At 59.6% G+C, this 86015-nt stretch carries 80 protein-coding genes and 2 pseudogenes; 43 read left to right on the top strand and 39 right to left on the bottom strand.

All coding sequences use genetic code 11. The features are described from left to right. Nucleotides 1-135 precede the first annotated feature (135 nt). The gene (locus ACQKP1_RS24960) at nucleotides 136-1332 is read right to left on the bottom strand and encodes an IS256 family transposase (protein WP_427277414.1); all 1197 of its coding nucleotides are present in this window, start codon (nucleotides 1330-1332) and stop codon (nucleotides 136-138) included. 346 nt (nucleotides 1333-1678) lie between these two features. On the opposite strand from ACQKP1_RS24960, the gene ACQKP1_RS24955 reads away from it, so the two are divergent. From ACQKP1_RS24955 to ACQKP1_RS24940, 4 genes are all read left to right on the top strand, one after another. Next, nucleotides 1679-1930, top strand: coding sequence for a FitA-like ribbon-helix-helix domain-containing protein (locus ACQKP1_RS24955; RefSeq protein ID WP_427277416.1), 252 nt, complete (start codon nucleotides 1679-1681; stop codon nucleotides 1928-1930). Continuing rightward, on the top strand, nucleotides 1927-2358 hold the full coding sequence (locus ACQKP1_RS24950; protein WP_427277413.1) for a type II toxin-antitoxin system VapC family toxin: 432 nt from the start codon (nucleotides 1927-1929) through the stop codon (nucleotides 2356-2358). Before ACQKP1_RS24955 ends, ACQKP1_RS24950 begins: the two co-directional genes overlap by 4 nt. Nucleotides 2359-2597: 239 nt before the next feature. Continuing rightward, nucleotides 2598-2906, top strand: a complete 309-nt coding sequence (locus ACQKP1_RS24945) for an MOFRL family protein (protein WP_427277412.1) — start codon at nucleotides 2598-2600, stop codon at nucleotides 2904-2906. A 1102-nt stretch (nucleotides 2907-4008) separates the two neighbouring features. After that, complete coding sequence (locus tag ACQKP1_RS24940) at nucleotides 4009-4317, top strand: DUF736 domain-containing protein (RefSeq protein WP_006724080.1); 309 nt, start codon at nucleotides 4009-4011, stop codon at nucleotides 4315-4317. Between the two features lie 397 nt (nucleotides 4318-4714). Here the strand turns inward: ACQKP1_RS24940 and ACQKP1_RS24935 are convergent, their stop codons facing one another. From ACQKP1_RS24935 to traC, 4 genes are all read right to left on the bottom strand, one after another. Then, the gene (locus tag ACQKP1_RS24935; RefSeq protein WP_427277411.1) at nucleotides 4715-4993 is read right to left on the bottom strand and encodes a WGR domain-containing protein; all 279 of its coding nucleotides are present in this window, start codon (nucleotides 4991-4993) and stop codon (nucleotides 4715-4717) included. A 269-nt stretch (nucleotides 4994-5262) separates the two neighbouring features. After that, nucleotides 5263-7167 carry a Ti-type conjugative transfer system protein TraG gene (traG, locus tag ACQKP1_RS24930; RefSeq protein WP_427277410.1) on the bottom strand — a complete coding sequence of 635 codons (1905 nt, stop codon included), beginning with the start codon at nucleotides 7165-7167 and terminating at the stop codon, nucleotides 5263-5265. Further along, nucleotides 7154-7369, bottom strand: a complete 216-nt coding sequence (gene traD / locus ACQKP1_RS24925; protein WP_427277409.1) for a type IV conjugative transfer system coupling protein TraD — start codon at nucleotides 7367-7369, stop codon at nucleotides 7154-7156. Before traD ends, traG begins: the two co-directional genes overlap by 14 nt. A 4-nt stretch (nucleotides 7370-7373) precedes the next feature. Beyond that, nucleotides 7374-7670 (bottom strand): conjugal transfer protein TraC, encoded by a 297-nt coding sequence (traC, locus tag ACQKP1_RS24920; RefSeq protein WP_427277408.1) that lies wholly within the window; start codon nucleotides 7668-7670, stop codon nucleotides 7374-7376. 249 nt (nucleotides 7671-7919) lie between these two features. On the opposite strand from traC, the gene traA reads away from it, so the two are divergent. From traA to ACQKP1_RS24905, 3 genes are read left to right on the top strand one after another with little or no spacing between them, the layout of a single operon-like run. Beyond that, nucleotides 7920-11228: a Ti-type conjugative transfer relaxase TraA gene (gene traA / locus ACQKP1_RS24915; protein ID WP_427277407.1), complete on the top strand. Its 3309-nt coding sequence runs from the start codon at nucleotides 7920-7922 to the stop codon at nucleotides 11226-11228. Then, a complete protein-coding gene (gene traF / locus ACQKP1_RS24910) occupies nucleotides 11225-11791 on the top strand; it encodes a conjugative transfer signal peptidase TraF (RefSeq protein ID WP_427277406.1) in 567 nt (188 codons plus the stop codon). Before traA ends, traF begins: the two co-directional genes overlap by 4 nt. After that, complete coding sequence (locus tag ACQKP1_RS24905; protein WP_427277405.1) at nucleotides 11781-12953, top strand: conjugal transfer protein TraB; 1173 nt, start codon at nucleotides 11781-11783, stop codon at nucleotides 12951-12953. Before traF ends, ACQKP1_RS24905 begins: the two co-directional genes overlap by 11 nt. A gap of 54 nt (nucleotides 12954-13007) precedes the next feature. On the opposite strand, the gene ACQKP1_RS24900 is transcribed toward ACQKP1_RS24905, so the two are convergent. Beyond that, entirely contained in the window at nucleotides 13008-13712 is a 705-nt protein-coding gene (locus tag ACQKP1_RS24900; RefSeq protein WP_427277404.1) for a LuxR family transcriptional regulator, read from the bottom strand. Nucleotides 13713-14030: 318 nt separating this feature from the next. Here ACQKP1_RS24900 and ACQKP1_RS24895 point away from each other — a divergent pair, with 318 nt between their 5' ends. The 9 genes from ACQKP1_RS24895 to ACQKP1_RS24855 all read left to right on the top strand — a co-directional run bounded on the left by ACQKP1_RS24895 (nucleotide 14031) and on the right by ACQKP1_RS24855 (nucleotide 22183). Then, on the top strand, nucleotides 14031-15077 hold the full coding sequence (locus tag ACQKP1_RS24895) for an ABC transporter substrate-binding protein (RefSeq protein WP_427277403.1): 1047 nt from the start codon (nucleotides 14031-14033) through the stop codon (nucleotides 15075-15077). Between the two features lie 4 nt (nucleotides 15078-15081). Next, on the top strand, nucleotides 15082-15984 hold the full coding sequence (locus tag ACQKP1_RS24890; RefSeq protein WP_427277402.1) for an ABC transporter permease: 903 nt from the start codon (nucleotides 15082-15084) through the stop codon (nucleotides 15982-15984). After that, the gene (locus ACQKP1_RS24885; RefSeq protein ID WP_427277401.1) at nucleotides 15981-16784 is read left to right on the top strand and encodes an ABC transporter permease; all 804 of its coding nucleotides are present in this window, start codon (nucleotides 15981-15983) and stop codon (nucleotides 16782-16784) included. The genes ACQKP1_RS24890 and ACQKP1_RS24885 overlap by 4 nt, the downstream gene beginning before the upstream one ends. Next, nucleotides 16781-17866, top strand: a complete 1086-nt coding sequence (locus ACQKP1_RS24880) for an ABC transporter ATP-binding protein (RefSeq protein WP_427277400.1) — start codon at nucleotides 16781-16783, stop codon at nucleotides 17864-17866. The genes ACQKP1_RS24885 and ACQKP1_RS24880 overlap by 4 nt, the downstream gene beginning before the upstream one ends. A gap of 140 nt (nucleotides 17867-18006) precedes the next feature. Continuing rightward, entirely contained in the window at nucleotides 18007-18873 is an 867-nt protein-coding gene (locus ACQKP1_RS24875) for a TauD/TfdA dioxygenase family protein (protein ID WP_427277399.1), read from the top strand. Between the two features lie 32 nt (nucleotides 18874-18905). Further along, complete coding sequence (locus ACQKP1_RS24870) at nucleotides 18906-19559, top strand: RraA family protein (RefSeq protein WP_427277398.1); 654 nt, start codon at nucleotides 18906-18908, stop codon at nucleotides 19557-19559. After that, entirely contained in the window at nucleotides 19556-20416 is an 861-nt protein-coding gene (locus tag ACQKP1_RS24865; RefSeq protein ID WP_427277397.1) for a carbon-nitrogen hydrolase family protein, read from the top strand. The genes ACQKP1_RS24870 and ACQKP1_RS24865 overlap by 4 nt, the downstream gene beginning before the upstream one ends. 232 nt (nucleotides 20417-20648) lie before the next feature. Then, nucleotides 20649-21005, top strand: coding sequence for a VanZ family protein (locus ACQKP1_RS24860; RefSeq protein ID WP_427277396.1), 357 nt, complete (start codon nucleotides 20649-20651; stop codon nucleotides 21003-21005). A 281-nt stretch (nucleotides 21006-21286) separates the two neighbouring features. Then, nucleotides 21287-22183, top strand: coding sequence for a DMT family transporter (locus ACQKP1_RS24855; protein ID WP_427277395.1), 897 nt, complete (start codon nucleotides 21287-21289; stop codon nucleotides 22181-22183). A 133-nt stretch (nucleotides 22184-22316) separates the two neighbouring features. Here ACQKP1_RS24855 and ACQKP1_RS24850 read toward each other — a convergent pair whose 3' ends face one another. From ACQKP1_RS24850 to ACQKP1_RS24825, 6 genes are all read right to left on the bottom strand, one after another. Beyond that, nucleotides 22317-23405: a nucleotidyltransferase family protein gene (locus ACQKP1_RS24850; protein WP_427277394.1), complete on the bottom strand. Its 1089-nt coding sequence runs from the start codon at nucleotides 23403-23405 to the stop codon at nucleotides 22317-22319. 154 nt (nucleotides 23406-23559) lie between these two features. Further along, nucleotides 23560-24615 (bottom strand): ABC transporter ATP-binding protein, encoded by a 1056-nt coding sequence (locus tag ACQKP1_RS24845; RefSeq protein ID WP_427277393.1) that lies wholly within the window; start codon nucleotides 24613-24615, stop codon nucleotides 23560-23562. After that, a complete protein-coding gene (locus tag ACQKP1_RS24840) occupies nucleotides 24615-25661 on the bottom strand; it encodes an NAD(P)-dependent alcohol dehydrogenase (protein ID WP_427277392.1) in 1047 nt (348 codons plus the stop codon). Before ACQKP1_RS24840 ends, ACQKP1_RS24845 begins: the two co-directional genes overlap by 1 nt. Nucleotides 25662-25668: 7 nt before the next feature. Next, nucleotides 25669-26487: a carbohydrate ABC transporter permease gene (locus tag ACQKP1_RS24835; protein ID WP_203020812.1), complete on the bottom strand. Its 819-nt coding sequence runs from the start codon at nucleotides 26485-26487 to the stop codon at nucleotides 25669-25671. Continuing rightward, a complete protein-coding gene (locus ACQKP1_RS24830; protein WP_427277391.1) occupies nucleotides 26484-27347 on the bottom strand; it encodes a carbohydrate ABC transporter permease in 864 nt (287 codons plus the stop codon). The genes ACQKP1_RS24835 and ACQKP1_RS24830 overlap by 4 nt, the downstream gene beginning before the upstream one ends. Nucleotides 27348-27414: 67 nt before the next feature. Then, nucleotides 27415-28665, bottom strand: a complete 1251-nt coding sequence (locus tag ACQKP1_RS24825) for an ABC transporter substrate-binding protein (protein ID WP_427277390.1) — start codon at nucleotides 28663-28665, stop codon at nucleotides 27415-27417. Between the two features lie 135 nt (nucleotides 28666-28800). Between ACQKP1_RS24825 and ACQKP1_RS24820 the strand changes: the two genes are divergently transcribed. The 3 genes from ACQKP1_RS24820 to ACQKP1_RS24810 all read left to right on the top strand — a co-directional run bounded on the left by ACQKP1_RS24820 (nucleotide 28801) and on the right by ACQKP1_RS24810 (nucleotide 32435). Further along, on the top strand, nucleotides 28801-29727 hold the full coding sequence (locus ACQKP1_RS24820; protein ID WP_427277389.1) for an AraC family transcriptional regulator: 927 nt from the start codon (nucleotides 28801-28803) through the stop codon (nucleotides 29725-29727). Between the two features lie 172 nt (nucleotides 29728-29899). Next, entirely contained in the window at nucleotides 29900-30997 is a 1098-nt protein-coding gene (locus ACQKP1_RS24815; RefSeq protein WP_427277388.1) for an ornithine cyclodeaminase, read from the top strand. Nucleotides 30998-31046: 49 nt separating this feature from the next. Beyond that, a complete protein-coding gene (locus tag ACQKP1_RS24810; RefSeq protein WP_427277387.1) occupies nucleotides 31047-32435 on the top strand; it encodes an MmgE/PrpD family protein in 1389 nt (462 codons plus the stop codon). 123 nt (nucleotides 32436-32558) lie between these two features. Here ACQKP1_RS24810 and ACQKP1_RS24805 read toward each other — a convergent pair whose 3' ends face one another. Then, complete coding sequence (locus tag ACQKP1_RS24805) at nucleotides 32559-33935, bottom strand: amidohydrolase family protein (protein ID WP_427277386.1); 1377 nt, start codon at nucleotides 33933-33935, stop codon at nucleotides 32559-32561. A gap of 5 nt (nucleotides 33936-33940) precedes the next feature. Then, nucleotides 33941-34669: a winged helix-turn-helix transcriptional regulator gene (locus ACQKP1_RS24800; protein WP_427277385.1), complete on the bottom strand. Its 729-nt coding sequence runs from the start codon at nucleotides 34667-34669 to the stop codon at nucleotides 33941-33943. Nucleotides 34670-34934: 265 nt separating this feature from the next. Here ACQKP1_RS24800 and ACQKP1_RS24795 point away from each other — a divergent pair, with 265 nt between their 5' ends. After that, entirely contained in the window at nucleotides 34935-35723 is a 789-nt protein-coding gene (locus tag ACQKP1_RS24795) for a winged helix-turn-helix domain-containing protein (protein ID WP_427277384.1), read from the top strand. A 281-nt stretch (nucleotides 35724-36004) separates the two neighbouring features. Beyond that, nucleotides 36005-36721 carry an autoinducer binding domain-containing protein gene (locus tag ACQKP1_RS24790; protein ID WP_167539679.1) on the top strand — a complete coding sequence of 239 codons (717 nt, stop codon included), beginning with the start codon at nucleotides 36005-36007 and terminating at the stop codon, nucleotides 36719-36721. Nucleotides 36722-36804: 83 nt separating this feature from the next. Here the strand turns inward: ACQKP1_RS24790 and trbI are convergent, their stop codons facing one another. The 11 genes from trbI to ACQKP1_RS24735 are packed head-to-tail and all read right to left on the bottom strand — an operon-like array spanning nucleotide 36805 to nucleotide 46940. Beyond that, on the bottom strand, nucleotides 36805-38145 hold the full coding sequence (trbI, locus tag ACQKP1_RS24785; RefSeq protein ID WP_427277383.1) for an IncP-type conjugal transfer protein TrbI: 1341 nt from the start codon (nucleotides 38143-38145) through the stop codon (nucleotides 36805-36807). Beyond that, on the bottom strand, nucleotides 38142-38630 hold the full coding sequence (locus ACQKP1_RS24780; RefSeq protein ID WP_427277382.1) for a hypothetical protein: 489 nt from the start codon (nucleotides 38628-38630) through the stop codon (nucleotides 38142-38144). The genes trbI and ACQKP1_RS24780 overlap by 4 nt, the downstream gene beginning before the upstream one ends. 1 nt (nucleotide 38631) lies before the next feature. Continuing rightward, a complete protein-coding gene (gene trbG, locus ACQKP1_RS24775) occupies nucleotides 38632-39456 on the bottom strand; it encodes a P-type conjugative transfer protein TrbG (protein ID WP_427277381.1) in 825 nt (274 codons plus the stop codon). A gap of 46 nt (nucleotides 39457-39502) precedes the next feature. Further along, complete coding sequence (gene trbF / locus ACQKP1_RS24770) at nucleotides 39503-40168, bottom strand: conjugal transfer protein TrbF (protein ID WP_427277380.1); 666 nt, start codon at nucleotides 40166-40168, stop codon at nucleotides 39503-39505. After that, a complete protein-coding gene (gene trbL, locus ACQKP1_RS24765; protein ID WP_427277415.1) occupies nucleotides 40165-41343 on the bottom strand; it encodes a P-type conjugative transfer protein TrbL in 1179 nt (392 codons plus the stop codon). Before trbL ends, trbF begins: the two co-directional genes overlap by 4 nt. Before the next feature lie 17 nt (nucleotides 41344-41360). Further along, nucleotides 41361-42116, bottom strand: coding sequence for a P-type conjugative transfer protein TrbJ (gene trbJ, locus ACQKP1_RS24760; RefSeq protein WP_427277379.1), 756 nt, complete (start codon nucleotides 42114-42116; stop codon nucleotides 41361-41363). A gap of 34 nt (nucleotides 42117-42150) precedes the next feature. Further along, nucleotides 42151-44646 carry a VirB4 family type IV secretion/conjugal transfer ATPase gene (locus ACQKP1_RS24755; RefSeq protein WP_427277378.1) on the bottom strand — a complete coding sequence of 832 codons (2496 nt, stop codon included), beginning with the start codon at nucleotides 44644-44646 and terminating at the stop codon, nucleotides 42151-42153. A 10-nt stretch (nucleotides 44647-44656) separates the two neighbouring features. Continuing rightward, the gene (locus tag ACQKP1_RS24750) at nucleotides 44657-44956 is read right to left on the bottom strand and encodes a conjugal transfer protein TrbD (RefSeq protein ID WP_427277377.1); all 300 of its coding nucleotides are present in this window, start codon (nucleotides 44954-44956) and stop codon (nucleotides 44657-44659) included. Continuing rightward, nucleotides 44956-45354 carry a TrbC/VirB2 family protein gene (locus ACQKP1_RS24745; RefSeq protein ID WP_427277376.1) on the bottom strand — a complete coding sequence of 133 codons (399 nt, stop codon included), beginning with the start codon at nucleotides 45352-45354 and terminating at the stop codon, nucleotides 44956-44958. The genes ACQKP1_RS24750 and ACQKP1_RS24745 overlap by 1 nt, the downstream gene beginning before the upstream one ends. A gap of 16 nt (nucleotides 45355-45370) precedes the next feature. Beyond that, nucleotides 45371-46306 (bottom strand): P-type conjugative transfer ATPase TrbB, encoded by a 936-nt coding sequence (gene trbB / locus ACQKP1_RS24740; protein WP_427277375.1) that lies wholly within the window; start codon nucleotides 46304-46306, stop codon nucleotides 45371-45373. A 7-nt stretch (nucleotides 46307-46313) separates the two neighbouring features. Continuing rightward, nucleotides 46314-46940, bottom strand: coding sequence for an acyl-homoserine-lactone synthase (locus tag ACQKP1_RS24735; RefSeq protein WP_427277374.1), 627 nt, complete (start codon nucleotides 46938-46940; stop codon nucleotides 46314-46316). A gap of 404 nt (nucleotides 46941-47344) precedes the next feature. On the opposite strand from ACQKP1_RS24735, the gene repA reads away from it, so the two are divergent. The 3 genes from repA (at nucleotide 47345) to repC (ending at nucleotide 50965) form a co-directional block, all read left to right on the top strand. Further along, nucleotides 47345-48532 carry a plasmid partitioning protein RepA gene (repA, locus tag ACQKP1_RS24730; RefSeq protein WP_427277373.1) on the top strand — a complete coding sequence of 396 codons (1188 nt, stop codon included), beginning with the start codon at nucleotides 47345-47347 and terminating at the stop codon, nucleotides 48530-48532. 74 nt (nucleotides 48533-48606) lie between these two features. Beyond that, nucleotides 48607-49584 (top strand): plasmid partitioning protein RepB, encoded by a 978-nt coding sequence (gene repB / locus ACQKP1_RS24725; protein WP_427277372.1) that lies wholly within the window; start codon nucleotides 48607-48609, stop codon nucleotides 49582-49584. A gap of 166 nt (nucleotides 49585-49750) precedes the next feature. Further along, nucleotides 49751-50965 (top strand): plasmid replication protein RepC, encoded by a 1215-nt coding sequence (gene repC, locus ACQKP1_RS24720; RefSeq protein WP_427277371.1) that lies wholly within the window; start codon nucleotides 49751-49753, stop codon nucleotides 50963-50965. Nucleotides 50966-52080: 1115 nt separating this feature from the next. Here the strand turns inward: repC and ACQKP1_RS24715 are convergent. The 7 genes and pseudogenes from ACQKP1_RS24715 to ACQKP1_RS24685 form a co-directional block, all read right to left on the bottom strand. Further along, complete coding sequence (locus ACQKP1_RS24715; RefSeq protein ID WP_427277370.1) at nucleotides 52081-53022, bottom strand: sensor histidine kinase; 942 nt, start codon at nucleotides 53020-53022, stop codon at nucleotides 52081-52083. A gap of 234 nt (nucleotides 53023-53256) precedes the next feature. Then, nucleotides 53257-54206 (bottom strand): annotated as a pseudogene (locus ACQKP1_RS24710) (integrase). Then, a complete protein-coding gene (locus ACQKP1_RS24705) occupies nucleotides 54203-54451 on the bottom strand; it encodes a type II toxin-antitoxin system Phd/YefM family antitoxin (protein ID WP_427277369.1) in 249 nt (82 codons plus the stop codon). The pseudogene ACQKP1_RS24710 and the gene ACQKP1_RS24705 overlap by 4 nt, the downstream one beginning before the upstream one ends. A gap of 10 nt (nucleotides 54452-54461) precedes the next feature. Then, nucleotides 54462-54839: a type II toxin-antitoxin system VapC family toxin gene (locus ACQKP1_RS24700; RefSeq protein ID WP_427277368.1), complete on the bottom strand. Its 378-nt coding sequence runs from the start codon at nucleotides 54837-54839 to the stop codon at nucleotides 54462-54464. Continuing rightward, complete coding sequence (locus ACQKP1_RS24695) at nucleotides 54836-55129, bottom strand: type II toxin-antitoxin system Phd/YefM family antitoxin (RefSeq protein WP_427277367.1); 294 nt, start codon at nucleotides 55127-55129, stop codon at nucleotides 54836-54838. The genes ACQKP1_RS24700 and ACQKP1_RS24695 overlap by 4 nt, the downstream gene beginning before the upstream one ends. A gap of 131 nt (nucleotides 55130-55260) precedes the next feature. Beyond that, nucleotides 55261-55638: pseudogene (locus tag ACQKP1_RS24690) on the bottom strand (Tn3 family transposase); the annotation flags it as partial. A gap of 61 nt (nucleotides 55639-55699) precedes the next feature. Beyond that, entirely contained in the window at nucleotides 55700-56851 is a 1152-nt protein-coding gene (locus tag ACQKP1_RS24685; RefSeq protein ID WP_427277366.1) for a site-specific integrase, read from the bottom strand. Between the two features lie 200 nt (nucleotides 56852-57051). On the opposite strand from ACQKP1_RS24685, the gene ACQKP1_RS24680 reads away from it, so the two are divergent. The 3 genes from ACQKP1_RS24680 (at nucleotide 57052) to ACQKP1_RS24670 (ending at nucleotide 59480) form a co-directional block, all read left to right on the top strand. After that, nucleotides 57052-58185, top strand: coding sequence for an RHE_PE00001 family protein (locus ACQKP1_RS24680; RefSeq protein ID WP_427277365.1), 1134 nt, complete (start codon nucleotides 57052-57054; stop codon nucleotides 58183-58185). Between the two features lie 388 nt (nucleotides 58186-58573). After that, entirely contained in the window at nucleotides 58574-58756 is a 183-nt protein-coding gene (locus ACQKP1_RS24675; protein WP_176952425.1) for a hypothetical protein, read from the top strand. Then, the gene (locus tag ACQKP1_RS24670) at nucleotides 58686-59480 is read left to right on the top strand and encodes a reverse transcriptase domain-containing protein (protein WP_427207678.1); all 795 of its coding nucleotides are present in this window, start codon (nucleotides 58686-58688) and stop codon (nucleotides 59478-59480) included. The genes ACQKP1_RS24675 and ACQKP1_RS24670 overlap by 71 nt, the downstream gene beginning before the upstream one ends. Nucleotides 59481-59486: 6 nt before the next feature. On the opposite strand, the gene ACQKP1_RS24665 is transcribed toward ACQKP1_RS24670, so the two are convergent. From ACQKP1_RS24665 to ACQKP1_RS24650, 4 genes are all read right to left on the bottom strand, one after another. Beyond that, nucleotides 59487-61070, bottom strand: a complete 1584-nt coding sequence (locus ACQKP1_RS24665; RefSeq protein WP_427277364.1) for a hypothetical protein — start codon at nucleotides 61068-61070, stop codon at nucleotides 59487-59489. A 76-nt stretch (nucleotides 61071-61146) separates the two neighbouring features. Then, complete coding sequence (locus tag ACQKP1_RS24660; RefSeq protein WP_176952428.1) at nucleotides 61147-61722, bottom strand: RES family NAD+ phosphorylase; 576 nt, start codon at nucleotides 61720-61722, stop codon at nucleotides 61147-61149. A 3-nt stretch (nucleotides 61723-61725) separates the two neighbouring features. After that, entirely contained in the window at nucleotides 61726-62064 is a 339-nt protein-coding gene (locus ACQKP1_RS24655) for an antitoxin Xre/MbcA/ParS toxin-binding domain-containing protein (protein WP_060585355.1), read from the bottom strand. 5 nt (nucleotides 62065-62069) lie between these two features. After that, nucleotides 62070-63419: a hypothetical protein gene (locus ACQKP1_RS24650; RefSeq protein ID WP_427207675.1), complete on the bottom strand. Its 1350-nt coding sequence runs from the start codon at nucleotides 63417-63419 to the stop codon at nucleotides 62070-62072. Nucleotides 63420-63953: 534 nt separating this feature from the next. Here ACQKP1_RS24650 and ACQKP1_RS24645 point away from each other — a divergent pair. Continuing rightward, entirely contained in the window at nucleotides 63954-64466 is a 513-nt protein-coding gene (locus tag ACQKP1_RS24645; protein ID WP_427207674.1) for a helix-turn-helix domain-containing protein, read from the top strand. Nucleotide 64467: 1 nt separating this feature from the next. On the opposite strand, the gene ACQKP1_RS24640 is transcribed toward ACQKP1_RS24645, so the two are convergent. Together ACQKP1_RS24640 and ACQKP1_RS24635 are read right to left on the bottom strand one after the other, a co-directional pair. Further along, nucleotides 64468-65502, bottom strand: a complete 1035-nt coding sequence (locus ACQKP1_RS24640) for an IS110 family transposase (protein ID WP_427277363.1) — start codon at nucleotides 65500-65502, stop codon at nucleotides 64468-64470. Nucleotides 65503-65573: 71 nt separating this feature from the next. Continuing rightward, complete coding sequence (locus ACQKP1_RS24635) at nucleotides 65574-66506, bottom strand: LysR substrate-binding domain-containing protein (protein ID WP_427207521.1); 933 nt, start codon at nucleotides 66504-66506, stop codon at nucleotides 65574-65576. Between the two features lie 133 nt (nucleotides 66507-66639). Here ACQKP1_RS24635 and ACQKP1_RS24630 point away from each other — a divergent pair, with 133 nt between their 5' ends. The 13 genes from ACQKP1_RS24630 to ACQKP1_RS24570 all read left to right on the top strand — a co-directional run bounded on the left by ACQKP1_RS24630 (nucleotide 66640) and on the right by ACQKP1_RS24570 (nucleotide 81538). After that, the gene (locus ACQKP1_RS24630) at nucleotides 66640-67284 is read left to right on the top strand and encodes an RraA family protein (protein WP_116171231.1); all 645 of its coding nucleotides are present in this window, start codon (nucleotides 66640-66642) and stop codon (nucleotides 67282-67284) included. Nucleotides 67285-67289: 5 nt separating this feature from the next. Further along, on the top strand, nucleotides 67290-68342 hold the full coding sequence (locus ACQKP1_RS24625) for an Ldh family oxidoreductase (RefSeq protein WP_427207522.1): 1053 nt from the start codon (nucleotides 67290-67292) through the stop codon (nucleotides 68340-68342). Nucleotides 68343-68353: 11 nt separating this feature from the next. Further along, nucleotides 68354-69508 (top strand): iron-containing alcohol dehydrogenase, encoded by a 1155-nt coding sequence (locus ACQKP1_RS24620; RefSeq protein WP_427207524.1) that lies wholly within the window; start codon nucleotides 68354-68356, stop codon nucleotides 69506-69508. Between the two features lie 22 nt (nucleotides 69509-69530). Next, a complete protein-coding gene (locus ACQKP1_RS24615) occupies nucleotides 69531-71009 on the top strand; it encodes an aldehyde dehydrogenase family protein (protein ID WP_427207526.1) in 1479 nt (492 codons plus the stop codon). 23 nt (nucleotides 71010-71032) lie between these two features. After that, entirely contained in the window at nucleotides 71033-72022 is a 990-nt protein-coding gene (locus ACQKP1_RS24610; RefSeq protein WP_427207527.1) for a TRAP transporter substrate-binding protein, read from the top strand. Nucleotides 72023-72047: 25 nt separating this feature from the next. Next, nucleotides 72048-72602, top strand: coding sequence for a TRAP transporter small permease (locus ACQKP1_RS24605; RefSeq protein WP_291093540.1), 555 nt, complete (start codon nucleotides 72048-72050; stop codon nucleotides 72600-72602). A 10-nt stretch (nucleotides 72603-72612) separates the two neighbouring features. Beyond that, nucleotides 72613-73914 (top strand): TRAP transporter large permease, encoded by a 1302-nt coding sequence (locus ACQKP1_RS24600; RefSeq protein ID WP_427207529.1) that lies wholly within the window; start codon nucleotides 72613-72615, stop codon nucleotides 73912-73914. A 31-nt stretch (nucleotides 73915-73945) separates the two neighbouring features. Then, on the top strand, nucleotides 73946-74758 hold the full coding sequence (locus tag ACQKP1_RS24595) for a class II aldolase/adducin family protein (protein ID WP_427207531.1): 813 nt from the start codon (nucleotides 73946-73948) through the stop codon (nucleotides 74756-74758). A 42-nt stretch (nucleotides 74759-74800) separates the two neighbouring features. Continuing rightward, nucleotides 74801-76237 carry an NAD(P)-dependent oxidoreductase gene (locus ACQKP1_RS24590; protein ID WP_427207532.1) on the top strand — a complete coding sequence of 479 codons (1437 nt, stop codon included), beginning with the start codon at nucleotides 74801-74803 and terminating at the stop codon, nucleotides 76235-76237. A 3-nt stretch (nucleotides 76238-76240) separates the two neighbouring features. Continuing rightward, entirely contained in the window at nucleotides 76241-77494 is a 1254-nt protein-coding gene (locus tag ACQKP1_RS24585) for a glycerate kinase type-2 family protein (RefSeq protein WP_427277362.1), read from the top strand. A 1104-nt stretch (nucleotides 77495-78598) separates the two neighbouring features. Further along, the gene (locus ACQKP1_RS24580; RefSeq protein WP_427207536.1) at nucleotides 78599-80539 is read left to right on the top strand and encodes a methyl-accepting chemotaxis protein; all 1941 of its coding nucleotides are present in this window, start codon (nucleotides 78599-78601) and stop codon (nucleotides 80537-80539) included. Nucleotides 80540-80603: 64 nt separating this feature from the next. Next, a complete protein-coding gene (locus ACQKP1_RS24575; protein WP_427277361.1) occupies nucleotides 80604-80912 on the top strand; it encodes a hypothetical protein in 309 nt (102 codons plus the stop codon). Between the two features lie 209 nt (nucleotides 80913-81121). Next, nucleotides 81122-81538, top strand: a complete 417-nt coding sequence (locus ACQKP1_RS24570) for an alpha/beta fold hydrolase (protein WP_427277360.1) — start codon at nucleotides 81122-81124, stop codon at nucleotides 81536-81538. Here the strand turns inward: ACQKP1_RS24570 and ACQKP1_RS24565 are convergent. Further along, nucleotides 81446-81910, bottom strand: coding sequence for a DUF4238 domain-containing protein (locus ACQKP1_RS24565; RefSeq protein WP_427207540.1), 465 nt, complete (start codon nucleotides 81908-81910; stop codon nucleotides 81446-81448). The two genes, ACQKP1_RS24570 and ACQKP1_RS24565, sit on opposite strands and share 93 nt — an antisense overlap. 164 nt (nucleotides 81911-82074) lie before the next feature. On the opposite strand from ACQKP1_RS24565, the gene ACQKP1_RS24560 reads away from it, so the two are divergent. Both ACQKP1_RS24560 and ACQKP1_RS24555 read left to right on the top strand, forming a co-directional pair. Further along, on the top strand, nucleotides 82075-83199 hold the full coding sequence (locus ACQKP1_RS24560) for a metallophosphoesterase family protein (protein WP_427207542.1): 1125 nt from the start codon (nucleotides 82075-82077) through the stop codon (nucleotides 83197-83199). Further along, a complete protein-coding gene (locus tag ACQKP1_RS24555; protein WP_427207544.1) occupies nucleotides 83196-85820 on the top strand; it encodes an AAA family ATPase in 2625 nt (874 codons plus the stop codon). Before ACQKP1_RS24560 ends, ACQKP1_RS24555 begins: the two co-directional genes overlap by 4 nt. Nucleotides 85821-86015 lie beyond the last annotated feature (195 nt).

Genomic DNA, 86015 nt, shown 5'->3' with positions numbered 1-86015 from the left:
AGCTTCGGCACACTGGCCACAGTTGACAAGGGACAGTGTGGAGAGCCGCCGCCTAGAAGGCTAGGCCCTGAGCGATTACGCTATGTGGTGTAGCTCCGGCGCTGGCCGTGCCTTCCGGACAAAGCCGGGAATTGATCAGCTTGCGGCTGGCAGGCTGATAAGTGGATCATCGCTCATTGCTGCTATGGTCTCAAGTGTCATGTAGCGGGATCGCTGAACGGCCCACTCGTCGTTTTGCTCGAGCAGCAGCGCCCCAACGAGCCTGACGATGGCATCGTCGTTGGGGAAGATGCCGACGACTTCTGTGCGTCGCTTGATCTCGCCGTTGAGACGCTCGATCGGATTTGTGGAATGAAGCTTTGCCCAGTGCTGCCTGGGAAAGGTCATGTAGGCGAGCACGTCCTGCTCGGCGCTATCCATCAGCGTGGCGAGTTTCGGCACCTTCGGCCTGATCTGGTCGGCGACATTGCGCCATTGGGTGCTTGCCGCCTCCGGGGTGTCCAGGGCAAAGGCCGTGGCGATGAAGGCGGAGACGACACGCCGTCCGCTCTTGCCCGCATGAGCGAGGGCATTGCGCATGAAGTGAACCCTGCACCTCTGCCATGTGGCGGAAAGCACCTTCGATACGGCTGCCTTGATGCCCTCGTGTGCATCGGAGACCACGAGCTTGACGCCGCGCAGGCCCCGTCTGGTCAGCTTGCGTAGGAACTCGGTCCAGATCGCTTCTGCCTCGGATGTGCCTATTTCCATGCCGAGCACCTCGCGCCGGCCGTCAGTGTTCACACCCACGGCGATGATGACCGCTACCGAGACAATACGACCGCCGCGACGAACCTTCAGGTAGGTGGCATCGATCCAGAGATATGGCCACTCGCCCTCGATAGGGCGGTCGAGGAAGGCTTTGACCTTGTCATCGATCTCTTCGCAGAGCCGCGATACCTGGCTCTTGGAGATGCCCGACATGCCCATCGCCTTGACGAGATCATCGACGGATCGGGTCGAAACGCCTTGGATGTAAGCCTCTTGAATGACTGCCGTCAGAGCCTTCTCGGCCATTCGGCGCGGTTCTAGGAAACTCGGGAAGTAGCTGCCTGTGCGAAGCTTGGGAATGCGCAGTTCGACGGTTCCTGCTCGTGTCTCCCAGTCTCGATCGCGGTAGCCGTTGCGCTGGGCAAGTCGGAAGCTGTTCTTCTCGCCATAGCCCGCGCCGGTCTTCGCACTCACTTCCAGCGCCATCAGCTTCTCGGCAGCAAAGCCGATCATCTCGCGCAGCAAATCTGCATCAGCGCTCTTCTCAACGAGTGAGCGCAGGTTCATCATGTCGTCGGTCATCGGTGGTGTCCCTCAGGTTGGCTCTAAGCAACCCGACCCTACCGGAAAACACTGGTGACCACCGCTACGCCGCCCGCTCCCTACAGCACATTGGAGGGCGCGCTCGCGAGCGGCTTCGCTACCAACCAGCTACACCACGCGCCGGGACACGATCAATGCGCACCTGAGCTCAGCGCTTCGTGAGGTCCATATTTAAAGGTTACGCCGTACAGAAAGTGCCACGAACTTTAAACCGTTAAAGGAAAATCGGCTCTGTTTTCCCTCCGAACTCTCCGAAAGCTACTTGAGCAATGATATCACGACTGCTAACGTGATATCACGTTGTTGGCTAGATGAGGTTACAAGGATGCCAGCAGTTACCATCCGGAATCTTTCTGACGAAATCCACCGCGCTCTGCGTGTGAGAGCGGCTCACCATGGCCGGAGCACTGAGGCGGAAATTCGTGACATCCTCGAGGCCGCGGTTCGCCCGTCTCAGCGCGTAAAGCTCGGGTCATTGCTCGTGAACATCGGTCGGGAGGCCGACCTGTCAGACAGGGATGTTGAAGCTCTGCAAGAGCGCGACAAGGCGCCAGCTGAACCGATAAATTTCGAATGATCTTGTTAGACACCAACGTGATATCAGAGCCGTGGAAGCCGGCCCCTTCTGCAGATGTTGTGGCATGGCTGGATGCCCAGGCAATCGAAACGCTCTTTATCTCTGCGATATCAGTTGCGGAGCTTCGATTCGGCATCGCATCAATGTCTGTTGGGCGACGTCAATCCATCCTCCGCACCCGTTTCGAAGATGAGGTGCTGCCGCATTTTGTTGAGCGTGTTATGCCCATCACTCTAAGCACCTCGCGTTTCTACTCTGAACTGATGGCAGGCGCGCGATTATCCGGCAAAGCTATCGGTATGGCTGATGGATTGATTGCGGCTACTGCTGCAGAGAGGGGTTTAGTCGTGGCTACAAGAGACACAAGCCCGTTCAAAGCGGCTGGATTGAAAGTTATCAATCCGTGGAATGGTGGAAACTTCGGTTAAGAGGCCGTAGGTTCAGATCCTGTCAAGAGCGTAGAAGGAGCCGGGCCAAACGCCTCTGCGACAGGTCTGTGGATCGTCAGCCCGTTGCTACGTGTCTAGCGTGCAGAAGTAGCTTAGACATGCGCTACGAGGAAATCCGGGAACGCTCGCACACGGGCCGCTAAGTGATCAAGGCCCGCGAACGCCGCATGGGTCCGTTCAGAAGCGGCTGCGGCGCTCGCGAGAGACCCGGTTGCGACTTGCGCCTGCTCGGGGATGCGCTGGAAGGTCAGGCGCTGGAGGTGGCTGCAGCACAGGCGAAAAAGCTGGCCGTACAAATCGCCGGTCCCAATACGGAGTTCTGCCTTGCGCTTGCTTTGGCGCTGGACGGGGCCGAAGGGGTTCAGGCGCTGGCCTGTGATACAAGTAACTTCGTCGGCGCGGCTGAAGTGGCCGGCACCGTCATCGGCCCGAACGGCCTGAAGGATGCGGCCGACTGCACTTGCGATCCACGTCCGGCGCTTAAGCGCAACGACGCCCATTACCTTTTCGCAGCTCTGGATATCTAAGTCGTCACGGGCGCGCGGCTGACCAACGTCAGCGACTTTCGCGCTATTCCTTTTCGGAAAAGTTCCATAATGCATATTATGCGATTTTAGATAAGCAATTGATAAAAAACAATAATTAGGCTGCACGCTGGCGCCTCTCCAAACAGGATTCCGTTGCCATCCATTCAAAGCGGCCTAAAAACACGCCTCACTTGGTGCTCTGGCCATAGAGTGTCACAGGTTTTTGGGTCATGGAAACCTGGATCCCGTCGGAATAGCATCGGGCTTCCAATCATGCCGAAATGCAGCATGCGCATGGCTGCAGTGCACAATAAATGTTTTCCAAATGGTCAAAATTCAGGCATCATGCCTCGAGTTGATGCGCAAGACGGATTTCCTCCCAGTGCCGTCGCATCGACTGTTCCCCTCTGGAGGCTTTTGCCTTCAAAATTGACGGGCCGCGGCTTTATGCCGGCGGCCCTTTTTTTTGGCCAGTCTGCGGCTTCTCATGCGGCGGAAGTCTTGAGAATTCGATAGCTGCGACCCAGCAGTCAGGCGTGATCGTCATCGCCGTTGGCCGCCTCTTGACCGGCATTTCGCTGGTCCCTTTCCTGCAGAACCCGAAGACCAATTGCTATGTCAGTATCCAGACCGCCCCAGATCGACGGCTTTTGTGAATCGGGTTTGGGCTTTTCGCAAGAACTACGATACCGCACAGCACAAGCGGGGCAAGCAGGCCCGGCTTGACGGATCTCGTGCCCCCCAGCTTATGACGCAGTTCTGGAGCTTCAGAGGGGCTGGTGTGTCGAGGCTTTCATTTGCAAGGCCAGCGCGCTGTTGATCCTTGTCATGGCCCTTACGCAGTCTCAGGCGCCCATTCGCGGGCTCGATGAGGCATGTCTGACCGGAGAGCGGCTGCGCCTTGATCGTCTTCCCGCAACGGCCGGGTCCAGATTTCTTACCCCGTCAGGCTCCGCCTGCCTCCTCACCCACCAACAAATCTGTACCTTGCCGCCCTCCACTTCATTGCGGCCCTATAGGGTGCGGTCCGATCATCACCAGTCTTCGTGACAGCCATCGAGGCCGCGATGGGCGCGGCCCGAACACGAAAAGGAATAGGACAATGGCAATCATCGGCAACTTCACTGCAAACGAAACCGGCTTCACTGGCTCCATCCGCACTCTTGCCCTCAACGTCAAGGCACGCATTGCCCGCGTCGAGAACCCCTCCGACAAGGGCCCGCAGTTCCGCGTCTATGCCGGCAGCGTGGAATTCGGTGCAGCCTGGCAGAAGACGTCCGAACAAGGCCGCGACTACCTCTCGGTCAAGCTCGACGATCCGAGCTTTCCGGCCCCGATCTACGCAACGCTTGCTGAGGTCGAGGGCGAAGATGGCCTTCGGTTGATCTGGTCCAGGCAGAACCGGGATTGATCCACGGCATGAGGCCCCGCCCATCGGCGGGGCCTCATTGCAAATCCTGCGACCAGAGTGGAGTGCGACGCCCGTTCAAACGCCTCTTGGCTCGGCCATACACCACGAATTCGGGAGGGGTGGCGCCGAATGACCCGTCCCGTTTGAGAGGATTGGTTCCGGCGCTGGCAGTGCGGCGGCGATTAAGACGTTGGAAAAGGTGGCTCGGCGTTCCGGACCCGAGCTCGGCGACCGGGCGTCTTCCCGATCAGCTGGCCGATTGGCCAGAACTTCAAAGAGAGACGATCACTCTTAGCACGCGGGAAGATCTGCACTGAGGATGAGCTGGTCGCCAATGTCGCAGTCAGCTGGCAAACACCACACTCGCCCCGATGCAGATAGCTCTTCCCTGATCGATCTAGACGCGTTCTCGTCGAGCGATGTCTTTTTGACGTGCAACGGTGGAGTAGCCGCGGCCCTTCTTCCGACGCAGGAGATCGAGAAAGAGGATCACCGCTTCTCGTTCTGTTGCGAAATGATGGCTTATTGTTTGGCCGTTCGTTCCGATACGTCCCCAACGTCGCGTCAGGCACGCTTCGCCAAACAGATTTGGCTCGATGGACATGGCATAGAAGCGAGCCATGTTTTTCGTACGGTCGATTCTTTCGACATAGAGGTGATAGGCTTGAATGATCATGCTGGCATGATCGCGATTGGCGCATTTCCCGTCCAACGAGAGTTTTGAATCCGTCGACCGCGACTGATTCATTTTCGTGATGTCAGATGGGCTTCGGGCAGTTCTGCATAAGCATCAAAAACGCGGGGGCCGAATGGGCAAGAGGTGGCTCATCCGGACTGTCGTCGATCCCGGTCACGATCCCATTGCCCACGGAAGAACAGCCGTGGGGGCAAGCTGATGCAGCTGGATGGACAAAATGCGTCGGTCGCTGCGCCGGAAGACGGTGGCTATATCCCTGCCCTGCCTATGACGGCTTTCATATCTGGTCGCCGAAACCAGATGGCGCGGCCGCATCTCAGCGGCGGATTGCCGGCGGTGAAGACAATCTGCTCGTCCGCGCGCATCAGCAGAACTTCCTGGGGCTGTATCAACGGTCTGGGCGCCAGCTGCCTCGACCGTGTCCGCGATGATCCCCGCGGTTGGACGCTTCGACTGACCTGATCGACCTCGACCGTGGTCATGCCGCAGCGGCGAGATATGTATTCGGCAGTATCGGGGTCGTTGATGGCGGCAAAGCTGACCCAGCTGGCGCTCTCAAACCATTTGCTGGACGCGTCGCGCCCCCCATAGGTTTCGCGCAGCTGGCCGATCGACTGATAGATCATTGTGAGCGTTATGCCGTATTTTCGTCCGGCATCTCGCGCGGTCTCAAGGATGCGCATATAGCCAAGCCTTGCAATCTCATCGAGCAGGAAGAGGGCCCTTCCCTCTATTGCGCCATCGCGATTGTAGATTGCGTTCAAAAACGAGCCGATCACCACACGCGCCAAACCAGCATGGGTCTCCAGCGTTTTCAGGTCTATGTTGATGAAAACATCCGTGTTGCTCGAAGCGACGTCGCCTGTGCGAAACGTCGAGCCGGAGACCAAAGCTGCGTAGTTCGGATAGGAGAGCCAATGGGTTTCCTTGATGGCATTGGCATAGACGCCGGAAAAGGTTTCCGGCGTCATGTTGACGAAGGCGGCGACATTCTCTCTCACGAAGTCCGACCCGGAATTGTCGAAAATTTCCTGCAGGCGCTTGCGCAATTGCGGTTCGGGTTCAGCCAGATTGCTGCGGACCTGGCGGAGCGTCTGCTGTTCTTGCGGCGTGTGGCCCGACAGGCAGACATCGGCAATCATCGCGGTGAGAAGCTGCAGGCCGGACGAGCGGAAAAAGTCATCGCGGACGCCGCTTTCGCGACCGCTATCGCTCATGATCCAGGACGCGACCGATGCAATGTCTTCCTCCTTTGTACCACCGTATTGGCCAACCCAGTCGAGTGCATTGAATCCAGTTGTGGGACTGCGCGGATCCAGAATTCTGACCCGTCGGCCCGCCTGCTCACGATGTTTCGATACAAGGGGCGCGACTTCACGGGATGGGTCGAGCACGATGAGCGGACCGCCCCAGGTAAGGGCCGTCGGGATGGTTACGGATGTCGTCTTGAACCCGCCTGATCCGGCAAAGATGATGCCGTGGGAAGAGCCAAACGATCCGTCGAAGCACAGGAGCGGAGACATGCCACCGGCGCCCCATGTCTCCTTGTCGTCGGCACGAAACGAGATGGCGGCCACGCTGTCACGATCAACGCGATACCGCTCGCCAATCACGATGCCGCCGGTGTCGGGCAAGAGCTTCTGAGCGTTGGATAGCTTCATCCAGTCAGCCTCGCCGTGAAGGGCACGCTTGCCAGAGACACGCCTGGGCGAAGCATGCTTGAAGGCGGCGTTGCCGCGCAGCGCCACCCGCGCGGCAAAGCACCCGGACATGAGTGCCGCAGTCGCGCCGACCATGGTCGCCGGATCAACATGCAATAACGCGGATTGTCCCGCTGGCAGCTGTGAAGAGAGCATTGAAAGGCGTCCGCCTTCTCTCAGGCTTGCCATCAAGAGCATCACGGCGTTTCCAATTGCCGCACCAGTTCCCCAGGCGCGAATGTTAGAGGCACCTGCCGCTGCAAACAGCAATGCAAGGCCGAGGGACGCCGCTGTAAGGTAAGGGGCCGCGATACCAATGCGCTCCAGGATACGCTGAGCCTTTTCCGTCGTCCCGAACCCGGCAATCCAGGTCTCGATACCCGTCATCGAAAAGAACACAGCACAAATGAGCGCCGCGGGCATAATGACAAGAGCAATCCTATTGGCCGTCATGTCCGAACGCCTTTACGCCAATCGCGGTCAATCTTGCGCGCTCGCGCTCGTCGGACTTCAATCGCTCGTTCAGCTCGATGAGCGCGCCGAGTAGAAGCGCACGTTTTTCGAGCCGCAGACCGGCTTTGACGATCAGGCCGCCGAGCTCGATCTTGTCGCGCGTATCTTTCTTCCGGGCCGCAGACGTTTCTCCTCTTTTCATTCGCTCAAGCCTCGTCAAGGCGGCCTGAAGCCGGGCCAGTCGCGATCGTCTCGGGCTGCCCCCTACCCGCTCCGCTCTGGTCGGCGCCTTTCCGTCCAATGGCGCTCGGCTTGCCCGCATGAAACCTTTTCGCCAGATCTTCAAATGCCGCCTGAAGCGCGGTTTCGTCGATCTCAATGTCGCCGAGTCCTGCCCGAACTGCGATGCGTCCGATACGTTCGGCTTCGCGGGTCTCTGCGGTCTTCAGCTGTTCCTGGAGCTTCGCGATCTCCTGGCGGATTTTCGAAGATGGCTTTTTCATCTCGTCGTTTCCCTTTCTCGGACACTGATGTTGCGAGACAGAGATTCGCAGAGCGTCGTGCCGAACGCACTACTGTGAATCCTCCAATCGCCAGAGGTGGGATTTTTGTGAATGATCCCAGCCGTTCGAAGGACGGCTTCAAGGGCGCAATTATACGTCGCTGTCGCGACCCACTGCTCTTGGCTTGCGGCGCGGCCGCCCGTCTCTCGCAAACAGTTGGTTCATCCGGTTGCTGGAGCGCATTGAGCAATGGTCGTCCCGCATCTCTCCGTCAGCATCGTTGCCCGGGGCTCCGGTCGCAGTGCTGTCCTGTCAGCCGCGTATCGGCACTGCGCCAAGATGGGCTATGAGCGCGAAGCCCGGACGATCGATTACACCCGCAAGCAGGGTTTGTTGCATGAGGAATTCAGTATCCCGGTCGAAGCGCCGGAATGGCTTCGTCGCATGGTCGCTGATCGATCGGTCGCACGGGCGTCGGAAGCCTTCTGGAACCGCGTGGAAGACTTCGAGAAGCGCTCGGATGCGCAGCTCGCCAAGGATGTAACAATCGCTCTTCCGATCGAGCTATCGGCGGCACAGAACATTGAGCTCGTCCGTGATTTTGTAGCCAAGCACATCACTGCCCGGGGCATAGTGGCTGACTGGGTCTTTCATGATGTGCGTGAAAATCCCCACGTCCATTTGATGACGACGCTCCGTCCTTTGACCGAGGAAGGATTCGGCTCGAAGAAGGTGCCTGTCACCGGACCCAACGGCAAGGTTCAGCGCAACGATTGCGGCAAGATCGTCTATGCGCTTTGGGCCGGGGGTATCGAGGATTTCAACGCATTCCGAGATGGCTGGTTCGCATGCCAGAACCGGCATCTGGCGCTTGCCGGGCTCGATGTCAGGGTTGACGGTCGCGCCTTCGAAAAGCAGGGGATCGAGCTTGCGCCGACGATTCATCTCGGCGTTGGCGCGAAGGCAATCGAGCGCAAAGCAGGACTGGAGGGAGAGGCAGCCGCACTGGAGCGTCTGCAGTGGCAGAAAGAGCGTCGTCTTGAAAACGCGCGGCGGATCGAGCGCAATCCTGCCCTCGTCCTTGATCTGATCACCCGAGAAAAGAGTGTCTTTGCCGAAGGCGATATTGCCAGGATCCTCAATCGTTATATCGACGATGCCAGCCTCTTCCAGAACCTGATGGTGCGCATCTTCGAACACCCGGAAACCTTGCGGCTGGACCGGGAGCGGATCGATTTTGCAACGGGTGTGCGATCGCCGACGAAATATACGACACGGGCGTTGATCCGTCTGGAAGCGGAGATGGCCAACAAGGCGATCTGGCTTTCTCAACAAACTTCGCATGGCGTGCGCAGGCCCTTGCTCGAGGCCACATTTGCGCGCCACGAACAGCTCTCGGATGAGCAGAAAGCTGCCATCGAAGATGTTGCTGGAGCCAGGCACATTGCTGCCGTGATCGGTCGTGCAGGGGCTGGTAAGACAACGATGATGAAGGCCGCGCGTGAGGTGTGGGAAGCCGCCGAGTATCGGGTTGTCGGTGCGGCCCTCGCCGGCAAGGCGGCAGAGGGTTTGGAGAGGGAAGCGGGCATTTCCTCCCGCACTCTGTCCTCTTGGGAGCTCCAATGGAGCAAAGGCCGCGGCCAGCTCGACAACAACACCATTTTTGTCTTGGACGAGGCCGGTATGGTGTCGTCGCGACAGATGGCAAGGTTTGTGGATGTCGTCGTGAGGTCAGGTGCCAAGCTCGTCCTCGTCGGCGATCCTGAACAGCTTCAGCCCATCGAGGCGGGTGCCGCCTTTCGTTCTATTGCCGATCGAATTGGGCACACAGAACTCGAAACCATCTATCGCCAGCGTCAGCCATGGATGCGGGAGGCTTCACTCGATCTCGCGCGCGGCAATGTTGGCAAGGCCGTCGAAGCCTATGAGGCTCGCGGGAAGATGATCGGGGCTGAGTTGAAGGCTGATGCGATCACCAATCTCATTTCCGATTGGGACCGTGACTACGATCAAGCCAAGTCGACCTTGATCCTGGCGCATCTTCGTCGCGATGTCCGCATGCTGAACGAACTGGCGCGTGCCAGGCTGATTGAGCGCGGCGTCATCGAGGCTGGTTTTCAGTTCAAGACGGCCGATGGTGTCAGGCGGTTTGCAGCCGGTGAGCAGATCGTCCTCCTCAAAAATGAGGGGTCGCTTGGCGTCAAGAATGGCATGCTGGCAAAAGTCGTGGAAGCGGGGCCCGGGCGGCTTGTGGCGGAGATCGGCGAAGGTGAGCACCGCGCCCAAGTCTTGGTCGAACAGCGCTTCTATAACAATGTCGACCACGGCTATGCGACGACCATTCACAAAGCCCAGGGCGCGACAGTCGACCGGGTCAAGGTGCTGGCATCTCTCTCGCTTGATCGCCACCTGACCTATGTCGCCATGACACGTCACCGCGAGGATCTCGACGTCTATTATGGCCGTCGATCCTTCGCAAAGGCGGGCGGATTGGTCGAAACCCTTTCGCGCAAGAATGCGAAGGAAACGACGCTCGATTATGCCGGCGGCAGCATCTACCGTCAGGCGCTGCGTTTCGCTGAAATTCGTGGGCTTCATATCGCCCAGGTCGCCAGGACCATCGCGCGTGATCGTCTGGCATGGACGATACGCCAGAAAGACAGGCTCTTCGCGCTCACCGGCCGGCTTGCGGTCATCACAACGCGGCTCGGTGTTTCGCCCCCGATCGGCAAGACGGCTTACCCTGCAGCTGAGAAGGTGAACCCGATGGTGGCCGGGATCTCCATTTTTCCAAAGTCGATCGATGAGGCTGTCGAGGAAAAGCTTGGCGCTGATCCGGCTCTCAAGAGGCAATGGGAAGAGGTCTCGATGCGCTTCACCTATGTCTATGCGCAACCCGAAGCGGCATTCAATGCGGTGAATGTCGATGCGATGCTAAACGACCGGGCAATGGCGGCAAAGACGATTTCAAGGCTCGCTGCTGAACCTGAGGCGTTTGGTGCGCTCAAGGGCAAGACCGGTGTTTTCGCCAGCCGGGCCAATAAATCGGACCGGGCTCGAGCGCTCCAGAATGTGACGCCGCTGGCCGAAAGCCTGAAGGACTATCTGCGTCAGCGTGGCGCCGCCGAAAAGAGATACCGCGACGAGGAACTGGCAGTTCGCAGGCAGGTCGCAATTGACATACCTGCCCTATCGACCCGAGCGGCAAGCGTGCTGGAGCGCATCCGTGACGCCATCGACCAAAACGATCTGCCGGCGGCTCTCAAGCATGCGTCGGGCGATGGAAACGTAAAAGCCGAACTCGAGGCATTTGTCGAGGCAATCTCGAAGCGCTTCGGGGAGCGAACATTCCTGCCGATTTCCGCAAAAGACGCCAGCGGTGCGGTGTATCGGCGCATAACGTCGGACATGAACGCGGCGCAAAGGAGCGAGGTCGCGCAAGCCTGGAACAGCATGCGGACGGCTCAGCAGCTGTGGACCCATCAGGGAACGGTGACGGCGCTGAACAAGGCCGAGGCCATGCGTCGGACGAAATCACAAGGGCTCGGGCTCAAATGACGGAGGCGAGGAAGACGGTGACACCGGTTTGGTGCGGCCGCCGCCGCGCGTTGGTATTGCTGTGGGCCGTTGTGGCGACGATGCTTGCTGGCATAATTGGTCTTGGCGCCTCAGGGTTCAGGATCAATCTCACCCCGAGTGAAGCCCTTGGCGTCTGGCGCATCCTGCCGCTCAATCGCAAGGTCGAGATCGATGACCTTGTCTTCGTGTGCGTGCCAGTGACCGACGCCATGCGCGCGGCGCTTAAGCGTGGCTATCTTCGCCGGGGTCTGTGTGCCGGCGGCTTCGCGCCGCTGATCAAGACGGTCGTTGCGAGATCGGGTCAGCACATCGAGATCGAGGATCTGGTTCGCATTGACGGCCGGGTCCTCCTGCACTCAAGACTTCAACCAAGAGACGCTCGAGGCCGGCAACTGATGCCGTTTGCCGGCGGTACAATCCCGCCTGGAACCGTCTATCTGCATTCGGATTTCCCGGCATCCTTCGACTCCCGGTATTTCGGGCCCGTTCCGGCCAACAATATTCTCGGCCTGGCGAAAAAGGTGTGGATCTATGCACCATGATCATCTGCGTGCATCTTCGCTTTTGCTGGGCTCGGTTGCGGCAGGGTGGCTCGGCTGGAGCGGCGACCTCCTCTCACTTCCGCTCGCAGCGAGTTTCCCGCTCCTCTGGTCGCATGCGAGAACGAGGGCGCAAGCGTTGACCGTTTCTGCCGCCTATTTCATGAGTGCGTCGCGGGGTCTGCCGCAGGGCGTTGCCAATTATTATGCGTCAGACATCTGGCCTGGTCTGCTCCTCTGGCTGATTGCTTCTACCGGCTTCGTACTGGTGCACACGGCGCTCTGGACCGATCGTCCTGGTTGGCGAAAACCACTTCGCTTCCTGATCGCCTGTGTGATCATGGCCGTTCCTCCCCTGGGAATACTGGGTTGGGCTCATCCGATCACGGCAGCGGGTGTTCTGTTTCCAGCCTGGGGTTGGTGGGGATTGCTGGCAATGACGCTCATTCTCTTGCTCATGACCATGCGAAATTGGCTTATAGCGGTGATTGTCTCTGCAGGATTTTGGCTCTCATCATCTGCTATCGCGACCGAGATCGCGCAGCCAGCTTTGTGGCACGGAATTGATCTGAAAATGGGTGTCTCGCTTGGTCGGGATCAAAGTCTGGAGCGGCATGGCGCCTTGATGGCAATCATTCGCCTCCCTGTCTCGCATCATGCCTCTCGTACCGGTGTCGTACTCCCGGAAAGTGCGCTTGGCTTCTGGACGCCGGCCATTGCTCGTCTGTGGCAAAGAGAGCTGTCAGGGACGGCGATCACAGTGATCGCTGGCACGGTGGTCGTTGACGCAGACGGCTACGACAATGTGCTGGTTTCGTTGAATGCGTCCGGCAGTGCCATTGTGTATCGTCAACGGATGCCGGTCCCTGGCTCGATGTGGCAGCCGTGGCTTAAGGTCCTTGGCGATCGAGGGGGCGCTCGGGCGCATTTCTTTGCCAACCCGGTCGTTCATGTCGACCATACAAGGATCGCCCCCTTGATGTGCTATGAACAACTCATCGTCTGGCCTGTCATTCATTCCATGCTGCATGATCCAGATTTGATTGTTGCGCCTGCCAATGTCTGGTGGACCCGTGGCACCTCGATCATGAATATTCAACGTGCGAGTGCCACGGCATGGGCGCGCCTCTTTGGCAAACCCCTCATCACGGCCTTCAACCAGTAGCCAAGATGAACTTCCGATATCAGTCGCGAACTCGGCGAGATTTCACTTGGATCGTCAGATGAGCTTCATGTCTTTTGCGTTTGCCACCAGTTGCGCGACCGTGGCTGCCCCGAGTTTAAAGCGTGCGGTGTCCAGATAGGACTGAACGGTCCGGTGCGACAGCTGCGTGAGTGTCCCCGTTTCGATGGCGGTTTTCCCCTTGGCTGCCCAGATCAGGCAGAGGCGTTCACGTGAAGACAACGGCCTGGCAGGAACTCGGGGCACGGGTTGTCGGAGCTCCTTCAGGCGGTGATGAAGCTCCATCAGAAGGGGGACGCCATCGCTCAATTCCAGGGTCCCAGGTCTCCAGTATTCGCTGCGAGAACTTGTGAAGCTCAAGATGAGCTGGCGGTCAAAACTCGTCCTGGCAGAGATCGCCAGGCCGTGGGTGATGCCGTGCTCAATGGCATCGCTCGCGAAATTGCGCAACTTGGTGTCCCTGGAATGAAGCCAGCCGGTGGCCGACCATATGAAGGTGCCACTGCTGCGTTTCGCCTGACGGACGACGGGGTCGAGGCAAGCAAGATCGTTTTTGAGATAAAGGTCCTGCCAGTCTGTTGGAAAGGTGCCGAAATAGTCTCGGCTGAACCCTTCAAGACCAAGATAGGCGTGATAGTCGAAACCATTACAGTTCGCAAAAGATGTCAGAGCTTGCGACAGGGCGCTGTCACAGACTGCTGCGTCCAGGCAGTCGAGAAGCATCCGAAACTGCATGACCATGGTCGACCCTTTCCTAAGGCAGCCTCGCGGAGCCAGTCGGCTCAGCGATGTTGGTTGGCCGGCAGAGTCTTCCACGAAATGATCCGTGTTTCGACGTGGCCATGAGGTGCAAATCTGCGCAATTGGGTAGCAGCCTTCGCCAGCTTGTCGACGTCTCCACTTCTTGGCACGGTTGCCAGAGTGGAGCATGACATGGCGGATATGGACGTGATCATTTGTTCTTTCACGACGATGAATCTGCCGCCTTCGATATTAGACCCCCTGTGCTCGCCGCTGCATCTTTTGGTTGGGAACAACCAGAAGAGAGCGAGAACTGCCATGGATATGCGACGTGTGATCGTCGGTCTTTTTCCGTTGATTGGTTTTGTGGGTGGTGCCGGTTCGGTGGCTGCGGATCAGCTCGTGCTGAACAGCTATGGCGGACCCTATGAGGAAATCATCCGTTCGCGGATTATCGAGCCGTTTGAAGCCGAGACGGGTATTCGTGTTGTGTATGATGCTGTCGGCTCATCCTCGCAGGATTATGCAAAAATCAAGGCAACGGGTGGCAAGCCAGGCTTCGATGTCGTCGTGATGACGGCCACCCAGGCTTTGCAGGGATGCAAGGACGGTCTGCTGGAAGAACTGCCGAGTGACGTGATCAAAGAACTGGCTCATCTGTCTTCACGTCTTGCGGACGCGGCCGGGCCTTGTGGCGCTGTGCATGAAGTCCAGTACATGTCGCTGCTCTATCGGACCGATCACATCGAGGGCGTACCGTCGTCATGGAGCCTGCTCCTCGATCCTGCCCTGTCGCGTCGGGTGATCCTGCCGACCTTTCAGAACGTCATGGCCGTCAATCTCCTTCAGGTGATGTCCGTCATGAATGGCGGCGGACTGGTCGACAATCTCGATCCAGGTTTTGCCGCCATGACTGCTATTGCGCGCCAGTCGATCGGCTTCGAGCAGTCCTCGGCACTGCTTGAAAGCTACATCAAGGACGGCTCGGTCTGGGCCATGCCGTTCTGGAACGGACGGGCGCAGCTGCTGGTGGATTCCGGTGCACCCGTGGATTATGTCCGGCCCTCGGAAGGCACGATCCCGTTGATTGCGACGCTCAGCGTGCCCGTCGGTGCTGAAAACAAGGAAGCGGCCTATCGCTTCATCAATTTCTTCCTTCGAAAATCCAGCCAGGAGGCCTGGGTCGCAGGCTATCGTGTCGGCAGCGCTCGCACGGATATTGATGTCCCTGACGAGCTTCGTGATCGCCAGATCACTGAGGCAGAGCTCGATCAACTGCATCTGCCCGACCTTTCCGTGATGGCCGAGCGCATGCCCGAATGGTCTCAGCGCTGGGACCGTGACGTCGTTCCGGCGGCGAGGTAATCCCATGGCCAATACTGTTTCTCTTGTCCTGCCGGCGAGGCATTCGCCGGCAGTCGGGCCAGCGCATATCTATCTTGCGCTCTCCCCTTCTGTTTTCATGCTGCTGATCTTCTTTGCGCTTCCCATGGGCATGATGATCGGGCTCAGTTTTACCGATCCGGTATCCGGTCTGCCGTCACTGGCGAGCTATCAGCGCTTCCTGACCGATGGGCTTTCGCTTCCTGGCATTCTTCGGACTGTGAGCATGTCGCTGTGCGTTGCGGTCTGCGTCACGGTGCTTGGCTATCCCGTTGCCTATTATCTGGCGCGGGCCAGGGGGCGGACGCGTGCGCTGGTCTTTGCTCTAGCGCTCGCACCCGAGCTTGCGGGTGTCGTTCTTCGCACCTATGGCTGGTTGATCATTCTGGAAGATCGCGGCTTCATCAATGATGCGCTTTTGCATCTTGGGCTGATTGCCTCTCCCCTGCCCTTGTCGAAGAACATGTTCGCGGTCGTCGTCGGCCTCACCCATGTGGTGCTGCCCTTCGGCATCCTGTCCCTGATGACCAGCATTCAGGGGATCGATCCCAATCTGGAACGGGCAGCGCAAGTGCTGGGTGCTTCGCGTGCAAGCGTCATGCGCCATATCGTGCTGCCGCTTTCCTTACCCGGCATCATCAGTTCACTGTTGATCGCCTTCACCATGGCAGCCAGTGCCTATGCCACCCCTGCCCTGCTGGGCGGTGCAGGCTTCAAGGTCATCGCCACGATGATCGCCGAGCAGGTGCTGTTTTATGTCAACTGGCCGTTTGCGGCCGTCATGGCCAACATACTTTTCTTGATGATGCTCGGGGTGTCCTATCTCGGGATCCGCTTTGAGGCACGTCGACGCTTGAGGCTGAGTGGCCGGGGAGGAGTGACCTCATGAACCGGGTTTCCAGTTTCCTGTTTTGGGTCGCGCTTGTGGCGGTGCTTGTCTTCATCACCTTGCCGATCATCGTTGTCCTTGCTGCCTCGTTCAGCCCGACCTCAGAGGTGACCCTCGATCCGCGCGACTGGACGCTTCGCTGGTATGCGGATCTCGTCCATCCACGCTGGCTTGAACCTTTCTGGCTGAGCGTCAAGATTGCCGTGATCGTCAGTGCGATCAGCGGATTGGCGGGACTTATGGCGGCCTACGCCATCGTTTTCGAGCGCTTCCCGAAGAGCGATGTCGTCATGTCCTTCCTCCTGTCACCGCTCTCTGTACCGCAGATCGTCAAGGGTGTGGCGGTTGTCCTGTTCATCTCGCAGCTTGGGTTGCAGCAGTTTCTCGGGACGGAAGCCCTGATTGCAGCTCATGTGGTCCTGACATTGCCCTTCGTCACCCGCATGGTGGCCGGATCGATCGCCAATTTCGACCGGGGGCTCGATCAGGCGGCCCAGATACTGGGTGCCGGTCGCTTTGATCGGTTGCGCTTTATCCTGCTGCCTCTGATCAAGCCGGGGCTTTTGTCGGGCGTCACCTTCGCCTTCATCATCTCCTTCAACAACATTCCACTGTCCGTCTTCCTGGTCCGGCCGGGAGACACCACGCTGCCGATCAAGGTGATCAATCACCTGGAATACAGCCTCGATCCGGTCATGGCGGCTGTCAATGTCGCCTCGATGATCTTCATCCTGGCGGCCATCTTCATTTTTGAGAAAATCGGCGGCTTTTCCGCCCAACTGCATGGGGGAAGCAAATGACTGCTCTCGACATCGAACTCCAGTCTGTCACCAAGTCCTATGGCGCAGTGCCCGTTGTCCGGGATCTCAGCCTTTCTGTCCCACGTGGTGAATTCGTCAGCATCCTGGGCCCGTCCGGCTGCGGCAAGACCACGACCCTCAACATGATCGCCGGCTTTGCGACGCCGTCTTCCGGGGACATCAGGATCCGCGGCAAGAGCCAGGTGCGCGTCTCGCCCGAGCACCGCAATATTGGCCTCGTCTTCCAGAATTATGCGCTTTTCCCGCATATGACAGTGGCCGAGAATGTTGGTTTCGGTCTCAAGATGCGCAAGGTGCCAAAGGTAGAGGTGGCGGGCCGCATCGCCGAGGCTTTGGAAAGCGTGCATCTCTCCGGTTATGCCGAGCGCTATCCCCGCGAGCTTTCCGGTGGCCAGCAGCAGCGCGTGGCCCTTGCGCGCGCGATTGCACCACGTCCCTCTGTTCTTCTTCTCGATGAGCCTTTGTCCAATCTCGACCTGAAGCTTCGCGAGGCCATGCGCATCGAATTGAAGGAGATCCAGGCTGCACTTGGCATGACCTTCGTCTACGTCACCCATGACCAGGAAGAGGCCATGGCCATGTCCGACCGGATTGTCGTGATGTGGGGCGGAGAAATCGCGCAAGAAGGGCGGCCAGGCGAGATCTACCGCAATCCGAAGTCGCGTTTCGTCGCGGATTTTATCGGGCGATCGAACCTGATCCCCTTTTCCTCCTGGAAGCCGTCCATGCACGGAACAGAGGTGATGCTCGATCACAGTGGGCTGACGTTGATTTCGGCGAAGAAGAAGGTGACGCCTGAGACCGGCTTTATCTGTATTCGTCCCGAAAATCTCCATCTGGTGACAGAGGCCGGCGCGCTCGCCGGGTGCGTAAACCGGCTTTCGGGGCGCTTGAGACGAATTGTCGATCTCGGCGCCCAATTGGAGCTTACGGTCGAATTGGCGCCCGGGCTTTCTGTCGCGCTTCTTCTGACCTCCTCTCAGACCGACGATCTGCCCGAGCTTGGCGCAGTGCTGCACATGGTGGTGGCGCCTGAGGATGTGCAGCTGCTTTCCCATTGAAATTGCAAATGATCGGCCGCACCAATCAATCGTGGCCGATCACTATTGGAGCGCCGGGCAAGCACCGGCCTAGGGTTTGACAACGGCTGGTTGCCGTGTCGGTTGAGGGCCTCCTCACCGCATCTCAAGGAGACAGGACCATGATGCTCAAGGAAAAGATCCACGCGACGCAAAACTCCACCAATGTCTGCGCCGAAGTCGAGGGATTCGATTTTCAGAATTATGATGACCGGGATATCGCGGAGCTGCGCCGGTTCTGGCTTGAATATGGTGTGCTGCGGTTCAAGCGCACGCAAATCAGCGACACCGATCAGGTTCGTTTCTCCCGTCATTTCGGGGACTTCGTCATCCATCCCAAGCAGTTGCAGGAAGGCGGGCATCCGACCCACCCCGAGATCCTCGTCATCTCGAACCAGATGAAGGACGGCAAGCCGAGCGGTGCACTCGGCAATAGCGAGGCCACCTGGCATACCGACACCTGGTTCTACGAGCGTCCGCCGGCCGGCGCCATCCTGCGGGCCATCCAGGTCCCGCCTTCAGGTGGAGACACCTACTTCCTGTCCACCTATCTCGCCTATGAGAGCCTGCCAGAGGCGCTGAAGAAGACCATCACGGGCCGGCAGATCTTCTTCCAGAATGTCTATGACAAGACCGGCAAGCTCCGCCTCAACAAGCAGGAGCCGACCAGCAAGGATTTCCGGGAATGGGATGGGGTGGTGCATCCGCTGGTCCGCATCCATGGCGAGACCGGACGCAAGGCGCTTTATCTCGGGGGCACGATCGAGGGCGCCTGGATCGTCGGCATGCCGCAGGACGAAAGCTTCAGCCTGCTCGAGGAGCTTTGGGCGCACACCACCGGCCAGGGCGACATCTTCATCCAGACTTGGGAGGCGGGCGACATCATGATGTGGGACAATCGCTGCACCATGCATCGGCGTGATGGCTTCGACCCCAATACGATCCGGATCATGCATCGCACGACCACCTCGGGCGAGCGCCCGGTCTGAGTGGCGAGAGAATGCGAGAGCAGGAGATGACGATGCTGACAGACTACCAGGTGGAACCCAACCAGCCTCCTTTGTCGAAGGCGCTCGTTGACCTGCTCTCGCAGACCGAGACGGCCACGATCGGACATGTCGAACATTTGGGCTTCGTCGGCGATGACATATTGCCAATCATGCCTGGGCGCGTGTCCGGTCAGGCTCTCACCGTCGCTGCGCCCGGTCGAGACGGCGCTGTGATCTACAAAGCCATCGACCTTGTGCAAGCCGGCGACATCCTGGTCATCTCTCGGGTCGACCGGGACGATATCGCCTGTGTCGGTGGTGGCGTTGCCCTTGCTGCGAAAGCGCGTGGGGCCGCAGCCATCATCATCGACGGGCCGGCAACCGATGTCGAGGAGATCGTATCGGTGGGTCTGCCTGTCTGGTGCCGTGGTCGCTCGTCGCGCACCACCAATCGCAAGATTGCCGTCGGCGGCTCGATCAACGTGCCAATCGCCTGCGGGGCTGCCGCCGTGCTTCCAGGCTATGCCGTGCTCGCCGATCACGAAGGTGTCTTCGTCGCCGAGCGGCAACGCATGGAGGCACTCGCCCACTTCGCCATCGAGCGCCAGAAGCGTTCACTACGTTTGCGGGCTCACCTGGCTGACGGCCTTTCCATCTTTGATTTTGAAAGTGATCCAATTTCATGAACATCGCACTCATCCAGATGAACTCGCAGCCGGATCGATCGGCCAATCTCGCCCAGGCTCTGCGTTTGATGCGCGACGCCTGTGCTGGGGCAACGCCCGATCTCCTGGTCTTGCCGGAGCATTTCGACTGGACCGGTGGGACGCCGGGGGAGAAGCGGCAGGCGGCTGATCTGGTGCCCGGCGGTGAGGCCTATGAAATGGTTCGGACCTTTGCCCGCGACGCTGGTGTCGCCATTCATGCCGGCAGCCTGTTGGAGCGTCGTCCCGATGCGAGCACGATTTTCAACACTTCTGTGGTCTTTGATGCGTCAGGAGCGGAGATTGGCCGCTATCGCAAGATCCATCTCTTCGACATCACGGCACCCGATGGCAAAGTCTATGCCGAATCGGCCGTGGTCGCAGCGGGAGATGGGCTACTTGTCTATGAGATTGGTGGGTTCAGGGTCGGTTGTGCGATCTGTTATGACCTGCGCTTCTCTCGGCTGTTTGATCGGCTGGCAGGGTTGGATGTCGATTTGATCATCCTCCCAGCCGCCTTCACGCAGCAGACCGGTAGAGATCACTGGGAGGTCTTGTGCCGAGCCAGGGCGATCGAATTCCAGTGTTACTTCGTGGCTTGTGGCCAGTGTGGCAGCTACCGTGCTCCCAATGGTGAGGAACGGGTGATGTTCGGGCATTCCATGGTGGTCGATCCCTGGGGACGTGTGATTGCAACGTCGGATCGGGAGATCGGCGTGATCAATGCCGTGCTCGACCGGGCAGTGGTCGACAAGGTGCGTGGGATGATCCCGATGGCCGAGCATCGGCGCGATCTCTGGTCGATGTCGGTCGTGTCTACTTCGGTGGATCGATCGTAGGCCGTCAGGTTGAGGCGGACAGGGGCAGATTCGAATTAGATATTCGAGCTTGTCGTTGCGTCTCGGGCGATGCCACGCCGGATGCAGCATCGCTGCCCGGCATCGGCGGAGGTTGATCGAGCCGAAATGCCGTGCGAGCGTAGGTCAGCCTTATCCATAGCCGTACTGTATGGGTAGCTTTCATCGGCGCCTGTTTCCTTGCGGCCTGCACCCTTGTTGCTATCATGGATTGATGACCATTCGCAGATTCGTTCGTTTTGCCGCCTGGACGGGGTTGGCCCTCATCGTCTTCGTCACGTTGGTACCGATTGAGGCGAGACCACCCACCATCACCTCGAACAATCTCGATCGTGCACTCTCTTTTCTCGGGATGTCGGCATTGTTTGTCATCGCCTATCCGCGCCGGGTCCTTTCCATAACCGTCGTGCTTTTCTTCGCCGCGTTCGTGATCGAGCTGGTTCAGTTTGCCTCCAAGACGCGACACCCTGAGTTTCAAGATGCCGTGGTCAAGGCGCTCGGTGTGCTTGTCGGGGTCGCTGCCGGCTGGTTCACCAACTACCTGTCGCGCAGGGGTGCGAAGTCGCTTTAGTCTGGCAGCGTGAAGCGGGGCGGACAATTGTCACTGTTGAGCCCAGCATGATATCCGGGGACCAAGCGAACCGGATCAGGTGAGAGATTGGCTTGATATCGACACGGTCACCCTTCGAACACCCGCCGAAACCGTTTGGTTGGAGCCTTGCTTGTGGATGCGCGTTTTTCGTTGTCGCACTCTCTCGTTACGGCTCCTATCCACCTCCTGCACCCTTTGATGCTCATACCAACGCGCGATTTCAGCTTGCGCATGGCAACCATCGACGCGAAGGATAAAGAGTGAGCATAGTTTCTGAGAATCCCCCTTTTGGCATTGCCTTGCGGATCTTGTCCGGTTGTCTCTTTGCCGGCATGTCGATCTGCATAAAGGCGATATCGACCGAGGTACCCGTCGGAGAAATCGTCTTCTTTCGCTCTGCGTTTGCACTGATCCCGCTTGTGATCTTTCTCTGGATCCGCGGTGAGTTTCCGCATGGTCTCTCGACCAAGCGACCCTTGGGACATCTTCTTCGCTCAAGCCTGGGTGCCGCCGCGATGTTTGCGTCATTCGCTTCGATTGCGAGACTACCCCTCGCGGAAGCAACGCTGCTCAGCTACCTGTCGCCGACATTCACCAGCATCGCGGGCGTTCTCCTGTTGTCGGAACGGGTGACGGTCTGGCGCGTCGGCGGTGTCGTTTTAGGGCTCGCAGGCGTTCTCATCCTGGTCTGGCCTGAGATGGGAAACACGAGTTTCAGCAGCGATCGGCTATGGGGCTATGTCTTTGGACTGCTGATGGGTGTGCTTACTGCCTTTGCGCTGATCATGGTGCGCAGCCTCAGCCGGACAGAGAGCCCGGGCGCAATCGCCTTCTACTTCGTCATCGCCTCCATGCTCGGCGGTATTGCAACCATTCCTTTTGGATGGATGGCGCCGGACATGTATCAGCTCATCATGCTTGTTCTTGCGGGGCTGTTCGGAGGATTTGCGCATATCGCCATGACATTGGCGTTTAGGCACGCGGAAGCTTCGTTGCTCGCGCCTTTCGAGTATCTTGCAATCACCTGGCCGATACTCGCCGACATGCTCTTGTTCGATGTGGCTTTGTCCCACGCTTTTCTGAGCGCGCTTCCGCTTGTTCTCGGCGGTGCGGCGATGGCCGCAGTCGACGGCCGGCGGCGACGTGTTCCAACTTGATGGATACGCCCGGCCGAAATGCCTGCCGATCGACAAAGTGGACCGGTCCTCAAGGCGATCTTCTTCAAAGCCGAAGGTGAGCGCGCAAGGCTTTGCTTGTGCGGCTTGCGAACAGAAATGGCAGCCAAACTTCCTAAAAGGGAAGCTCGACGGTTTCACGGATCTTCTTAGCCCCCTCGATGAGGATCGACTTGAGCCGCTCTGCGTCCTGTGCCGGTAGCATGCCCGCCCCGGTTCGAATGGCGTCTTGCCATGCGGAGCCACGCTCCCAAGCTTCATTGTAGACGAGCGCCAGTTCGGCAGATTGCCGGGTCTGCAGCAGGGCGTCGAAGAGAAGACCAGCTTGACGAATGTCCTTGTTGCGTTTCACCAGGCCTTGTCCGTCAGTGTGCCTTCGGCTGGCGACGATGAGCTTATGGACCGCATACCGGGACGGATCAGGGACAACGACCGGGACCCCGCTCCGGTGTAGCAGCATTGTCCTGACCGGATCCCGGATAAGGAAGTCGAGAAAACGTAAGGGATCCGCGCTGGCGCCACCGAGGGCCGGCATCTTTGCCGGCTGGTCGATATAGTCGTCCGAACCGCGGTTAGACGTCAGGAACTCAACCCGGTACCCCCCGGCGTTTTGGAACGCCGTCGAAGCAGCAGATCCTGATCGACGGGGAACTGGTCGGAAGCTGGGGTCCACGCCCTGTAGTAGCTCGACGATCGGAGGCAGGCTATCTGCTACTTCCTGACTGATGGCGAAGTCTTGAGCAATATCTGCGTCTCCAGTTAATATCGCCGCCATGGGCAGACGCATGCCCAGCAGCCCTGAATAGCACTGAAAGGCCACCGTCCCGATAAGCACGCCTCTGAGCCGAAAAAGGCCACCCTCGGCAAGGGCCTCGACTATGTCACCGGACATGGCATCGGGGGCGATCATTCCGCCCTCACGCGTCAAGGTGTTGACCAAGCGTCTGCGTGCTCGCAAATCGTCCTTGTCTCGCGTATGATCTGCTACCCGCTGAGATATATCGGGGTCATCGGCCGGACCGACATATCGACGTTTCGTGCCACCATGACCGTCTGGGATGTCGAAGTACCAGTATTTGCGCCCCTTGATGTTCGCCGGGGTAAACCGGCCCGTTGAAGGAAAATCGGCCGTCCACGCGGCGTCAAGCGAACGCTGGCCCAGCTCCGCAAGCATCGTTTGGTACATGAGGTCTATCGACTTCAAGGCCTTACCCCACAAGTTATACTGTTTTTCAAAAACAGTATAACTTGTGCTTGGAGCAGGTCAAGTTGCCTGCAGTGGTGGTGCTTCAGAACGCGACAGCAATCGCATCGAAACGGCAGTGGCGAGGCTGATCCTCTGCCCCGTTCCCAAAGGTTCAGCCTCGACCGAGACGATGTCCCGTTGCGGGATCAAAGAGGTGAAGGTCGTCGGAAGCGACATCAAAACCGAGCACCTCGCCTTCTGTGACACGTAGTGAGGCCGGCACGGATACAGAGAGTTCGTTTGTCCCTATGCTGAGCGTCAAGAGCCGCGTTTCGCCGTGAAACTCATTGCGCTCGATCCGGCCCCTGATCGCACCTTGGTCCGTGCTCAGACGAAGTGCCCCGGGTCTGATGCCGACGGTGACCGGGCCCGGCTTGACCGGAAAAGGTGTTGGCAGGGCGATATGGCTGTCCACAAGATCCTCGCCCGCCTTGTCGAGCGTCAGGAAGTTCATGTTCGGCGTGCCGATGAACCCGGCCGCAAACACAGTGGCCGGCTTCTGGTAGATTTCTTCCGGCGTTCCCATCTGTTCGATCCTGCCGTCCTTCATCAGGACGATCCGGTCGGCAAGCGTCATCGCCTCAAGCTGATCATGGGTGACATAGATGCTGGTCGTCTTCAGATCGCGGTGCAGCCTGGCGATCTCGACGCGCAGGCTGCCGCGCAGTTTCGCATCGAGATTGGAGAGCGGCTCGTCGAACAAAAAGACTTCGGGCGTCTTGATCATGGCGCGCGCGATCGCCACCCGCTGTTGCTGGCCGCCTGACAGTTCCGTCGGCTTGCGGGTGAGGTAAATGCCAAGACCGAGTGCCTCGACCACCGGTGCCAAGCGCTCCTCGATGGCACCCTTAGGCGTGCCTGCCCGCTCGAGCCCGAAGGTGATGTTCTCACGCACGCTCATATGGGGATAAAGCGCATAGTTCTGGAAGACCATGGCAATGCCGCGGTCGCCCGGATCGCGATCATTCATCCGCGCGCCACCGATGAAGAGATCACCGCCGGAGATGTCTTCGAGGCCGGCAATCATGCGCAGCATGGTGGACTTCCCGCAGCCGGATGGACCGAGGAAGACGACGAATTCATGGTCATCAATCTTCAGATCGAAGTCGCGCATGACTTCCAGCGCGCCATAGACTTTGCGGATAGCCCGGCATTCGACAGTGGCCATCACTTGCCCTCCCTGTCCACGATGATCTGCAACTTCACATCTTCCGGCCGGCCTTCTGCTGCACGCTCAAAGGCCTGGATCGACTGCTCGAACCCATAGGTGCCGGATACCAGGGGCTTGAGATCCACCTTGCCGGCGGCGATCAATGCCAGCGCCCGGTCAAAGACATTGGCGTAGCGGAACACGGTCTCGATGCGGCATTCGCGAAAGCAGGCGGCTGCAAGATCGACGGCGACCGGTTCGGGCGGCAAGCCGACCAGCACCACCGTGCCGCCCGGTCGAACCAGTCTGAACAGGTCTTTGATGGCGCCAGCCGCGCCCGAGCATTCAAAGACGATGTCCGCACCCCAGCCGTCCGTTTCCTTGTTGACGGTTTCGACGAGGTCGACCTGCGTGAGGTTGACCCCGGTGATGCCCCCATAACTTTCGGCAAGCTTCAGCTTGGTTTCAGAAAGATCCGAAATCAGCACGCGCGAGCAGCCACCGGCGAGAGCCGCAAGCGCCACCATGATGCCGATCGTGCCGCAGCCGGTCACCACGGCCGTGTCGCCCGGCGTAATCTTTGCGCGCGCTGCTGCCTGCATACCGACGGCGAAAGGCTCGACCATTGCACCTTCAGCAAAGGAAACATTGTCGGGCAGCTTGTAGGTGAAACTAGCCGGATGCACGGTCTCCGGGCAGAGCACGCCATGCACTGGCGGTGTCGCCCAGAAGGTGACGGCGGGATCGACATTGTAGAGGCCGAGGCGCGAGGCGCGCGACATTGGGTCGGGGATGCCGGGCTCCATGCAAACGCGGTCGCCAGGCTTCAGATGGCTGACATTGGTGCCGACTTCCGTGACGGTCCCAGCCGCCTCATGGCCGAGCACCATGGGCTCGTTGACGATGAAATCACCGATGCGGCCATGGGTGTAGTAATGGACATCGCTGCCGCAGACGCCAACGGTGTGGATGCGAATGCGGACATCGTCCGGGCCCATCTCCTGGGGTAGATCGATGTCGCGCAGTGAGAGTTCGCCGACACGCTCGAGGACAAGTGCTTTCATGGGATTATCAACCTTGATCGGATTTCTTGGAAAATGCGGCATTGAGGCCACCGGCCAGCACCCCGAGCAGGATCAGGGGTGGCAGGGACAAAAGGACGACGGCAGCGTTCAAGATGCCCCAGGGCACGTTCATGCCGAGCTGCGACATCTCCGAGGCGATGATCGGCAAGGTCTTGGCCTTTGAGGTCGTGAGCATCATCGCGAGCAGGAACTCATTCCAAACGAGCACGAAGGAAAAGGCGATGGCGCCGAAGACCTGGAAGCGCGCAATGGGCAGCGCGATGCGGAAGAAGGTGGCGTAAGGACCCAGGCCATCGACGCGGGCGGCCTCTTCCACATGCAGGCTGACCCGTTCAAACGCCGGCACCGATAGCCAGATGGTGATCGAGGCCGTCACGATCAGATAGGTCACGATCAGCGACAGGCGGGTATCGTAGAGATCGAGCCCGAGCCAGATGACCAGCATCGGAATGGCAATCGCAACCGGCGGCAGGAAGCGCAGCGACAGGACGAAGAACTGCGCTTCCGCGGTGATCCGGTTCTTGAAGCGGGCGATGACATAGGCTGCGGGAACGCCGATCACGGCGCCGAGCACGACCGCACTCGAGCAGATGATCAGCGAATTGACGAGGGCACGGGCGACTGATCGGCGGTTGAGCACATAAGCCATATTGTCCCAGACCGGCTGAAAGAACAGCTTCGGCGTCGAGACCAGGAGGTCGGCATTGGTCTTGAAGGCGTTGAGCAAGGTCCACAGAAGCGGCAGCACGACGAGCGCTGCGGCCAGAACCAGAAGCAGCCTGAGCAGAAGGGTCGAGAACTTCATCGGTTCAGCCTCTTCCAGGTAAAGGTGAAGGTGACGATGGTCAGCACCATCATGATGACGGCCATGGAGGACGCGTAGGAGATCTTGCCGGCTTCGATGAAGCCTTGCGAATAGGCATACATGTCGAGCGTCTCGGTGGAGATGCCGGGGCCGCCACGGGTCATCACATAGACGAGGTCAAAGGAACGCAGGCTCTCGATCGCCTTGACGAGAAGCAGGCTGATCAATGGCGCTTTCAGCATGGGTAGCGTGACGAAGCGATGGATCTCGAAACGGGTTGCCCGATCGATGCGCGCCGCCTCCAAAGGCTGCGGCGGCAGGGATTCCAGGAGCTTCAGGATGATCACGGCAAAGAACAGGCCCCACTGCCAGACATCGACAAAGGCAACAGCCAGAAGCGCACCGAGCGGCGTCGACAGGATATCCGGCGTGACGCCGGTGATCTCGCGCACCGGCCATGTCAGTGCGCCGTAAAGCGGGTGGAAGGCGAACTTCCAGACGAAGGCTGCGCAAACACGCGGCAGGAGAACGGGAATGATGAAGAGCACGCAAAGGACGTTGCGCGCCCTAGGGCTTGCCGCCTCGAACATGGCAATACCGAGAGCGAGCCCTGTCACCATGGTCGCGGTGACGCTGATGATCTCCCATTTGAATGACACCCAGAGTGCATTCAAGAAGCGGGCATCGGAAAAGAGAGCCAGATAATTGGTGAACCAGACATAGTCTGCCTCAGGTGCCGAAAGGGTCCGGTTCTGAAGCGATATGTTGATCGCGTAGATCGTCGGCACGAGGGCCAAGATGATCAGGATGCCCAGAGTCGGGCCCAAGAAGACATAAGGCAGCGAGCGGCCGCGGCGCATGGCAGATCCTTTGATGGAAAAAAGGGGCGCGCCAGAAGACGCGCCCGAGTTGGCTGCTTGGGGGGCCTCAAAGTTTGGCGGCGAAGGCTTCCAGTTCGTCAAGCGTCGCCTTGATATCGGTGCGGCTGCCGGTGATCAGCTCTTCGAGCATGATGCCCCACTGATTGCCCAGCTCCTGCCAGCGCGGATCCTGCCAGAATGTGACGGTGGTCTTCTCACCGGTCGCAGCCATTGCGTCGGCGAGGTTCTGACCAAAGGTCGTCGCATATTCCGGGCTCTGATAGGTGCTGGTGCGCGTCAACTCGCCCGGCTGGCCGGCGGCGAGGCGACGGGCCTCCTGTTCCTTGGAGGTTGCCCAGGCAACGAAAAGACCAGCGCAGGCCTTTTCCTCGTCCGTGGCATTGGCCTTGGAGGCGATTGCAAAACCATGGGCGTAACCACCACCCGGCAGCGGCGACGGCGGAACCGAGAAGGCGACCTTGTCTGCGACCTGGCTCTGCGCCTTGTCGACAGACATGCCGCCAAGCGGCGCGGATTCGATGATGATCGCGACCTTGCCGGAGCGGAAGGCGCCGGTCGATTCATCCCAGGAGCCGGTCTGCGTGCCTGGAGCCGAATATTTGAAGAGTTCCAGATAGGTCTCGGTCGCCTTCACGGCAGCATCCGAGTTGAAGGCTGGCTTGCCGTCCTTGAACCACTCGCCACCATTGGCCTTGAAGAAGGGCATCCAGCGCCAGACATTGGCGCCCGAGCCGCGCTGGCCACGAAGTGCCGTGCCATAGACGCCATTTGCCGGATCATGCAGCTTCTGGACGGCTGCGAAATATTCGTCCCAGGTCTTGGGCGGCTCGATGCCTGCCTTTTCGAGAAGATCGGTGCGATAGACCATCAGGTCGCCACCACCCTGAACCGGCGCAAACCACTGTTTGCCGTCATAGGTGGCTGCCGCCCGCATGCCGGCGTCGAAGTCGTTGTAGTCGTATTCTTCCGGGTAGAAGCCATCAAGCGGCACGATCCAGCCGGAGGAGGCAAACAGCGCGAGATTGGCTTCGTCGACATAATAGACGTCGAAGCTGCCAACGGTTGATGCGTCGGCTTGCGACTTGGCGCGGCGATCGTTTTCGTTGAGATAGCTGATCTCGAAGCCGGCACCGGAAAGCTCCTCGAACTCGTCGACATAGTCTTCGAGAAGCGTCAGACCGTCGCGGGGCTGCGCCAGGATGCGGACGTCATTCGTGCATTGTGCGGCGGCAAAAGCGTTCGAGGCGGCAAGTAGGGCGATGACCGCGCAGCCTGCGCGGAGAGCATTCAGTGTCATGATTTCCTCCCTTGATGGCAACTCCCTTGCCATCGACGGGGGCACTTTTGCCGAAGAGGACGGTGCGAACTAGTTGGACTTCGACGCAGAACTGATATTATTTTGACATTTGTGCAGCACACCATGGACGCTTGCATGCCTATTGCACCAGATTTTCCGCAGTCACCCTCCGAGACATTCACCGCCACGCGCGAGCAGATCGTGCTCCCCGGTGGCGCGTCCTATCTCATCCGCCGCGACGATTACCCCAATCCGATCTGCATCTGGAATTATCATCCCGAATGGGAGATCCACTTCATTCCAGACGCCAGTGGCTTTGCCTATGTCGGCGACTATATCGGCCCCTTTCGGCCTGGACATCTGATGCTGACCGGCACCAATCTGCCGCATAACTGGATTACCCCCGGTGCTCCGCCGCTCCCCGGTCGCGACATGGTCCTGCAGTTTGATGCCGATGCCTTGATTGGCGTGCGGGCCGTCTGTCCCGAATTCGACGTCCTCCACCGGCTCAAACCGCTTGCGCAGCGTGGGATAGAAATTCTGGGCAAGGAAGCCAGTTTGATTGGCCACATGATCCTTGAGCTCCATGCGGTCGGCCACCGGGGCGGCCATCGGGGTGGATTGGGCCTCTTCCTCGAGATCCTGGAGGCAATCGATGCAGCGCCTGAAAAGCGGCTGCTGGCCAGCGAGCACTTCATCGCCACCTATAATCAGGTGTCGGATCGCCGACATCGGCGCATTGATCAGGCCATCCAGATCCTGCAATCGGATCCAGGCGCGCAAATGCATGAGGTCGCGCAACAGGTTGGTTTTGAGCCTTCGGCTTTCTCGCGCGCGTTTAGACGTCTGACCGGCATGAACTTCTCCGATTACAGCCGTTCCGTACGGGTGTGGCGCGCCAGAACACTCTTGGGTGAATCGGATAGGCCGATTACCGACATCTGCTTTGAGGCCGGCTTCAACAATCTGTCGAACTTCAATCGCACCTTCCGCTTCGAGACGGGACTGACGCCGCGGGCCTATCGCAAGGCTGCACGGATCAGGGCGAAGTCGCTGGTCTGACGGTCACGCCACAGGGACGTCGCCTGCTTTGACGCCGTCGTCTCGAAGCCGACTTCGGCGGTCTTGTCTGATGTGCCCAATTCTTCGCCAAGACTTCGCCTCTGGACGGTGTCGGCTCCGCTATCATTCCCCCTGCAACGCTGAAGGGAAGTTCTGAGGGAGGATCAGGCAGATGGCAGGCAAAGACACAGGTTTCTCCCTGGCTCAATCGATGAGCTCCACAGTGCATCGGCGTGAGCCGGTCCTTCTTGATGAAAGCAGCATTGCTTCGAGCGGCTCGATGCTATCGGTGGCGGAAGTGCACGAGGCGCTCGAACAGGCCTGGAACGACATTCGCACGGGCCGGGCGCTGGGGGCCAAGTCGGTGCTGTCGCTTCCCGAAGACGAATTCTGGCGCGAGACCGGGCATCAGGCCCGCAGGGGCGAGTTTTCCGGTGAGCGGCTCGGCTGGAAGCTGTCCTGCCTTTACGGAGCCAATTCGCATTTTGCCGGCGTGAAAGTGATCGGCGCCAATGCCTTCAATCGTCTTCTGGGTCTTCCGCGCTCCAGATCGACCTATATCCTGATGGAGAAGTTCTCCATGCAGCCGCTCGCGATCATTGATGCGACGTCGCTGTCAGCCGCCCGCACCGGCGCCTACGCCTCGCAGGTGCTGCGACTTTGCGCGATCGAGCATGATCGACTTTGTGTCTTCTTGTTCGGCGCGGGGCCAATCGCACGCGCCATCTTGGCCTCGCTGGCTGACCGTGCTGCAACCCGCATCGCCCGGGTCTATGTGAGAGCGCGCAGGTTTGAAGGCGCAAAGGCGCTGCAAGCGTCACTGTCCATGACACTGCCGTTCGAACTCGTCGCCGTAAACGACAATGATTTTCTCGCTGAAGCCGACTTCGTCATCACTGCCACCAATTCCGATCGTCCGGTCTTTCATGATCACGAGCTCAGGCGCGATACCAGCCTTCTGCATCTGGGCGGCGACGAGGTCCCCGTCGAGACCTTGCGCCGGATCCTGCGCCAGGGCCAGGTGGGGTGCGATGATCTGGCGACCGTCTCGAAGCGAAATTCGCAGAGCCTTGCCTTGCAGTTCTCTCGGGCTGGCTCCTCGCTTGAAGCGCTCGGACCTCATCTTGGCATTCTGGAACTGTCGAAGACATCGAACTGGCATCTTCAGCCAGGTGTGCCGCTGTCTGTCACCTGTGTCGGTCTGCCAGTGCTCGATCTCTATGTGGTGGCTGCAATGTTTCAGAAATACCTGACGCGGACGGCGGACTGAACGCCGGCAACCGACTAGCTAAGCTTGGACTGAGGAGCAAGGGATCATCATGCCATTTCTGACGCATCGTCTGGCTCGTCATGCGCTGGAAATCGATGCTGGGTGCCTACCCGACGAGGTGAGGAAGGTGGCGCTCGGTTGCGTGCTCGATCTTTTGACCGCAGCACTTGCCGGTATGCGATCGCCAGCGCCTGCGGCAGCACTTGGCGTATCCGAATGGCTTTACGGCTCCGGTCCTGTCCCGGCCTGGTTCACCGGACAGAGATTGTCGCTGCTGTCTGCCCTGCTTCATAATGCGCTTTGTGCGTCTGCGCTTGATCTTGATGATGGCAACCGGGCGGCCCGCGGTCATCCCGGTGCAAGCGTCATTCCGACGGTGCTGACCCTCGCCTCGACCATGCCGCAGAGCCGTGGCGATGAGATCCTTTCGGCCATCATTGCGGGTTACGATGTCGGCGTCAGGATTGCGGCAGCCCAGAAAACAGAGGCAATCCTGACGCGTCAGACCGGACGATGGGCGGCCTTTGCTTCTGCCGCTGCGGCTGGACGGCTCTTGAAAGCAACGCCGGAGCATCTGGCGCAGGCTCTGGCGATTGCAGGTGTGACCGCGCCGAACCAGCGGGCGAACGGCAGTTCCGGCTATTCGCGCATGACCGGCAACCTGGTGAAAGAAGGTATCGCCTTCAGCGCGCAGCTTGGTCTGCAGGCCGTGTTCCTGGCGGGAGCCGGGTTCACCGGCCCGGTCGACCTGCTTGATCACCAGCGCTTCTATGATCGAGCCCGTATTCTCGATCGCCTGGGGAGCCGGTTTGAGATTCTCGATACATACTTCAAGCCCTATGCGTGTTGTCGCTACATCCATCCAGCCCTGGACGCCTATGCCGCATTGCGCCGTGATCATGGGTTTATGGTGGCTGATATCGATCACGTCGAGGTGGAAACCTTCGGCTTTGCCTTGAGACTTGCCAATAGTCCGGACCCGGAAAACCTGACGGCCTTGCAATATAGCCTGCCCTATTGTCTGGCAGTGCTCGCAATCCTCGGAGAAGAGGCGCTCACACCAATTGGGCCCGACCTTCTGGCCCGGTCGGAACTGTCGGCCTTTGCCTCGAAGGTCAAGCTGAGCGTGAACGCAGAAGCGGAAGCGCAGTTTCCGATGAAGACCACTGCGATGCTCACGGTTGCCCTGAGGTCCGGGGCGCGGCTTGTTTCCAAACTGACAGCTGCGCGTGGCGACCCATCCGAGTCCATGGATTTTGAAGCGCTTGCTGCAAAATTCCGGCAGGTGTCGCGCGGAGTGTTCTCGCAGGTCGAACAGGACAGAATAATCAACTCGGTCGTTTCGCTGAGCGAGGGCGATGCTGATGAGCTCATGCAACAGCTGGGTCAGAAAATCACGGCGAGCCTCGATCCTGGTAAGGGCTCGTCTGAGACCTGACGCGCCAATCGAACAGTAGAACCCAGCCGTTTCGGCCAAACTGGTTCAAGACCCGCGTCGAAAGGCAGCGCCTATACGGATTCGGCGGATCGAGTATCGCAGCGACAGTTGGCCCTGCGCTTCTTATGCAGACAGAAGCGCGCCGTTCCAGACACGTGCCTGGCCGGCGATGAAGACATGCCTGATCCTGGAGATGTTGTGGGCTTCGGTCATGACGAGATCAGCCCTCTTGCCGACCGCTAGAAGGCCCCGATCGTCAAAGATCTCTGGAAAGACCCGCGCGACATTACCGGTTGCCAGCGCTACCGCTTCTGTAAGGCTCCTCCTGTTGACGCGTGTCATCCTGTGCAGAGCGGAAGGGATTGTGTCCCAGTCTCCGCCGGCAAAGTCGGTTGAAATCGTGTCCACCAGTCCAGCCTCGACGAGCGCATCAAACGTCTCCGGACCGTTTCGGAAGCGTGTCTCGACCACGTCAAGCGTCGATATGTCGATGGTCGCACCAAGATCTTTCAGACGAACGGCGTAGTCGACCGCTTCATCGGTAAGAAAGGAAGGATGATTGGCATGGGCTGCAATCATGCGGAGTGCGGGGTACCGTTGCTTGAGGAGAAGAAGCGTTTCCGCCGTCGGTGCCGCGTGGTGGAAGATCGCAGGAAGATTGTGTCTGACTGCGGCATCTGCAACTTCCTTAAGCCCAACAAGCGCGTGTTCGACGGGTGCCAGAACGTACCGTTCAAGCAGGCCTCTCAATTCCAGCGTCGAGATCTTGTCTGCAATTGTCGCCTCGACAAGAAGCTCTTTGACGGTGCGTTCGCTTGCCGTTGCACGACCGTCCAGCCTGCGCCCGAGCACCGCTTCCTTCATGCGTCGAGCCATCTGAACGCTAATCCGCAGACCGGTATACTCCTCGATAGCATCGGGAATGAAGCGGTAGTCCTGGGCACCGCCTCCCAATGTTTGGCCACCACCGGCCTCTCCCAGCACTCGACAGCCTCCAAGAACGAGATCATCGATGCGCGAATGTCGATGTCGTGGCGTAAGCCCGCGCCCATCAATCTCGTCTGCCGCCAGGATCGAATGTGGCGTATGGGCGCTTGTCATATGGATGTCCATGGGATGGGCACCCAATTCTCCGTCACGTTCCTCCGTCATGGCGAGGCCGCAGACATTGATGAGTGAAGTCGTGCCGGAGAGAAGATGCCGATTGCGCTGCCAGCTGACCTGTGCCGGGGACAGCGGTGGCGAGCCGCTCGGCATGGATGGGCCGGCAATGGTCGCATGCGCGTGCCCGTTGATGAAGCCGGGCAGCATCATTAGGCCTTCGGTCGAAATGACCGTCTCTCCCTCGGCGGCGTCGGCCATGCCTTCAGAGAGTTGTGCGATGACGCCTGCACGAACCCGGATTGAACCGGTCTCAAGCATGGTTCGCCCGTCGCCGGTGATGAGGCTGCCGCCGCGAAACAGAACCCGGTTGTTGGCCTGCTGATTGCCGTTCATCATGAGATTCACTCCTTTGGGCCTTCGGGCGCGCTTGCATCAAGTGCATAGCCGCTTCCCCTGACGGTGCGGATCAGGTCCTTGGCACCACCTGTCATCAGACGCCGTCGCAAGCGGCCGATATGGATGGTGACCGTGCGAGGTTCGACATAGATGCCCCTTGGCCAGGCCCCAGCAATCAAGGCCTGGCGGGAGTGAACAGACATCGGATCTTTGGCGAGGATCACCAGCAGTTCGAATTCGATGCGTGTCAGAGGGACCTCCCTGCCCCCACGCCACACACGCCGTGCCCGCAGATCAATCTCGACATCGCGGTGGACGATGACCGGCTCATTCCCGAGGTTCGACTGCCTCGTTTGCCGCCTGACGGCATCCAGGATTGCTCTCGGTTCGGCCGGGCGCATCAGCGCGTCATCCATGCCGGCGCACAGGAAGTCGGGATAGCTGGAGCTTAAGTCCTGACCGATGAGCCCGACAATGCGACAGTCCAGGGAGGCCCTGATTTCCCGCACCGACCGGCAAAGTGACAGTGCACCCTCGAGGTCGCAATCGATCAACACAAGCACCGCCTGTTGCTCGACAATCTTGCGCAACGCACTGTCTTTCGTTGTGGCAAGCTCGACCGTCAGACCATCGCCTTCCAACAGGTGCCGGAGAAAGACAGCAAGCTCCCCTGCGGCCGAGCCTATGACAACCAGAGGTGCGTCATGGAGCGCTGTGTCATTTCGCTCTTGCATGAACAGGCCTCTATCCCTGTTGATTTGCGCCATCAGCATGGCACTGCAGGCGCGGTTGTTCAAATGCTAAGTGCGCGCAAGTTATGTAGAATTGTTGCGGATTTGGGTGCGATCCACCCTAGCAGATTTGTCACTTGGCAAGCCTCGTCAAAAAAGTCCCAATAAGGACTGCGCGCCGAAGTTGAAGGTGCTCGATCGATAATCTGCATCTGCGCGTCATTTGTTCGATTGCTGAACGCGCGGTGAAAGCAGAAGGGGCGACGATATGGGAAAACCGAGATCCTCGATGCCGTCCGGCGTCGATACCGGACTTGCGGATCGGCGAGCCGAGCTTCTCGTGTTGTTGCGCAGGAGCGAGAGGAGCAAGCGGATCATCAACGCTCTGCAAGCTGATTATCTCGTCAAACGCGTCTCAAGCACGTCAGCACTGCGTGCGACGCTTTCCGTCCAAGGGAGCGATCTCCTGCTTGTCGACAGCCTTGCACAGGGACAGGAGGACATGGCGCAATTCTGTCGCAGCATTCGTCTCACCAGCTCCGTTGCCATCATCGCCTTGATCGACACGGAAGATCCCGAGGCGCGTATTGAGGTGCTGGAAGCAGGTGCCGACGAATGCTTCCCAAAAACCTTGTCGATCCGCGAGATCAAGGTGCGCCTCTCAGGCCTTGTGCGGCGGATGCGCTTGAGTCCTGCGGCAGGTTCGTTCAGCGGTGTCTTGCGATTTTCTGGCTGGTCTATCGACCCCCGTCGCAGACTTGTCACGGATCCTGGTGGTCAGACCGTTGATCTGACGACCGCTGAATTCGACCTGTTATGGGCCTTTTGCCGCAATGGCGGCAAGCCACTGTCACGACATCAGCTCTTGGGCTTCACCCGTGCCGGCGCAGCAGGCCCGCTGGAACGCAGCATTGATGTTCATGTCAGTCGACTGCGGCGCAAGATCGAGTTCAACCCGCGCCGCCCGATCATGCTTCGGACAGTCCGGCTTGGCGGCTATATCTTCACGCCGCGCGTTGAGGGCTTGACCGATCAATCCGACAGGTCCGACGGTTGACCTTGTTGCGCCTGTCATCGTCGAGCCAAACAGACGGGAACCTGGCCGCCCGGTCGGGCTGCAATTGTGGCCAATGTTAATTTTTGTTTCTTTTATCTCGCCAAAGTTGCGCGGCGGGATCCGCCATTTATAACTCATCATTATAATTGTTTTGTGTAACACACTAATTGCCGGTCCGTTTTCTGCCGGACGCCATCATCTAGGTCCAGTTCGATCCGCATTGCGTCAGACGTCGAGGTGACGTCTGGCATCCCATGTTCATTGCCAACGAGGATCCAAGCATGAGCAAGAGACATCATTTTGATCCCCTGATCGAGGCCATCACCACCGCGCGCGATCCAAATGCACTGGGCGAGGCTCTGGAAAGCTTCGCCCAGGCTCAAGGGTTTCAGCATTTTGCCTATCTACGCCTCGACGGTAGTCGCTGGAGGGCCGTGTCAAACTACTCGGAAGAGTGGCAAGACCGCTACTATGTGCAGGATTTCAGCCGGATCGATCCGATCGTCAAAGCCGCCAAACAGGGGGCCCATCCCTTCTGCTGGTCGCTTCACGACGCAATACTCAACCGGGAAAGCAAAGACGTGATCGCCTTTCGCGACGAGGCGATCGCCCATGGGATTGTTGCAGGACTTTCAATCCCGATCCGTGTCGGCTTTGGCCATAAGGCCGTGTTGACCTTCGCATCCTCCGATACTGCATGCCTGAAGGATGCCGTGCGGATGGACATCATCGAGGCTGCTGCGGCAGCGGCCATGCTGCATTTTGCATTCTCGTTGCGCAGAAAGCGGTGGTCCAGCGGTTCGGCCTCCAAGCTGACGCCTTTCGAGACCACGTGTCTCAGCTGGGTCGCCGAAGGCAAGACCATGCAGGATGTGGCTGACCTCTTGGAAGAGAAATACTCACGGGTTCGGGGATCGGTCGACAAGGCAAGAGGCAAGCTTGATGCCGTGACGCTGCAGCAGGCGACTGCGGTTGCGGCCCGGCTGATGCTGATCTGAAGGGCTGCCGGTTCTGACTTGCTGTTGGATGTCGGCAAACTTCCTCATCCAGCTTGACGGGCAGGTCCAAATTCGCAAGGCAGTCAGCCTCTGACGCGTTCAAGGCTTTGCCCGCCAAACACCAGATCGCGATCAACCAGGATGTTGAACCGATAGCCGGGCCTGATCGTCAGCGTGGGCTGAACATCGATGTTCTTCGAGATGGTCCGCTCCGCCAGGCGGCCGAAGGTCTCGCTGAAGCTTCGCCTTGCCGCATCCGACGGATCGCTCGATCCCATGCCTTGCCCGTCTGGGAGTGCAAGATCCATCCCCGTTCCGATGATCGCAATCAATGCGGCTGAGCCGAAGCTTTGCCACAGATGCCGGTCCACCTTGTCCTTGAAACCCGCCTGCCCCGCCTGGTCGACCCCGGCCATGGCGCCGATGGAAAGGCTTTGGCCATTGGCAAGGACAATATCCGTCCAGACCACCAGGACGCGCGACTGGCCAAATGAGACCTTTGAGTCATATCGACCGACCAGTCTCGATCCCTGTGGAATGAGCAAATGCTGGCCGGTCGCACTGTCGAACACATTCTGGCTCACCTGGGCAAGGATCCGCCCCGGGAGATCGGCATTGATACCGGTGAGCAGTACCGCAGGAATGACAGAGCCACGGCTCAATGTCAGCGGTGAGACCGAATCGGCCATCAACCCCCCATTTGGCAGCGTGTCGACGCCTGCATTGATAAAGGCTTGTTTCTCCCGCTGGCCGTTCTGGTCACTTTGACCGGAGCCCGACATTCCAAGCGCCTCGGCGGCTGCGATCAGTCGGGCGTTCAGCCCTTCGTTGCCTGCGCTCGCGCCTCGACCATTCGCGGTCAAGTCTTGCGAAGACACGGCTGCGACAGCGGCCGTATCGATCCGCATTGGGGAAGCGCGTGCACCATCTGCACGCTGCAGTCGCGCCATTGTCTGACGGTGGCGCTCATTGAGGATCTGTTCCTCATGCTCACGTTGAAGTCTCTCTCGCCATTGGTCCGGCTCAGGCCGCGGCCTTGACACCGTTGGCGCCGTGGGCGCTTTCGGTTCGGCTTGAAGCGGTCGATCAAGCGTGGGTACTGCCATCACACGAGGCGCCTCCATGGGCGGCTGTGCTGCTAGGGGCTGGGGATTTTCGCCGATGACGCCATCGCCGACCCCGCGTTTGAGGTTTTCTGGGAAAGTCGATGCCGGTCCCCGATCATCGATCGTCACCTCTCCGGAACCTTTCCGCCACAATCCGCGGGATGATAGGCCGAATATGACGGTCGCCAGAACCAGGACCACAAGGACAAGCGCGAAAACGAGCGGAAGACGATTGAGCCGCCTGATGCGGCCCTGCTGGCTCCCCTGCCCCCCGCTCACGATATGGGGGGCCCCGAGGATCTGATGTCCGCTCGTCATGATGAGGGTCCTCCCGTACCGATCGTCTCCACCAGAAGCGGGCCTGCAGGCGTGACTTGAGCGTTTGCAGGGGAGCTGCTTGCAAAGCTTGGGTCAGAAGCTATTGTCTTTCGGTAGATCTTGGAGAGACGGTGGCTTGGAGTTGAAAGTCGAACCAGGAGGTCACCATCCACCTCCATACTCCAGATCTGAAGCTCGATCGCATCGGCCTTCGCTTCGCGGTCGCTTTTGATCGTGTAACCATGTCCAATCAGAGACTGCGCGAGGGCATCCGATAAGGGTGCCGTCTGGTCGGGATTGAACGCCAGAACGGAACTTTTCGCGAGGAAGGGGCTGACATCCGTCGACAGGTCAGCGGCAATCGAGGTTGCGATCACGGGGTCCTGCAGCGCTGTGTTTTGACCTTCACCGCCGGGCGCCCCACTGGTGGACTGGCAGCCGCTCAAGAGCTGGGCGATCAGGGCGAGTGTTGCTGGCTTGTTCATCTCATCCACCCCGCGTGATCGTGATTTTTTTCTGACGCCAGCCGACACCGGAGATCAGAACAGCCTTTTCAACGTCATGATCGATGATCATCAGGTCCTTGTTCACCCGGTAGTTCACCAGCTGTCTCTGGCCGTCGGACAGGAGGAAAAGAACCGGCATTTCCTGGCCGGAAACACGGGAGGGAAACTGGATAAAGGTCTTCTGGCCATCAAAATAGACCCGCTTAGGACGCCAGCTTGCATGGCCTGAGATCTGGAAGCCGAAATCGAGACGTGACGGTGAGGGGCTGCGCCCGGTATTCTCAATTCGGGCATTGACCGCCGACAGATTGGTCGAAAGCGGGTTTGGATAGGAAAAGCCGACGCGTGCCATGTACTGGCTTTCATGCGATCTCAGCCGGATGTGATAGGTTCGTCTCGACGTCGTCACGATCATCGAGGTTTGCAGTCCAGCTTCCGTCGGACGGACGATCAGATGGATCGTCTCACCTCGCCCGCCACCAGAGCTTGCGGCCTCAACACTCCATCGCACACTGTCACCGAGAAGCACGTCCTTCACGCTCTCTTGCGGCTCGAGCTCAATGTCGCAGACCTGCAAGGGAGCGCAGATGACTGACGGCTGTGCCTCGCCATAGAGGAATACCACCTTGCCGTCTGCGCCGCGCGTGACGATGCCCGTGCCCTTTTGCCATTCCGCCGACTGCCGGCTTGCTTTGAGCTCGGCTGCGGTCATCTCCTCGGAAAGGCTGGGCTTTGTGAGGCCCATGGTCAATATGAGAACGCCTGGGAGGACGCTTTTGGCATACCACATGATCCTGCAGGTCATGGTCTTTCTCCTTTATGCAGTGGGGAGCGTGGCGAAAGCCTTGGGGTCAGAGTTGCGCGGTCCAGTCGAAGTCGCGCACATAAAGGCCGATCGGGTTCAGCCGGATCACCGCCTCATCCTGAGGCTCGGTCAGGGTGACGGTCGCAATACCGCGATAGCGGCGACTGCCTGTTTCTCGACCCCGGCGATCCCGCTCGAACTCCGTCCAATCGATCTGCCAGCTGCGCTCGGACAAGGAGACGATGTTGGACACTTCGACCGAAACGGTCACTCGTTTGGCGGCCTCGAAGGGTGAGTTGGAGCGGAACCAGGCATTGATCTTTTCGGTCGAGGGATCTGACGCGCGAAGCAGCGCATAGGTGCGATCGATATACTTCTTCTGGACCACCGCATCGGGCGTCACGGACCGAAAACTTGCAACAAAATTGGCAAGGATAGCCCGCACCACCCGCCGGTCGGCATATTCGATCCGTTCCGGAACGCCGACCGCAACCGGGCTGCCCAACCGGTCGACTTCGACGATATAGGGAATGATGCGGCTTCCTCGGCTGAGATAGAGCGCATAACCGAAGCCGATACTCGCAAGAGCAAGGCTCAAGACCGCCACCGCGCGCCAGGCTCTCGCCTCCCGGACAAAACCTCCATATCGCTCGTTCCATTCAAGCCGGCCTGCCAGATAAGGGTTGAGTGCCTTTTGATCTTGATCTCTCATGGTGACGTCCCCTTGCCGCGTTGTTCATGGGCGCCTGTGCGAAGCTTCTCATTGGCCAGTCCAAGGAGAGAGGCGTGACTTGCACCCGGTGCCGCAATCAACTTGTCGCGGGCAGCTGCGCCAAGCGCGCGGGCCGTCTGACCGGCACCGGCCGACACGCCGGTGAGCGCGGCACGGGCAAGCGATGCTCCGCCGGCTCTCGCCGAAGTCGCGGCCTGAAAGGATTGGCCTGCGGCGGTTGCCGTCAGGAAGGCTCCCCCCGCGGCAAAGGACGTGGCCTGCATCCCGTGCCGGATGGCTTCCCCGCCCTGGGTGACCGACACGCCCTGCACCAGCCCTTGCACGATTGACGGCACATAGAGCGAAATGATGAAGACAACGACGGAGATGCCGGCAATCGAGAGTGTGGAAACGAGCGGCTCGGTGTCACTGATCGGAGCTGATGCCAGGCCCAGAAGGACTTCCGAGCCGATCCTGGCGATCATGACGAGCGCCATGAGCTTCATGCCAACCGAGAATGCATAGATCAGATAACGCAGGGCAAAGTCCTTGGTGAAGGACGAACCGCCCAGTCCAAGCATGATCATGCCTGCGAGAAGGCCGACATACATTTCCACCATCACCGAGACAAAGATGGCTGCGACCAGGGAAAAGCAGATGACCACCACGCCCATGGCAATCACGGAGGCAATCGCCAGGGCATTGTCTTCAAACAACCCGAAGCTTGCATGCTCCGACAAGGCAGACGCGACCCTTATTCCGGCATCGAAGACTTCGGCGGGTGAGGCCGATCCCTGGCCGGCGCCGATGGCAAACAGGCTGTCGACCACGGCATGCGCAAATCCCGGCCCCTGATCGAGGACAAAGGCGAAAAAGCCGACAAACAGGATCCGGCGCACGAGTTCGGCAAACCAGCTGTCGAGGGACGCTGCAGCCAGCGCCAGCCAAATGGCAGCAAGTCCGATCTCGATCGCTGCCAGGATCCAGAACAGCGAGCGGGCCGCATCCATGATGGTGGACTGCCAGTCGCGTGTTGCGGCAACGACCTGGTTTTCCAGTTCGCTCAAGACTGCGCCCTGTTGGGCAAGTGACGGCTCGCTGGTCGAGACAATGATCACGACGCTAAGACCGGCAGACAAAAGCAGGGATCGGTGTCCAGCATTTGCGGATCGGATTCTGCTCGGTTGGGTGCTCACCAGCGTGGCTCCATTTTCTGGCCAGCCGGTATCTCGCGAACCGTGGCCTTGAAGAACGCCTCTCTGCGGACCTGGGCGAGATCGCGAAGCCCCTGCTCTGATTGCAGCCAGGCCGCTGACATCGTCATTTGCTGGGAAAAAAGGGTGCGCAGTTTCTGCAGCTGACTGACCTGCTCGACGGCAATGTCATGCCCCACCTGCAGGGCTTTCATCTGCCCGTCTGCGGTCTCCGACAGACGCCTGAGCGACCTCATCGTCGCTTCCTCGTCCTCGAATTGCTCTGCGGTCAACCCGGCAACCCTGAGCGAAGTGGAGACGGTTTGGCGATTGGTGTTCGACCAGCTCTCGTAAGTCTCGGCGAAAGCCTGGCCGAGGGGAAGCTCCTGGCGCAGCTTCGCATAGTCTGGAAACCGCTGAGCCAGGATCGCATCGGCATTGCTCATGGTGAAGGCCATGCCCTCGCCCTGGAGTGTGATCTCTCTCAATCGCTGAAGTTGGCGCTCGACATCGCCCCAGACATGCGCCGGCAAGGAGGCGGTGTTTTGCAACATGGTACGATAGATCTCCAGCTGGTTCTGGATCTGTTGCGCAAGCTGACTGATCTGGGTCAGCTGATTGTCGACCTGGATGCCGGAACTCTCCAGGATCGCGACGAGCTCGGCATTATTGGCAAGCTGCGTCCACTCGGTTGCCGCCCCCGTCACCGAGCCGCCCTTTGCAGGGAAGGCAACCGACACTGCAAGCGCACACATCAGGGGCAGCAGTCTGCGCCTTTGCGCGTGAGTATCAGGTGTTGAGGTAGGAGAGCACATCCTCATATCCTTTCAGCATCAGCCATTGGCGGGGCCAATCGGCACCAAACCGTTCGTGGAGATCCTCGATCTGTCTGATCTGGCCGCGGTCCGACACCCCGGCAAAAGCGAGCGTCAGGGGCCCAAGCGACATCTCGAATAGGCGTCGGCCCTGCGGTGTGACGCAGTAGTAATCGCGCTTGGGACGGGCATTGGCGACGAGCTCAATCTGTCTCTCATTGAAGCCGAGCCTTTGGTAAAAGGAGCGCATCGCTGGCGTTTCAGCGCCCGGATTGGCAAGGCAGATCTTTGTCGGGCAGCTTTCCAGGAGCACGTCGATGATCCCGGAACGTTCGGCGTCAGAAATCGATTGGGTCGCCAGGACGACGGCACAATTGGCTTTCCGGAGCACTTTCAGCCATTCGCGGATCTTCTCGCGAAACACAGGGTGGCCCAAAAGCAGCCAGGCCTCGTCCAGGATGATCAGGCTGGGCGCTCCGGTGAGGCGTTTCTCGATACGGCGAAATAGATAGGTAAGCACGGGAACGAGGTTACGCTCGCCCATAGTCATCAATTCCTCGACCTCCACGCATTGAAACGCCTGCAGATCGAGCGTATCGGCTTCCGCATCCATCAGATGCCCCATCGGCCCTTCGATGGTATAGTGCCTCAGCGCCTCCTTGATCTCGCGCAGTTGCACGCCACTGACGAAATCCGAAAGTGAACGACTGGAAGCGGTGGCCATCAGCCCGATCTGCCGAGCAATGGCATTGCGATGCTCCGGCTTCACCTCCAGCCCCTGAAGCGCGACGAGCATTTCCACGAACTCACAGGCCCAGGCACGATCGACGTCCGTGGTCAGGTCGGCAAGCGGGCAAAAGGCGAGCTTGCCAGTCTCTTCTATCTCCCCTTCCCTCCCCTCTTCGCTTCCCCCTCGCTCGCCGCCAATCCGGTAATGGTCTCCGCCCACAGCCAGGGTCAAAGGCAGGAGCGACAGACCCTTGTCGAAGGCAAAGACCTGTGCGCCGCTGTAGCGCCGGAACTGGGCTGCGATGAGTGCGAGAAGCGTTGATTTGCCCGAACCCGTCGGACCAAAGATGAGTGTGTGTCCAACATCCTCGACATGCAGATTGAAGCTGAAGGGGGTTGAGCCTGAGGCGACCTGCATCAAGGAGGGAGCGGCAGGTGGATAAAACGGACACGGCGCGGTGCTTTCCCCTGACCAGACCGAGTTCAAAGGCAAAAGGTCGGATAGATTGCGTGTGCTGAGCAAAGGGTCACGGACATTGCAGTACCAATTTCCCGGAAGACTGCCGAGATAGGCTTCGGTCGCATTGAAGGTCTCGATCCGGGCGCCGAAACCCTCTTTCTGGATGGTTCGCCTGATATATTCGGCGTTTTCAACCAAGGCCTTTTGATCTTCATCAAACAGGACGATCACCGGAGTGTAGTGGCCAAAAGCCACCAGTCCGGAACTTGCCTCGGCGATTGCCCGCTCTGTCTCGATGACCATGGATGCTGCATCCTGGTCGACGGAACGGCTTCTCGTCTGGAACAACTGGTCGAGGAACGGCCTGACTTTCTGCTGCCAGCGCCGCCTGGTACGCTCCAGCCTTGCCCTTGCCTCTTCAGGATCGAGAAAGATGAAGCGAGACGACCAGCGATAGGAAAGCGGCATCTGGTCAAGCGCGTTCAGAATTCCGGGCCAGCTCTCGGCAGGAAAACCGTCAATGGCAACGGTCGCGACATAACGGTGGTCGATCCTCGGTGTTATCCCGTGTTCCATCTGCCCGGTGACCAGGCAATCGAGATACATGGCAACCTCGGGCAAGCGTACCGGCAGGTTTTCCCCGCAAATGCAAAATCTGATGAGCTGCAGCAGGCTGTCGAACTGCGCCGGACGCAGGCTGGAGGGGTCATTGACCTTTCTTGCACCCATTCTCTCGATCGACATCGTCCCGGCCAGATATTGTTCAAGTTCGCGGATCGCGTCGGAAAAGACCTTGAGCGCCTTGTCGGCTGTGTTTTTTGTTGCGGCCCTTCCGTGCCCGGCTTCTTCAGAATAGGCGAAGCCTGCGACGGTCTCACCGGAAAGCACAGGTGACCTGTAGGTTAAAATGAGCGCATGTTTGCTGACGAAATGGCTGTTGTGACGCTCGAAATGATCCCGCCGCTCCCTGTCGATTGCCAGGGTAACCTGATCTGGAAAATGGGACTGTTCGGCATTCGGATAGGTAGCGCTGGCAAGGCGAAGGCTTTCCACCTGCAGCATCCATCCGGATCCCAGCCGGCAGATTATTTTATTGATTTCATTAGATATTCTGTTTCTTTCGAGATCTGTTGCGCTTTCAGTGTCGGGCCCTGCAAAATACCAGCCGGCCATGAGGCTGCCATCCTTGAGGAGCATGATCCCGTCATCGACCATGGCAGCATAGGGCATCAGATCCGCAAAAGACGGACCGCTGTTGTGAAAGGCGGAAAGAGCGACCATCTGACCCTCCTCACCGGCGGTTGAAAGGCGTGGCGGTCGGCCGATAAAGGGGGCGGTATCGGATATGCCGCAGATAGACGCGGCGCATCAAAGGGTCCGATTTTGCTATCCGGCGAAGCAGGGCAATGGTGATGAACCAGGCGAGACATCCGAGTGTCAGCGCATAGACGGTGATCACCACGAAGATGAGGATCGCCGAGATCAGCCCGGTCACCAGCACGAGCTCCCGGTCCGCCCCGAACATCAGGTTTGGACGCGACAGGGCGCGGTGGATGGGGTGGAGGTCGAGGAGGTGCTCGCGCTCGCTCATCAGACCCCCCTCCCCTCAACTCCGGCGGCAGTGGAGGAGATGATTTTCACTGCCGGATCGTCCGCTCCTTCTGGAACGGTAGAGGCGATTGTTGCCCCGGTTGCGCCGAACAGGGAGACGATTTGGCTTGCGCCCAGCAAGATTCCGGCGACCAGCACGACATACATGAGGCGGCGGGCGAAATCATTGAGTTCACCGCCAAAGATCAGCATGCCGCCGGCAACCGCGACCGCTGCTAGCGCAATGAAGCCTGCAACCGGCCCTGTTATCGACTGCTGGATCTGTTCAAGGGGCGCTTCCCAGGGCAATCCGCCGCCCGAGCTTGCCATGACCGGATGCGCCAAGGCGCATAGGCCAAGAAAACCAAGTGTCGCGCATGCTGTGTTGGAACGCTTCATGATCTTTTCCTCTCGGCTAGCTCAGTTGATATTGGCCGTTCGCAAATCCCGTGACAGACAGCACCTCTTCGATCCTGCGGCCGGTTTCGGTTCGCCGCATCGACACGACGAGACCGACAGCGTCTGCGATGACCTGGCTCATGCCTGTCTGGCTGACTTCGGCGACCAATTGTTCAAGCCGGACGAGTGCGGCACGAGCGTCATTCGCATGCAGGGTCGTGAAGCCGCCGGGGTGACCGGTATTCCAGGCTTTAAGGAGTGTGAGCGCTGCTCCATCCCGGACTTCGCCGACCATGATCCGGTCAGGACGCAGTCTGAGTGTGCTCTTCAGAAGCCGTGAGACCGGGAGCTCGTCGCTGCTTCGCAGCAAGACCGCGTTTTCGTTGCCGCAGTCGATCTCGATCGTGTCTTCGATCAGCACGATGCGATCATTCGGAAACAGCCGCTGGATTTCGAGCATGACGGCATTAGCAAGTGTCGTCTTTCCCGATCCGGTGCCACCGCAGACGAGAATGTTCTGGCGCTCCTGGATGGCATGAAGGATCCGCTGGCATTGCACGGGTGTCATGATCCTCGAGTCGACATAGTCGTGCAGGCGAAGGTGGCCAGTGGTTCGGCGCCGGATCGAAAAGGTCGGGCCCTTCACGACTGGTGGCAAAAGCCCTTCGAAGCGATGCCCGCCCAATGGAAGTTCGCCAGACACGATTGGCTTGGTCTCGTTGACATCCTGGCCAAGCCCATGGGCAACAATTCCGATCAGGATTTCAGCACGCTGCATGTCAAGCTGGCCGGCCGGCGCCATGCCAGCGCCTTGGGTTTCGATATAGAGTTTGCCATCGGGATTGAGCATGATCTCGACCACCTCGGGATCGCCAAGCGCTTCGCACAACGAGGCACCGAACGCTTCCCTGAGCTTGCGGATCAGACGGTCATCGCTTCTTGCCATCGCCATGATTGCCTCATCCCGTTCTTCCTAGTTGCCCATATAAGGGACGGTATCCTGGTGGCTTGAGGCGCTTGAGCACATCGTCGGAAATGGCGAGCGATCCAGCCACGCTGAGGGTTTCATTGATCAGTGTCGGAGCGCCAAGCCGTTTCAACGGCCAGCCCACCATCTTGAGAAGGCGCTCGAATTTCACATCTGTGGCCGTTACCAGCTCGTCATACCCGCGAGCCAAGCTCCATTCGACGATTCCGGCAAGCAGAATGCGGGTTCTCGAATGGATGATGGAAGCGCTGGCGCCCCCTGCCCTTCCCGACCGGTCGATGCAAAACCGCGAGCTTTCGATCATGCGCTCATGCAAGGCCAGGCTTCTTCCATCGAGAAGCTCGGGAAAGACTTCCCGCAGCATGCTGGAGCGCAGCGGCGGCAGAAGTCGGACACAGCCGACAACATGGACGTCGTCTTCTATGCCCAGGATGTAGGTCGGGCTGTGGTCGTCGAACTGATCGCGTTCCAGCCCGTCTTCGCTATTCACCTGCCAGTTCAAGCGCCCGGCAAAGACGCGGGCCCGCAGGCGCCACATCTCCTCAAGAAGATGCCGGTGCTCAGGCGTTTGAACTTCGTCCACGACAATCAGCTGCATGAGAGAACCCTCGGGTTGAGGTCTCCAGCAGAACGGACGGACCAAGATCGGTCTAGCTACAAATCTGTTGAATCGTGGATGGAGTGGAACTTGAGGTGAGTCGGGCTTGTGTTGCCAAGAGAATCGCTTTGACCGCACCAATTGGGATAGATTTGCGCCCTTCAGCCGAGCCCTGGGCTGGTATGCAACCACAAATCTGTGGTCGTGGCTTCTCGACGGCTGTTGGCCAAGTCACTGGAATCGCAACGTCATTTGCCAAAGGCGCTGAAAATTCCAGTCCTCGCTGAGTGGGACTTCGCCTCAATCAGGCAGGCATATTGCTTGCCAAGCCTTAGGAATCGGATAACAGTCACGATAATTTCCGTGTTTTCGCGAAAATATCGTGACAAAGGGTTTCTAGGCAAATGAATGTGAAACGAGCGTCGCTGGATCCAGTGCCGAGTTTTGCCGATATCATCCTCGAACAGGGCGGTGAGATCTCGAGCAAGCTCGACATGCTGCGGATGGAGAAGTTTCCTCCAAACGCACAAAAGACGCTGCGCCTGTTTCCGTTGGCCGAAGTGGCGCAGTTCGTCGGCGTGTCGCCAAGCTATCTGAAAAAGCTGCATCTGCAAGGCAAGGGTGGCGAACCCTATACGACGTCGACAGGCCGCAGATATTACACCGCCGCGCAGATGAACGATCTGCGGGCCCTTCTCGACCGTGTGCCGCAAAGGCGTGCCGGCGAAAAGCTGCAGGTGATTGCCGTCGTCAACTTCAAGGGTGGTTCGGGCAAGACGACCACATCCGCCCACTTGGCTCAGTTTCTCGCTTTGAGCGGTTATCGTGTGCTTGCGGTCGACCTCGACCCACAGGCATCCTTGACTGCCCTTTACGGCATTCAGCCAGAGCTTGATGAGAAGCCCTCGTTCTACGAGGCCATTCGCTACGACGAAGGCCGTCGTTCGATCACAGAGATTATCCAGCCGACAAACTTTCCCAACCTGCATGTCGTTCCCGCAAACCTGGAACTGCAGGAATACGAATATGAGACGCCGCTCGCGATGCAGCGGAAGGACTCGATGGAGGGCAAGCTCTTCTATACCCGCATCGGTACCGCACTTGCCGAAGTCGATGATCAGTATGACGTTGTCGTCATCGATTGCCCACCGCAGCTCGGCTACCTGACATTGACTGCGCTGACGGCGGCGACGTCCGTCTTGATCACCGTGCATCCGCAGATGCTCGATATCATGTCCATGTCGCAGTTCCTTCTGATGCTCGGTGACATTCTCAAGAGCGTTGAAGGCGCTGGCGTCAATGTCAGCCTCGACTGGTTCCGCTACCTGATCACGCGTTTTGAGCCGATGGACGTGCCGCAACAACAAATGGTCGGCTTCATGCAGTCGATGTTCGCGCAGCAAATGATGAAGAATCACATGGTGAAAACCACGGCGGTGTCTGACGCAGGCCTGACGAAACAGACACTTTATGAAGTCGAGCGATCGCAGTTCACATCCGCCACCTACGATCGAGCAAGAGAAGCCATGGACCTCGTTAACGGTGAGGTCATCGACCTTTTGGAAACAGCCTGGGGGCGGCGCCGTGCGTGATCCGTTGTCAGCCGTACAGAATGGCCTTTTGTTGAGGCTTTTCAGGAGATTGGATACCGTGAGGAACGCAGATCATGGCGCGTAAGGATATCTTTGCCAATATCACGGCCGCCGACGGTCCACGCACCGAGCGCAAGGCAACGCCCGGCTACGCCAATCGCGGCGCGTCAAGGTCGATGATCAGCTCGCTCAGCGAACTGGCTGAAAAGGCAGCGATTGCCGACCAGGCTTTGGTCGGTGAAACTGTCGCCGAGCTCGATCCATCATTGATCGACAAGTCCTTCATCTCAGACCGAATGGGCGAGGATGAAGAGGCATTCCACGAACTGATCGAGGCAATTCGAGAGCGCGGACAGGATACGCCTGTTCTGGTCAGGCCACACCCGACCGACAAGGGGCGATATCAGATCGTCTTTGGACACAGGCGTGTCCGAGCAGCGCGCATTCTTGGCCGCCCCGTCAAGGCGGTGGTGAAACATGTCTCGGATGTCGATCACGTGATTGCCCAGGGGCAGGAAAACTCTGCCCGTGAGAATCTCTCCTTCATCGAACGAGCAGCCTTTGCCCACCATCTCCAGGCAATCGGACACGACCGCCGGACGATTCAGCTGGCTCTGTCTATCGATGGCGCCCTTCTGACGCGAATGCTGTCTGTCACGGCACGTGTACCCGAAACGATCATCCAGGCTATTGGAGCAGCAAAGACGATTGGTCGCGATCGCTGGCTCGATCTGGCCTCGGCAGTTGAACATCCCGATGCGCTCGGTCAAGCCGAGACAGCCGTCAATGCGGAAGGCTTCAACGGCTTGCCATCAGAGGAACGTTTTGAGCGCGTGGCAATGGCTGCGCGCAACGCCAACAAGCCCCGCCGCCAGATGCGCCCATCAGGTCATTGGCAGTCGGACGATGCCGCGGTCACAGCGGAGTTCAAGGGGGCCGGCAAGAGCTTTTCGATTTCCTTGAAGTCCAAGGAGGCGGCCAGTTTCGGTCGTTTCATTGCTGACAATCTGGAGCGGCTGCACGCCGAATACCGCAAACAGTCGAAGTCTTAAGAGGAGTAGAAACGCAAAAGAAAAAGGCCCCCCAAGCGTCGCCGCCCTGGAAGCCTTCCTCATATCCTAGCAGATTGAGAATCGCATCTCCGGGAATTCTAGTCAAGAGTCTTTGGCACCGTTTTTGGTGAGCAGTTTTCTGTTGCCTTCAAGAAGGTGAAGAAAAATGCACAGGCATCCTATAACCACGCCCTTCGGGCGGGGGGCGATTAAGCTCGCCCATGTTTCCAGGCAGATCGAAACTGCCAAGGCCAGGCCTGGCCTCTCCGTTGATAAATGGAAGGTGTTTCGCGACATTTGCGAAGCGCGGCTGCTTATCGGCATTCCCGACCGGGCTCTGACAGTCCTGGATGCGCTGCTGAGCTTTTACCCGCAAGGTGAGCTCTCGGAAGATGCAGGGCTCGTGGTGTTCCCCTCCAATGCTCAACTGAGCCTCCGGGCGCATGGGATGGCCGATGCCACCCTTCGCCGTCATCTCGCAGCTCTCATCGAGGTCGGCCTCATTGTGCGTAAGGACAGTCCGAACGGCAAGCGCTATGCCCATAAGGGGCGGGACGGCAGTGTGGAAGACGCCTTTGGCTTCAGCCTCGCCCCGCTCTTGGCGCGTCGCGATGAGCTTGCAATGCTTGCGCAGCAGGTTGTCGCTGATCGCCGGCGGTTCTTGCGTGCAAAGGAGACACTGACAATTTGCCGGCGAGATATTCGTAAACTAATCTCTGCGGCCCTGGAGGAGGGGGCTGGCGGCGACTGGCTGGCTCTCGAGGACCGCTACATTCAGATTATCGCCCGCCTTCCGCGCAAACTGACGATCGAGGTGATCGAGAGAAGCCTCTCGGAGCTGTATGTTCTGCGCGCGGATGTCTCCAACTTGCTGGAAACTACGTTAGTTTCTGAAAATATGAGCGGCAATGCCGCCGAAAATGAGCGTCATATACAGAATTCAAATACCGAATCCTTCAATGAACTTGAACCTAGCTCTGGAAAAGAGCAGGGGGAAAAGCCGAGGCAGGAACGGAAAGTCCAGAGCGAGCCGATGAAGGCTTTCCCATTAGGCATGGTGCTGAAGGCCTGCCCGCAGATTAGTGATTATGGTCCTGGGGGATCAATCGCGGCCTGGCGCGACTTGATGCAGGCCGCCGTGGTGGTCAGGTCGATGCTCGGTATCAGTGCCTCGGCATATCAGGAGGCCTGTGAGGTGATGGGAGCGGAAAATGCCGCTGTTGCGGTTGCCGCGATCCTCGAAAGGGCAGGGCACATCAATTCGGCGGGCGGTTATCTGCGTGATCTGACACGGCGGACCAGCCGGGGCGAGTTTTCTCTGGGGCCAATGATCATGGCCTTGTTGCGTGCGAACGGGGAGGCGCGTTTGGCGACTGGGTAGGAAGGATCCTCACGGTCTGCGCGGGAGGGAACCTGGTTTCTTCCGAGTCAGAATGAGCTTGATGGCTATCGAGCGGAGAAAGTCGCCACTCGAGCCGAGTGCTGCGATTGGAAGTTCATCTTGGACAATCCATTAAAGTCCGTTGTCAGCCGTACAGAATCGCTTTTTCTTGTGCTAATTCATGTAGTTATGGGCCCTGCTGAACAGCTCTAGTGGCACCATTCTGAAGGATGGATGGATTGCGTGCCCTGAGGGCGATTCCATGAAGTGAGGGATACGTGCGGACCAAATATGAGAATGTGTTGTGACGCTCACGAATGTTGTGTCATCACTGATCAATGCTAGCGGAAATGAGGGGGCGAACGTTGGTAGGCGGGAATTATTTCGATGACGAGCAAGAGATCGGCCCGCAGGGGCTTGCACTATTGCGCAGGGTACTCGCTGATCTGTTTCGAGATCAGGTCGACGGTTCCGATGAGGACAAGGAGCTAGGCTTGGCGAAAGAGCTGGTGGCTCTCTTCAAGTCGGGTTTTCGAAGCGAAGAGGAACTGAAAGCAATGGCTCGGGGAGGCGAGTTGCTCTGTCGCAATGAGATAGAATGATGGCGTGGGCATGTCTGCAGTTCCCCTCGCCTACGCTCGCTGATTTGACCGCCTGAAGGTTCGGACATCTTCAGCTAGGCTCCGGGGAAAACGGATGAGAGTTTATCGTTTCATCACTCGCCCGCGGCCCGTGACGTTCTTCGCAGATGCGTTGGAAATCTGCTGCCTCAGGCGGGTAGTATGGCAATATCACTGCACGTGTTCGACTTAGTCGAGTTTGCAAGTCCCTTGCCTTATCGCGATGACGCAGCAGCAATACGAGTATTGCGATAATCAGACTGTCGATTCGGGATGTCGACATTCTGGCTGGACACAGCAAAAATTTGATATGGTGGCAGCCAACGAGGTGAGATCATTTGCTACCTCGGATCCAAGAATGGCCTGGCCGCTCTGATTGGAATGTCCGGCCCGGTGCTCGACGCAAACGAATGCACGCAAAAGGCCGCATCGGATTTCTAGAGACACCCGCTACTGCCGGCACCTGGCTGCCACTCGTTTGACACGGGTGACTTCTCAGCCGAGCGTCAAATTCGCCGAGAGCGTGGTTCCGGTCTCTGATTGGAAGTTAAAGACGCCATTTAACTGGCGGACCGATCCTTCTATCAGGCGCGTACCCGTGCCAGAAGAAGAAGCGCTGACGTCAAAACCTACACCCTGATCCCGTATGGTGAGCTGGCTCTTGCCGTGAGCGTCTGTCACAGTCAGTGCAATCCACAAGCCCCCCTCGCCATCTGGGTAAGCATATTTGATGGCGTTCGTCACAACTTCGTTCACCAGCAGTGCCAGTGCTGTCGCCTTGTCAGCGGATACCGGCGCGGATTGCAGGTCGAACTCGACATGAAGTTTTGCATCATGTGCCGAAACTGCGCTGCAGACGACAGTGCGGATGAGGTCTGCAGCGTCTATTTTTGCGTAGGCATCGTTTTTATAGATCTGCTCGTGGACGGCGATCATCGATTTGATCCGGCTACTTAATGCTTCGAAGCCCTCTTGACCACGCATTTGAAGGCGAACCAGCGACATGACGGACTGCAGGTTGTTCTTCACTCGATGATGAATTTCACGCAGAAGCATTTCGTTGATTTCGAGTGCCTTGACGAGTTGCGCTGATTGCAGCTCCTGAGCTTTGAGGAGATGCCTAATCCGCCAGCCGACAACAGCAGCAGCTCCGATAATCACGACGGCAACAAATCCCAGTCTTAGAGCGGTTTGCTGAAGTGGTTGGATCAGGAACTCGTAGTCTGCGGCCGCCACTGCGATGAAGGGGGTGCCTTCCACCCGGCGGTATGCGACTACGCGCCTGACGCCATCCATTGGTGAGGTCTCTGCAACATAGGTACCAGACGGCGCCTCCTTGAGATACTTTGTGAAGAGGATGTAGCCGGACATGCCTAAAGTCGTCTCAGGCAGCGGGTAACGCGCCACAAGCATGCCGTCATCACGAATGATGCTCACCGCATAATCTCCGCCGAGATCTACGGTGTCCCAGATTGGTCGCGTGATGTCCGCAGGCACTGACACCATACGGGCCGAGCAGATGGCCAAGGCGGCGTCGGGTCTTGCGGAAGGCCTCAAGCACCTCTCGAGTGGTGATTTGACATTCCGCCTGAACGAGCCCTTTGCCACCGACTTCAAAGCCTTGCGATCGGATTTCAACGCAGCCGTTGGTCAGTTGGCGCTGACACGCTGTCAAAGCAGCACTGCAATCGAAAAGCAGACGGCGCTGGCCACGAATGAAAACCAAGCTCTGTGCCGTGCCTGGACCAGGAGCATGGTCGCGCGGCCACTGCGCCGTTGGGCGTTGTTGTCGTCGCTGGATGCCTGGTGGACGGATCGATGACGAGACTGCTCCATCGGCTCTGGCAGTGGAATGCCGCGATTGGCAGCTATCCGTCAGATAGCCCGAGCGCGGTCCCTTGGCGGAATACCCCCCGCGGATCGAGGCCTGCCAGTTCTATCCGCTGCTCGACGATGTCGCGGATGGCCTTCGGGGTTAGCGGCCGAGGTGAAACATTGCCCCACCGATCGATTGGCCTGAAGACACTGTCTTTTATCGATCTTCGCAGCTGCAGTCCGCATCTTTAAGCCAGCAACCGGTCGATCGCGGAGATAAACCACTTCATCTTTGTCGACACCGCTGGTCGTGGTGCGACCGAGATGAATGAAAAGAGAGGGCAGGGGAGGGGCCCAATCTACCCGGATCGGCTCTTTCGGCTTCAGCTGTTCGATCCTGAGGCTCGCGATTGCGCTACGGCGCCTGTCGCCCGAGGCCGAGGCGACCAACAGGATAGCGCGCTTTCTGAGATCTCATAGGCCCCCGGCGTGCAGGTCGCGATCAGTCCGGACCGAATATCCTCGGTAAAAGGCCTTAAAGGTGCTGCGCAACGAGCTTGAGGAGCAGTGCTGAAGGTGCAGGCCGAGGCAGCGAGCAACCAGTGGCAGCCAGCGACCAAGCGTGTAGATACGCAAGATCAGACGTCAGAGCACTGAGGGTGTTTTCGTAAATGCCCTATTGACCAGATGCGCAGCATCTCGACATCGTGGTTGTCCATAAGTCCCACCAGTTTGTCGCGCCGCTCCACTGGGAAGACTGCATTAGTCGTGTCGATATCCTGGACCCGGCGGTCAACGGCGCTTATTTCGGCAGACCGTGATCATCGTAAAAATCGGAGTGATCGGAAGTTGTGCCGGGTGGCACGTTTCTACGACCCTCCTGCGCCAGAGAAAGAAAATCTTCATAAGAGGTGTTCTTCTGCGCGATCGGTTGGAGCGTCGCGACCGGTATCTCCGCTCGACAGATTGCGATCTCATCGCCACGGAATGACAGATCAATCAGCTCCTCAAGCCGCTCTGCCGCTTCCTTTACGTCAACGAGAATTCTCACCGCTTTCTCCTTACCAGAGCCTATCCTGCAGCACGGCATCGAACACCTTGTCCGTCGAGATCAGTGCGCAATGCTCGAGCCGTGTTTGCGCTGCAAGGATCCGGTCCCATGGATCCCGATGCTCCCAGTCGAAGGCCGCCGCAAGTTCCGCATGCAAGTCACTGATGGCTAGAGTCTGGAAGCCGCTGTGGATGATAGCGGCGCGCAATTCCTGCGGCTTCAGGTCGAGCTTCTTCAGCCGCATCTTGTTGTCGAGTTCATAGAAGGAGACGGCGCTGACGAGAACGGCGTTACTCTTGTCTTCGATTAGGGAGCGTGCATTCAGTGAAAGTCTGGCACTACCGATCGTCCACCAATAGACTGCATGGCTATCGAGAATAAGCTTCACGAGCGCTTGCCCCAGTCTACCGCTTCACCTTGAAAGACACCGACGTCGTCGTTCCAGTCGCCGGCGTCGATCGCGGCTTGGTCAGGATCGTGCTCGTCGAACAGGTCGTCCGGAAGACCCCGCCGCGCCAGGAGACCGAAAGGCCTCTTGCCGGCTGGATCAGCCGGACCGATACGGGCATAAATCTCGTTGTCGCGCATGATGATGATCTCTTCGCCCTGATTGGCGCGATTAAGCACCTCGGCGAAATTCTTGCGCGCCTCACTGATCTTGTAGCGGGTCTGAGGCATTGTTGGCTCCAGTTTGGGCTTCGACGTTAAACTACCACTAGATCTGGTGATGTACAACGAGCATGTACGGAGTACTCCCGGCAAGGGTTGCCGATCGGATAGCTACCCAGCCGCGGTACGGTCGGGAGCCCTCATCTGCTCTCGTCGTCGCGCTCGCTGAAAATTCGACGCGTTGACCATGGGACATCCCCCATAGAGAGGGCATCGCGTTGGTTACCCGCTGAACAAAGGTTGGCGTAAACAGGTACAGAATGCTCAGGCTGCTCGCGTTCCGTCAGAGATGACAAGCCTTTTCCGTGACCTACGTCGAGCGCCCGCTCCCAGAGGAAATCGCCGGCGAATGCGATATGCTCCCAACCGACCGGTGAGGCAAGCGCTATCATCGCATCTTCGACGAGCTTACCGGTCGAATGTATATGCGCAAGCGCGTCGGCCATATAGGTCGAACTCCAGTACACGATCGCGGCGACGACGAGGTTGAGGCGGGACGCGCGGTACTGCTGCGCCTCATACGCTTTATCATCCTTGCATTCATGGAACTATGTTCCGTAATTGCAAGGACACCTTCAATCACATTAGAAGCCTAGCTGCCCTGCCGCTCCGCCGTGTCGCGCTGTTGTAATAGCTTGACGCTTGTTGCACTGAACGATGGCGCGACTGTTCCATAGCTTCTGGCAGCGGAACGCCTCGGTTGGCTGCTTCCGTTAGATATCCAGATCGCAGCCCATGTGCTGAGAACTCCCCGGGCTCCAGCCCGGCCAGCGTCGCCCGCTGCTTGACAATCTGGTTGACCGCACTCGGCTCCAGTGCCCGCTTCGAAACATTACCCCAACGATCGACCTTCCGAAAAATGCTCCCGCGTTCGATTTTCGCCGCAGCCATCCATACGTTCAACGCATCCACCGGCCGACCAGTCAGGTAGACGACCTCATCGTGTTCGGAGCCAGACGTTTTGGTGCGACCCAGATGAATGGCGAGTGACGGTAGGGGAGGGGCACCCTCGACGGTGATGGGTGGCTCGACGGTGAGCTGCTCCCTGCGCAGCCCGGCAATCTCGCAGCGACGGCGGCCGCCAGACGCAAACGCCACCATTAGGATTGCCCGGTCGCGGATGTCACGAAGGCTGTCGGTGCTGCAGGTCGCGAGCAGCTTAGCCAGCACGTCGCCGGTCACCGCCTTCGCGCTCTTGCGTTTCCTTGGCCGCGGCGTCGCCCGAACGGCGACGCGTATCGCGGATTTCAGCGAAGGGGATGAGAAGACGCCGGTCAGGCCGCGCCACTTCGTCAGCGTCGACCAGGTGGCAAGCCGCCGGCGCACCGTGTCGGGTGCATGCGGGCCGGAGGATCGAAGGAACCGCTGATCACGCAGGCTCTGCTCGACGTCAGTTGGCATGCCATGATGAGGATCGATGTCACGCTGGTCGGGCTGCCACAAATGGTGGGCGACAAATTTCAGCAGCAGAGCTTCAGGCGCCGGCCAGGGGAGGGAGGCGCCGGTCGCAGCCAGCGACCAGGCCTGCAGATAGGCAAGGTCAGAGGTAAGGGCGCGCAGGGTGTTCTCGCCCATGCCCTCGTTGACCAGGTGGCGCAGCGTTTCGATGTCCTGGTCGGTGAGCAGTTCAGCCAGTTCATCGCGACGGTCGATCGGCAGGACGGCTGCGATCGTATCGAGTTCGTCTGCGCGGCGCTCGACGGGGTTCTTCGAACCAGCTTGCTTGATCACTAAAAAACGCTCCGGATCGACGGCTTTGACGGCCGGGCGGCCGTGGATTTACCGGATTCTTTCTGATTTGCGACTCGAAATCAATCACCTCTGATAAGAGATACTTATCGGATGTCAGAAGCACCAGCCTCATTTGTGCGAGGTACAGAACCGTATTACCCATATAGCTTTCTCTTAACGAATCATTTACCATAAATTCAATGTCTTACGATCTGACAAAATTGCCCATCCAGAGCCTGTTGAGGCCGATCTCCGAGGCAGCGGTTGCGCTCACCCGTCTCGACGAGCGCATCGCCCGATCTCCCGTTGGCGAGGGCTTTCTGGAGCGCTCGCATTTCCTCGACGCGCATGCCTCGCTCTGGGTCGATGGGGAACTTGTCCATCTCGAAGACCTCGTCCTGCATGACGCGCTCCGGGACATCCGCGCTCCCACCCATGAACTCACCATCGCCCGCGACATCCTGAAAACCCGACGCCGCATCGCCGCCCATCCAGCTGGTTGGGCGCTCTCAAGCCCCGGCCTCGCCTCCCTGCGCGGGCGGGCGTGGCCCGCGGCATCATCGGTAGGAGACGGGGAGGGGGTGTCTCATGGCAATGTTCAGGTGGGCGGCACTGGGGCTGGGGTAGGGGAGGCCGAAGATCCTGATGCCGACGGCCTGAGTGATGCGTTTGCCGCGATCGATGCGGTGCTCGCCCGCACCGAGGCCGCGATTGAAGAGGCGAAGAAGCCGGCGCGCGCCAGAAGCGCTCCGGAAAAGGATCCGTTCGTTTACGACCTTGACTGGGATGAGGACGAGCGGCTGGCGGAGTGGCAGGCCGTGCTGGCTCGCGCCCAGGATCTGCCGCCGGTCCTGCAGGCCATCGTGGCGCTCGATGCCTGGAACGAGATTGCCGTGCTTCAGCATGCGCCCTGGCTAGGCAGGCTGCTGGCCGCCTCGATCCTGCGGGAAGGTGGCGTCACCACCGGCACCCATCTCGCGGCGATCAATCTTGGGCTCAAAGCCATTCCCGTCGATAGGCGCCGGCATCGTGATCGCGAGACGCGGTTGCTGGCGATCGTAAGGGCGCTGACGGTTGCCGCCGAGACGGGGCTGAAGGAGCATGACCGGCTGGTGCTGGCGCGGCAGATGATGATGCGCAAACTGGAGGGGCGGCGAACGTCATCCAGGCTGCCGGAGGTAGTGGAGCTCGTCATATCGCGGCCGTTGATCTCGGCCGGCATGGTGGCGAAGACGCTTGAGGTCACGCCGCAAGGTGCGCGGCGGATCGTGCAGGAACTGGGGTTGAGGGAGATGACGGGCAGGGGGAGGTTTCGGGCGTGGGGGGGTTTGTAATGTCAATCATTTCTGGAACGATAACTTCACTGACTATGTACGTTGAGGGCATAAGGCTGCATGCCTTCGACTAACGTTTGAATGTTGGGTGATGGACGGCACGCGACCGAACCTGTCCAGATCGATGAACTTTTTCAACAGCGATAAGCCGACGGAATATTACCGCGCCGCAACCTGTTAAACGTAGATCTTGCCGCTTGCTAACCTATGCGGGAGAAGTTATATACCGCTCATTACTTCTCGGCGATAACCACATCCCACCCGCTGTTCCACCCTGATGGTTTCCTGATGGTCCCTGGAGTAGTTTCGAGGCACTTAGGTTCCTCTCAGTTGACGACCCTTGCAAGGGTTGCTGGTTGCCGGAGGTATGTAGCAAGGAGGAATGAGGATGAACAAAAAGTCCGAAAACCGTGACCTTGTTGAGAAAGTAGTGAAGGGCATGCTGCTGGCTTATAAGCTGGCCATGTTCCTGATCGAAATTCTCGACAAGGTCGTCAACTATGGTCCTCGCACTCGAAAACTTCGCCTATCAGTACAAGAAAAATGGCAAGCCGGTTTTTGCGCCCAATAAGAAGGGCCGTGAAATCGGGTACAAGGTGAAAGACCTCGTTGAGGCGGCGGTCACACTCGACCCTTTCATCTACCATCTGTCAGAAGGCACCCATATCCGTGCCCTGCACGATCACCGGAAGAACCAGTATTTCTGCCGCGTCGACATCGAGCGCTTCTTCTACAGCATCAGTCGTAACCGAGTTAAGCGCGTCCTCAAGGAAACCAAAATTCAAGATGCCGAGCGGTTTGCTCGATGGTCTACCGTGAAAAATCCTTACCCCGGCGGTGGCTATGTGCTGCCATATGGATTCGTACAGTCCCCCATTTTGGCCACGCTTGTTCTTTCAAGATCGGCGGTGGGAGAATATCTCAGATCGCTTGGCGAGGCCATCACGGCATCCGTCTACATGGACGACGTTTGCCTCTCCAGCAATTCTCTGGAAACCTTGGAAGCGGCCTTTGAAGGCCTGAAAAGCGCAATGGGGGAGGCCAATTTCGTGTTGAAGGATGACAAGACCCGTCCGCCGGCTGACAAGATCGACATTTTCAACTGTGAACTGGAAAATGGCCGTTCAGAAGTGACACCCGAGCGGATCGCTGAGTTCAAGGCTGTAGAACGGTCGTTCGAGAGTGAAGAGGCCTTCGATACATATTGCGCTGTCGTGAAGTCCGCAACGTGGCGGGTGCCTAAGAAGGCGCCTTTAGCGGAGGCGGAAACTGCTTCCGGAGAGCAGGCGACCTGACGTGTCTTAACGGTCTCGCTTAGATAACTCTCCCCACCAACCAATGAACTCGGCGGGGTCAAACGCATAGCGCTTCTGTCGCGGCAACCTATCAGCAACCGTCTCCCTGACGTTCAGCAATGCCCATCCGTCGTATTCAGGTCGAATAGCTGCTTTCATCCCATCCAGCAGGTCTTGCTCCGATGAAACGAGGAGGAGATGGTCCAGCTCGTGTAGAGGGCAGAACACGGGGGGGCGTTGGTCCTCTTTGATGATTTCCGGCTCCTTCTCGGCAACCATCCGGCGCGCTTCCGCAATCACCGCGTTGCGCAAGTCGCTCGACATGAGAGTCCATGCGTCCAGCGTCAGCACCACGGCCGGTGCGTCTTCGGCAATCACGAAGTTCACCATTTGTCGCCGGACATGCGAGAAGAACCTCCACATCTGGAAGATCGCCTTCGCAATCTGGACATATCCGTTTTGGGCGTCTTCGATGGGATTCTCTGCGTACTGTGCTTCAAATGTTAGCTTGCTGGCCTTGCACTCCATGACGGCTACCACCTGACCGTCCAACTTCAGGATCACATCGGGGGTCTCGACAGAGTTTCCCTTGAATTTGTACTTGACCGGAGGGGAAACCTCGAACGCTGGGCAATGAGCTTTTATCGACTTACGACAATATTCCTCGAAACGGGCGCCGGCGTCGTTTCTGACCTGCGTGCCGCCCTTGATGATATCGTAGTAAAGGCCGACCGTAGCTCGGTGCAGCAACAGGGTGGGGAGAGGAGCGATGAATACTGGTTCCCCCTCTGTGGTGAATTGCAGCATCGGGCGCATTCGCAGGTAGCTCGGCCGATATATTATCGGGAGCCGCTTCCCCGCGGACTTTTCGTAGCGGCGCAACAGGTTGAGAGATTCCCTACGCGCATCTAAATTATCTGCGGCGAGCAGGCGCTCTGCCGGACGTACCTTATCTCGTATGTCGTTGAAGAATCCCAAGTCGTTGACAGCGGTGGTCCACGGCTTCTGAAAGAAGACGGACATATACAGGAAGGCCACTGTATAGAAATCTACAATCGAGAGGCCATACGTCTCCTCGAAATATCGCCCGCTCAAACCTTGGCTGTAGATGAAAAGGCTGCGGTACGTCTCCGGCACATTGGCCCACCCTCGCTGCCACGCAAAGGTCCGATGAGCGATACGGTGCATCTCCCTTAAGACGTTCTCGACCGTCACCCTGTCACCAGCCTCATATTCATCTGCGGCGCGCAGGAAATTTATGAGGGTCGCGACAGTATTGAACTCTCGAACATTCATCGGTTGCCTCAGCCACGGTGGTGAAACCGACTTGGGCGTGTTCGACATCAGGGTGATCAGCGTTTCGATGTCCCAAGGGAAAACGGCGAACGGCGAATCCATACTCGACGTGTGCGCCTGCGGTGGAAAGTTGAGGTGCTTCGCGGCCGCTTCCGACCGGTCGTTTTGCAGCGCGTGGACGGCCCACAACATCGTCAGAGTGTCCGCGTCATCTGTATCAAATAGCATCCTGAGTAGGTTCGGGAGCGCAGTTTCCGGATCGATACGTTCTCCCTGATGTTCTCCCCGTGTCATACTTTGGCCTGTTGAATTTGTGACTCTACCAGTCGGTAAAACGGGCGACTTTCGTGATGCTTGGCTGGGCGCTCCCCTAACGCGCGTTGGCTTTGATCCAAACAGGCCAGTCTATAAGACCGTGGTCGGCAGTGATTTCCATAGAGTCAGGCGGCACGCGATCGCAGAACAGAATTACGTTCATGCACTTCCATCGTGCGCTCGGGACGACGAGGCCGTCGAACTCAAGAAAATGCGCGGCTTCGGCGATATCTTGCGACCGTGGGTATTCGTCACTTGCTCGGTCGTAGGACAATTGCCCGTAACGGGAGGTATCGAGGCCAAGAGCTCGCAACGCATCAAGATCCACAAGCTGAAGCGCGCGATCAACGGTCACGTCTAGCTCATGCACCCCGTATTCCACTTTCGACGGAAAGACGGGCTGCCCGCGGCCGAGATGGAAGTACATCTCCGCTATCGCTCCATCGCGCTGCTGCGAGGTATAGAGCACATCGAAGGTCCCGTCGTCCCAACGGCCGCCAGCACGCGCGCAATCGACCGGTGATCGTCCCTTACGGACCACCCGCCATACAGTGCCTTCAAACCGAACAGGTGTAAGGGCTTCGATCGCGTCGATGAGTGCATTGTCCCGGCTTCTACGCGTGTGAACCATGCTTTACAGGAAAACCTCGTTATCGAGTCGGTCAATTACCTTCAGCACTTCGATAGCACGGTCCTGATGGATAAGGTCAATCGCCCGCTCGCCGTTTAGTTGCGGATGGCGGGCATAAAGCCAGGTCCGGATCTCATCCGATGAATAATAGTCCGTCAGACGGGTCACTACATAGTGCAAATCAGAGAGGATCAGCTCATTGCGTGGCTGAGGTTTGATATCGCCCGCGCGCCAACGTGAGACGGTTGCTTTCGACACGTCCATGATATTGGCGATGTCGGTACCCTTCAGGCCACCGGCTTCGCCGATCTCGTTTAGAAATCTGGGTACTGCTCCCTGCATGACAATTATCGCATCTGCTGGATGTTATCGGAATGACCTGAAATACGTGGGCCGGACGCCGTTTTGGCACGCGGAGCACCTTTTCCGCGAGTTTCATGCATCAGTGTCAGAGTGTCGCCAAGCTTCACGACGCGGCCGTGGTGATCCGTTAGGCGTTTCGTCAAGCTCGCAGCTCCCTTCTCATCGATACCGAACCGGGCCGCGTCCTTGGCGTTCGGCCGGAGGTCCTTGATGGTCCTGGCGATGCGTTCGGTCTCACGCAGCGGCTTTTCCAGGAAGAACTGCTCCCTATTATGATCCGGCACGGGAGTAAACACTTCCACGGCAGCAAAGGCCTGCCGGGCCGCGTGTTGGCGCGTGTCGGATACCATATTCGTCACACCATGGGAGCAGCATACATCCTGGCACCCAAGCGCTCGTTTACCGCCGCGAGCATTGGACAAGTATTCCAATTCGTTACGTTTCAGGGATTTCGCCAGCCCGGGAATGGGGATGTAGGTCGTCTTGCCGAAGCCGCTTTCCTCGTCGCGCGGTTCAGGCTCTTTATGCCAGGATCGCGCGTCGAACTGGTTTCGCTCCATGATGCCGTGTGCAAGTCCGGAAGCGGCGCCGAATGCCAACGCGGCCTGGCCAAGCAAACCGTCAAGGTGGTCGATGATGATCGGGCATCCGAGATTATGAATGCCTTGCAGCGACAAAAGGAATTGCCGCGTGGTCTGCGGCTTGGCTTCATGGCCGAGGCCGGAAAGACGCAGCCACAGATTATCGAAGGGCAGGTCGTTCAGTGCGCCTACCACCTCGCTGCGCTGTGACCCGTCGTTGATCGCGACATGCGAATGGATGACCGGGTAATCGATAGCAATATGCTTCCCACCTTCACGATCGAGTGCTGCGCGCAAGGCAAGGCAGGAAGTTCGATCGATCGATAGCCAATCCGGGTGGTCCGGGTCGGCGAGGAAATGGGTTGGGGCAAGCACTGTGTCAATATTGTGCGCCACGGCGAAACGGGCAATCTGACCTATGATATCGGTCGATGCGTTTGCTGCAAAATGCTGAGGACCCAGCAACTCGCCCGCAACGGCCCAAGGTGCGTGGCGAACAGCACCTGCGAAGCGCGCTTTCGCGCTCAGTTCGGCGACTTGCGTATCGAGCACGATCTCCACGCCATCGCGACGAAGATCGGCGATGAAGTCTCTTTGGAAAAGAAGGCGTGATGCCTCGATGACGACCCGTCGAATGGGCAGCCTTCCCGCGGCATAGAGTTCGCCAAACTTCTTATGAGCTTCGCCGATGCGGATGAAATGCGCGATCGGGCTAGCTGGATTTCGGAATGCGATGACATTGTTTCCGGCCATGGTCATGTTCCAAATCGGTTTCACAAAGAAAAAATATGAAACCGTAATGATAAAGTCAATGGGGTCGGTTGGGTACGGCGGCGCACTTTTATGGAAGAGTCTCGTCGGGTCGTTGAAAGCAGTCACAGTCAGATCGCAAATAGGCGCATTCTGTAGAGGCACCTTGCCTGCTCCACGACGTACGCATTTCTCCGGCAAATCAGGACGTGGGGCGAGCGAACGATTGCGCAGAGGGGTGTGGTGTGAGTGCCTAATCGCGCGGGAAGGAGTCTTCCAAGCCCGCTGCATAGCATCGAGGCAGTGTTTTCAGTTCCGGTTCAGACGAATGCGTTCTAGATTACTCTCAAACGAGCTGGGCATACGGGGAGACGGGTTTTGGGGGACATCAAGCTCGGTGAGCCGTTCGGTATGGATCTCGCGGGGGTATGAACAGCTTGCCATGATGATGCAGCAGTCCGGCATGTCCGCCGGCTATCCGACTATATCAAATCAAGGGAACTGGTTGAGACTACAGATCCAGATTTCCAGAGACCCTTGTACCGCAAGGAGGGATTCGACGGCATAGTCAGCTTCGGCGAGACCGACGCAAAACTTTCCGCATTCCTACTCGACGAACGCGCGAAAACTGGTCTGACCCAGAGTGATTTCGCGACCCTGGCTGGTCTCGCTCGAGTGGTCTACAGCCGCTACGAACTGAACATTTCGCGACTGACGGTCTCTCGAATGATTCACCTTTCCGAGCTCCTTGGGTTCCTGCCGATGCAGATGATTCATGCCGCAGCACCTCATCTCTACGGTAAAAATCCTGAAGAGGCCGATGATCGGGTTGAACTCTTCAGACTCATTCATGACCTCCCGCATGACACCATACGCAGTTTGATCGGTATAGTTGGCCAACTGACGCCTATCCGCACGCTCAGAGCCACAATAATCAACTCGGTTTCCATGAACCATTTCCACTGCTGGGCTATCCGAACGCCGATCAACTGTCAGGCCATCTCCATTCCACTCGCAAACATCGTAGGCTGCGCTCCTGGCAGCCAGTGACTCAGATTGCCGCTACGCCATAGGTCCGCTCATAGGGCTGCCCCTTGCGCAACACCGCCCAGGCGATACGCGCGAGCTTGTTTGCCAGGGCAACAATCACGACATTGCGCTGGACGCCTCGGGACAACATTGTCTGGAGCCATTGCCCGATTGGCGTAGCACTTTGACTGAGCGTGTGCATTGCCGCTCGAGCGCCGTGGACCAGCAAGGTTCGCAGATAGGTGTTGCCGCGCTTTGTTATCCCAAGCAGACGTGCCTTGCCTCCGGTGGTGAACTGTCGTGGCACAAGCCCCAACCATGCTCCGAGATCTCGGGCATGCTTAAAACTAGCGGCGTCACCAATTGCGGCAACACGTGCCGTGGCGTTGAGCACGCCTATACCGGGAATCGATGTCAGGCGGCGCATCGCGCTGTTCTGCCTGGCGAGTGCTACGAATTCTGCGTTCAACGCCTCGATCTTCTTGTCAAGCATTCGCCATTCGTCCCGCAATTCGATCACCAAGCTGCGGATGCGCGGAGACAGGATCTCATCAGCTTCGGCAAGGAGGCCGTCCAGGGCGCTCTCGAACTTCACGCGGCCTACGGCGAAGATGACACCTCTCTCCAGAAGAACCGCACGGAGCTGGTTGATCAAGCTCGTCCGTTCCGCAACCAGCCTTGAGCGAACCCGATGCAATGTCTGGATATCCAACTGTTCTTGGCTCTTCAGTTCGACAAACCGCATCGTCGGGCGAGATGCAGCCTCGGCAATGCCCTCGGCATCTCTGTCATCATTCTTCTGTGCTTTTACATATGGGCGGACATATTCCGGCGACATCAGCCGGATCTCATGACCCCTCGCGGTAAATAGTCGGCCAAGATGGTGAGCCCCACAGCAAGCCTCCATCGCGATAACGCAGGTCGGCAGCTTCTCGACGAATTCGATCAATGTCTGTCGCCGCATCGTTCGACGGACAACCACAGCGCCGCGGTCATCCACCCCAACAACGCTGCAGCTGTTCTTCCCGATGTCGATACCCAAAATGGAAATATGCATGGCTCGGCTCCTTTCCCTTCAAGAGAAGGACATCATACTCGATGTCCTCGGAAGGGCGGGCCATCCCATAATCAACAGACATCACCTCCGCGCCGAGTTCGCGCCTGCGTGGCCATGAACTCCTCGCCGACTTTGAACGCGATGGCGCGGAAGGCGCGGAGCGACGGCGTTTCGCGGCTCGTCCGCCAGGCCAACACGACGCTGACCGGCGGCGGGTCCTCCTGGATGCGCAGGAAAGCGACGCCGGAGACCTGCATGTTCTTGGCGGTCACCGGCACGATCGCGACCCCCATGCCGGCGCTGACAAGGCCCACGACGGTGTGCACTTGCGTCGCCGTCTGAATCGCCTGCGGGGTGAAGCCGGCCGTCTCGCACATCCTAAGGATCGAGGCGTTGAACAGCGGGCTGCTGGCGCGGGGAAAGAGAATGAACGGCTCGTTTGAAAGCCGCGCCAGCGGCGTGGACGCCGACGAGGCCAGCGGGTGATAGGCCGGCACCGCGACTACGAAATCCTCCTCCATGATCGACAGCGTCTCGATGCCCGGCGCATAGCGGGCCGGCCGCGTCAGTCCGACGTCGATATGGTCGCGGGCGAGCGCCGTGGCCTGGTCGGCGATGCTCATCTCCCTGAGTTCCAGCTCCACGTCCGGGTAGAGATCGCGGAAACGCTGCAGCGTTCGCGGCAGGAGCCCGTAGGTCGAGGAATGGATGAAGCCGATGGTGAGCCGTCCGAGTTCGCCCTTGCCGGCGCGGCGCACATCCTGCTCCAACTGCTCGAGTTCGCGCAGGATGGAGCGGCTGCGCTCCAGCATCAGCGCGCCGGCGGCCGTCAGTTCCACCTTCCGCTGGGTGCGCACGAAGAGTGCGGCACCCGTCTGCTGCTCGATCTGCTGGATCTGCCGCGACAGCGCCGGCTGGGCGATGTGCAGGCGTGCCGCCGCCCGGCCGAAATGCAGTTCCTCGGCCACGGCCTGCACATAGCGCAACTGACGGATTTCGAGCATCGGTAATACCTCCAGGGCATCAATAGAAGGCTCATAATGTATTGGACGTCAATAGAAGGGCTGCCTATGATCCCCCACACGAACAAAAAACGCGACTGCGTTTCGGGAGGTTACATTGCTAGGATTTCGCGTAATGGAGGGCTTCGGTCGTCCGTCCAAGGAACTCGTCGAAAAATTTCGGACGATCCCCACCGCCATCGTCAGCGACAACATGCACCGCATCTTCGCCGGCGGCACGGGCCTGCGGCCCTTCCACGGTGATGCCGTGCTATGCGGCTCGGCGCTGACCGTGCGCACCCGCCCAGGCGACAATCTCATGGTCCACAAGGCGCTCGACATCGCCAGGCCGGGCGACGTGATCGTGGTCGACGCCAGCGGCGATCTCACCAACGCCATCATCGGCGAGATCATGCTCAACTACGCAATCACCCGCGGTGTCGCCGGCTTCGTCATCGACGGCGCGGTGCGCGATTCCGGCGCGATCGCAAAGAGCGGCCTGCCGGTCTATGCCCGTGGCGTCACCCATCGCGGCCCCTACAAGGACGGCCCCGGGGAGGTCGGCGTGCCGGTCACGGTCGGCGGCATGGTGGTCTCCTCCGGCGATATCGTGCTCGGCGACGAGGATGGCGTGCTCGCCGTTCCGCAGAGCCACGCGGAGGAGATCCTGGCGCTCGCGGTCGCCCAGCAGGCCCGCGAGACCGGCATCCTCGCCAGCATCGCCGATGGCACCGTCGACCGCACCTGGGTCGACCAGACGCTGCGCGCCAAGGGACTGTGAGCGCCATGGCCCACAGCGCCTCGAAACTCGTCGATTTTTCCACCAAGCTACTGACGGCGGCCGGTGCGCCGGACGCCGTGGCCCGTGCGGTCTCCGAAAGCCTTGTCGCGGCCGATTTGCGTGGCGTCAGTTCCCACGGCGTGGTGCGCCTCGGCGTCTACCTGAAGCGCATGGCCGAGGGCATGATCGATCCGAAGGCCGAACCTCAATTGGAGCGCGACGACGGGCCGGTCGGCTTGCTCGACGGCCGCAACAATTTCGGCGCCTATGTCGGCGCCCGCGGCCTGGACATCGCCATGGCCCGCGCCAAGACCCACGGCGCCTACATTCTCGGCGTCCGTCATTCCAACCACTTCGGCACCGGCGCGCACTACCTGCAGCAGGCGGTCTCGCAGGGGCTGGCGATGATCGTCATGTCCAACGCGTCCCAGACGATGCCGCCGACAGGGGGTGTGCGGCCCTTCATGGGAACGAACCCGATCGCCTTCGGTTTTCCGACCGGCACCGACGTCCCCTTCATTCTCGACATGGCGACGAGCCTCGTCGCCCGCGGCAAGATCATCGTCGCGGCCAGCAAGGGCGAGGCGATCCCGCTCGGCTGGGCTGTCGATAAGGACGGCAATCCGACGACCGACGCCCATGCCGCTCTCGACGGCGCTGTGTTGCCGCTCGGGGGCGCGAAGGGTTCGGGCCTCGCCATGGCGATCGACATCCTGTGCGGCGTGCTGACCGGCGCGGGCTTCGGCCCCTCGGTGAACAACATGTACGACAACTGGGAAGAGCCCCAGAACGTCGGTCACATGTTCATCGTGCTCGACATTGCGCGCTGGATGCCGCTCGAAACCTTCAAGGACCGCCTCGATGATTACATCCGCCTTCTGAAGCTGGAGCCCCGGGCGGGCGGCGTCGACGAAATCTTCTACGCGGGCGAGATCGAAAGCCGGCTCGAGGCCAGTCGTCTCCGCGACGGCATCACGCTGCCGGCCAAGGTCGAGGACGAACTCAACGCCCTCGGCGCGGCCTACGGCCTTTCGCTCAACGAACTTCAATTGTCCTGAAAGAACGAACCATGCGTGCATTCTCCTACCACATCCCGACGCAGATCGAATTCGGCAATGGCGCGATCGCCCGGCTGCCGGAGTTCGTCAAGGCCCTCGGCGGCTCGCGCGTGCTGGTCGTCGGCGACCCCGGCGTGCAGCGCGCCGGCCTTATCGATCGCGTCCAGGCGATCCTCACCGGCGCCTCGATCTTCAACGCGGTCTTTGCCGATGTCGAAAGCGATCCGGCGACCCGCTCCGTTGACGAGGGCACCGTCCACGGCAAAGCGAACGGCTGCGACCTCGTGGTCGGCATCGGCGGCGGCAGCGCGCTGGACACCGCAAAGGCGATCGGCCTGATGCTGGGCAACGACGGCAACATCAAAGATTATGTCGGCATCGGCAAGGTGCCGAGGGCCGGCACGCCGGTGATCGCCGTACCCACCACGGCCGGTACGGGCAGCGAACTCACCATCTGGTCCGTGCTGTCCGATAAGGTCGCGAAGGCCAAGATCAGCGTCGGCAGCGTGCTGAACTGCCCGGCGATCGCGCTTCTCGATCCGGAACTGACGCTTTCGTTGCCGCCGCAGATCACCGCCGCCACCGGCATGGACGCGCTGACCCACGCGCTGGAGTCTTACGTCAACACCGCGACGCAGCCGATCTCGGAGGCGATGTCCGACCAGGCGATGACGCTAATCGCAAGGAGCCTGCGCAAGGCGGTCGCCGACGGCTCCGACGTCGAGGCGCGTGGCGACATGCTGCTCGCCAGCACCATCGCAGCCATGGCCTTCAACAGCACGCGCCTGGGCTTGGTACACGCCTTCGCCATGCCGCTCGGCGCGAAGTTCGGCATTCCCCACGGCCTGGTCAACGCCATCATGCTGCCGGAGGTGATGCGCTTCAACCATCTCGCCAACCCCCGCAAGTTCGCCCGCATCGCCGAGATCTTCGGCGAGAAGACCGCCGGTCTTTCGGTCGAGGAGGCTGCCGCGCTCTCCGTCTCGGCCATCGAGAAGCTGAAGCTCGATGTCGGCATCACCGCAAAGCTCAGCAATTTCGGCGTCACGGAAGGCCGCTTCGACGAGATCGTCGATGAGGCGATGCTGTCCGGCAACGTGCCGGTCAATCCGCGCCAGCCGACCAAAGACGACATGAAGGCCCTGCTTAGGGCCGAGCTGGTCTGAGCGGCCGGGGAGGAGAATGACGATGTCCGACATGTTGAACTGGCTCGCCGGAGCCGTTGGCGGAACCTACGGAAACTTCATCGGCGGCGAATGGAAGCCTGCCGGCGACAAGACGTCCCAGATCTTCAACCCCGCAGATCGCGACCAGTTCCTCGGCCGTTTCGCCGACAGCGGCGCGGCCGAAGTGGACGAGGCGGTCGTCGCGGCCCACAAGGCATGGCTCTCATGGCGGCAGGTGCCGGGCCCGGATCGCGGCGCGATCCTGTTCCGCGCCGCCGACCTTCTGGAGCAGCGAATCGACGAGCTCGCCTTCATCCTCGCCGCCGAGCAGGGCAAGGTGCTGGCGGAGGCGCGCGGCGAAGTCGGCCGCGCCGCCAAGGAGCTGCGGTTTTCCGCCGGCGAGGCGAGCCGTATCGACGGTGACGTGCTGCCCAGCGAAAAGCGCAACGGCCTCGCCATGACGCTGCGAGAGCCGATCGGCGTCGTCGCCGCCATCGGCCCGTGGAACTTCCCGGTCGTCACCCCGGTTCGCAAGATCGGCCCGGCGCTTGCCTTCGGCTGCACCGTCGTCCTGAAATCGTCGAACCTCACCCCGTGGTCCGCCGTCAGGCTGATGGACGTGTTCCGTGACGCCGGCGTCCCGGCAGGCGTCGTCAGTCTCGTGCTGGGTTCCGGCCGCGCGGTCGGCGAGGCGCTGATCCGCCACCCGCTGGTGCGCGGCGTATCCTTCACCGGTTCGACCGGCACGGGCGTCGCGATCAACGCAGAGGCCGGCCGCCGACTGGTGCGCACCCAGTTGGAGCTCGGCGGGAAGAACCCCGCCGTCGTCCTCGACTACGACAATGCTGCGACCATCGCCAGGCAGATCGCCGGCGCCGCCTTCGCCTGTTCGGGCCAGCGCTGCACGGCGCTGAGCCGCATCGTCGTGCTGGAGAAGAACGCCCGCGAGATCACCGAAGCGCTGGAAGCGGAAATGGCGGCGATCAGGGTCGGCCCTGCCTGGCAGGCCGGCGCCACGATGGGCCCGCTGATCACCGCCCAGCACAAGGCCTCCGTCATGGGGCATATCGCCCATGCGCGGGAGGATGGCGCGACGCTCGCGCTCGGCGGCACGTCCATGGAGGACGGCGACTTCGCCAAGGGTCATTTCGTCGCGCCGACGCTGTTCACCGGCGTCGCGAAGACCTCGCGGCTCGCGCTGGAGGAGGTCTTTGGCCCGGTGCTCGCCGTCGTTCCAGTCGGCTCGATCGATGAGGCGATCGAGGTGGCCAACAGCGTCGAATACGGGCTGGCGGCCTCCGTCTATACCAACGACGTCAACCTCTCGCTGCGGTTCGCCCGCGAGAGCCAGTCCGGCATGGTCCACGTCAATCACGGAACTGCCAGCGAGGCGCACATGCCCTTCGGCGGCGTCAAGGCGTCCGGCTTCGGCGCCTACTCCATCGGCCATTCCAACCAGGAGTTCTTCACGACCGTCAAGGCCGTCTATTTCCAAAGCTAGTGTTCAATCGGGAGGAGACCAACATGAACATGAAACTGAAAACGGCAGCCCTGCTGGCTGCAGTGGCTCTCTTTGCCACCGGTGCATCCGCACAAACCGTCCTTCGCCTCGGCCATGTCTGGCCAGATTCGGAAATCCACGCGGCGGCGGCGAAGAAGTTCGCCGACGACGTCGCGGCCGCCACGAACGGCGAGGTCAAGATCGAGATCCACGGCAACAGCACGCTCGGCAGCGACCGCGAACTGCTCGAAGGCATCAAGTTCTCGTCCAACGACATCTGGGTCGGCGGCGCCGGCGTGCTGTCGACGGCGTCCGAGACAGCCCGTATCTTCACGCTGCCCTTCATGATCCGTGACGTGAACCATTACAACGCCGTCTATGACGGCCCGGTGGGCGGCGAAATCACCAAGCGCATCCGTGACGAATCCGGTTACGAGGTCGTCGCCTACTGGCTGCGCGGCCCGCGCTGGCTGACCACGAAGGTCCCTGTGGAAAAGCCGGAAGATCTTTCCGGCCTGAAGATCCGCGTTCCCGACAGCCCAGTCACCGTGCAGTCCTGGAACCAGCTCGGCGCCTCCGCGACACCAATGAACTTCGGCGAGGTGTTCAACGCCCTCCAGCAGGGCGTCATCGACGGGCAGGAAAACCCGCTGTCGCTGATCCTGTCTTCGAAGTTCTCGGAAGTCGTGAAGCATCTCGTGCGCACCGAGCACGCCTACGAGCCGGTGGTGGTCGTCATGGATGCCGGCCGCCTCGTCGCTTTGCCGGAAGACCAGCGCAAGGCAATCGTCGATGCCGCCAACGGCGCCGCCAAGGCCTATGCCTCGGACGAGGTGCAGAAGGGCGAGCAGAGCTTCGTCAAGCAGCTTCAGGACGCTGGCATGACGCTGATCGAGCCGGACAAGAAGCCTTTCCAGGAGCGGGTCGGCACGGATTTTGTCCACAAGACGTTCGCCCCCGTCGCCGATCTCTACGACAGTGTCGCCGCTGTCGAGGCCCCGAACGGGCAGTAAGCCCGCGTAACCGAAAGATGCTTCGATGAAACCCTCGTCCAACGAGGCCGTTGTCGGCCTTTCGACGAGCCAGCAAGATCATCGCCCGAAATGGGCGATGATCCGATGGCTCGACATGCTCAACGCCCTGGTCCTTAATTTCCTGGCGGGCGTCATGGGCCTTCTCGCCTGTCTCGGGATCGCCCAGGTCGTGGCGCGCTACGTGTTGAAATCGCCTTTTGGCTGGTCGGAGGAGTTCATCCGTTTCGCGCTCATCTGGTGCGTTTTCCTCGGCGCAGGCGTCGTGGTGCGACGCGGCATGTTGGTCGCCGTCGAAGCGATCTTCATCGCCGTGCCCGCCTCCGTGGCACGTATCATAAGCGTCTTCAGCGTTGTCGTAAGCGTCGTCTTCTGGGCAATTCTCGTCTACTACGGCTGGACCGTCAGCGGCATGGTCGGAACTCTGATGTCCGGCTCGCTCGAACTGCCGATGCGCTACGTCTACCTCGCCATTCCGATCGGCGCGTTCCTCGCCCTCTTAAACACCATCGCTGTCGCCGTCGATCCGCCGCCGAGCGTGATCGTCCAGGCCGCAAGCTGAGAGGATTGCCATGTTTCCCGTCGCGCTCACCGCTTCCATGCTCGTCTTCTTCACCTGCGCGGTGCCGATCGCCGTCACGCTCGGCATGGTCTCGGCCATGGCCATGTACGGCTCCGGCATCCCGCTCCAGGCCATGATCCAGCGCATGTTCGCTGCGCTCGATTCCTTCCCGCTGACAGCCATTCCCTTCTTCATCCTCGCCGGCGCGCTGATGGAAGTGAGCGGCATCTCTACCCGCCTGGTCAATTTCGCCCAATCGCTCGTCGGCCGCGCCACCGGCGGCCTCGGCCTCGTCGCCGTGCTGTCGGCGATGTTCTTCGCCGCGATTTCCGGATCGAGCGCCGCTACGACGGCTGCGATCGGCGGCATCCTCATCCCGGCCATGGCGGCGCGTGGCTATTCGCGTCCCTTCGCCACTTCCGTGCAGGCCTCCTCCGGCGAGCTTGGCGTCATTATCCCGCCCTCGATCCCGATGATCATATTCGCGCTGACCGCTGGCGTGCCGGTCTCGATCGGCGATCTCTTCCTCGCTGGTATCCTTCCCGGCCTGCTGGTAGCCGGCGGCCTGATGCTGACCGTCTACCTCGTTAGCAAGCGCAAGGGCTATGGCAGGGCGAAACCCGGCGCGGCCGGCGACGGGCTCAGCCCGCAGCCCGGCGTGTGGGAAAGCTTCAAGGCGGCCATCCTGCCGCTCATGCTGCCGGTACTCATCCTCGGCGGCATCTATGGCGGCATCTTCACGCCCACTGAAGCCGCGGCGGCCGCCGTCTGCTTTGCGCTCATCATCGGCGTCATCGTGTTCCGCACCATCACCGTTGAGAAGCTGTTGACGGCACTGCGCTCATCTCTGCTCAATACCGTCGTCATCTTGCTGATCATTTCGGCGGCAAGCGTCTTCGGCTGGGTGCTGACGGCAAACCGCATCCCGGAGCTGATCTCGCAGGTCTTCGTGTCGATCTCCGACAATCCGCTGGTCTTCCTTCTGTTGATCAATCTGCTACTGCTTCTCGTCGGCATGTTCCTGGAGACAGGTGCCGCGATCACCGTGCTGGCTCCCATCCTGACGCCGGTGGCGCTGAAGATGGGCATCGATCCGATCCATTTCGGGATCGTCATGATCGTCAATCTCGCGGTCGGCATGACCACGCCGCCTGTCGGCGTCAATCTCTTCGTCGCCTGTCAGATAGCGGGGCTGAGGATCGAGCACATCATCCGCAGCATGCTGCCCTTCTACCTGTCGCTGCTGATCTGTTTGGCGATCATCACCTATGTGCCGGGCCTCACCCTCTGGCTTCCGCAACTGTTCAAGTAGTCGTCACGCCGACCAGCGAAGGAGGATTTCCATGCCGACCGCACAGCAGAAGAAATCGATCTACGAACCCGATCAGGAAGGCCTGCACTTCCCCCGCGAACCGGTCTTCCAGACGCTGGCGGAGGAACGCCAGCACCGCCGCGAGCGGCTGGCCGCGGTCTGCCGGATCTTCGCCCGCTACAAGTTCGAGTACGGCTTCGCGGGCCACGTCACGGTGCGCGATCCCGAGCACCTCGACCTGTTCTGGACCAACCCCTTCGGCATGAGTTTCTCGCGGGTGCGCGCCTCGGACCTCATCCTCGTCGATCACGCCGGCAAGGTTGTGGAGGGCACCTGGGCCGTCAATCGCGCCGGCTTCGTGCTGCATTCGGCGATCCACGAAGCGCATCCCGACATCGTCGCCTCCTGCCATGCCCACACCGTCAACGGCATGGCGTGGGCGGCGCTCGGGCGTCCGCTCGATCCGATCACCCAGACCGCCTGTGGCTTCTACGGTCATCAGGCGGTGATCACCGACGAGGCCGGCGCCGTGGTGGTGGAGAAGGGGGCCGGCAACAGCGTCGCCAACGCCTTCGGCAACGCTAAGGTCGCCATCCACCAGAACCACGGGCTGTTCAGCGTCGGGCGTCACAGCATCGACGAGGCCGCCTGGTGGTTCATCGCGCTGGAACGCGCCTGCGAAATCCAGCTGAAGGCCGAGGCGACTGGCTCGCCGCTGAAACTGGTCGCGCCGGAAAAGGTCGCCCATTCCGCCAAGCACCTTGCGACGCCCTTCATGGGGTGGCTACACTTCCAGCCCATTTACGACTGGATCATCCGGACCGATCCGGATCTGGTGAACTGAGCCTGACGCACCGCAGCGACCGGCCGAGAGGAAGACGAAACCATGTATGACACTGACGCCCGCCGGACCTACCGGATCCTCATCTGCGACCTGGTGGGCCTGCGGCCGGGGCCTGACGGCCGGCCGGACTGCTCCGAGGTGCGCCGACACGTCGAGCAGGCCGGCTGCACGTTCCACGATGGCGACGGCATCGTCGCTGCTGACATCGGCGGTGGCGGTATCCACTTCGTTTACCGGCCGGACCTGAACACCGCCGAAGACCTCGTCGCCGAAGCGGGTGATGGCCTGTACGACGCGGTGATCGCTGCCGCGACCGTCGTGCCGGCAGACACCGTTTTCCCCGAGGGCGGCGTTCGGATCGGGGCGGGCACGGGCAACATGCACTCCCGCTCCTGGGGCGGCGGATCGGGTCGCGGCGGCGCGGCGCCGCTGATGAACACGCCCGGCATCAACAGCCGCGCCACCGCGCAGATGGTGATGAAGGCGATCCTGCGCTTCCTGCCGGATCTGCCGTTCGACCTGCTGCACGAATGCTCCGTGTCCGGCCGTTTCGATACGGGCCGCGACCTCAAGGATTTCCCGACCGGGAAGCTGGAAGGCAAACGCATCGCCGTGCTCGGCTACGGCAATATCGGCCGCGAGGTCGCGCGCCTTGCTGATGCCTTCCGCATGCGGCCTGTGATCTATGCCCGCGAGCGGCATCGCCGCTGGATCGAAGCCGAAGGCTTCCGTTACGCGGCAACGCCCGTCGAGGCGTCCGCCGGCGCCGACATCGTTTCCGTCCATCTCGGCCTCGGTGCGGCCGATGCCACGACCGGGCGCTTCGCCAACGCCGGCCTTGTCGGCGATGCGATCTTCGATGCGGTCAGCCCCGGCGCGACGCTCGTCAATTTCGATCGCGGCGAACTGGTCGACGCCGCAGCCCTCGACACCGCGATGGGCGACGGCCGCATCCGTTTCGCCGCGATCGACGCCGACATCTTCAGAGACGCCGCGACCGGCGCGGTCTCCGGCCCACTCGCCCCCTATCTGCCGCTGGTGGAACGCCATGCCGGCCGCCTGCTGGTTCTGCCGCATGCGGTAGCCGACACCGACCATCCGTCGCGGGTGGCGGGCGCGAAACAGGCCGTAGACCAGATCCTCGAGGCGATCCGCTTCCGTCGCGTGGGCAATCTCAAGGGTGATCTCCCCGATGGCTATACCGCCGTGCCCGGCCGCGCGATCCACGGCATCGGCGGCGTTTCCGCCGGCACGTTGGCGGGCGTTGCCGAGGATGCGGACGTCGTGAAGCAATTCGCCGATATGGCCGGTCGACTCCATGATTTCTGGACGCGCCTTGCCGCCGCGGCAGATGCAGAAGAGCGACAGGCACTCTGCGCGGCGATGGGCGACGGCGTGATGCTGGACGTCAATCGGCAGGCCGCCCTGATAGGCGCACTCGGCCTTCATGGCCCCTTCACCGGCAAACCGCGGGACTAAGCGATGGACAAGCCTTTCCTCGCCGCCCTCTTCGACGTCGCCGTCCAGGCGGCCGATCCCCTGACCGGCATCCGCGCCCACCTGCCGGAGCCGCCGCCGAGCGGCCGCACAGTCGTTATCGGGGCGGGCAAGGGCGCGGCACAGATGGCGGCGACGCTGGAAACGCTCTGGCCCGGCCCACTTACCGGCATCGTCGTAACGCGCTACGGCTATGGCTGCGAGACGCGTGGCATCGAGGTGCTGGAGGCGGCGCACCCGGTTCCCGACGAGGCCGGGCTTGCAGCCGGCGCGCGGCTCCTCGATCTGGTTTCCGGCCTGACGGAAAACGATCTCCTCATCGCGCTGGTCTGCGGCGGCGGATCGGCGTTGCTGCCGGCGCCGCCCGAAGGGCTCACTCTCGCCGACGAGATCGCCGTCAACGAGGTGCTGCTCGCCTCCGGCGCGCCGATCTCGGCGATGAACATGGTGCGCAAGCACGTCTCGCGCATCAAGGGCGGGCGGCTCGCTGCCGCGACCCACGCCCGCGTCGTCAGCCTGCTGGTCTCCGACATTCCGGGCGACAATCCTGCCGCCATCGCATCCGGCCCGACGATCCCCGACGCCTCGACGCGTGCGGATGCGCTGGCGATCATCGCGCAGTACCGCCTCGATCTGCCGGCTGCCGTCATGACGCATCTGAACGGGCCGGCGGCCGACGCACCGATGCCCGACGATCCGGTCTTCGCCCGACACGAGCATCACATCGTCGCCTCGGCGCGCGTTTCGCTGGAGGCTGCTGCGGACGAGGCACGGGGCCGCGGCGTCATGCCGGTGATCCTATCGGATGCGATGGAAGGCGAGGCGCGCGACGTGGCGCTCGTCCATGCCGCGATCGCCCGCGAGGTGCTGGCGCGCGGCCGCCCGTTTTCGCGACCGGCCGTGCTGCTTTCCGGCGGCGAGACGACGGTGACATTGCGGGGAAGGGGCGGGCGGGGCGGCCGAAACGGTGAATTCGCGCTCGCCATGGCGCTTGCCATCGACGGCCACGCCATCGAGGTTCTGGCGGCCGATACGGACGGCATCGACGGCTCCGAGGACAATGCCGGCGCTTTCGCCGACGGAACGACAGTGCGACGTCTGCGCGCTGCTGGAATCGATCCGCGCGAAATGTTGGAACGCAACGATAGCTATACCTCATTCTCCACCATCGGCGATCTCCATAAGACCGGACCAACCGGCACAAATGTCAATGATTTCCGTGCAATCCTCATCCGGTGACCTCGGGTGGATCTGTCTTGCGAATAAACGGCGTGATCGAGCTGCGGCTGAGCAACTGCTAACAGGTGTGTACCACGCTTACGAACCGCTACCGACTAGCAGTGCTCTGAAGTGCTGCGATCGGGCCCGCCGCCGCTGCTTAGGGCCGAAATGGCGCCGACTAAGAACGCCATGGTGTCCGTTTCCATGGGATCTTTTCTTCATGGACCTTCCGCTTGCGCCCCCGCGCTAGAACCGAGAGCTCAGCGTTCTTCCTTTGGCCAATGGTGGACAGAGGAGAACTGAAATGGGTGTCTCACAATCGAACCTCGCGCAATGGCCGTCAGCAGAAGACACCTGGAGAAAGTCGGCTTGCGATGACATTTTCGCTGTGGCGTGTCGGACTCCGTCTTCGCCAAACGTCGTCATGACGAGCAGCCACAAAAGCTCGCCGCTAGCCGAGAGAACCAGGTGAAGCAAGTTGGCGATGCAAAAGACCTCCAGAAGTGCACGTCGGTCGAGCGTAGAGGAGATCGCGAACTAGAATGCGCGCAGGTCGACGATATCCGGGTGCGGGGGGGGGCAGTGACGCAGGAAAGCTGCAAAAGAGGATTTCTCGAAGAGCCTAAGCCGCCTGGATGCACTCATTCCTATCGGCATCTCGCATCGTTAGCTGAATAGCGCAGCCCTGCTATCGACCACACATGTCGACACCTGTCATGAGTGGCGATGAGCCTACCGAGATCTAAGCGTAGTATTCGTCAGGCGCGGACCTGAAAACGGAGGCGAGTTGAATTCGAAGACGCTATGACCTTGAATGTTCAAGAATGATCTATGTTTGCGTCGACCCCTACCGTTAGCGTCCAATATTGGGCCGGTCTAAAAATATTTTAAAATACTAAAATCTAGTTACCTTACTTTAATTGTCTGGCGACTAAAAATAGGAACCGGCACAGCATGAAGCGTTAACCATTTGTGGCTGAGCCGGAGCTGTCACGCGAGACAAGAGAGGCGCCCGGGGGGCCTGTCTTCATCACGGTGTGACGGTGAGCCAATTGCCTCAGGGGCTCATCAATGCCTCGCCACCGAACTGCATTTCCTTGGGTCCAAGGGGGACCGCTCAAAATGAAGAACGTTCCGATCATCGGGAAATTCATGATCATCATGAGTTTCTTCGGCTTATTTGCGATCGCCATCGCTATCTATAGCGACGTTCAGCTCACCAACACAGATGCGGCCTATCATGAGTTGCTCGAGGGCAATTCTGCTGCAGCACTCAATCTTGCCAGAGCCAACCGATCGTTGCAGGGGGCACGCGCGTCGTTGGGAGATCTCTTGATGTCCCGAACCGAAGAGCTGAACGCTAGGGCCTCGGCAGCACTCGAGAAATATAAATCTGACTTTCTGGCTTTCGTAGATAATGCGGCGGTCGCCATGCCGTCGAATGCCGAGATCCCGGCTCTGAAGGCTGCAGGCCTTGCCGTGCTTGAGCAGGCATGCCAGTCGACGCTTCAGGCAGCGGGCCAAGCGGCCTCCGAGGCTGACGTTGCCGCATCCCAACAGCTCTTCCTCACCCAATGCCAACCTGCCTTTGGGCCGGTCAGCGAAGAACTAGGCCGGGTAACATCGCTCATGGTTGAGGCGGCGGATAATAGAGGTGCAGCTCTGACCGAGAGCGTCACGCAAACAGCGATCGTAACGCTGGTTGCCAATATCGCGGGTGCGATCATCGCACTTGCTGTCGGCTTCTTTGCCATCAGGTCTTGGCTTGTTGTTCCAATCCGCAGCCTGGCGACTTTGATGACCAAGCTTGCCAATGGCGATCTTGACGTGGATGTGACGGGCCGCGACCGACGCGATGAAGTTGGCGGAATGGCTCAGGCAGTTCAGATCTTCAAGGATAATGGCTTGAGGACGCGTCAGCTTGAAGCCGAGGCCGAAGCGAACCGTGTGCTGAATGAGACCGAGAAGGAGCGGATTGACGCCGCCGATCGCAAACGCGCCCAAGAGATGGCAGCGGCCACATCCGGTCTGGCACAAGGGCTGAAACAGCTGGCTGATGGTAACCTTGGCTTCCGGCTTCGCGAACCATTCGCGGCCGAGTTCGAGGCGCTCAGAAGCGATTTCAACACAGCAGTATCTGAACTGGCTCAGACTATGAAGGCCGTAACCGAGGCGACCGGCTCGATCGACAGCGGTGCGCGCGAAATCAGCAAAAGTGCCGAGGATCTGTCGAAGCGCACCGAGCAGCAGGCAGCAGCCCTTGAGGAAACCGCAGCCGCTCTCGATCAGATTACCGCGAATGTTTCCAACTCCTCCAAGCGTGCGGAGGAAGCGCGCGGGATCGCAGCCCAGACGAATGACAGCGCCCGTCAATCCGCTACTGTGGTTTCGGATGCTGTCAACGCAATGCAGCGGATAGAACAGTCTTCAAACCAAATCTCCAACATCATCAGTGTTATCGATGAGATCGCCTTCCAGACCAACCTGCTTGCACTCAATGCCGGTGTCGAAGCAGCGCGGGCAGGCGACGCCGGTAAAGGCTTTGCCGTTGTTGCCCAGGAGGTGAGAGAGCTTGCCCAGCGCTCGGCGCAAGCAGCACGGGAAATCAAGGACCTCATCCGCAATTCTGCTGATGAAGTTGCCGTCGGCGTCCGCTTGGTCGAAGCGACTGGCGATGCCTTGAACGTCATCCAGAGCCAGGTTCTGACGATCAATTCTCAGCTGGACGCGATTGCGACGTCTGCCAAGGAGCAGTCTGTCGGCCTGGCCGAGGTCAACACAGCCGTCAACCAGATGGACCAGGTTACACAGCAGAACGCGGCAATGGTGGAAGAGTCCACTGCCGCCAGTGCCGCACTTGCCGGCGAAGTCGAGCGGCTTCGAGGTCGAATCCAGCAGTTTCAGCTGGGCGATGTAATGCCGTTCTCTCATGCGGGCCCAGTCGCAGTGTCGGGTGCTGCTCGGCCTGTCGCATCGCCGGCTCGTCGGATGCTTGCGAAAGTTGCCGGAGCCGTGGGGTTGGCCGCGGGAGCCACTTCAGCATCAGACTGGGAAGAATTCTGATCTTTGGGAAAGGGCGGGCGGCTTTTAGCCGCCCGCAATCTGATTGCAGAACAGTGGCACATTCATGAAACAGCAAATAGACGTCGCCGATATCCTCGACAAACTGGTCGAAAACTATGTGGCGCATGGTAATCAGCTGATCGCCATGCAGACTTTGGCGGCATTCATCATGGTCGAGATATCGTCGAGCAAGCCGGACCCCCAGCAATATCTCCTTGAGGTTGGCGCACGACTGAGCGGGTTGGCGGACATGACTGCCCGTGCGACGAAGGATGGAGCCGACACAGCCGATTACTCGTCGGCGGAGATTTCCGCGACGATCGAGCGGGTCAGTGCCATGATCGACGCGATTAACGGCGAAAACTTATCGTAAAGCATGTTTGGGCGAAATTCTGTTCCATCTGTGAAAGTCGCTACGAAGGCATCGACGCTAACCAGACGCTAGGACTTCCATGCGACACGAGCGCCGAAGTGGATCAAGTCTTCTTATGCTGCAACAAAAACGTCTCGGAAATTGATAATCGTCAGTTCCAAATGAGGGTCTCTTCCAGACCTTTTACTTGTCCTAAACTTTGAACATCCATGATTTCGCATATGCGGAAAAATTATCGCAAGTCCATGACGCAACCAGATCGACACGACAAATTCGCTATCAAGACTTTCGGCTCCAAGAGCAACCCCATGGTTTTTGCTCATGGACTGGGGTGCAACCAGACGATGTGGAGGGATGTTGCGCCTGCATTTCAGGGCACCCATCAGATCGTGATGTTCGATCTCATGGGTTTTGGCGATTCCGATACAAGCTATTTCTCTTACGAACGATACCAGTCCCTAGAAGATTATGCCGATGACTTCATCGAAGTTGTCGAAGAAACTTGTTCTGAGCCGGCTGTTTTTGTCGCTCACTCAGTGAGCGCTATGATCGGGGTGTTGGCCGCATGCAAACGGCCTGACTTTGACGAGGAACTCCTGGATGAACGGCGCTACAGCTCTCTCTAACCGACCAAACCAATATTCAATCGAATGGTCGCGCATACCGTTTTCATCAACAAGCGTATACAAGTGGTCCTCGACGAACAGGTTCGAGGGCTTCGAGACGCGCACCTGGCCGATGGGCATGCCGCGGCGCCAGAAGAATAGTCCCCCGCTCTCGTTGGCAAAGTTTCGCTGTACCATCTGTGGTACGTAATGATGGCGGTGCGGCGCGTTGCGGGACATAACGTAGACCTGATGTTCTGGCGGTATAAAATCTCTTTCGATCGCCGATGGAAGGGAAGGGTTGTCTGTTGCCTTGTGAACAGTTTCACACTCCCGCCCGAGCCAGTGTAGGTTGAAGAAGCCTCCGATGCCAGGATCGCGACGGTCGTTCATTCGCATTGTTGCCCAGCTTGAGGCCCGAGGCGCCTGAGCAGCGATTCATATGTCGACTGACGCCGCCGCTCGCACGAACTAATGGTGATCGCCGCGGAGAATGAGATAGACTTCAGCTAACATAACGCGGCAGATACTCGAACGCCTCTCAATACCCGGTAGTCATGTTTCGATTTATCCATTCCAGCGATCTTCATCTCGGAAAGCGTTTCGGCAACTTCGAGGGTGACTTGCCCAGCAGGTTGCGCGAAGCAAGACACCACGCGATCGCCCGGCTGGCTGCACACGCTCGCGAGCAAAATGCGACAACGGTGCTGCTCGCTGGAGACACCTTCGATACCGAGACACCTGCACCGCATGTGCGACGCCAGGCCTTTGCCGAGATGGCGCACGACCCCGCGATCAGATGGGTCATCTTGCCAGGAAATCACGATTCCCTGCAGGCGTCCCAACTCTGGACGACGCTGAAGGCAGAAGCACCAGAAAACGTTGTACTCGCGGTCGAGCCCCAGCCGATCGAATTGGCGAGCGGTGTCGTCCTGCTCCCCGCGCCGTGCACCACCCGCCGCCCTGGGCGAGACCTGACGGAATGGATGGATTGTCAAGCCACACCCGATGCCACGCTGCGGATTGGACTGGCTCATGGAGCCATTCGCAGTTTTTCAGAAGAGGCAGCCTCCTCCGAGGTGATTGCGCCAGACCGGGCAAGACGGGCAGGGCTCGACTATCTTGCGCTTGGCGATTGGCACGGCATGGTCAGTGTGGACCAGCGAACCCATTATTGCGGGACACCTGAGCCTGACCGTTTCAAGCACGACGCGCCGGGTACGGCTCTTCTGGTCACGATTGCAGGCTCGTCGGGTATCCCCGATGTTCAGGCATTGCCCACCGCGACGTTCGCTTGGCGTAACCTCGATCTTCATTTGCTTTACGGCGACGCCCCAGAGGCTGCTCTCAATACCCTGCTCCCGGCTCTACGAGAACGGAGGAACTCGCTGCTCCGGGTAGTGGCATCAGGGCATACTCGTCTTGCGGTGCGCGCTGAGCTCGTCGCCGCCGTTGAAAGGGCAGCTCCGGATTTTGCTTTTCTGGAGCTCGATCAGGATGGACTGGCCACAGAATGCGAGCTGGAAGACTTAGACCAGATCGATCGCGGCGGCGCTCTGCGTGAAGCTGCCAATGCGCTTCTTGCCGAGTCCACCGATGAACGTCGACCCCTGTCTGAGCGCGAAATCGCGCGGGCGGCCTTGATGCGCCTCTACTCCTATACCCAGGCGATTTCGCCATGAAGATCTCAGCCTTGCGTCTCTTCAACGTCAAACGGTTTGCCGGCCGCGGCGTTGCCATTGAAGGTATCGGTGATGGCGTGAACGTGCTTTGCGCGGCGAATGAGTTCGGCAAATCGACGAGTTTTGACGCCCTGCATGCACTCTTCTTCCAACCTCATTCCGGCACCCCGGGTGATGTTCAGAGGTTGCGCCCCTATAGTGGTGGCAACCCGTTGGTCGAAGCCGATATCACGACCGGCGAGGGCAGCTTCCGAATTACCAAGCAGTATTATGGTGCGAGGTCAGCCCGTGTGGTGGATCTTGGATCCGGCGGTCTCGTCGCCCAGGCGGATGAGGCAGAAAACTTCATCACCAGCCTGATCAGGGGAGGGACCTCCGGACCTGCAGGCCTCCTGTGGGTGCGCCAAGGTATCACCGGCATTGAAAAACGAAGCCGGACCGAAGAGGAGGGCGAAAAGCAGGTTCGTCAAAGCCTGCTCGAATCCGTCCAGGGCGAGGTGGAAGCCGTCACTGGCGGGCGTCGGATGGCCGAGATCATGGCGGCCGTGAAAGAGGCCCTCGCAGACATGGTCACGGCGACCGGCAGACCGAAAGCTGGCGGTCGCTATGCAGCTGCGATCGAGGAACGGGAGAGGCTCGCCGCGGATGAGGCGCGGCTGGCAGCCGAGGTGACCCGATTGCGCCAAGCGCTGGATCAACGCGCGAGTGCAGCAGCGCGACTTGCCGAACTCGACAGTCATGCAGAAAAAGAAGAGCGCAGGACTGCCATTCAGGCAGCCCAGAGCAGGTTTGATGCCGCCAAGGCGCAGAACGAAAAGCTGAAAACGGCAGAAGCGGAACTGAAGCTTGTCCGCGAAAGGCGAAACGCAGCAGAGCGGGAATTCAAGGCGTTCACTGAAGCTCGGGAAAAGGCAGTCCTTTTGCAAGAAGATGTAGCTTCCGCAGAGAATAATAGGGCTGAAGCGATAAGGCGGCGCCGGCAGGCAGCCGATGCGATCGAAAAGGCTCGTGAGAACGTGGATCTCGCGGAGGCTGATGAGCAGGAGCTCCGCGAGCGGCTAACGCGCTTCGACGCGGCAACTAAGGCACACGAGGCGCACAAGCGCCTGGCCGACCTGAAGCAGCAATTGGGCGAGGCGGAGCAGCTACGTCAGAGCATTGAAGAGGGTGAGGCTCAAGTCGCACTTCTGCAAATCCCGACAACGTCCATTGAAGCACTGCAAGCATCCGAAGTCGAAATCGCCAAGCTGCGTGCCATCGTTGAGGCCGCTCGCCCGTCAGTCTCAATCCATTACGAAGCCGATACAGCCGAAACGGTAACCCTCAACGGCGAGCCCTTGGCAGATGGCGAAGACCGGACGTACGACGGGCATGCTCGGCTTGAAGTCGCAGGAATTGGGACAATCACCCTACGCTCGAACCGCCCCGGTCGGAGCGACAACCAACTGGTGCAGGCAGAAGCGGCAAGAACCGCCCTTCTTGCGTCAATGGACGTCGATAGCCTTTCTGCAGCGCGAGACAGGCAGGCCCGGGCACAGCAGGCCGATTCTGACTTACGGGCGTTGAAAGACCGGCTGTCTTTCATTGCTCCAGAGGGACTGGCGAAACTGAGAGAGGAAGTCGAAGTAGGTAGTACGATCAGCCTTGAGGGTCTCGACCTGAATGAGGATCCGGCGATGCTTCGCAACGCGCTGGCACAAGCCGAAGAACGCCGCAAGCAGGCGCGTCTCGCCCTCCGTGAGGTAGAGCCAGACCAGTCTCGTGCCGATGACGCCTTCGTAGCCGCGGAGACGCGATTGGCGTCTCTGATTTCCGATCAGACGCAATTGGCTGCGATCCTCGGGCCGGAAGTAGCGCGTGCTGAGCGTGAGCGCTTGTTGTCGGCCACGCTAACCGATTTGGAGCATTCGCTTTTGGAGGCTGAGGCACATGCCCTGCAACTGGGCACAGATGCCGGTGATCTCGCGTCGATCGAGGCGGCGCTGACGCGTGCTCGCTCGATCGAAGCAGCAGTCGACAAGGAAATAAATGCACTGCGGGAGACCATGGCCGGCCTGAACGCAGAGATCCGGGCACAATCCGACGAAGCCGTGGAAGAGAAGTGGCGGGAGACTTCGGAGGCACTCACTGCGGCGATTGCGCGGGTGGCTGCGTATGAGAAGGAGGTGGCTGTCCTCCAGCGTGTGACCACCGCCTTGGAAAATGCCAGGTCTGAGGCTCGTGAACTCTATCTCAAACCTGTCATGGCTGAGCTCGGACCGCTGCTGAGACTGCTCTTCGACGATGTTTCAATCACCTTCGATGACAAGACGCTTCTACCCCAGACTATTCTGCGCAATGGTCAGGTAGAGGATGTCGACCGCCTGAGCGGCGGGATGCGGGAGCAACTGTCAGTGCTGACGCGCCTAGCCTTTGCGAGGCTTCTCGCCCGTGATGGCCGGCCGGCCCCCGTTATCCTGGATGATGCTCTGGTCTATTCGGACGACGACCGTATCGAGAAGATGTTCGACGCACTGCACAGGCAGTCTCGAGACCAGCAGATTATCGTGTTCTCCTGTCGCCAGCGGGCGTTTCAGAAGCTCGGAGGAAACGTGCTAAAGATGAAGGATTGGCAGCCGTAGAGCCGACAAGGTCAGTGTCGAAGGCTAGCCTATCGTCGCTAGTGAACTTGCTTAATCATTCGAAGCTGCGTCTTCCTCCAACAAAATGAAGGCTCGCACGGGGCTTGTCGCAAAGTCAGGTTCGGCCCGCAGTTTGCCCTTGAATCGGGTGCGCTTCACGCTTTGTTAACCTTTTGAAGTCCGAAGAGGCGCGCG

Origin of the sequence: Allorhizobium sp. NPDC080224, from assembly GCF_050281005.1 — a bacterium.
GTDB lineage: Bacteria > Pseudomonadota > Alphaproteobacteria > Rhizobiales > Rhizobiaceae > Allorhizobium.
This window is presented reverse-complemented; position numbering and strand designations above follow the sequence as displayed.

Coding starts and splice junctions, on each gene's coding strand:
- ACQKP1_RS24960 (WP_427277414.1), bottom strand. CDS start 1,332: ATGACCGACGACATGATGAACCTGCGCTCACTCGTTGAGAAGAGCGCT.
- ACQKP1_RS24955 (WP_427277416.1), top strand. CDS start 1,679: ATGCCAGCAGTTACCATCCGGAATCTTTCTGACGAAATCCACCGCGCT.
- ACQKP1_RS24950 (WP_427277413.1), top strand. CDS start 1,927: ATGATCTTGTTAGACACCAACGTGATATCAGAGCCGTGGAAGCCGGCC.
- ACQKP1_RS24940 (WP_006724080.1), top strand. CDS start 4,009: ATGGCAATCATCGGCAACTTCACTGCAAACGAAACCGGCTTCACTGGC.
- ACQKP1_RS24935 (WP_427277411.1), bottom strand. CDS start 4,993: ATGATCATTCAAGCCTATCACCTCTATGTCGAAAGAATCGACCGTACG.
- traG (WP_427277410.1), bottom strand. CDS start 7,167: ATGACGGCCAATAGGATTGCTCTTGTCATTATGCCCGCGGCGCTCATT.
- traD (WP_427277409.1), bottom strand. CDS start 7,369: ATGAAAAGAGGAGAAACGTCTGCGGCCCGGAAGAAAGATACGCGCGAC.
- traC (WP_427277408.1), bottom strand. CDS start 7,670: ATGAAAAAGCCATCTTCGAAAATCCGCCAGGAGATCGCGAAGCTCCAG.
- traA (WP_427277407.1), top strand. CDS start 7,920: ATGGTCGTCCCGCATCTCTCCGTCAGCATCGTTGCCCGGGGCTCCGGT.
- traF (WP_427277406.1), top strand. CDS start 11,225: ATGACGGAGGCGAGGAAGACGGTGACACCGGTTTGGTGCGGCCGCCGC.
- ACQKP1_RS24905 (WP_427277405.1), top strand. CDS start 11,781: ATGCACCATGATCATCTGCGTGCATCTTCGCTTTTGCTGGGCTCGGTT.
- ACQKP1_RS24900 (WP_427277404.1), bottom strand. CDS start 13,712: ATGGTCATGCAGTTTCGGATGCTTCTCGACTGCCTGGACGCAGCAGTC.
- ACQKP1_RS24895 (WP_427277403.1), top strand. CDS start 14,031: ATGGATATGCGACGTGTGATCGTCGGTCTTTTTCCGTTGATTGGTTTT.
- ACQKP1_RS24890 (WP_427277402.1), top strand. CDS start 15,082: ATGGCCAATACTGTTTCTCTTGTCCTGCCGGCGAGGCATTCGCCGGCA.
- ACQKP1_RS24885 (WP_427277401.1), top strand. CDS start 15,981: ATGAACCGGGTTTCCAGTTTCCTGTTTTGGGTCGCGCTTGTGGCGGTG.
- ACQKP1_RS24880 (WP_427277400.1), top strand. CDS start 16,781: ATGACTGCTCTCGACATCGAACTCCAGTCTGTCACCAAGTCCTATGGC.
- ACQKP1_RS24875 (WP_427277399.1), top strand. CDS start 18,007: ATGATGCTCAAGGAAAAGATCCACGCGACGCAAAACTCCACCAATGTC.
- ACQKP1_RS24870 (WP_427277398.1), top strand. CDS start 18,906: ATGCTGACAGACTACCAGGTGGAACCCAACCAGCCTCCTTTGTCGAAG.
- ACQKP1_RS24865 (WP_427277397.1), top strand. CDS start 19,556: ATGAACATCGCACTCATCCAGATGAACTCGCAGCCGGATCGATCGGCC.
- ACQKP1_RS24860 (WP_427277396.1), top strand. CDS start 20,649: ATGACCATTCGCAGATTCGTTCGTTTTGCCGCCTGGACGGGGTTGGCC.
- ACQKP1_RS24845 (WP_427277393.1), bottom strand. CDS start 24,615: ATGGCCACTGTCGAATGCCGGGCTATCCGCAAAGTCTATGGCGCGCTG.
- ACQKP1_RS24840 (WP_427277392.1), bottom strand. CDS start 25,661: ATGAAAGCACTTGTCCTCGAGCGTGTCGGCGAACTCTCACTGCGCGAC.
- ACQKP1_RS24835 (WP_203020812.1), bottom strand. CDS start 26,487: ATGAAGTTCTCGACCCTTCTGCTCAGGCTGCTTCTGGTTCTGGCCGCA.
- ACQKP1_RS24830 (WP_427277391.1), bottom strand. CDS start 27,347: ATGCGCCGCGGCCGCTCGCTGCCTTATGTCTTCTTGGGCCCGACTCTG.
- ACQKP1_RS24825 (WP_427277390.1), bottom strand. CDS start 28,665: ATGACACTGAATGCTCTCCGCGCAGGCTGCGCGGTCATCGCCCTACTT.
- ACQKP1_RS24820 (WP_427277389.1), top strand. CDS start 28,801: ATGCCTATTGCACCAGATTTTCCGCAGTCACCCTCCGAGACATTCACC.
- ACQKP1_RS24815 (WP_427277388.1), top strand. CDS start 29,900: ATGGCAGGCAAAGACACAGGTTTCTCCCTGGCTCAATCGATGAGCTCC.
- ACQKP1_RS24810 (WP_427277387.1), top strand. CDS start 31,047: ATGCCATTTCTGACGCATCGTCTGGCTCGTCATGCGCTGGAAATCGAT.
- ACQKP1_RS24805 (WP_427277386.1), bottom strand. CDS start 33,935: ATGATGAACGGCAATCAGCAGGCCAACAACCGGGTTCTGTTTCGCGGC.
- ACQKP1_RS24800 (WP_427277385.1), bottom strand. CDS start 34,669: ATGCAAGAGCGAAATGACACAGCGCTCCATGACGCACCTCTGGTTGTC.
- ACQKP1_RS24795 (WP_427277384.1), top strand. CDS start 34,935: ATGGGAAAACCGAGATCCTCGATGCCGTCCGGCGTCGATACCGGACTT.
- ACQKP1_RS24790 (WP_167539679.1), top strand. CDS start 36,005: ATGAGCAAGAGACATCATTTTGATCCCCTGATCGAGGCCATCACCACC.
- trbI (WP_427277383.1), bottom strand. CDS start 38,145: ATGACGAGCGGACATCAGATCCTCGGGGCCCCCCATATCGTGAGCGGG.
- ACQKP1_RS24780 (WP_427277382.1), bottom strand. CDS start 38,630: ATGAACAAGCCAGCAACACTCGCCCTGATCGCCCAGCTCTTGAGCGGC.
- trbG (WP_427277381.1), bottom strand. CDS start 39,456: ATGACCTGCAGGATCATGTGGTATGCCAAAAGCGTCCTCCCAGGCGTT.
- trbF (WP_427277380.1), bottom strand. CDS start 40,168: ATGAGAGATCAAGATCAAAAGGCACTCAACCCTTATCTGGCAGGCCGG.
- trbJ (WP_427277379.1), bottom strand. CDS start 42,116: ATGTGTGCGCTTGCAGTGTCGGTTGCCTTCCCTGCAAAGGGCGGCTCG.
- ACQKP1_RS24755 (WP_427277378.1), bottom strand. CDS start 44,646: ATGGTCGCTCTTTCCGCCTTTCACAACAGCGGTCCGTCTTTTGCGGAT.
- ACQKP1_RS24750 (WP_427277377.1), bottom strand. CDS start 44,956: ATGAGCGAGCGCGAGCACCTCCTCGACCTCCACCCCATCCACCGCGCC.
- ACQKP1_RS24745 (WP_427277376.1), bottom strand. CDS start 45,354: ATGAAGCGTTCCAACACAGCATGCGCGACACTTGGTTTTCTTGGCCTA.
- trbB (WP_427277375.1), bottom strand. CDS start 46,306: ATGGCGATGGCAAGAAGCGATGACCGTCTGATCCGCAAGCTCAGGGAA.
- ACQKP1_RS24735 (WP_427277374.1), bottom strand. CDS start 46,940: ATGCAGCTGATTGTCGTGGACGAAGTTCAAACGCCTGAGCACCGGCAT.
- repA (WP_427277373.1), top strand. CDS start 47,345: ATGAATGTGAAACGAGCGTCGCTGGATCCAGTGCCGAGTTTTGCCGAT.
- repB (WP_427277372.1), top strand. CDS start 48,607: ATGGCGCGTAAGGATATCTTTGCCAATATCACGGCCGCCGACGGTCCA.
- repC (WP_427277371.1), top strand. CDS start 49,751: ATGCACAGGCATCCTATAACCACGCCCTTCGGGCGGGGGGCGATTAAG.
- ACQKP1_RS24695 (WP_427277367.1), bottom strand. CDS start 55,129: ATGCCTCAGACCCGCTACAAGATCAGTGAGGCGCGCAAGAATTTCGCC.
- ACQKP1_RS24680 (WP_427277365.1), top strand. CDS start 57,052: ATGTCTTACGATCTGACAAAATTGCCCATCCAGAGCCTGTTGAGGCCG.
- ACQKP1_RS24675 (WP_176952425.1), top strand. CDS start 58,574: ATGAACAAAAAGTCCGAAAACCGTGACCTTGTTGAGAAAGTAGTGAAG.
- ACQKP1_RS24670 (WP_427207678.1), top strand. CDS start 58,686: ATGGTCCTCGCACTCGAAAACTTCGCCTATCAGTACAAGAAAAATGGC.
- ACQKP1_RS24665 (WP_427277364.1), bottom strand. CDS start 61,070: ATGACACGGGGAGAACATCAGGGAGAACGTATCGATCCGGAAACTGCG.
- ACQKP1_RS24660 (WP_176952428.1), bottom strand. CDS start 61,722: ATGGTTCACACGCGTAGAAGCCGGGACAATGCACTCATCGACGCGATC.
- ACQKP1_RS24655 (WP_060585355.1), bottom strand. CDS start 62,064: ATGCAGGGAGCAGTACCCAGATTTCTAAACGAGATCGGCGAAGCCGGT.
- ACQKP1_RS24650 (WP_427207675.1), bottom strand. CDS start 63,419: ATGGCCGGAAACAATGTCATCGCATTCCGAAATCCAGCTAGCCCGATC.
- ACQKP1_RS24640 (WP_427277363.1), bottom strand. CDS start 65,502: ATGCATATTTCCATTTTGGGTATCGACATCGGGAAGAACAGCTGCAGC.
- ACQKP1_RS24635 (WP_427207521.1), bottom strand. CDS start 66,506: ATGCTCGAAATCCGTCAGTTGCGCTATGTGCAGGCCGTGGCCGAGGAA.
- ACQKP1_RS24630 (WP_116171231.1), top strand. CDS start 66,640: ATGGAGGGCTTCGGTCGTCCGTCCAAGGAACTCGTCGAAAAATTTCGG.
- ACQKP1_RS24625 (WP_427207522.1), top strand. CDS start 67,290: ATGGCCCACAGCGCCTCGAAACTCGTCGATTTTTCCACCAAGCTACTG.
- ACQKP1_RS24620 (WP_427207524.1), top strand. CDS start 68,354: ATGCGTGCATTCTCCTACCACATCCCGACGCAGATCGAATTCGGCAAT.
- ACQKP1_RS24615 (WP_427207526.1), top strand. CDS start 69,531: ATGTCCGACATGTTGAACTGGCTCGCCGGAGCCGTTGGCGGAACCTAC.
- ACQKP1_RS24610 (WP_427207527.1), top strand. CDS start 71,033: ATGAACATGAAACTGAAAACGGCAGCCCTGCTGGCTGCAGTGGCTCTC.
- ACQKP1_RS24605 (WP_291093540.1), top strand. CDS start 72,048: ATGAAACCCTCGTCCAACGAGGCCGTTGTCGGCCTTTCGACGAGCCAG.
- ACQKP1_RS24600 (WP_427207529.1), top strand. CDS start 72,613: ATGTTTCCCGTCGCGCTCACCGCTTCCATGCTCGTCTTCTTCACCTGC.
- ACQKP1_RS24595 (WP_427207531.1), top strand. CDS start 73,946: ATGCCGACCGCACAGCAGAAGAAATCGATCTACGAACCCGATCAGGAA.
- ACQKP1_RS24590 (WP_427207532.1), top strand. CDS start 74,801: ATGTATGACACTGACGCCCGCCGGACCTACCGGATCCTCATCTGCGAC.
- ACQKP1_RS24585 (WP_427277362.1), top strand. CDS start 76,241: ATGGACAAGCCTTTCCTCGCCGCCCTCTTCGACGTCGCCGTCCAGGCG.
- ACQKP1_RS24580 (WP_427207536.1), top strand. CDS start 78,599: ATGAAGAACGTTCCGATCATCGGGAAATTCATGATCATCATGAGTTTC.
- ACQKP1_RS24575 (WP_427277361.1), top strand. CDS start 80,604: ATGAAACAGCAAATAGACGTCGCCGATATCCTCGACAAACTGGTCGAA.
- ACQKP1_RS24570 (WP_427277360.1), top strand. CDS start 81,122: ATGATTTCGCATATGCGGAAAAATTATCGCAAGTCCATGACGCAACCA.
- ACQKP1_RS24565 (WP_427207540.1), bottom strand. CDS start 81,910: ATGAACGACCGTCGCGATCCTGGCATCGGAGGCTTCTTCAACCTACAC.
- ACQKP1_RS24560 (WP_427207542.1), top strand. CDS start 82,075: ATGTTTCGATTTATCCATTCCAGCGATCTTCATCTCGGAAAGCGTTTC.
- ACQKP1_RS24555 (WP_427207544.1), top strand. CDS start 83,196: ATGAAGATCTCAGCCTTGCGTCTCTTCAACGTCAAACGGTTTGCCGGC.